The sequence below is a fragment of the Paenibacillus wenxiniae genome, assembly GCF_039822605.1.
GTDB lineage: Bacteria > Bacillota > Bacilli > Paenibacillales > Paenibacillaceae > Saccharibacillus > Saccharibacillus wenxiniae.
Genome location: NZ_JBCGUH010000017.1, coordinates 1 through 85,425 on the forward strand (window position 1 = coordinate 1; position 85,425 = coordinate 85,425).

General features: G+C 45.4%; 65 protein-coding genes and 2 tRNA genes. 49 read left to right on the top strand and 18 right to left on the bottom strand.

Translation table 11 applies throughout. The features are described from left to right. Positions 1 to 97: 97 nt before the first annotated feature. The 10 genes from AAHF22_RS20565 to AAHF22_RS20610 all read left to right on the top strand — a co-directional run bounded on the left by AAHF22_RS20565 (position 98) and on the right by AAHF22_RS20610 (position 15,107). Positions 98 to 171 (top strand) — tRNA-Pro (locus AAHF22_RS20565). 6 nt (positions 172 to 177) lie between these two features. Next, positions 178 to 251: transfer RNA gene (locus tag AAHF22_RS20570), tRNA-Gly, on the top strand. A 904-nt stretch (positions 252 to 1,155) separates the two neighbouring features. After that, positions 1,156 to 3,951, top strand: coding sequence for a phosphoenolpyruvate carboxylase (ppc, locus tag AAHF22_RS20575; protein ID WP_347326893.1), 2,796 nt, complete (start codon positions 1,156 to 1,158; stop codon positions 3,949 to 3,951). 328 nt (positions 3,952 to 4,279) lie between these two features. Continuing rightward, positions 4,280 to 4,849 (top strand): RNA polymerase sigma factor SigW, encoded by a 570-nt coding sequence (sigW, locus tag AAHF22_RS20580; protein ID WP_347326894.1) that lies wholly within the window; start codon positions 4,280 to 4,282, stop codon positions 4,847 to 4,849. 164 nt (positions 4,850 to 5,013) lie between these two features. Then, positions 5,014 to 5,628 carry a zf-HC2 domain-containing protein gene (locus AAHF22_RS20585; protein WP_347326895.1) on the top strand — a complete coding sequence of 205 codons (615 nt, stop codon included), beginning with the start codon at positions 5,014 to 5,016 and terminating at the stop codon, positions 5,626 to 5,628. A gap of 300 nt (positions 5,629 to 5,928) precedes the next feature. Next, positions 5,929 to 6,771: a diadenylate cyclase CdaA gene (gene cdaA, locus AAHF22_RS20590; protein WP_347326896.1), complete on the top strand. Its 843-nt coding sequence runs from the start codon at positions 5,929 to 5,931 to the stop codon at positions 6,769 to 6,771. Beyond that, on the top strand, positions 6,749 to 8,338 hold the full coding sequence (locus tag AAHF22_RS20595; protein WP_347326897.1) for a CdaR family protein: 1,590 nt from the start codon (positions 6,749 to 6,751) through the stop codon (positions 8,336 to 8,338). The genes cdaA and AAHF22_RS20595 overlap by 23 nt, the downstream gene beginning before the upstream one ends. Before the next feature lie 191 nt (positions 8,339 to 8,529). Beyond that, positions 8,530 to 9,870 (top strand): phosphoglucosamine mutase, encoded by a 1,341-nt coding sequence (gene glmM / locus AAHF22_RS20600; protein WP_347326898.1) that lies wholly within the window; start codon positions 8,530 to 8,532, stop codon positions 9,868 to 9,870. A gap of 969 nt (positions 9,871 to 10,839) precedes the next feature. Then, a complete protein-coding gene (glmS, locus tag AAHF22_RS20605; RefSeq protein WP_347326899.1) occupies positions 10,840 to 12,672 on the top strand; it encodes a glutamine--fructose-6-phosphate transaminase (isomerizing) in 1,833 nt (610 codons plus the stop codon). A 344-nt stretch (positions 12,673 to 13,016) separates the two neighbouring features. Next, entirely contained in the window at positions 13,017 to 15,107 is a 2,091-nt protein-coding gene (locus tag AAHF22_RS20610) for a GmrSD restriction endonuclease domain-containing protein (RefSeq protein WP_347326900.1), read from the top strand. A gap of 163 nt (positions 15,108 to 15,270) precedes the next feature. Here the strand turns inward: AAHF22_RS20610 and AAHF22_RS20615 are convergent, their stop codons facing one another. The 8 genes from AAHF22_RS20615 to AAHF22_RS20650 all read right to left on the bottom strand — a co-directional run bounded on the left by AAHF22_RS20615 (position 15,271) and on the right by AAHF22_RS20650 (position 25,111). Beyond that, positions 15,271 to 15,966, bottom strand: coding sequence for a response regulator transcription factor (locus tag AAHF22_RS20615; protein ID WP_347326901.1), 696 nt, complete (start codon positions 15,964 to 15,966; stop codon positions 15,271 to 15,273). Continuing rightward, entirely contained in the window at positions 15,963 to 17,426 is a 1,464-nt protein-coding gene (locus tag AAHF22_RS20620) for a sensor histidine kinase (RefSeq protein ID WP_347326902.1), read from the bottom strand. The genes AAHF22_RS20615 and AAHF22_RS20620 overlap by 4 nt, the downstream gene beginning before the upstream one ends. 288 nt (positions 17,427 to 17,714) lie before the next feature. After that, positions 17,715 to 18,884, bottom strand: a complete 1,170-nt coding sequence (locus AAHF22_RS20625; protein ID WP_347326903.1) for an ABC transporter permease — start codon at positions 18,882 to 18,884, stop codon at positions 17,715 to 17,717. Continuing rightward, positions 18,881 to 19,570, bottom strand: coding sequence for an ABC transporter ATP-binding protein (locus AAHF22_RS20630; protein ID WP_347326904.1), 690 nt, complete (start codon positions 19,568 to 19,570; stop codon positions 18,881 to 18,883). Before AAHF22_RS20630 ends, AAHF22_RS20625 begins: the two co-directional genes overlap by 4 nt. A 1-nt stretch (position 19,571) precedes the next feature. Next, positions 19,572 to 20,852 carry an efflux RND transporter periplasmic adaptor subunit gene (locus AAHF22_RS20635; protein WP_347326905.1) on the bottom strand — a complete coding sequence of 427 codons (1,281 nt, stop codon included), beginning with the start codon at positions 20,850 to 20,852 and terminating at the stop codon, positions 19,572 to 19,574. Positions 20,853 to 20,863: 11 nt separating this feature from the next. After that, positions 20,864 to 23,650 (bottom strand): hypothetical protein, encoded by a 2,787-nt coding sequence (locus AAHF22_RS20640; protein ID WP_347326906.1) that lies wholly within the window; start codon positions 23,648 to 23,650, stop codon positions 20,864 to 20,866. 404 nt (positions 23,651 to 24,054) lie between these two features. Further along, entirely contained in the window at positions 24,055 to 24,543 is a 489-nt protein-coding gene (locus AAHF22_RS20645; RefSeq protein WP_347326907.1) for a DUF4334 domain-containing protein, read from the bottom strand. A gap of 160 nt (positions 24,544 to 24,703) precedes the next feature. Next, positions 24,704 to 25,111: a response regulator gene (locus AAHF22_RS20650; RefSeq protein WP_347326908.1), complete on the bottom strand. Its 408-nt coding sequence runs from the start codon at positions 25,109 to 25,111 to the stop codon at positions 24,704 to 24,706. Positions 25,112 to 25,518: 407 nt separating this feature from the next. On the opposite strand from AAHF22_RS20650, the gene AAHF22_RS20655 reads away from it, so the two are divergent. Further along, positions 25,519 to 26,052 carry a GNAT family N-acetyltransferase gene (locus AAHF22_RS20655; protein ID WP_347326909.1) on the top strand — a complete coding sequence of 178 codons (534 nt, stop codon included), beginning with the start codon at positions 25,519 to 25,521 and terminating at the stop codon, positions 26,050 to 26,052. A 275-nt stretch (positions 26,053 to 26,327) separates the two neighbouring features. Here AAHF22_RS20655 and AAHF22_RS20660 read toward each other — a convergent pair whose 3' ends face one another. Continuing rightward, positions 26,328 to 26,789, bottom strand: a complete 462-nt coding sequence (locus tag AAHF22_RS20660; RefSeq protein ID WP_347326910.1) for a rhodanese-like domain-containing protein — start codon at positions 26,787 to 26,789, stop codon at positions 26,328 to 26,330. Positions 26,790 to 27,584: 795 nt separating this feature from the next. On the opposite strand from AAHF22_RS20660, the gene AAHF22_RS20665 reads away from it, so the two are divergent. The 3 genes from AAHF22_RS20665 to AAHF22_RS20675 all read left to right on the top strand — a co-directional run bounded on the left by AAHF22_RS20665 (position 27,585) and on the right by AAHF22_RS20675 (position 30,517). Then, positions 27,585 to 28,487 carry a LysR family transcriptional regulator gene (locus tag AAHF22_RS20665; RefSeq protein WP_347326911.1) on the top strand — a complete coding sequence of 301 codons (903 nt, stop codon included), beginning with the start codon at positions 27,585 to 27,587 and terminating at the stop codon, positions 28,485 to 28,487. Between the two features lie 213 nt (positions 28,488 to 28,700). Then, entirely contained in the window at positions 28,701 to 29,627 is a 927-nt protein-coding gene (locus AAHF22_RS20670; protein ID WP_347326912.1) for a manganese-dependent inorganic pyrophosphatase, read from the top strand. Between the two features lie 422 nt (positions 29,628 to 30,049). Continuing rightward, positions 30,050 to 30,517, top strand: a complete 468-nt coding sequence (locus AAHF22_RS20675; protein WP_347326913.1) for an RrF2 family transcriptional regulator — start codon at positions 30,050 to 30,052, stop codon at positions 30,515 to 30,517. A gap of 85 nt (positions 30,518 to 30,602) precedes the next feature. Here the strand turns inward: AAHF22_RS20675 and AAHF22_RS20680 are convergent, their stop codons facing one another. Continuing rightward, positions 30,603 to 31,568 carry a bile acid:sodium symporter family protein gene (locus AAHF22_RS20680; RefSeq protein ID WP_347326914.1) on the bottom strand — a complete coding sequence of 322 codons (966 nt, stop codon included), beginning with the start codon at positions 31,566 to 31,568 and terminating at the stop codon, positions 30,603 to 30,605. 593 nt (positions 31,569 to 32,161) lie between these two features. Between AAHF22_RS20680 and AAHF22_RS20685 the strand changes: the two genes are divergently transcribed. The 10 genes from AAHF22_RS20685 (at position 32,162) to AAHF22_RS20730 (ending at position 43,365) form a co-directional block, all read left to right on the top strand. Next, the gene (locus AAHF22_RS20685) at positions 32,162 to 32,776 is read left to right on the top strand and encodes a DJ-1/PfpI family protein (RefSeq protein ID WP_347326915.1); all 615 of its coding nucleotides are present in this window, start codon (positions 32,162 to 32,164) and stop codon (positions 32,774 to 32,776) included. A gap of 183 nt (positions 32,777 to 32,959) precedes the next feature. Continuing rightward, entirely contained in the window at positions 32,960 to 33,523 is a 564-nt protein-coding gene (locus AAHF22_RS20690) for a glycerol-3-phosphate responsive antiterminator (RefSeq protein WP_347326916.1), read from the top strand. Between the two features lie 355 nt (positions 33,524 to 33,878). Then, entirely contained in the window at positions 33,879 to 34,700 is an 822-nt protein-coding gene (locus AAHF22_RS20695) for an MIP/aquaporin family protein (RefSeq protein WP_347326917.1), read from the top strand. 262 nt (positions 34,701 to 34,962) lie between these two features. Beyond that, positions 34,963 to 36,456: a glycerol kinase GlpK gene (gene glpK / locus AAHF22_RS20700; protein ID WP_347326918.1), complete on the top strand. Its 1,494-nt coding sequence runs from the start codon at positions 34,963 to 34,965 to the stop codon at positions 36,454 to 36,456. A gap of 407 nt (positions 36,457 to 36,863) precedes the next feature. Then, complete coding sequence (locus AAHF22_RS20705; RefSeq protein WP_347326919.1) at positions 36,864 to 37,862, top strand: iron-hydroxamate ABC transporter substrate-binding protein; 999 nt, start codon at positions 36,864 to 36,866, stop codon at positions 37,860 to 37,862. Between the two features lie 256 nt (positions 37,863 to 38,118). Next, positions 38,119 to 39,804 carry a glycerol-3-phosphate dehydrogenase/oxidase gene (locus AAHF22_RS20710; protein ID WP_347326920.1) on the top strand — a complete coding sequence of 562 codons (1,686 nt, stop codon included), beginning with the start codon at positions 38,119 to 38,121 and terminating at the stop codon, positions 39,802 to 39,804. A gap of 388 nt (positions 39,805 to 40,192) precedes the next feature. Continuing rightward, on the top strand, positions 40,193 to 40,696 hold the full coding sequence (locus AAHF22_RS20715; protein ID WP_347326921.1) for a hypothetical protein: 504 nt from the start codon (positions 40,193 to 40,195) through the stop codon (positions 40,694 to 40,696). Positions 40,697 to 41,191: 495 nt separating this feature from the next. Further along, positions 41,192 to 42,529: a hemolysin family protein gene (locus AAHF22_RS20720; protein WP_347326922.1), complete on the top strand. Its 1,338-nt coding sequence runs from the start codon at positions 41,192 to 41,194 to the stop codon at positions 42,527 to 42,529. A gap of 189 nt (positions 42,530 to 42,718) precedes the next feature. Next, on the top strand, positions 42,719 to 42,979 hold the full coding sequence (locus AAHF22_RS20725; protein ID WP_347326923.1) for a YqkE family protein: 261 nt from the start codon (positions 42,719 to 42,721) through the stop codon (positions 42,977 to 42,979). A 185-nt stretch (positions 42,980 to 43,164) separates the two neighbouring features. Then, positions 43,165 to 43,365, top strand: a complete 201-nt coding sequence (locus tag AAHF22_RS20730; RefSeq protein WP_347326924.1) for a YwbE family protein — start codon at positions 43,165 to 43,167, stop codon at positions 43,363 to 43,365. Between the two features lie 315 nt (positions 43,366 to 43,680). Here AAHF22_RS20730 and AAHF22_RS20735 read toward each other — a convergent pair whose 3' ends face one another. Next, positions 43,681 to 44,502 carry a hypothetical protein gene (locus AAHF22_RS20735; RefSeq protein ID WP_347326925.1) on the bottom strand — a complete coding sequence of 274 codons (822 nt, stop codon included), beginning with the start codon at positions 44,500 to 44,502 and terminating at the stop codon, positions 43,681 to 43,683. Between the two features lie 260 nt (positions 44,503 to 44,762). On the opposite strand from AAHF22_RS20735, the gene AAHF22_RS20740 reads away from it, so the two are divergent. The 4 genes from AAHF22_RS20740 (at position 44,763) to AAHF22_RS20755 (ending at position 49,238) form a co-directional block, all read left to right on the top strand. After that, positions 44,763 to 45,671, top strand: a complete 909-nt coding sequence (locus tag AAHF22_RS20740) for an aldo/keto reductase (protein WP_347326926.1) — start codon at positions 44,763 to 44,765, stop codon at positions 45,669 to 45,671. Between the two features lie 413 nt (positions 45,672 to 46,084). Next, positions 46,085 to 47,023 carry a ZIP family metal transporter gene (locus AAHF22_RS20745; protein ID WP_347326927.1) on the top strand — a complete coding sequence of 313 codons (939 nt, stop codon included), beginning with the start codon at positions 46,085 to 46,087 and terminating at the stop codon, positions 47,021 to 47,023. 946 nt (positions 47,024 to 47,969) lie between these two features. Further along, positions 47,970 to 48,749 (top strand): alpha/beta hydrolase, encoded by a 780-nt coding sequence (locus AAHF22_RS20750; protein ID WP_347326928.1) that lies wholly within the window; start codon positions 47,970 to 47,972, stop codon positions 48,747 to 48,749. A gap of 171 nt (positions 48,750 to 48,920) precedes the next feature. After that, entirely contained in the window at positions 48,921 to 49,238 is a 318-nt protein-coding gene (locus AAHF22_RS20755; RefSeq protein WP_347326929.1) for a thioredoxin family protein, read from the top strand. Positions 49,239 to 49,431: 193 nt separating this feature from the next. Here AAHF22_RS20755 and AAHF22_RS20760 read toward each other — a convergent pair whose 3' ends face one another. Continuing rightward, complete coding sequence (locus AAHF22_RS20760) at positions 49,432 to 49,881, bottom strand: MarR family winged helix-turn-helix transcriptional regulator (RefSeq protein ID WP_347326930.1); 450 nt, start codon at positions 49,879 to 49,881, stop codon at positions 49,432 to 49,434. 356 nt (positions 49,882 to 50,237) lie between these two features. On the opposite strand from AAHF22_RS20760, the gene def reads away from it, so the two are divergent. The 13 genes from def to AAHF22_RS20825 all read left to right on the top strand — a co-directional run bounded on the left by def (position 50,238) and on the right by AAHF22_RS20825 (position 67,400). Then, positions 50,238 to 50,813 (top strand): peptide deformylase, encoded by a 576-nt coding sequence (gene def / locus AAHF22_RS20765; RefSeq protein WP_347326931.1) that lies wholly within the window; start codon positions 50,238 to 50,240, stop codon positions 50,811 to 50,813. 251 nt (positions 50,814 to 51,064) lie between these two features. Beyond that, positions 51,065 to 52,858: a sensor histidine kinase gene (locus AAHF22_RS20770; protein ID WP_347326932.1), complete on the top strand. Its 1,794-nt coding sequence runs from the start codon at positions 51,065 to 51,067 to the stop codon at positions 52,856 to 52,858. Positions 52,859 to 52,909: 51 nt separating this feature from the next. After that, on the top strand, positions 52,910 to 54,472 hold the full coding sequence (locus tag AAHF22_RS20775) for a response regulator (RefSeq protein WP_347326933.1): 1,563 nt from the start codon (positions 52,910 to 52,912) through the stop codon (positions 54,470 to 54,472). A 663-nt stretch (positions 54,473 to 55,135) separates the two neighbouring features. Beyond that, on the top strand, positions 55,136 to 56,116 hold the full coding sequence (locus AAHF22_RS20780; protein WP_347326934.1) for an ABC transporter permease: 981 nt from the start codon (positions 55,136 to 55,138) through the stop codon (positions 56,114 to 56,116). A gap of 127 nt (positions 56,117 to 56,243) precedes the next feature. Then, positions 56,244 to 57,146: a carbohydrate ABC transporter permease gene (locus AAHF22_RS20785; RefSeq protein WP_188777384.1), complete on the top strand. Its 903-nt coding sequence runs from the start codon at positions 56,244 to 56,246 to the stop codon at positions 57,144 to 57,146. A 164-nt stretch (positions 57,147 to 57,310) separates the two neighbouring features. Further along, entirely contained in the window at positions 57,311 to 58,996 is a 1,686-nt protein-coding gene (locus AAHF22_RS20790) for an ABC transporter substrate-binding protein (protein ID WP_347326935.1), read from the top strand. Positions 58,997 to 59,730: 734 nt separating this feature from the next. Further along, positions 59,731 to 61,077 (top strand): GH1 family beta-glucosidase, encoded by a 1,347-nt coding sequence (locus AAHF22_RS20795; RefSeq protein ID WP_347326936.1) that lies wholly within the window; start codon positions 59,731 to 59,733, stop codon positions 61,075 to 61,077. A gap of 183 nt (positions 61,078 to 61,260) precedes the next feature. Continuing rightward, complete coding sequence (locus tag AAHF22_RS20800) at positions 61,261 to 61,533, top strand: hypothetical protein (RefSeq protein ID WP_347326937.1); 273 nt, start codon at positions 61,261 to 61,263, stop codon at positions 61,531 to 61,533. Positions 61,534 to 61,846: 313 nt separating this feature from the next. Next, on the top strand, positions 61,847 to 62,782 hold the full coding sequence (gene qoxA / locus AAHF22_RS20805; protein WP_347326938.1) for a cytochrome aa3 quinol oxidase subunit II: 936 nt from the start codon (positions 61,847 to 61,849) through the stop codon (positions 62,780 to 62,782). A gap of 180 nt (positions 62,783 to 62,962) precedes the next feature. Next, positions 62,963 to 64,939 carry a cbb3-type cytochrome c oxidase subunit I gene (locus AAHF22_RS20810; RefSeq protein ID WP_188777375.1) on the top strand — a complete coding sequence of 659 codons (1,977 nt, stop codon included), beginning with the start codon at positions 62,963 to 62,965 and terminating at the stop codon, positions 64,937 to 64,939. Continuing rightward, the gene (gene cyoC, locus AAHF22_RS20815; protein WP_347326939.1) at positions 64,939 to 65,559 is read left to right on the top strand and encodes a cytochrome o ubiquinol oxidase subunit III; all 621 of its coding nucleotides are present in this window, start codon (positions 64,939 to 64,941) and stop codon (positions 65,557 to 65,559) included. Before AAHF22_RS20810 ends, cyoC begins: the two co-directional genes overlap by 1 nt. A gap of 1 nt (position 65,560) precedes the next feature. After that, positions 65,561 to 65,902, top strand: a complete 342-nt coding sequence (cyoD, locus tag AAHF22_RS20820) for a cytochrome o ubiquinol oxidase subunit IV (RefSeq protein WP_347326940.1) — start codon at positions 65,561 to 65,563, stop codon at positions 65,900 to 65,902. 397 nt (positions 65,903 to 66,299) lie between these two features. Then, entirely contained in the window at positions 66,300 to 67,400 is a 1,101-nt protein-coding gene (locus tag AAHF22_RS20825; protein ID WP_347326941.1) for a threonine aldolase family protein, read from the top strand. Between the two features lie 392 nt (positions 67,401 to 67,792). Here AAHF22_RS20825 and galU read toward each other — a convergent pair whose 3' ends face one another. The 5 genes from galU to AAHF22_RS20850 all read right to left on the bottom strand — a co-directional run bounded on the left by galU (position 67,793) and on the right by AAHF22_RS20850 (position 73,759). Beyond that, positions 67,793 to 68,680, bottom strand: coding sequence for a UTP--glucose-1-phosphate uridylyltransferase GalU (galU, locus tag AAHF22_RS20830; protein WP_347326942.1), 888 nt, complete (start codon positions 68,678 to 68,680; stop codon positions 67,793 to 67,795). Positions 68,681 to 69,086: 406 nt separating this feature from the next. Then, positions 69,087 to 69,464 carry a GtrA family protein gene (locus tag AAHF22_RS20835; RefSeq protein WP_347326943.1) on the bottom strand — a complete coding sequence of 126 codons (378 nt, stop codon included), beginning with the start codon at positions 69,462 to 69,464 and terminating at the stop codon, positions 69,087 to 69,089. Beyond that, positions 69,451 to 70,467, bottom strand: a complete 1,017-nt coding sequence (locus AAHF22_RS20840; RefSeq protein WP_347326944.1) for a glycosyltransferase family 2 protein — start codon at positions 70,465 to 70,467, stop codon at positions 69,451 to 69,453. Before AAHF22_RS20840 ends, AAHF22_RS20835 begins: the two co-directional genes overlap by 14 nt. 566 nt (positions 70,468 to 71,033) lie before the next feature. Further along, positions 71,034 to 73,085: a sensor histidine kinase gene (locus AAHF22_RS20845; protein ID WP_347326945.1), complete on the bottom strand. Its 2,052-nt coding sequence runs from the start codon at positions 73,083 to 73,085 to the stop codon at positions 71,034 to 71,036. Next, positions 73,082 to 73,759: a response regulator transcription factor gene (locus AAHF22_RS20850; protein WP_347326946.1), complete on the bottom strand. Its 678-nt coding sequence runs from the start codon at positions 73,757 to 73,759 to the stop codon at positions 73,082 to 73,084. The genes AAHF22_RS20845 and AAHF22_RS20850 overlap by 4 nt, the downstream gene beginning before the upstream one ends. Positions 73,760 to 74,290: 531 nt before the next feature. On the opposite strand from AAHF22_RS20850, the gene kduI reads away from it, so the two are divergent. The 8 genes from kduI (at position 74,291) to AAHF22_RS20890 (ending at position 84,051) form a co-directional block, all read left to right on the top strand. Next, positions 74,291 to 75,121 carry a 5-dehydro-4-deoxy-D-glucuronate isomerase gene (gene kduI, locus AAHF22_RS20855; protein WP_347326947.1) on the top strand — a complete coding sequence of 277 codons (831 nt, stop codon included), beginning with the start codon at positions 74,291 to 74,293 and terminating at the stop codon, positions 75,119 to 75,121. Positions 75,122 to 75,202: 81 nt separating this feature from the next. Continuing rightward, a complete protein-coding gene (locus tag AAHF22_RS20860; protein ID WP_347326948.1) occupies positions 75,203 to 75,964 on the top strand; it encodes a DeoR/GlpR family DNA-binding transcription regulator in 762 nt (253 codons plus the stop codon). A gap of 340 nt (positions 75,965 to 76,304) precedes the next feature. Next, on the top strand, positions 76,305 to 77,057 hold the full coding sequence (gene kduD / locus AAHF22_RS20865) for a 2-dehydro-3-deoxy-D-gluconate 5-dehydrogenase KduD (RefSeq protein ID WP_347326949.1): 753 nt from the start codon (positions 76,305 to 76,307) through the stop codon (positions 77,055 to 77,057). An 818-nt stretch (positions 77,058 to 77,875) separates the two neighbouring features. After that, complete coding sequence (locus AAHF22_RS20870) at positions 77,876 to 78,736, top strand: sugar phosphate isomerase/epimerase family protein (protein WP_347326950.1); 861 nt, start codon at positions 77,876 to 77,878, stop codon at positions 78,734 to 78,736. A 100-nt stretch (positions 78,737 to 78,836) separates the two neighbouring features. Next, positions 78,837 to 79,655 (top strand): SDR family NAD(P)-dependent oxidoreductase, encoded by an 819-nt coding sequence (locus AAHF22_RS20875; RefSeq protein WP_347326951.1) that lies wholly within the window; start codon positions 78,837 to 78,839, stop codon positions 79,653 to 79,655. A gap of 571 nt (positions 79,656 to 80,226) precedes the next feature. Further along, on the top strand, positions 80,227 to 82,194 hold the full coding sequence (locus AAHF22_RS20880) for a heavy metal translocating P-type ATPase (protein ID WP_371834092.1): 1,968 nt from the start codon (positions 80,227 to 80,229) through the stop codon (positions 82,192 to 82,194). A 617-nt stretch (positions 82,195 to 82,811) separates the two neighbouring features. Beyond that, positions 82,812 to 83,753 carry a thioredoxin-disulfide reductase gene (trxB, locus tag AAHF22_RS20885; protein ID WP_347326955.1) on the top strand — a complete coding sequence of 314 codons (942 nt, stop codon included), beginning with the start codon at positions 82,812 to 82,814 and terminating at the stop codon, positions 83,751 to 83,753. A 139-nt stretch (positions 83,754 to 83,892) separates the two neighbouring features. Continuing rightward, a complete protein-coding gene (locus AAHF22_RS20890) occupies positions 83,893 to 84,051 on the top strand; it encodes a hypothetical protein (RefSeq protein ID WP_347326952.1) in 159 nt (52 codons plus the stop codon). 108 nt (positions 84,052 to 84,159) lie between these two features. Here the strand turns inward: AAHF22_RS20890 and AAHF22_RS20895 are convergent, their stop codons facing one another. Next, the gene (locus tag AAHF22_RS20895) at positions 84,160 to 85,272 is read right to left on the bottom strand and encodes a hypothetical protein (protein ID WP_347326953.1); all 1,113 of its coding nucleotides are present in this window, start codon (positions 85,270 to 85,272) and stop codon (positions 84,160 to 84,162) included. Positions 85,273 to 85,425: the final 153 nt, after the last annotated feature.

Below are 85,425 nucleotides of genomic sequence, written 5' to 3' on the forward strand. Positions count from 1 at the left end.
CGCCCTTAGCTCAGCTGGATAGAGCGTTTGACTACGAATCAAAAGGTCAGGAGTTCGAATCTCTTAGGGCGCGCCATATTTTCATATTACTGCACATCGGGATGTAGCTCAGCTTGGTAGAGCACCTGGTTTGGGACCAGGGGGTCGCATGTTCAAATCGTGTCATCCCGATTGTACGCGGGTGTAGTTCAATGGTAGAACTCCAGCCTTCCAAGCTGGTAGCGTGGGTTCGATTCCCATCACCCGCTCCATCATGTAAATAAGACCGGAAACGGTCTTTTTTTGCTATATACGGGTTTAGTTTAGGATGCTGTATCTCATCAATGTAAAATTCAGGATGCGGTATCAATGTAAAAGCAATGCGCGATGAAGAACAGCCTTCTAAGTATAGCGATGGTTCTTTATTTGAGGGCAATTTCAGATGAACTCATGATGTTACTTTGAGGGTGATTTTAGATGAATTCATCATGCTACATAGGTGTGATTTGTATACGATGCCTTGAATGCGACGTTGAATTTGCATGGGTTAAAACATAAGCTGGAATGAGGAAGTCAATCGTATTCCTCCAAACCAGAAAAATGAGAGACTTTTATATTCGACTATGCAAGCGTATTCAGTAGTGACGGAAGTTTGCTAATTGTGTTGAAATTACACGGCTTCTGAGCACAGGAATCTACAATATATGTCTACTCTATAGCGTCCTATCGTCCTATACGAAACCGAAGTCCGTTCCAATATTCCTTTCCAGAGTGGTGTATGTTTCATTAAAACAGTGTGCATATATGCCTGGAGAAGAACACGTTTACTCTTATTTTATACGGCGCTATCATGAATTCAGCTTTTTTTCGATCGAATCTATACTATATTCATATAGATTGAAGTTAGCACGATGAACTCTTGCTAGGTAATAGAGACAGGAATATTGTCATTTTGACAATAGGACTAATTTAGCCTTCACACTTTAAAGGATTGTAGTATAATAATGTAGTGCGATAACGCTGTGAAGTCATTATGAATGATTGACAGAATGTTTGCATAAATACTCACAACCTGCAAATTAATTAAAGTATTCATACATGCTTTGTTGTATGATGTGAAGAAGATGTTAACCTTCAATAGAATCAACACCGGTGGGGAAGGATAGGAGGAGAAGCATGTCTGAGTTGACTGTGAATGTAAGTAAAAATCATTCTAACAATTTGCTACGTCGTGATGTACGCTTTTTGGGGAACATTCTTGGTGAAGTTCTCGTGCATCAGGGCGGACAAGAGCTTTTGGACATTGTAGAGAAAATCCGTGAGCTGAGCAAATCGCTTCGTGCTGTATCGTTACCAGAAGTCATTGATGAGTTTAAAACATTGATCCTTCATTTGGATTCGGATAACCGACATCAGGTTATACGTGCGTTTGCGATTTATTTTCAACTCGTGAATATCGCTGAACAGAATCATCGTATTCGCCGTAAACGCGATTATGAGCGTTCTGCTGGGGAGACTGTACAGAAAGGCTCGATGGAGAGTGCTGTACAGGAGCTGAGAAAGAACAATTTTACAGCGGATGAGATTGAAGCGTTACTGGCTGATCTATCGCTGGAGCTTGTGATGACTGCTCACCCGACAGAAGCAATGCGTCGTGTTATTCTCGATATTCATAAACGTATCTCTGAAGATGTGAAACTGCTGGACAACCCGACTCTGACTTTCCGTGAGCGTGAGCAGCTGCGAGAGAAGCTTCTGAACGAAGTCATTACGCTCTGGCAAACGGATGAGCTGCGTGATCGCAAGCCAACGGTGCTGGATGAAGTGCGAAACGGAATGTATTATTTCCATGAAACGCTGTTTGATGTATTGCCGGAGTTGTATCAGGAGCTTGAGCGTTCGCTTGCTAAGCATTATCCAGATCATCACTGGCATGTACCCGGCTTCCTGCGTTTTGGTTCCTGGATCGGTGGCGACCGTGATGGAAATCCATCGGTAACAGCGGATGTGACCTGGAAAACATTGCAGATGCAGCGTAAGCTAGCGATTCGCGAATATCAGCGTATCCTCCGTGAGATGATGAACTCGCTGAGCTTTAGCACAACGATTATCGACGTTTCGGAAGAGCTGTTGTCTTCGATTCAGAAAGACCGTCTTCACGTAACGATCGACAAAACATATAGCTGGAACAATGAAAACGAGCCTTACCGTATCAAAATCGCATATATGCTGCGTAAGCTGAACAATGTCGTGGACGATTCGAAACGTGGTACACTGGAGCGTTATAACGACGTTTCTGAGCTGCTGGAAGACCTGTGGACGATCGATAAAAGTCTGCGTCATCATTATGCCGATTATGTTGCAGATACGTATGTACAGAAAATGATTCGTCAGGTGGAGCTGTTTGGTTTCCATACGGCAACATTGGATGTACGTCAGCACAGTCAGGAGCATGAAAATGCACTGAAAGAAATTTTGGCAGGCATGCAGATTGTGGAAGACTACTCTACACTGAGCGAGGATGAGAAAATCGAATTGCTGGGCAAGCTGTTAGTTGATCCACGTCCGCTGACTTCGCCTTACTTCAACTACAGTGAGAGTACAGCAGAATGTCTGGCTGTCTATCGTACGATTTCTAATGCACAGCAGGAGTTTGGTAAGAAGTGTATTTCCAGCTATCTGATCAGCATGACCCAGGGTGCAAGTGATATTCTGGAAGTTATGGTGTTCGCTAAGGAAACGGGGCTGTTCCGTCTGCTGCCAGACGGTACGGTACATTGTACACTGCAAGCCGTACCACTGTTCGAAACGATCGATGATCTGCATGCAGCGCCTGCCATTATGCGCCGTGTGCTTGATTTGCCTGCCTATCGTGCGGGTGTAACGGCGATGAACAATTTGCATGAGATTATGCTCGGTTACTCCGATAGTAATAAAGATGGTGGCGTAGTTACAGCTAACTGGGAGTTACGCCTTGCCTTGAATGAAATTACGGCAATGGGACAGGAATATGATATCAAACTCAAATTTTTCCACGGTCGTGGCGGAGCGCTTGGTCGCGGCGGTATGTCTCTGGATCGCAGTATTATGGCACAGCCACCACATACAATCGGCGGCGGTATCAAAATTACAGAGCAAGGGGAAGTGTTGTCTTCTCGTTACTCTCTGCAAGGGATTGCTTACCGCAGTCTGGAGCAAGCGATCTCGGCACTGATTACCTCAGCGATGATTGCCAAAGTGGGCGAGCCTGCTGGTGAAAACAATCAGGCATGGGACGAAATTGTACGTAGCATTTCGGAAGTATCGCTGAACAAGTATCAGGATCTGATTTTCCGTGATCCGGACTTTATGAAATTTTTCAAACAATCGACACCATTGCCTGAAGTGGGCGAGCTGAACATCGGTTCTCGTCCATCTAAACGTAAAAATAGTGATCGTTTTGAGGATCTGCGTGCGATTCCATGGGTATTTGCATGGACACAAAGCCGTTATCTGCTGCCTGCATGGTATGCAGCCGGTACAGGTATCCAACATTTTTATCAGAACAATCCGGAAAATATGGCGACACTCCAGCAAATGTATAGAGAGTTCCCATTCTTTAAAACACTGATTGATACGTTACAAATGGCGATTGCGAAAGCGGATCTGACGATTGCTCAAGAATACGCTAAAATGTGTAAGGACGATGCGGTACGCACCCGTATTTTCGGTATGATCGAAACCGAGTTCAACCTCACTCGTGATCTGGTGCTGCAAATTAGTGGCCAGCAGGAGATTTTGGACAATGTGCCGGTGATTCAGGAATCGGTTCGTCTGCGTAATCCGTATGTTGATCCACTGAGCTATTTGCAAGTTCAACTACTCAGCGAGCTGCGTAACATCCGTGAGGACGGTTCGGATGATGCAGAGTTGCTGCGTGAAGTATTGCTTACGATTAATGGTATTGCAGCAGGCTTGCGTAATACCGGTTGATACTGACGTTAATGAGTACGTAGGGGTAACTAAAAATGGAGCGGGCGCGATGCGCCTGCTCCATTTTGTATGCGACCTCGGTGTATGCGACCTCGGTGTATGCGACCTCGGTGTATGCGACCTCGGTGTATGCGACCTCGGTGTATGTTCAAATCCTTTACAATCTATTGCTAAAATCAATACATCGCAGACGAATTTTAACAAATTGTATATTTAATGTCCGATTAAGATTGCAATTTAACGGATCATCCAGTACGATTTTAAGTGGACTGTAAAAGGGTGAAATACAGAAAACCTATACATATCGGGAACATAGTTTGGGGGAGTGATGGTGGATAATCTGGATACGAGACTGGTGAAGCTGGCGTTAAAGGGTGATCAACGTGCATTTGCCGAGATCGTGGATTTATATAAGGATAAGCTCTTTCACCTCGGTTATCGTATGCTCAGTAATCGGCATGAGGCGGAAGACGTCGTACAGGAAACTTTTTTAAGGGTATATAAAAATCTGGATCGTTATGATCCGAAGCAGAAGTTCTCAACCTGGATTTATCGGATTGCGACCAATCTGTGTATTGACCGGCTTCGTAAACGTAAGCCGAGCTTTTCACTGGATGCGGAGCTGAACGATCAGGACAATACGGATGGTTATGCACTCATTCCTGGTGATGAACGTACACCGGAAAGCGAATATATGCTCACTGAAACACAGCAGCTGATTCATCAGGCGATTGATTCGCTACCGGATAAATATAAAACGGTGATGGTACTACGCTATTTGCAAGAGTTGTCGCTACAGGAAATTAGCGATGTGATGGATATGCCTGTGACGACGATCAAGACACGTGTTCACCGTGGACGGGAATTTTTGCGTAAAAAGCTAGAAAATAAACTGTAATGCTGGATGAATCAAGCTTGGGAAAATATTCTAAAAAATCTTTGTGTATTTTTGAAACGTTACTGAAGTTGCACCGTATTTAACAGAGTATTCGCTGTTCCATGCACATTGCCATCTATGGTATGATGCATGAGGCACTATTTTACGAGAAAGGAATGGCTCATATGGATTGCAAACTGGCCGTCTCCTATATTCATGAGTATCTGGACGGCGATCTCCCGGATGAACAGGCAGCAGAGCTGAAACAGCATATGTCTGAATGCGCGGAATGCCGAGCCGTTTTTAAAGAGCTAGAGCAGACCGAATTGCTCTTGTTTGCTGTCAACCATCGCAAGCCGCCAGTATCTGATGAGCTTACTGACCGGATCATGCAGTCATTGCCGAAGCCTAAAAAGCCGTCGGCGTGGATTACATGGTTAAAACGTCATCCGGCATTAACCGCAGCCGCCGCATTTTTTATTATTTTGCTCGGCACATTGCCATTGTGGGATGAAGGTCCTGAGATGATCGTCAAAGGGCAAAATTTAGATCAAGTTGTGATTGAAGGTAATACGGTTATTGTGCCGGAAGGAAAAACCATCGCCGGCAATTTGACGATAGAAAAAGGACAAGCCAAGATTTACGGTGACGTTGAAGGCAATGTAACAGTTATCGACGGTAGCGTATTTCAAGCAAGCACGGCTCATATCTCCGGACAGGTTCAGACGATTGATCAAGCAGTAGGCTGGCTCTGGTACAAAATTTCAACTGCATTTGCGGATGTCGCCTCTACCAATTAAATGATGAACTGAAAGGCGCCTCTTGCCGAGATGGCGTCTTTTTTTGTATGGAGAGGGATGTTCTTTGCATGTTGAATGAAAAAGCGTGTAAAATAAGAAAATAGGAACGGGATCTATCCGTCGTCTGCAGCCACCAACGAATCGATTTATTTTCAAAAAAGATCGTCATTTTGGCAGCAAGTTAGGGTAATAGGATAATAACGCCCAGTATGGGCATCGTTACCGGCATACCCTGGTAAGACTTGGACGATAGATGCCAGGTTAAGGGTCCACCAGATAGAACATAACGGGGGTTGCAGTATGGAGTATTTTGCGGACTTGACTTGGAAGGATTCCATTAAAGATATTATTGATATTCTGATCGTGACGTATATCATTTATCAACTGATCTTGCTTGTACGCGGTACGCGTGCGGTGCAACTATTAAAAGGTATTCTCGTGCTCGTTGTCGTATGGGCACTTAGTAGCTGGTTTGATCTGTACACGCTCAAATGGCTGATGAATCAAGCGTTCACATTTGGTGTACTCGCGATCTTTATCATTTTCCAGCCAGAATTACGACGTGGTCTGGAACAGCTCGGACGCGGTAAAATATTTGGACGTACCGTGGCGGATGAGGAAGAAATCACACGTATGATCAATGAAGTGATCAAAGCAGTTAACTATTTGTCCCGGCGTAAAATCGGAGCGCTTGTTGTATTTGAGCGAACGACTGGATTGAACGAGTATACGGAATCCGGTATAAAGATGCAGTCGGTCATTAGTTCAGAGCTGCTTATTAATATTTTTATCCCGAATACACCGCTTCATGATGGTGCAGTCATTATTCAAGGACAACAAATTGCCGCGGCAGCCTGTTATCTTCCTTTATCTGAAAATCCGTTTATTAGTAAAGAGCTGGGCACAAGGCACCGCGCTGCGATCGGGATTAGTGAGGTAGGCGATGCGATCTCGCTTATCGTTTCCGAGGAGACCGGTCAGGTGTCGCTGGCGATGAATGGACAGGTCGTGCGTGATATTAATGAAGAATCGCTAATCTCGAAGCTGCATGAGGCGCTGAAGCCGAATGTAACTACAGAGAAAAAGCTCCCGTTCTGGAAGCGGAAGGGGGGAAAAGACGATGATGGACAAATGGATCAGTAATAATACTGTCGCCAAGGTGCTCGCGCTGGTGGTGAGCATTTTGCTATGGGTTATGGTTCATATGGATAACAATACGATTCCAACCTCGACCACATCTGCGGCGGTGGGAACGAGTGTGATCAATAACGTACAGGTACAACCGTATGGATTTGATGAGGACAAATATGTATTAAAATCTATTGAACCCGCGACAGTCAATATTGAGGTGCGCGGACAATCTGATCTGATTTCCTACTTTTCGACCAATAGTTATAAAGCAAAGGTGAACCTGAGCGATATTAAAGGTGCAGGTACGGTCACTTTACCGATCGTAGCCGAGACGCCTGCAAGTGTGCAGTATGTATCCTCTACACCTGGCTTTGTAAAGGTGACGATTGAAGAGAAAACATCGAACTCGTTTACTCCACAAATTAAGGTAGAAGGCGAACCAGCAGCAGGCTATCAAAAAGGTGATCCTGTTATTACCGATGGCACCGATAAGGTGAAAGTGACGCTGCCAGAAAGTCGTTTAAGCGATGTCGGCAGTGTGACAGGTGTAATTAATATTGCGGGTGCGAACAACACAGTCAGTAAGACAGTCACGCTAGCTGTATATGATAAAAGTGGTACAGCGATGAAAGATGCGGTCGTCTCGCCAGCTTCGGTCAAAGTGCAGGTGCCTATCGGAGCCTCTTCCCGCACATTACCGCTTAATCTGAGCTATATCGGTCAATTGCCAGATAACCTCGTTCTAGCTGGGACAGAAGTCAGTGCGGACGAAGTGACCGTATATGGCTCCGAATCGGAGCTAGCGTCGCTCGGTTCATCGATTACGGCATCTGTAAATCTAAGCTCGATTGAGCAGGCAGGAACAGTGACCCTCACGGCTGCACTTGATCTACCGGAAGGAACCGATCGGATTTCGCCTTCATCCGTACAGGTGAAAATTACGACCGAACAATTCTCAGAACGCACAGTACAAAATGTGCCAGTGCGCTTGACCGGCATCGGCACGAATCTGGAAGCGGTAATTACGCAGCCACAAACCCAGCAGGTGGCCATCAATATTAAAGGCGCACCTGATGCGATTCAGGCGGTGCGACCGGAAGATATTAAAGCATCTGTGAACTTGAGTGGACGTGCTGCGGGTACGTATAAATTGCCAGTACAGCTCGTGCTTCCCGAGACGGTGAGCTTGTCCAATCCAGGTGAACAGATGACCGTAACTGTCACTGTGACGGAAAGCAATGGCTCGACAACGCCACCTGATTCGCAGTCCAATCCAAATGAAGGCTCAGGCAATACCGGGGAGGGAGAGCCCGGTAACGGGACGGAAGCAGGTAACAGTACAGGCAATAATCCTTCAACTTCACCGGAAACACCAGGGAACGAGTCTGGCTCAGGCACAGGGAATAATACAGAAACACCTTCAGAAGAAGGTAGCGGTACAGGTACGGATCCATCAACAGATGGAGGCAGTAATTCGTCTGCCGATCCAGGTGATACAGGAACCAATACTAGTTCGCAGGCAACTACAGTCGACCGAGCACTGGGCAAGCCGGTTGTATCCGCCAATACGTATCATTAATCGCGCAAACAGAAATGTCAGAATTGCGCTATTGACAGTACATGTATAGAAGACGTATAAAGAAAGGGTTGCACATGGGTACATCGGTCGGAGCGATTCGAGCCGATGTATCGGTGTGCCCTATTTCACATGGTAATCATTAAACAGGATGAGAGCATCCAACTGAATATAATTATAAGGGAGCATAATTCATGGGTAAATATTTTGGAACAGACGGCGTGCGTGGTGTCGCCAATAAAGAGCTTACCGCAGAAATGGCTTATCAAATCGGACGTTGTGGCGGTTATGTACTAACACATGGTGCAGAAAAACCAACGGTAGTCATCGGGATGGACACACGTATTTCCGGTCTGATGCTTGAGTCTGCACTCGTTGCAGGGATGCTGTCGATTGGCGCGCATATTATTCGTCTGGGCGTTGTTAGCACGCCGGCAGTTGCTTATATTACCCGTTTACTGGGAGCGGATGCTGGTGTGATGATTTCGGCTTCCCATAATCCGGTACAGGATAACGGCATTAAGTTTTTCGGTGGAGATGGCTTTAAGCTGTCCGATGAAACTGAACTGGAAATCGAAGCGCTAATGGATGCAGAGCAGGATACGTTGCCACGTCCGGTCGGTGCAGAGCTAGGTACGATTGTGAACGATGATACGTCCAAGTTCAAATACCTGGAGCATCTGAAATCGACGATCACTCATTCTTTTGAAGGTTTGAAAATTGTACTCGATTGCGCAAATGGCTCTGCCTATGAGCTTGCTCCTGCGCTGTTCCAAGAGCTGGGTGCAGAAATTATTACGATTGGCGCTGAGCCAAACGGTCTGAACATTAACGATCATTGCGGTTCGACGCATCCAGAATTGCTCAAACAAGAAGTGCTGCGTCATGGAGCGGATATCGGTCTTGCTTTTGACGGCGATGCGGATCGTCTAATTGCGATTGATGATCAAGGTGAAGAAGTCGATGGTGACTACATTTTGTGCATTTGCGGCGATGCGATGAACCGTGCAGGTAAACTGAAAGATAGCACGATCGTATCAACCGTAATGAGCAATATTGGCTTTTACAAAGCAACCGAGAAGCTGGAGCTGCGCACAGCCCAGACAGCGGTTGGCGACCGTTATGTGATGGAAGAAATGAAGCGCGGTGGTTATACGCTTGGTGGCGAGCAGTCTGGTCACGTTATTTTCCTCGATTACATCACGACAGGTGATGGCATTTTGACGGCGGTACAGCTAGTGGATACACTGGTTGCATCCGGTAAAAAGCTGAGCGAACTGAAATCGATGATGGACAAATACCCGCAGGTACTCGTAAACGTGCGTGTCGAGAGCAAAGCGCGTTATGAAGGCAATCCAGCGATCGCTGAGGCTGTCAAAGGTGTAGAGGCGAAGCTAGGCAACAATGGACGCGTTCTCGTTCGTCCATCCGGTACGGAGTCGCTGATCCGCGTAATGGCGGAAGGACCAGACAAGGATGAACTGGAGCAATTCGTAGGTGAAATCGTTGATGTGGTGAAAAAAGAACTCGTATAATACGTTGATTCGCTAAGCAAAGAGCATCCGCGGCAGTGGGATGCTCTTTTTTGATGCGAATTTTGCTGTGAAGTGAGCAAGGTAGGGCTATACATCGTTGCTAGAGCTGCAATTTATCGATATAGGAGATAAGGGCACGAACGAGAACAAGGAAAAAGGAATGAAAATGGGAATGGGAATAGAAAAAGCGAAGAGCGCTAGATGAATAGATGTGGTTTTTATATCTAAAATTGAGGTAATAATGTAATAATATGGGATTTAGGTGTCGACAATATAAGTAGTGCACTTATTCTCATCGTTAACGTTGTACTAATTATTGCATTCTACTACATTCTACGCTGACTGATTATTTAGGAATAGGAACTTATTATGAATGACCCATCTCCATAGCTGAATAGAATATCTTTCGTCTGCCTCGTCCGCATATCGGTTTAACATTTCTGGCTGCTGGTTAATGGAAATGGTCATGTCCAGCGACGCTGTCTCATGCGATTGAGAGAGCGATCATAGGGTTGTCACATTTTTATCATTGCCATAACTGCAAAAGATGCATATAATGAACGAGTTGCTATTTGTAATATAACTGTAACATTAGCAATATTACGAAAGTAGCTCCACTCTAAGATAGAAGGTGAGGATCGCGGTTAACCCTAGTAAGATCAAGCGCCAGAGCTCGAGAGACGGACGGAAATGCATCGAGCTGACGAGGTGAAGGTGTTCGAAACATTCGGCGGGGACCTTCCGGTAATGCACTATACCGTAAAGCGGAATCCAAATGCCAGGAGTGATCCTGGTGACAAAGGTTCTGCCAGGTGCACCATAAATCATCATCATGAATGTGCAGAGCAGCAGGAAGAAGAGCGAGCGAAGACATGTACATTCACAATTGAATACTGTTGTAGCTCTTATTTCCGCGTGCTCATGTCCATTCATTCCTAGAACGAACTATTGAAGCGGAGGAATATAAACATGTGCGGTATTGTTGGATATATTGGGAATCAGAACACACAAGAAATTTTGGTCGATGGGTTGCGTAAATTGGAGTATCGTGGTTACGACTCCGCAGGCATCTCGGTATTTACTGGCGAAGGTCTGCAAGTTGTTAAAGCGCAAGGACGTATGGCTAACCTGGAATCGAAGCTGGAGCAACATCCACTTGTAGGTACAGCAGGGATCGGACATACACGCTGGGCGACACATGGTAAACCATCTGACGCGAACTCTCACCCGCATACAGATGCACAGCATAAGTTTTCCGTTGTGCATAACGGTATTATCGAAAACTATCTGGAGCTGAAAGATGAACTGATTCGCTCCGGTATTCAATTTGTATCCGAAACAGATACCGAAGTTATCGCTCACCTCGTTGCACGTGAATACGAAGGTGACATCGTGAAAGCTGTGCAAAAGGCAGTTACTTATATGCGTGGTGCATTTGCACTGGGCGTACTGACAGAGCATGAGCCAGACAAGCTGGTTGCGGTTCGTCAAGCAAGCCCACTCGTTATCGGTGTAGGTGAAGGCGAGAACTTTATCGGTTCGGATATTCCGGCTATTTTGAAATATACACGTAACGTCTACATCTTGAACGATGGCGAAATGGCTGTTCTGACACGTGATGCAGTGGAACTGATGACAATCGAAGGCAACTTCATTTCTCGGGAAATGATTCGTATCGATTGGGACGCAGTTACAGCTGAAAAAGGCGGTTACGACCACTTTATGCTGAAAGAAATTCACGAGCAGCCAAAAGCATATCGTGATACGATGCTAGGTCGCATTAACGATGATGGCAAAGGCGTTCATTTCAGCGATCTGAAACTGACCGCTGAGCAAATTCGTAACATCCGTAACGTACAGATCGTTGCCTGTGGTACAGCATACCATGCAGGTCTGGTAGGACGTAACATCATTGAGAAGCTAGCGAAAATTCCAGTCGAAACAGACGTGGCTTCCGAGTACCGTTATCGTTCCCCAATCGTTGACCAGAACACGCTCGTGATCGTAGTTAGTCAATCGGGTGAAACGGCAGATACGCTGGCAGCACTGCGTGAAGCACAGGCGAATGGCGCGCACGTAATCGCGGTAACGAACGTGGTAGGCAGCTCGATCGCTCGTGATGCGAACGATGTGATCGCAACACTGGCAGGCCCTGAGATTGCGGTAGCTTCGACGAAAGCTTACACTTCTCAACTGATCGCATTTTATCTGTTCGGTCTGCATCTGGCAGAAGTACGCGGTACACAAACGACAGAAGAAATCGCAGCGACACTGGCAGCGATGGAATCTCTGCCAGAGCAAGTGGAAACGGTACTGGCGATGGCGCCAGAGATCAAAAAATACGCGGAGCATATCGCACAGCATAAGCACCTGTTCTTTATCGGACGCGGCGTGGACTATGCGGTTGTACAGGAAGGTTCGCTGAAGCTGAAAGAGATTTCGTACATTCACTCTGAAGCGTATGCTGCGGGTGAGCTGAAGCACGGTACACTGGCGCTGATCGAAGACGGTATTCCGGTGATCGCACTGGCGACACAGGAAGACGTGCTGGAGAAAACAGTGAGCAACATCAAGGAAGTGAAAGCGCGCGGCGGTGAAGTGATGGTTATCTCATATGAAGAGCATCGCGAAGACCTGCTAAAATCGGTTGACTTTGTGATGACGATTCCGAAAACATTGCCACTGCTCAGCCCGGCGCTATCGGTTGTTACGCTGCAATTGCTTGCTTATTATGCTTCACTTGCACTGGAGCATGATGTGGATAAGCCGCGTAATTTGGCGAAGAGTGTGACGGTGGAGTAGTAGGGATTAAGGTTCGCAAGTATTTAGCTATAATTGGAATGTTCATATACTTTATAAAAATAGCATGAAATGTATAAATTAAAACTCTAAGCCGATTTGATTTCAGATAGTTTTCTGATCTCAGTCGGCTTTTATTTTATAGCCTAATTTGAATGTTAGTATGTAAAGTCCAAAATTGAGTGGAGCGTATTCTTTAATAAGAATTAAAAATGTTAGTTTGAAAAGTAAAATTATAGGTGGTGGTATTAATTTAAAAAGATTATAGTAAATGATGAATAATACTAGATCGTTTTTAGTTAGATATGTTGATAAACTATACAATATAGGAATAGGAGAGATTTAGGATGAAGGCATCAGAGACTAATTTCTTGAAATTTATGCAAGGTACAAAACAGTTTGTTATCCCTATTTATCAAAGGAAATATAGTTGGACGTTGCAACAATGCCGCCAGCTATGGAACGACATTGTAAGAGCAGCAGAAGATGATGAACTAAAAGGTCATTTCGTAGGCTCTATTGTGTATATTGAGAGAGGTCTTTATCAAATATCATCTGTACCTCAACTTCTAGTTATTGATGGTCAACAAAGGTTGACTACATTAACTTTGTTTTTGTTAGCTTTAGGTAATGCGATTGAAGATAGTGACCAAACATACGATATCACAAAAAAGAAGATCATGAATTACTATTTAGTGAATAATGACGAAGAGGATGATATGTTCTACAAACTTGTTCTTACGAAGAGTGACAAGGAAACATTAATACATCTTTTATCAAATAAAGATGTATTAGATGAGGATTCGCAAAGAGTAATTGAGAATTACAACTTTTTCTTAAGCGAAATAAAAAAAGGAGGGGTTGATCTAAACAAACTATATCGCGGTATTTCTAAGTTGATAGTTGTAGATATTGCATTGGATAGGGATCATGATAACCCTCAGTTAATATTTGAAAGTCTCAACTCAACTGGCTTAGATCTTACACAGGCGGATTTAATTCGAAATTACATACTAATGAAATTAGAACCCCAAGAACAGAACAAAATTTATGATCATTATTGGTATCCGATGGAGAAAAGTTTCGGTAATCTGAATGACTCCAACTTATTTGATCGATTCATGAGAGATTATCTGACGGTTAAAACAGGACGGATTTCGAATATCAATGATGTATATTTGAGCTTCAAAGATTATGTCTACAACTTTAAAGATAGTACAATTGAACAGATTGTCGCTGATATTTATCGTTATTCTAAATATTTCGCGAAATTGTCGTTTCAAACGGACTATGATCAAGAAATTAATCAGGTACTAAGCGATATTAATACGCTGAAAGTTGATGTTGCTTATCCACTGTTGTTAGAATTGTACAGCGATTATGAAGACGGGAAGCTTCAAAAAGGTGAATTTATAGCCGTGTTAAGAATGGTGGAGTCGTATGTATTTCGAAGAGCCATTTGTGGAGTTCCTACCAATTCATTAAACAAAACATTTGCTACGTTTAGTAAAGAGATCGATAAAGAGAGTTACTTGGAGAGTATGACAGCCGCCTTTATTTTAAAAGATGCGTACAAGCGATTCCCCAACAATGAGGAGTTTGTAAGAGAGCTTGCAATTAAAGATGTATATAATTTTAGAAATCGAAATTATATACTTAGAAAACTTGAAAATTACACTCGTAAAGAAATTGTTGATATTGAAACGTATACAATCGAACATATTATGCCACAAAATCATAATCTTTCTATACAATGGAGAGATGATCTTGGGCCGAATTGGGAAGAAATACATCACTCCTATTTACACACATTAGGGAATTTGACCTTAACTCGTTATAATTCAGAATTAAGTGATAAGCCATTTAAAGAAAAAAGGGATATGGAAGGGGGATTCCGAGACAGTCCTTTGCGTTTGAATAAAGATCTTGGATCACTGGATACATGGAATGCAGACGAAATCACCAAGCGAGCAGATCGATTGGCAAACAAAGCGCTTTTAGTTTGGGAATATCCTCAACTTCCTTTCAATGTTTTGGAAAAGTATGCCACTTCAAAACAAAGTTTGCAGTTGGCGACCTATTCAATAGCAGATCACTCTGAATTGCAAGGAAATATGCTGATACTATTTGAAGAGATTCGAAAGCGAATTATTAATTTGGATAGCTCAGTAAGAGAAGAATTTAAAAAGTTATATATCGCCTATAAAACCACAACCAATTTTGTGGACATCGTTCCTCAAAAGAATCGACTGCGGTTAAGTCTTAATATGCAATTCAGTGAGATTTATGATCCAAAAGGCATCTGTAAAGACGTTACGAATCTGGGAAGATGGGGAAATGGTGATGTAGAAATTGGTATGGAATCCATTGAGCAGATTGAGGATGTTATGTTCTTGGTCAAGCAAGCTTTTGAGAAACACAATGAAAATGAGAATTGAACAGCAAGGAAGGTAAGCTAGCTCTTAAGAGCCACTTGAGTACTTTTAAAAAGCTACGATTTCTTCATGATCGTAGCTTTTTAAAGATGGAGTATTTCATTGTAGTAGTTATTTTTATAAACTTATAGTAGTACTAAATAAACTAATCGATCATATTATCCCCTCACAACTGAAACCGATACCCCGCCCCCCACACCGTCTGAATATAATGCGGATTGCCCGGATCAGCCTCAATCTTATCCCGCAGCCGATTAATATGCACCGCCACCGTCGCGCTGTCCCCAATCGAATCCAAACCCCAGATCCGCTCATACAGCGCGTCCTTACTAAACACAATATTCGAATTAATAACGAGAAAATGCAGCAGCTCAAATTCCTTCTTCTTCAGCTCCAACTCCTGCCCATTCAAGTACGCACGATGCGCATCGATATTAATCAAAAAAGGCCCAATCTCAATATTACCGCCGCGTGCGCTTTGTTCCAGATTACCTTTTAACCGTGCATATTGTGCCAGATTGGACTTGACCCGTGCGACCAGTTCATTCGGGGAGAATGGCTTCACGATATAATCATCCGCACCCAGACCGAGACCACGGATTTTATCGATATCTTCCTGTTTGGCGGTGACCATCAGGATTGGGATGTCGAGCTTTTCACGCAGTCTACGGCAGACGGAGAAGCCGTCTTCGCCGGGGAGCATCAGGTCGAGCAGGATCAGGTCAAAGCGCCCGGATAGAGCTAGCTCGGCGCCTGTGATGCCGTTATCGGCAATCTGTACGGCAAAGTTATTGATCTCCAAGTAATCGCGCTCAATGGCGGCGATCGCTTCGTCATCTTCGATAATTAAAATGTTTTTCATGCTTGCTCCTCCTGCACGATTAACGGTAAACGGATAATGATGCGCAGTCCGCCAGACGGGGCATGCAGCGCCTTAATACTACCGCCCATCCGTTCGACGGCTTTGGCGGTAATGGCAAGTCCCAGCCCGCTACCTTTGTTCGGGTTATTACGTGACGGATCGCTTCGGTAAAAGACGTCAAACAGATGACCCAGCGACTGCTCCGGTACACCAGGTCCATCGTCAGTCAAATAAATAATGATCTGTTCTCGTTGTACGATCGTCTGGATTTGTAGTAAGCCGCGTTCTTTTTGTCGGTATTTAAGGCTGTTTTCCATAATATTGGTGAATATGCTATCCAGTTGTAGCGGATCAGCGAAGATGCGAGCCGGCTCGGAAGCCAGATCCAGTTGTACAGCCAAGCCGCGATCTCGATATTCCTCGGTTGTAGCGCGTACCAGCGATTCCAGTTCACGATTCACATCCAATAGCTCTGGATCGTATGGATAATCGCCGATGTCCATTTTGGAGAAAAGAAAGATTTTCCCGACCATGCGGTCGATATCTTCGGCTTTCGTTTTGATCATTTTAATATAATTATGACGCGCTTCTGGCGTGTTGGCTATACCGTCCATTAAACCTTCTGAATAGGCGCGAATGGAGGTGAGTGGAGTACGCAGATCGTGCGAGATGCTGGCGAGCAGCTCTTTGCGGTTATTTTCCTGACGCTGGATGAGCTGCATCGATTGTTTAAGCTTTTCCGCCATATCGTTAAAATCGTGGAAAATGCCGGCAAATTCGTCTTTGCCGGTATACCGAATACGTGTATCCAGATTACCATCTCGAATCTGCTGTACCCCTTCAATCATCATCCGCAACGGCTGATTAATATGCTTAAACACAAAATGGGTTAAAAAGCGATTGGTGAAAAAGATCGTCACGATGACGCCTACGATAAATAGGATCGTAAACAAGGTGATGAGTGAATCGTATTCCGTATTGTAGGCTGTATCGCTAAGCGGTGCATACTCGTTAAATGTAGATACCAGATACGTTCTGTCGCCTACGATCACCTTTTTACCGGTAAGGCTGGAATTTTGTAGTACGATACTGCCATCGCCATTTAATGCCCAGATCGCCTGAATCATTCCATTAGCCGAATCGATGTTGGGATCGCCCAGATCTAGCAGTAGCTTATGCGAATCATAGTTGTGCACAGTAAGCCGCATATGATTTGTTTGTAAATAGCTTTCTAGCTTTTGTCGTTGCTGAGAGTGGACGTTATTCGGGTCCTGGCTCAATGTTATGGCAGCGGAAGTCAGCGTGTCCGGCACATCGTATCCAGATGGATCGCTGGGATACTTTGCTTTCCAGTATTGAAGCGACATGTACTGACCTGCGGCAATAATGATCGCAGAGATAAGGACAGGTACGACAATCATCAAAATGTTGGAAATAATCAATCGGTGCTTAATAGTCATACCTTGACTCCTTTGGGCATTAGATAGGCATTTACGGCTTTATTGTAGCATAGAACAGGGACATGATCGGGTAATGATCGAATGATCGTGTGCGTCATATACTGTAGGGCATGTTCATAAGCAGACTATTCGCTTCCTACCTAACCTGTATCCGGCAATCGCTATGTTGAAGCGAATAGCGAGGTTTAGGTGAGTTGAAGCGAATACATAGGTTCAGTAAATTATGTTTGTATGGAACGAATCAGAATACATCATGTTCGACTGAACGTTGTCAGGCTCAATCTGTGCTTAATCAGTACGCAGCGCATGAATGGGACGTAATCGTGCCGCCTTGTTCGCCGGAATAATACCGAACAGCACCCCGATGACGAAGGAAAAGGCAAACGAAATTCCTACCATGCTCCACGCATATTGAATTTGAAATGGCGTGAAATGTCCGGCAATCCAGACGAGTCCTAGCCCTGTACCGATGCCAAAGCTACCGCCAAGCGTACTGAGGAAGATCGATTCGATCATAAATTGTAGCAAAATATTGTTTTTCTTCGCACCAATCGCTTTCCGAATCCCGATCTCACGTGTGCGTTCATTGACCGATACGATCATAATGTTCATAATTCCGATCCCGCCCACAATGAGTGAAATGCCGGCAATACCTGCGAGTGAAGCAGAGAGCAGGGCTGTCGTTTTTTCAGCAGATTGGATCATCGCCTGTGCATCGAAAATATCAAAGCCGGATGGATCGCCGATTTTGGCGGTTAACACCTGTTGTACCTGTTCCTTGATTGCTGGAATGTTTTTCGGATCGCTCGCTTTGATCTCGAACGATTGAATACCTTTCGTTTGTAAAAAGCGTTCTGCCGTTGCCAGCGGAATAAGAATTTTATTATCGTTGGAACCCATCAGGCTATCGCCTTTAGCTTTGAGCAGTCCAACGATGGTGAAGGTATCGCCATTGAGCCGAATATCGCGTCCAACCGGGTCCTGCATGCCGAATAGCTTCGTTGCGGTCTCCGAACCGATTAGAGCAACCTTTTGCCGATATTGATTGTCGATATTGAGCAGGAAGCGTCCACGCTGTACATGAAAGTTTTTGACATATTCATACGCAGGCAGTACGCCTTCCACATTGGTATCGGTATTGCGATTACGGTTTTTGGCAGTGACGCTACCGGTAATCGTAGGGGAAACACCACCTACGCCGGGAATGTTGCCCAGATCGTTCACTTCCTCCGGTGTCATCGATGTGACCGCGCCATAGCCGAAAATATTAACAGACAATAGATCGGTACCGAGATCACCAAATTGATCGGTCACCTGATTGTTAAAGCTCAAACCGAGTGAGACGATCAAAATGACCGATGATACACCGATAATAATGCCCAGCATCGTTAGAAACGAACGCACTTTATTGCCAATGATGCTGAGCAGTGCCATCCGTATACTTTGAAAAAAGATCATGTTTCATTCCTCCGGTCCTCGGTCAGCATCCCATTTTGAATGCGAACGACACGCTTCGCTTGATCAGCGATATCCAGATCGTGTGTGATCAAAATGATCGTATGCCCCTGTGCATGCAGCCCTTTGATCATTTGCATCACTTCACGTCCGGTATGCGTATCAAGCGCACCGGTTGGTTCATCGGCAAGCAGTAGCGGCGGGTCACCAGCCAGTGCGCGTGCAATCGCCACACGCTGCTGCTGACCGCCGGAAAGCTGATTTGGACGATGATGCATACGTTCTTCCAGTCCAACCTGCTGTAGCGCTTCGGTCGCTCGCTTTTTGCGTTCACGATGCGACAGACCGCGATAGACGAGCGGCAATTCCACATTTTCAACCGCAGATAGCTTGGGCAACAGATTAAAGCTCTGGAAAATAAAGCCGATCTTCTCATTGCGGATGCGGGCAAGTCGATTGTCAGACAGTTTGCGCACATTGTGCCCATCCAGCCTATAATCACCGCTATTCGACAGATCGAGACACCCGATCATATTCATCAGTGTAGACTTGCCAGAGCCGGAAGGGCCGATAATGGCGACAAACTCGCCTTTGTTCACGGTGAGCGAAATATCTTGTAAAATAGGCATCCGTTGTCCACCCATCATATAGCCGTGCGACATATGTTCAATCTGGATCAATGGCTCCATCTTAACTGGCACCTCCGCTGCTAGAGTTGTTGCTGTCGCTGCCTCCCGTACTCGTATTACTCGTATCGCTGCTGCTTGTGCTACCGCTGGTAGAGGAAGTGCTATCCGTTGTACCCGATGTGCTGGTACTGGAATCGGTTGTCGCTGAGCTATCGCTGGTGAAGCCGCCTACACTCTGGTTCGCTGTGTCTGTGGATGGACTCAGTCCGCTCATATCCGACGAGGGCAGGCTCACCAGCTCGCCTTCCTTCAAACCGTTCACAATTTCCACCTGACTTTGATCATGAATGCCTACCGTAACTGCCTGTTCCGCTGTTGATGGACTGGACGCTGATGTAGCACCGCCAGTTGAACTTAGTTTATTTACAACATAACGATTGCCTTGCTGAATCACGGATTCAATCGGCAACACTAATATATTTTGCTTATGTTGTACGAGAATGCTCGCCTGTGCTGACATACCTGCTTTGATATTGCCCGGATCGTCCAGATGGATCGTGACACCAAAGGTAGAAACGCCATTTTTGGCGGAACCTTCATTGGCGATCGTGGAAACATGACCGGTAAACGTCTGATCAGGCAGCGCGTCCAGTGACAGTGTCGCTTTCATACCCTGACGTACTTTTAAAATTTCCATTTCATCGACCTGAATCGTAGCGCTCAAATCGCGATAGTTCACAATCGTAAAGGCTTCAGCGCCTGCGCTGGTCGCACTGCCGGAGAACACGCTCACTTTCGTAATCGTGCCATCGGAAGGAGCGAGCAGGGAAGCCGGGGGCGCCTGCTCTTTGAGCAGACGTGCGATCTCCGTCTGCGTTGTGGCGATATCGTCCTTTGCTTTTTCAATCGCCTGACGGGTGCTGTCCAGATCGGTCTGAGCGGCATTATCCATCATTTGCTGCTTGTATTGTTCCTGTTTGTCATGCAGATCGGTTTGCTGTTGTTTGAGTGTATTTTGCTGCTGGGTGACATCTTTTGTATTGTCTTTGGGTTTGTAGGTGACGAGCACCTGTCCTTTTTTGACCCGTTCGTTCAACTTGCCATTTACCGCGCGAACCGTACCTTCTTGCTCGGTGTACACGATTGTCTGATTCGTTGCTTTGACAGCGCCAGAGCCTTTGATCAGTACGGTGATTTCGCCCTTTTGTACGGCGATGGAGGGTGTAGCATCGATGACGGTTTCCGGTGCCTGTTTGGGCCATAAAAGGTAGACCGCAGCAGAGGCAGCAGCAAGCGCAGCGACCACTGCCACGGTGATCCAGATTTTCTTTTTGTTATGCATGAGCGCCTCCGTTATTTGCCAGCTTTATTGCCGCTATTTATATTGTTGTTATTTCCGTTGTCTGATCCGGTGCCTGCATTATTGCTAGCATTACCGCCAGAACTACTACCGCTACCTGTTCCTCCGGTCGATGATGTATTACCGCTGCCCTGTGAAGAATTGGTTGGCGGCACGATGATAGCAGAGTAGTCGATAGGGTAGCTCTGTGTACCGAGCAATATGCGCTCGCCCTGGAATTCATCGTACACATTAATCGAAAAGTTACCGCCGGTGCTCGTTTTGTACGTATTGCTTGTCAGTGTGAGCGAGTACGGAATCGACTTGCCGACGGTCAGATCGGTTCCCGGTGCAAAGCTCTTTTCTTGAATGCGTCCATTCTGATCCACCCATTGCAAAATAAGGGTATGTCCATACGTGCCCATCGTGTACGTATTGTCCTTGCTCAGGCTATACGTCATATTGATTGCAATCGTATCTTCACCTTGATTGAGCGTTCCGGTAGCACCATTGATCGCAAAGCGATACGGGAACAGATCCATCTCGCTGCTTGCACTCGTAGCGACCGGTGCAGGTTGTGGACGAAGTGTCAGCTCGGTAGCGTTAATGTAGCCAGTAGGTGCTGCGCCTGCTGTTGCCATTTTGCCGTCTGTAATCGCTTCACCAATCATGAGTGTCAGGTTGGACGTGTTGACCGCAGCAGGCAGCTTGGCAGAGACGTTAACGAGACTTTTACCATCCGGGCCGATTGCCTGTTCAGGCTGTACGATCGTTGCTTCGTAATATTCGTTATCCGGCGTTTTGTAATAGGCGACCAGACGGGAGGAAGCGGAACTGCGTTTCTCTTCGTTTTTCATTTCCAGTTCGGTATACACAATTTTCTGGCTGTTCTCGCCATACGTCAGTGTACGGCGTTCTTTGATCTCTGCTTTTTTACCAGTTGTCTGCGTATGGAAAGAGGCACCACGAGCAATACGGGCAATGGCAGAGTCAGGCTGTCCGATATTTAGTGACAGGAATGGATTGCTGCTGTCCAGTGTGGACGATGATGTCTTACCAGCGCTATCGGATGACGTATCAGCGACTGGAGCAAGTTCCAGTTTAAGCCCATCCATATCGATGCCTGTATCAAAATGAGCCACTGCATAATAGACACGGCTCTCCCCAGCGCCAAGTGAACTGTCATTGTTTTCAGGAATGAGCTGAATCGAACGGCTAATGCGGTTATTTTGTGTTTTCATCCAGCCGCCCAGTGCAGGCAGATCAACGGAAGCAGTACCAGCATTGCGCAGACGAAGCTTCGTTACGACGATATCGTCTGTCGTCCACGGCAACCGTTGTACCGATTCAATCGTAGCGCCGAAACTACCGTAATTGTTATCCAACGTATACTCGGTCTGGATCGACTGGCTTTGCTCCTGCTTGTAAGGAATCATGTAAAAGGCAGTCGGTAAAATAATCGGTGTACCTGTACGCGAGGTGTCGCTTGTCTGTGCAGCCGCTGTGCCATTATCCGTTGTTGTAGCCGCAGGCTCGATCAATTGCAGCTGTAGTTGTTGCTGCTTGAGTTGAAGCGGTACTTCGGCAGATAGCTGGACTAGCTTTTCCTCCAATGGCTTGAGTGTTAGACGGGTAAATGCCTTTGTCGTAATAGGGAAAGTGTAGCCTTCGGATGAACGAATAGCCGCTTCATAAGCGGGCAGTATAATCGTTTTGTTGCCTGTATTTTTCAAACGGAATTGCAATGTCCAGGCTGCTTTGTCACCACTGGTGGATAGGCTGGCGGTACGAAGCTGTGTATCGATCGTCGTACCGTCGATCATTAGCTTGCGTGATTTGGTAACTGGCACCGTCAAGCTGGATGCGCTGACAGCAGGCAATTTGAACGAAGCAACAGGCAGCTCCAGACTGGTAGACGTGGAAGTCGTATCGGTTTTGCTATCAGAAGGACTGGTCGTTCCTGTAAGTTGCAATGTTAGTTTATTGGTCTGAAGTGCATCTGGAATCGCTGTTACATAATTGACGCTGCTCGTCTCGCCGGGCTGAATATCCAGCTTGCGGCTCGTTTGATCCAGTGCAAGCTCATAACTCGCTCCACCTGTGGACTGTAAATAAGCGGTGTAAGGAAGCGAGCTTAACAATCCGCTGCCCAGATGCGTTACATTTATCGTCAGACGAGCATAACGCTTGCCGTTGTAATTGACGATTTGCAATTGCTGTGGCTGTAGTTTAAGTGATGTTCCACCGACCGTAATCTTTTTACTCTGACCGGATGGAATGGCTGCGGAATAGTTGGCAGGAATCGTAAAGGTGCCGAGCTTCTTTTCATACGTAGAGCTATTAAAATCCCAGCCGTACATCGCAATCTTACTGCCAGCGATCGTCTGTTGATTTTGGACGCGTACATAATAGGTGATCGCCTGACTTGTTCCCGGGGCGATGGTGATACGGTCTTTGTGTTCAGGAATAGGAACACCTTTGACAAAACCATTTTGCGAAGTGTAGGCGCGTGAGAAGGAATTGACTAGCTTATACGGGCTGGATGTTTTGTTGATGTAGGTGAGCGTATACGTAAGTACGCCGCTCGTACTGCGTGCGGCAAGCTGTATATCGGTCAATCGGACGCTAACGCCGGCTTGGAGTGAGATTGTAGGTAGAGATGCAAGCGAGCGATTCGTTGCAAGATTGCTTGATGTAGCGGATAGGTTGGTGGAAGCTGCAAACGCTGCGGGTACACCGGATAGGCTGCTGGCTGCAACCATACCGGCAAGCAGCACAAAGTAGGCTGGGTACTTCTTCATTCATTTTCCTCCTGATCATAAACGGTGTCGTATGGATATAGAGGTAGTATAGATCAAGAAGATAAAGTCCCCATAAATAAAAGTGCGTTGATTCTATCCAGAGCTTAAACGAAGTTTAAACTTTTTATAAACTGGTGGAAAAAGTAGGCGAAAGGACAGGGAATTCCCATACACATGCCAAAAAGCGTAGCTGACATACGACCGCCAGCTACGCTACTTTATTCGTATTCGATTCGGTTAGATTAGCTAAAGTTCTGTTGACTATCTGATCTCTAACTTTGATTATAATCATGCTTTTGATTGCACCTATAATACAAGCATATCCAAAGGGTTTCATTCAACAGACTTGATTTAAAATGACTTTATTGCTGTTAACATAAACATCCTTGCTCTATTCAATCCAGTTAACCGAGTTTTTTCAAATAAAAGAAATATGGCTCCATATTCCCTTTCATATCCATATACCCCATCAACACATCCGGACTGACCCGGCGAAAATGATCCATAATCGGCAAATGGTCATACAGCAGTGTAGCGGTAATACGTCCACGATGCTCAACCATACGCAAACGACCTTCTCCACCCTCGCTCGGAATAATTTTCATTTTATCGAAAATACGTCCTGGATCGGCAGCAAAAATATGGCCGTTACGCTTGTAAAAGAGCAGCGGGTCGACTTGATTGGCAGAATGAAATGCTTTGCCGTACCAGTGTAAATTTTCTAGCGCACCTTCCATCGGATGCCCGGTATGCAGTTCAAAACCGCGCCAAACGCCCATCATATCATGAAGTTCCACTGCATCCAGTTCATCATACAGATCAAAGGCTTCCTGTGGAGAGATTCGTTCCTGATACGTCATACTCCAAAATTGGGGTTCCAGTGTTTCCAGCATAGAAGCACCTCCTTATGAAATGGGTATCCACTACTCGAATCACCAACGATTGTAATTAACAGGAAAAAGAACCTGATAATTCATTATAAGGCGAAAAGACCACGTATGAAACGCTACCATTTTAAAAAGCAGGAGACAATCCACTGGTTTCTTCACCAGGCTATCGTGCAAAAAAATGCTGCTTATCCCATTCCTGACGAATGCGAGATAGCAAACTTCGAACGTCTGGCATCATGATCGGCTTCATCATAAAGTCATGCACCTGATGTTTAATCGCCCGGCGTGCATAATGAAATTCATCGAATCCGGTTAATAAAATTATTTTCGCAGGAATACGATGCTGATTTACTTGCTCAGCTAGCTCCAAACCATCCATAATCGGCATACTCACATCGGATAGGATCAGATTCGGTACCGCTGTCTGCATCGCTGTCTGCATCGCCTGTAATGCCTGCTGACCATGCTGGTACGTACCGAGCAATTCAAATCCATACGCTTCCCAATTGATGCGCTGACTCAGTCCATTACGAATCGTATCATCGTCGCCTACAATAATTACCGTATACAATAGACTCACTCCTTCATCGTGCACCCTATAATCGAATACGCTTGCGAAGTTTAGCAAGAGCGCAGTATAGCTGCAACGAACGACTACCCCGTGTTTCATGTATGTTGTATGTTATGAAATGTGTATTATTCAACTTTAATGTTACTTTATATGCTGTATAAGATACTTAATAATAACATAATATCGAATGTTACAGCTCAATATTAGCTTATTCATTACATTAGATTGGAATTTGTATAAAATGAGTCAATTAAACTATCATAGGCGTGCATAAATATGATCTAATGTGAAACAATAAGTAAAAGCGGTAAAATAAATAGACGAATAGAGCATCATCGGAATGAAATGCAACCAAAATATAGCAAACCCATCTTCAAAGAAAATGTAAAACAAAGGAGTCGTCGTCATTGCAAATTCATACAGAAAGACTTACTATTCGCGACATGGTAGATCAAGATTGGGTATCAATTCATCGCTATACGTCAATGCCAGAAGTAACGGTACATACCGCATGGGGACCAAATACAGAGCAGGATACACAGCGTTATGTGCAGGACGTATTACGTATGCAGCAAGCAAGTCCGCGCACAGGCTATGAATTTGTGCTTTGCCTGAAAGAAGAAGGCATACTGATTGGCGGAGCCGGTCTGCATATTACGGAACAAACGAATGCAGAGCTGGGATATGTACTGCATCCTGCGTATCAGGGCAAAGGCTATATCACAGAAGCCTGTAGCGCGCTAATAGAGCTAGGCTTTCATAAGCTGGATGTGCATCGCATCTTTGCCAAATGTCGACCGGATAATGTAGCATCGGAGAAAGTAATGCAGCGCCTCTGTATGAAGCTTGAAGGCCGAATGAGAGAGCACTGGTTGTACAAAGGGACGTACCATGATTCGCTATTGTATTCGATCTTGAAGCATGAGTTTGAAGGAGCGTAGCCATCAAATGCAAACAAGCTGCCATATTGGAATACAGCAGCTTGTTGCTGGTGAAGCGAGTATGTTACTTATACGTGGACATAGGCTGGTTTTCTGCTCGCTATGTGGATTGCTTGGTCGTAACTGTAATTCGTCATTGTAGTTCGTCATTGAGGTGTCTATTTGTTATACGTTCTTTTTCAAGCCGTAACCTGATGATCTATTCAAGCTCCTGTACAGTTTTGTAGCGCATGGCTGACTGAACTCCATCACATGTAATATTGAACATCATACGATCAGCGAGTACGATCCGGCATGCGCCAGTGAAGGGGAGCCTGTTCTTTTAACGTTCCTTCCAGCGAGCCGCCTTCCAGACGCCAGTACTCCATTCCACCGAGTAACTCTTTCACGCGGAAACCGAGACTGGCGAGCGTAGCGGCTGCCTTCGTCGCTCCATTACATGCAGGTCCCCAGCAATACGTCACAATCGTCTGTTCACGATCCCAGTCAGCGGTTGTCTGTGCATTGATCTGCCTGCCGGCGAGATGGATGGCGCCTGGAATGTGACACTGTTCATATGCAGTTGCATCTCGCACATCCAGTAGTCGAAAAGCGACTGGACCTTTATGCAGATCGGACATCACATCCGCTACATCTGTCTCATAAGCAGCCCGTAGCGCAAAATAAGCTGCTGCTTGCTCTGGCGGTGCGGCTGGTGGTTGAAGCACAGCAGAATAACGAGGTGTAGCTTGAGTCATCGAAATCACAGCTCCTTTGGTCAGTAAAATGATAATGAATATAACGATGATTGAACTAACACGTGTAAGCAAGCTCTTATGGATGTAAGCTGTATTTCACTGTGAGAAGAAAATAAGGAAAAAGAATGACTTCTAGTGTTAGCGATCTTCTAACACGGGGTGCAATAAAAAAGGATTTTTGCGAAGCAAAATATCGTACTGCTCTAGTGTTAGTGATCTTCTAACACGAGGTACAATAAAAAAGGATTTTTGCAAAGCAAAATATCGTACTGCTCTAGTGTTAGCGATCTTCTAACACGGGGTGCAATAAAAAAGGATTTTTGCAAAGCAAAATATCGTACTGCTCTAGTGTTAGTGATCTTCTAACACGAGGTGCAATAAAAAAGGATTTTTGCAAAGCAAAATATCGTACTGCTCTAGTGTTAGCGATTTTCTAACACGGGGTACAATGAGAAGTGATTTTTGCGAAGCAAAATATCGTACTGCTCTAGTGTTAGCGATCTTCTAACACGAGGTACAATGATTTACACCTCCATAGATTCCTGTGCGAGACCGAAGTCTATTCCCTTATTCCTGCTCGAAGAGGTGTCTGCCCCAGCAAAAACAGTTTGCATACACGTCCTAATGCTCATTGTACGTGATGGGCATGTATCCGCTACGGTGAAAACTCTGATAGTAGCTATCGATCTCATCGATAGTTCACTGCTTCTGTATAGTCTACCCATTTCAATTTCTCTTCGTTACAAGCATATGCTACGTACAGCTATAGATCATAAATAGCAGGAGGTGGTATCGATGGAACTGCTCTATTTGCGGACATTTTGTGAGCTGGTCAAATGGGGAACCTACACACGTACAGCATTGGAGCTGGATTATGCGCAGTCCAGCATCTCGAATCATATTCAGCGTCTGGAGCAGCTGTATGGGGGACAGCGGCTGCTCGTTCGCAGTGGTAATCGCGTAGTCCCTACTGCTGCGGGCAATCGGCTGCTACCGTATGCCAGACAAATGCTGGAGCTACAGCAGACCGCACATCAAGCGCTACAGGCACCATGTCAGCAAGGGGACATGCTCATCATTGGAACGATCGAATCGTTATCTCTCCATATACTGCCCGAGTTGTTGGAGTTATTTCGTGCGGAACATCCTCAATGTAAAGTACGTATTGTGCTTGCATCCGAACCCGAGCTACTCGTTCAGCTGCAACAGGGAAAGATTGATGTGGCGTTTATACTGGACGTGCCTGTGCAGGAAGAAGCAATCACGACGACGATTTTATTTGCAGTGGAAATGATGGTTTTGCTGCCAGCCGATCATGCGTTAAGCGAGCAGACAGGTGTGACCGCTGCTGATTTAGAAGGGCAACCGCTTATTTTGACAGAGCAAGGCTGTACGTATCGTGCATATTTGCTACGCACGATGCAGAAGGCGGCAATCGCCGCGGATATTCGTTGGGAGATGGCAGGCATGGAAGCGATCCGTCAGGCAGTAGAGAAGCGTTGGGGGATCGGTTTTCTGCCATTATATGCAGTGCAGGGCATGCGAATCCAGCAGGACAGCTCGGAGGGTATACGTGTATTACCGTGGGCACAACCGGATATGAATCTGTATACACAGCTACTTTATCCAACGCAACCTGGTAAAAGTGTAGAAGCTTTGGTTCGTTTAAGCCGATTGAAATTCGCATCTGGATCGTGAGCGTATTAGCTATATGCCATATCTAACAAGCAAAGCTGAATTTACGAGCATATGCTGAATAAGCGGAATGAGTAGAATTAAATTTGTTAATTCCTATAAAAATACTAAGAATAAACTTCATTTTAATTTGGAATCAAGGTATACTATTGAAGAAAACGGGCAAAGTAAGATATACTTTTCCCGCAAACCCTATCCCATTAAAGGAGTGTCATTATGCCACAGGTACTGGTTTTTGGTCATAAAAATCCCGATACAGATACGATCACATCCGCCATCGCTTATGCAGCTTTGAAAAAAGAGCTGGGCGTGGATGCTGAAGCTGTTCGTCTCGGTGAAGTGAACGGTGAAACACAATATGCTCTCGATTATTTCAAAGTAGCTGCACCACGTCTGGTTGATAAAGTGAGCGAAGTGAAGGAAGTTATTCTCGTCGACCACAATGAACGCCAGCAAAGTGCTGACGATATCGATCAAGTGACCGTAACGGAAGTGATTGACCATCACCGGATCGCCAACTTTGAAACGAGTGCTCCACTGTACTATCGTGCGGAGCCAGTTGGCTGCACAGCAACGATTCTGAACAAGCTATACAAAGAAAACGGCGTAACGATCACGAAGGAAATCGCTGGACTGATGCTGTCTGCGATCATTTCCGATTCCCTGCTGTTCAAGTCCCCAACATGCACCGATCAAGATGTAGCAGCTGCGCGTGAACTGGCTGAAATCGCCGGTGTGGATGCGGAGAAATACGGTCTGGACATGCTGAAAGCTGGCGCTGACCTGAGTGGCAAAACACCGGCACAACTGATCTCTCTGGATGCAAAAGAATTCCAGATGGGTGACGCTAAAGTTGAAATCGCACAGGTAAACACCGTCGAAATCAACGATGTGCTGTCCCTGCAAGCCGAGCTGGAGCAAACGATTCAAGGCGTGATCGAGCAAAAAGGTCTGGATCTGTTCCTGCTGGTCGTGACGGATATTCTGAACAATGACTCGGTAGGTCTGGCACTGGGTAAACGTCAGGATGTAGTTGAAACAGCATACAATGTATCGCTGAACAACAATACTGCACTGCTAAAAGGTGTTGTTTCCCGTAAATCGCAGGTCGTTCCTGTACTAACAGAAACATTTACCAAGTAAATCATACTTAGATCATCGCTGAGGTACGGTTAATTATTTTTGACCCTACATTTTAGCAGCAAAAGGCTGTCCAGAGCTGAAGCAAATGCTTCATCATATGGCAGCCTTTTTGCTGCGATTACATATCGAGCAGGTGCTTTTGATTTTATACATGATTAAGAGCGTATTAAAGTATGAAGGCGTTTGCACAATGCTAGACTTAGACTGACGTATTTGTATCATTTTTTAACACAGAAAAATGAATTGAAAAGTGCAAAACTGTGCGTTTTTCAGACTATATTTATTCCTCCAAAATGAAGCAAATCAGCCTAAAATTGTGCGTAAACCTATTATTTGCCGAATTGGGGAATGTGCAAATTAGTGTTGCATTAACTTAATCGCTGAGCTAAAATTTGAAGTAAGGAAAGTAAAGGGGGAAAAGTATGAGTGCATTGAGAGCTAGATCAATTGGTCCAGCAAGATTTAATACGGCTGTGCATGCCCTGGCAGGTTTAGCACATAATGGGGGAACGGTATCAAGCTCAATCATCGCTGCACAGGTGCAATCGCATGCGACATTTTTACGTCGTATTTTGGCGACGCTGGCTAGCCATGGGATTGTCGATACCCGCGAAGGAAGAGATGGGGGATATTCGCTACGTATACCAGCGGATACATTAACACTAGCGGATATTTACCAGGCAATTCGCGCGGAAGAACATTCGGGGCGGGAGACGGAAACGGTCAAAACAAGCTGTGCACCGCTTAGCGAAGCGCTTAGCAATTTGATGCACGATGCGGAAGGAGAGGCTATTGAATATTTGAGAAGGTATACATTAGCTGATCTGCTGTACGATGCCAGTAATCGCAAAAAGCAAGAAGCGAATCAGCAAGTTCAAATGGTAGAGTAGTATGCGCTAGATTCGACAAGCAGCATCAAAGCTCTGATATCCGTTTATGCATGTATACGATATCAGAGCTTTGATTGCTGCGTAGCTATAGGAGGGTGTGGTTACTTTGCTGCTGAGTTTGGCGTTTTTGTTCGCGCCGTGCAAACCAGGTAGCAAGTAAGGAACCAGAAATATTATGCCACACGCTAAAGATCGCGCTCGGTACAGCGGCAAGCGGATTGAAATGTGCAGCAGCGAGACTGGCACCTAGACCAGAATTTTGCATGCCTGTCTCAAATACGATCGCTTTACGTTTGGCTGGACTCATACCGACCAGACGTGCAAACCCATAACCGAGCGCATAGCCCAGTCCATTGTGCAAAATAACGACTGCAAAAATGAGCAGGCCTGATTCCACAATATGCGTTTTATTGAGCGCGACTACAATGGCTACGATCAGTACAATCGCCAATGTAGACACAAAGGGCAATGTGACCGTTGCTGCTTCCGCCTGCTTACGGAACAGTGCCTTCACGATGACACCCAGTACGATCGGAATAATCACCACTTTTAAAATGTCCAGAATCAAGCTGCTGGCACTCACATTCATCCATTGACCGGCAAGCAGTGAGATCATAGCAGGTGTAGCTAGAGGAGCGATTAACGTCGACACCGAGGCGATGGATACACCAAGTGCAACATCTCCCTTAGCGAGAAATGTCATCACATTCGATGCGGTACCGCTTGGACAGCAACCGACCAGAATAACGCCTACCGCAATATCCGGCGGAAGATGAAGCGAGACCGCCAGTCCGTAAGCGAGCAACGGCATAATTATATAATGACCGACCACACCGAGTGTAACATCAAGCGGACGGCGGAACACTTCACGGAAGTCTGCGGAGGATAATGTTAGGCCCATGCCAAACATAACGATACCGAGCAGCAGTGAGATTTGTCCTTTTAGCCCTGTAAACCATTCAGGCAACAGGAAGCCTAACAGTGCAAACACAATAACCCAGACAGAGAAGGTATCTCCGACAAATTTACTTGCTTTAGCGATTGAATTCATGATGAGCGTGCCCCTTCGTCTATCTTTTTGTTGTGATCTCCAGTTGTACTGGCAGATTTAAATGGTAACTTCTGCTGTATTACTGCGCAGTGCCAAATAACAGTAAGAAACATTTTACACTAAAAAATCAGACATAACTATCGTTTCAAATCCAGAAAATGGGCAGCGTATTCTACTATTTTTTGTCTGTTATGCACAAAATATATTCGTTGGGCAACTATTTGAATGAACTGTACATAAATATTGAATCGATAAGGTTACAATGAGGAGCAATCCATCCGTTGTAACCTTATTTTTTGATGTTAAAAAGATAGTTATGTTTTTCAATTTAAATGTATAGCGTACCGCGACTATATCGCGACTATATTATGAAGATAAAGCTATAACGGAAAAGGATAAACATTACTGCAAACCATTGAAAATTTCAGAAGCGGTTTGCAGCATAAGACGGTATAGTAATAGGAAACCTAATTATTCACCATGACCTACATAAGCATAATTCGCCTATTGATTTGCCTATTGAAATGATAAATGAATACGATCTCAAAGATAGTCTTCGCGAGGAGATCCATATGAATGAAGGAGGAAACAGGATGGAACTGCCAGTATGCAAACCGTATCAAGTCGCAATCTTTTTATTTAATGAAGTAGAGGTGCTGGATTTTGCCGGGCCATTTGAAGTGTTTTCGATTGCGGAAGCAGAACCGGGTATGAAAGGTTTTCAGGTACATACCGTATCCGCAGATGGCGGAATGATTCGTGCTCGCAACGGCTTGCAGGTACAGCCACAATACAGTTTTGCTCAATTGCCACGTCCGGATCTGCTGATCATTCCGGGTGGCTATGGAGCGGAAGCGATCGAAATTCATAAGCCGGAAATATTGGACTGGATTCGCAGCTATGCGGAAACCGGTGTACAGATTGCATCGGTATGTACAGGTGCATTACTACTCGCAGAGGCAGGCTTACTGGATGGACTTCATGCAACGACACACTGGATGGATCTCAAGCGGCTGGAAGAAGAATATCCATATGTAGAAGTGCAAAGAGGTGTGAAATTCGTCGATCAGGGCTGGATCGTGACCTCAGGCGGTATTTCCGCAGGGATTCATATGTCGCTACATATGGTGGGACGTTATCATGGAATCGAGGCAGCAAAGCTGACCGCCAAGCGGATGGAATATGATTGGGAGCCGGATGTGGAATAAACGTTATAATGAATACTGTGTGGAACAGTATGGATTCAAAGGGACGAGTGTTGGATCACACCGGATGTACTGAAGAAATAGATTTGAATTTTATATTTCGAATGTGTATGTGAATTGTATGTTTTGAAATGTATGTCATTAAGAAGTTTGTTTGAATTTTGTTTAATGAAGGGAAAGGAGGATATGCCTATGTTCGAAGGACAGGCTATTCTGCCTGCGATCAAGACGATGAAGCAGTTTGATCAGCTTATGGATAGCTCGTATCGTTACGGTGTGTTTCTGGATACGCATGTCGCCCAGCTGAAAAGTATTTATCGGATGGCACAGGGGCAAGGAAAGCAGATGTTTTTGCACGCTGATCTGGTGCACGGATTGAAAAACGATGAGTATGCAACTGAATATTTATGTCAGGAGATCAAACCGCATGGCATTATCTCGACGCGTGGTAATGTGATTTTGAAAGCAAAACAAAAGGGCGTGATCGCCATTCAACGCGTGTTTATGCTGGATACGATTGCGCTTGAGAAAAGCTATGCACTGCTTGAAAAGACACAGCCGGACTATATCGAGGTATTGCCCGGCGTTGTACCGCATATGATTCATGAGATCGTACAGCGTGCCGGCGTACCTGTATTTGCAGGCGGACTGATTCGTACTGTAGAGGAAGTGGAGCAAGCATTAAAGGCAGGAGCGACCGCGGTCACTACGTCCAATCCGCATCTGTTTGCTCATTATAAAAAGACTTAAACGGTGCTCGAATTACACACTCGATTGCACGCATATAAGCGTCGCGATCAGAATAAGAATAAATAGTATAACGCTTTCAAAAGCGATTTGCATGATGGATACATGAAAAAAATCATGTTGACACCGCTTACATGTTACGATATGATGAACACAAGTTAATACATGTGACGGAGAACCGGAGAGCCACGCAAAGCCTACTGAATGTCAGTGGGAAATTTGCGATGGCTCTTTTGCGTCTTTGTAGCTGTATCAACCAGTTCATGGTTTGTATGCAGTACACGTTCGTTACATCTTGTATAGTCACCAGTAACAGGTTGAATCATCTATTTTCCAAAATTGAAATGGAGGTCATACGATGTCACCGTTTTTGGCTGAACTTGTAGGGACGATGATTTTGATTGCATTGGGCGGCGGTGTTTGTGCAGGCGTTTCGCTACGGAAGACATTTTCAGAAAGCTCAGGCTGGATGGTCATTGGCGCGGGCTGGGGTCTTGCGGTAGCGATGGCGGTGTATGCAGTCGGCAGTGTTAGCGGCGCACACCTGAATCCGGCGGTGACACTGGCGCTAGCATTTAATGGCGACTTTCCGTGGAGCCAGGTACCTTCGTACATTCTGGCACAAATTATTGGTGCTATGGCAGGTGCACTGCTTGTATATCTGCAATACTTACCACACTGGGGCGTTACACCGGACCCTGCGACCAAGCTAGGCGTATTCTCAACCTCGCCGGCGATTCAGCATCCGGTCGGTAATATGCTGAGTGAGATTATTGGTACATTTATTTTCGTCATGGTATTGTTGTCGATGGGAGCGAATCAGTTCACACAGGGTCTACATCCATTGATCGTCGGTCTGCTGGTGGTGAGTATCGGTTTGTCGCTCGGTGGTACAACCGGTTATGCGATCAACCCGGCACGTGACTTCGGTCCACGACTGATGCACTTCCTGTTACCGATTCCCGGTAAAGGCCCATCCAACTGGAAGTACGCATGGGTGCCTATTATGGGACCATTGCTTGGTGGCTCGCTGGGCGGACTATTTTATAAAAATGTATTCCTCGGACAGAGCACACCGATGCTGTGGGTCATTATCGGCGTCACGATCGTTTTCCTGCTGCTAGCGTATTTGAATGGTCGCAAAATTCAGCGTACCAATTCCAAGCAAGCCGCAGCCTGAGCAGATTTGTCTGTACTAGTATAACTTATGGCAGCGGATGTAAAGTTGAAATGAATTTCGGTCAAGGTACTCGGCACGATATAACAATGATTCGATAGGCAGAATAAGCAGACTTCATCGTCTACTATAAACCCGTATCATCCTAATCGCGGTATTGCAAATGGAAACGTCCGGTTCGCCGACAACCCATTGCCTTTTATACACCGATCAACCAGATCGATCATCAAGCAGAACAGTAACCCATTCGAGGAGGAACTATGTTATGGAACAATATATTATGGCACTTGATCAAGGTACAACAAGCTCCCGTGCGATTCTGTTTAACAAAAAAGGCGAGATCGTCTATATGGCACAGCGTGAATTCCCGCAATATTTTCCAAAGCCGGGTCATGTCGAGCAAAATGCAGACGAGATTTGGAGTTCCATTCTGGCCGTTATCGCTTCCTGTCTGTCTGAATCTCATATCAAGCCTGCACAAATTGCCGGGATTGGGATTACGAACCAGCGTGAAACGACCGTAATCTGGGATCGTAAAACAGGCGATCCAGTCTATAATGTACTCGTATGGCAATCCCGTCAAAGTGCAGAAATCTGTGATGAACTGAAAGCACAGGGATTAGAAGCGACATTCCGTGAAAAAACAGGTCTGCTGATCGATCCTTATTTCTCCGGTACAAAAGTAAAATGGATTCTGGACAATGTCGAAGGTGTGCGTGAGCGTGCAGAGCGCGGTGAGCTGATGTTCGGTACGATCGATACTTGGCTGATCTGGAAGCTGTCCGGCGGTAAAGCGCATGTGACCGACTATTCTAACGCTTCTCGTACATTGATGTACAATATTTTCGATCTGAAATGGGATGAAGAGCTGTTGGACATTCTCGGTGTACCGGCTTCCCTATTACCTGAAGTACGTCCATCGTCCGAAGTATACGCGCATACGGTTGATTATCACTTCTTCGGTCAAAATGTACCGATCGCTGGTGCAGCAGGTGACCAGCAGGCTGCTCTGTTCGGACAGGCTTGTTATGAAAAAGGTTCGGTCAAAAACACCTATGGTACAGGCTGCTTCATGCTGATGAATACAGGCGAAGAACCTATTCGTTCGGAGCACGGTCTGATCACGACGATCGCCTGCGGTGTTGGCGAGAAAATTAACTATGCACTGGAAGGTAGTATCTTCGTAGCGGGTTCGGCGATTCAATGGTTGCGTGATGGTCTGCGTATGTTCCGTGATGCAGCAGAAAGTGAAAACTATGCAACTCGTGTGGAATCTACAGACGGCGTGTATATCGTCCCTGCGTTTGTCGGTCTCGGCAGCCCGTATTGGGATAGCGATGTGCGTGGTGCCGCATTCGGTCTGACACGCGGTACAAGCAAAGAGCACTTTATCCGTGCAACGTTGGAGTCACTTGCTTATCAGACGAAAGATGTACTGACGGCAATGGAAAGCGATAGCGGTGTGACCGTTGGTGCGCTCAAAGTTGACGGTGGTGCCGTGAAAAATAGCTTCCTGATGCAGTTCCAGAGCGATATTCTTGGCGTTCCGGTAGAACGTCCAGCGGTTAACGAAACGACTGCCCTCGGTGCGGCATATCTGGCTGGTCTCGCTGTCGGTTACTGGAACAGTCTGGATGAGATCGCTTCGACACATAGCGATCAGGTGGATACATTTGATCCATCGATGTCGGAAGAGAAACGCGAAGAACTGTATGGAGGCTGGCAAAAAGCCGTTCATGCGACGATGGCGTTCAAATAAAATAACAGCTTCACTCGGTATGAATATCGCATGAGCATATGATGCCGTGCGACAATCGTTCAACATTGCTGAGATCGTAAATAACAATTGAAGCACTAGATAGTAAATGAATACTCAAGCCTGCATTCCTATGGGAGCGCAGGCTTTTTTATTTATACGTGATCGAATACATCATGTATAGATTTGTTGTGATGACTCAAGATGAGATTGTTAATTCTTTGCTTATCGTTAATTCTTTGCTTTTAGACAAATGCTTCTATCTGCATAGTATAGACATAAGCCCTGTAGCTATGCGATTTTCCTAAAATTATATAGTGAAATATAGAGCGTAATATGCTACGATAATCCCTATTGAAAATGATAATCTTTATCAATAAATTAATAATGGAAAAGGCGGTTTTTACGATATGCATACTTTGCGCAATTACAGCATGATTCTAATGACGATTTTGCTCGTATCGGTACTGGCAGCTTGTGGAGGAGCACAGACAGCATCGCAATCTGGCAGTGCTTCAACCACACCAGCAAATAGCAATGAAGCAGCAACGTCAACAGAAGCACAACCAGCGACGATCAAATATACAGCAGCAAATGGTGAAGTTGAGGTACCGAATCACCCTAAACGCATCGTTGTGCTGGCTGACAGCTATTATGGCTATTTTGTGGCACTGGGCTTGAAGCCGATTGCTACCGTGGATCATGTATTCTCCAGCAGTATGCTAAAAGATACAACGGAAAGTGTAACGAATCTGGGCGAAACGCCAAAAGTTGAGGAAGTGCTTGCACTGAATCCAGACTTGATCGTCGTCTGGGATGGCGATGCAAATCTTGCCAATTATGAAAAGGTCGCTCCAACGGTCGCGATCAAGTACGGTCAATATAACTACAAAGAGCAACTGCAAGAGTTTGGCAAAATGACAGGTACGGAGGACAAAGCGAAAGAGCTTGCCGCAGCCTGGGAAAGCAAAATCGCCCAAGCGAAGCCCAAAGTACAGGCCGCTGTAGGCGACAAAACGATTTCGATCATTCAGCCGTATGCTAAAGGTGTATACATTATGGGTGACAGCTACGGACGTGGCGGCGAGATCATTTATCAAGAGCTAGGTTTGAAAGGTACACCGACAACGCAGAAGGAAGCGATTGATCATGGTCCCGGCTATGTTGATATCTCGTTAGAAAATGTGCCTGATTTTGCCGGCGATTATATTTTCACTGCTCCCTGGGGTGGCGATAGCGATAAAAGCGGTCTGGCACTGTACAATAGCAGTCTGTGGAAAAACCTGCCTGCTGTGAAAGCAGGTCATGTGTTCAATATCGATCCGATCGCGTACTACTTTAATGATCCGATTTCGATGGACGCGCAGCTTGCTTTTATCGTGAAAAGTTTGACCGGTGCTGCTTCATAACAGAGTCGATTCAAAATGTTTATAAAATTTGAACGATTTCTTTGCTACCCTTACATGAATATGCTATAATAACGTTAACAAGTTAATAAATTCGTCATGAGACTTTGAGAGACCACGCATACACACGGCATTTGCCGATTCAGTGTACTGTTCGTGGTCTCTTTTTTACGGTTTTATCTGGAAAAATATTCAAATGAAACTGTGTCATGCACAGCTGCACAGTTCCCCATCTTGCATCATATAGGAGGCAACACAAATGACGATCTTTTCAGCACATACAAGAGCAGAGCAATTGCAAAAGATGAGCAGTGAGACGCTGGACGTACTGGTCATTGGCGGTGGTATTACAGGTTCGGGTATCGCACTGGATGCTGTTACACGCGGGATGAAGGTCGGTCTGATCGAGATGCAGGATTTTGCGGCAGGTACATCGAGCCGTTCGACCAAGCTCGTACATGGTGGTTTACGTTATTTGAAGCAATTTGAAGTGAAGATGGTGGCAGAGGTCGGTAAAGAGCGCGCCATCGTATACGAAAATGGTCCACATGTAACAACACCTGAATGGATGCTACTCCCGTTCCACCAGGGCGGCACATTCGGTAGCTTTAGCACATCGATCGGTCTGCGTGTGTATGATTTCCTAGCAGGCGTAAAAAGCAGCGAGCGTCGCAAAATGCTGAGCGCTCAGGACACACTGGATAAAGAACCGCTGATCAAGCAGGATGGCTTAAAAGGCGGCGGTTACTACGTCGAATATCGTACTGATGATGCGCGTCTAACGATTGAAGTGATCAAGGAAGCGGTAGAGCGTGGTGCGCTGGCGGTGAACTATGCTAAAGCGGTAGATTTTGTTTATGAAAACGGCAAGCTCAAAGGTGTAAAAGTGAAAGACACCGTTAGCGGCAAAGAATATAAACTAATGGCGCATAAAGTCATTAATGCAGCTGGCCCGTGGGTCGATACACTGCGTAAAATCGATAATTCGAAAAAAGGCAAAACACTGCAAATGACCAAAGGGATTCACCTTGTTATCGATCATGCTCGTTTCCCACTGGAACAAGCGGTTTATTTTGACACACCGGATGGACGGATGGTGTTCGCCATTCCGCGTGATGGCAAAACGTATGTCGGTACAACTGATACGGTCTACAAAGCAGATCCGATTCATCCACGGATGACAACGGAAGATCGTCAATATGTGATCGATGCGATCAACTATATGTTCCCAACGGTCAAAGTGACTGTAGATGATGTCGAATCAAGCTGGGCAGGGGTACGTCCGCTCATTCATGAAGATGGAAAATCACCATCGGAAATTTCCCGTAAGGATGAAATCTGGCAATCTGATAGCGGCCTGATCACGATTGCAGGTGGCAAGCTGACCGGTTATCGCAAAATGGCGGAGATGGTAGTCGATCTGGCAAGTTCATTGCTGAGCAAAGAAACAGGCAAAACATTCAAACCTTCACAAACGAAGCATATGGCAATTTCGGGTGGTCATGTGGGCGGTTCGAAAGGTCTGCCTGCATTTATTCGTCAGCATGCCGATGCAGCGACCAATGTGGGACTGACACGCGAGCAAGGCGAATACCTGGCAAGCTTCTACGGCTCCAATGTGAGCAAGCTATTCGCACTCGTAAATCAGAAAGATGAATTTGCTACCGAGCTGAATCTGCCTGTCGATGTGCGTGTACGCATCGCTTATGCGATCTCCGAAGAAATGACGGTGAAGCCGGTCGACTTCTTCATTCGTCGCACAGGCGCATTGTTCTTTAATATCGCATGGGTGGAGCAATGGAAACAGCCGGTGATCGAGTATATGGCGAAACGCTTAAACTGGACACCAGAGCAAAAACGCAACTATACCGATGAGCTTGAAGCGCAATTGCATGACGCGGTTGTTCCTTCCGACGCAGCGACAAGTAGCGAATTTGCCGTGTAAGTAATACGGATGTATTCGAATATGAAGTGTAAGTACAAGCAGATGTAATCGATGTACATGTCATCTATGTAGTACATGGTATTTATAACAAATGAATAAGCACAAGTCCTTTATGCTGCTGAAATGAGTTGAAGTGCACGCCTTAGAATAAACATTGGAATAAACCACCGGTTTATCTGATGACCTTCTAGGAGGCACTTTAAGCAGATGAAGGGCTTTTTGCTATTCCCCGACTAAAGTCCAGGTTGACGTATTACCCGGGGACGGAAGCCGCTCTGTGGGCGATATGTTACAATGAATTTCAGTGAACATCATGAATCGGCAACGCTTTATTGTTAGGATTGGATTACATAGTGACATGGACTGATGATAAAAGGAGGGATTGCGCATGATTAGAAGGGCGATTCTTGCGCCTGTTTTGCTGCTACTTGGCGTGTATTTATTTTTAAATCCGGGTGGTTCGGGTAATGCAGGTGAGATTTTTGCGATTTTCTGGCCGACATTGTTTGTCATTCCACTGGGGCTGTTTTTACACTGGTTGACCTTTTCACTTGTAGGTAGAAAAGGCATAGGGCTGCTCATACCGGGCGGAATTTTGATCGTGAGTGGACTGGTGAGCCAGATTGCGCAAATGTTCGGGTTGTGGAGTGTGATGTGGCCGGGCTTCATTTTGGCGGTGGCGGTCGGATTGTTTGAATTTTATTGGTTCGGATCACGCAATAAATGGTTGCTCATTCCGATTAACTTGCTGACTGTGCTGTCCTTGTTGTTTTTTGCTGTATTTTCGATCGATTCGGTGTTGTCACGCTTCGTATTTGTGCAGCCGCTAGTAGCGGTAGCACTGCTGCTGGGTGGAACGTGGATGATGTTTGCGCGTAAGCAGGAGTGGTAGGCGTAGAGTGCTGATTTTGAACGATGATTTGAAAAGATGATTTTAAATGATGGAGCGAATTGCGATTTAAGAGGGAAGTAACAGAGAAAAGCAATTCGATGAAAAAGCCTGTTCTAGTCATAGAGCAGGCTTTTTGCTGTTGATATGAACCTGTTCTAGTTTGCGGCTGTGTGTTTGCAGGCATATTATGCAGAATGATTAGGAGTAGATGTCGTAGATATAGTAGATGTATATAAATAGTGCGCTCTTTTTATGGATATACAATAGTCATGATGATCGGAGGCATGAATGGTAATCATCGATAGAAACGACGTTAACAGACATAAGTACAGAACGCCAACACACTTCTTTTTGCCTCATCTAACTCCATGACTTCATTGCAATGAATGTTACAACACGCAAAAAGGTAAGAAAAAGTGCAAATCCGGGTATATACTAGAATGATTGAGTAAAAGGATACATATAGCAAGCAGAGAGAAAGGGGAGATACGATCCATGGAGACGATGAACGTTATTCTCGTCATTTTACTCATTTTATTGACTGCCTTTTTTGTGGCGTCCGAATATTCGATTATTCGTGTACGGGTATCGCGCATTAATCAGCTGGCAGAGGAGGGCAATAAAAATGCCCGTGCCGTGCAGTCAATCATTAGCAAGTTAGATGAATTTCTGTCCGCCTGTCAGCTGGGCACCACATTAACGTCGCTGGCACTTGGTTGGCTGGGGGAGTCGACGATTGAGGAGCTGCTGCATCCGTTATTTGTGCTGTTGCATGTGCCGGAAGCGATCACGTCGATTCTGTCGTTTATACTGGCATTCTTGTTGCTGACGTATTTTGAAGTTGTAATCGGGGAGCTGGTGCCGAAGTCATTTGCGATTCAGGTAGCTGAACCGATGGCATTGTTCTTTGCACGGCCGATGATCGTATTTTACCGGATCACGTATCCGTTTAACTGGGTGCTGAGTCGTTCTTCACGCCTTATTACCGGTCTGTTCGGAGTAAAGCCGATCTCGGAGCATGAAGCGGCTCAGAGCGAAGCCGAGCTTCGGTTTGCATTGTCTGAAGGGTACAAGAGCGGTAGCATTACACCGACGGAGTATCGGTATTTGAACAATGTGTTTGATTTTGATGAGCTGGTCGGTAGTGAAATTATGGTGCCGCGTACCGAAATGATCTATATTGCACAGGATGCGAATTTGGCGCGCTTCTATGAGATTGTGAAAGAAGAGCCGTTTAGCCTGTTGCCGGTCGCATTGGAAGGTGATAAAGATAAAATTATCGGGTTGCTAAATGTAAAAGAAGTGCTGCGTGATGTTGTGCAGGTTCAACATTCACCAGAAGAATCGATTGCGCCATTTATCCGTCCTGTATTGCAATTGATCGAAACCGTACCTGCGCGTGAACTGCTGGGACGGATGCAAAAGGACAATATTCATATGGCGGTGCTGCTTGATGAATATGGGGGAACCGCAGGCATCGTCACGCTGGAGGATGTACTGGAGGAGATCGTGGGCGATATTCCGTCCAAATCGGATAGCGAACCACCGCCAACACCAGCGATTACCAAGCTAGGCGAAAAGCATTACCAGCTTCAGCCACAGGCGCTCATTCATGAGGTGAATCGTCGTCTCGGTACCGATATTGAAGCAGGTGAAGCGTATACAATTGGTGGCTGGATCTGGTCGCGTAAATTCAATGTGCGTGAAGGTGATTCGGTCGTCGAAGATGGATTTGCTTTTACGGTGACCCGGATGGAGCAGCAACATATTCGTGCGATTGAAGTGCAACCGTATGTAGAAGACGATACGATTGATATGGAAGCACAAAAATAATTATTGCTTCGATCGGCTGCTTTGATTGTAATCTATTGTATTGTGATCTATTGTGCTGTAGCTTGAAGGACAGTTGGCTGCTAGAGGCTCATTCGCTTCTTATGATATAATGGAGGGAAGCAGTATTACGATATTAGCCCATACCGTAGGCTGACATCACGTATTATATGAATCAGCGGGGTGAATACGATGGCGAAAAAGAATAAAACAGCTGCACGTCCGGCAGCAGCATCGCAGGACAAGCCAGCAACGCTTAAGGATATGCTGAGTGCTGATGTGCTTGATAAGCTGAAAGCACAGGCGACAGAGCTACGTGAGCAAGAACACGAGCGTCAGGAGCAACAACGCCGCGAGGTAGAGGAAGAACGCCGTGCTGAGCAAAAGCGCCGTGACAATGATTTTGGCTATTTGCTGGAAAATAGCAAGCAGGATTGGAAGAAATACAAGTGATCGAACTATGATAAGCATACGGATCATCTGTTAAAGGTAGCACCGGTGTGTAGAGTGTGGCAGTTGCTGCCGGAACGCCGGTGCTCTTTTTTTGTGAATATCCGATGCTATGCGATAAAATAACATCTATAGCTAGTAAGTATAGAGTGTATGACTAGCAGAGATGAATGAGAGGGATATGGAATATGAATGGACAAACACGAGCAAACATCCGTCCAGGTCTGGAAGTGGATATTGTACTCAAGCAGGATCAGCGCTCAGGCAAATTGACGCGTGGAGTCGTGAAGGATATTTTGACCAATTCACCAACACATCCGCATGGAATTAAGGTGCGGCTGGTATCTGGAGACGTGGGACGGGTAAAGTTAATTATTTCAAAAAATTAAATAGAAAATAACAAAAAATGTATTTTCTTTAATACTATCCGTAAGCTTATCTATTAGACACTAAAGTATATTTTAAGAACGATCTTTTTCTGAAGTTCTTTTGGAGGAGCGGTTGCTGAGGTTACCTTAGAAACGTTCCTCATTATAATACGTCAAATGATCTGAAATATTTATTGTTGCGTTGTTTCTTCGCTGTATTGGTTGACTGTCTTTCTTTTTGAGCATAAAAATTCGGTTTTTATAATTAATCTTGTGGTAGCATCATATTTTTTCATTTTCTACCTTAAGCAAAATGCCTTAATAGATTTTTTAGTTTTATTCAATAGCTAATATTGGGCATGCGCAATCAGATATAGGAGTAATGAAGATATTAAACCTTCTCATAATTGAATGCCAATGAGAAAAAACATTTAAATGTAATGAAGAAAATTTGGTTGCTTTATAAGTTCTTCCTGTTCTATCTTTTCCTAAGTTAGCATTAAGATAATATCCGTAAAATGCACAAGCAACTAAAAAGGCATCCCAACGGTGCTCTTCTTCATAAACGGTTGAATATTTTTTTGAGGTTTTTGGATTAATAGGTCGTAAGGGTAATTTTCTGATTGCAGAGTTATTAGTACAAGGTATTTTATAATTAACCCCACTAATAAAGCCTTCGAATAAAAAAATTATTTTTTCTTCACTTTTCTTAGTCCAGTGAGTATATTCTGTAGTAGTAGAGAATGTAATATTTTTTGTTTTTCTCAGCAAATCAAACAAGTTTAATATGATTTTAATCCCTTGTACACTAACAGTTGAGCCTATTTGTCCAGACCAAGATGATTGACGTTCTTCTTTAAATCTATAATCATTTTTAAGAGGAGAAATTGGAAACCACATTGGAGCTTCTACACCTATTGCTACATGGTTACCTATTTTTAAATCATTATAAATTAAATTCGATAAAAGTTTAAGATCATTTCCAGACACATAATCTGTCCCGTTTATTGATGAACAATCAATTATATTATCGATATTTTGATTTTTTGGAGTAATTATAGGGACATAATTATTAATATCGTTTGGACATTTATGCACACGCACCCATGCAAAATTGTTTTTTCCCCCAGCATCTAATGCATAGACTACAATTTCCAATTTAAATTGCTCCCTTATTTAAAATATATAGGTTTCAAAGTTTAATGGATATAAAATTTATTATATTATACTTTTAAAATTATAATACAAAAATGTAATATAGTACCTAGAAAAAACAGAGTATATAATCAATTACTGGTATCTAGAAAAGTTTAATGGGTAAACCATATTATTATGTCTAATAACTTAATTTAACTATCTTAGTCTTGTTTTATTTAAAAATTAAGTATAGCCATTCAAACAGGAAAGGGGTACACATCATGAGACAAAATAAATTAGGCGCATCCGATCTCGTTGTAGGCGAAATCGGCCTTGGCTGTATGTCGCTCGGTACAGATGAACAGAAGGCGACTGCACTGCTACATGAAGCACTGGATCTGGGCGTGACTTTGCTGGATACCGCTGATCTATATGATGAAGGTCGCAATGAGGAAATTGTTGGCAAAGCGATCAAAGGCCGTCGTAGCGATGTTGTACTCGCCACGAAGGTCGGTAATCGTCGTGTTCCAGGCAAAGACGGCTGGGTATGGGATGCCTCCAAAGCGTATATTATGGAAGCTATAAAGGACAGCTTGCGTCGTTTGCAAACCGATTATATCGATCTGTATCAGCTACATGGCGGTACACTGGATGATCCGATTGATGAAACGATCGAAGCATTTGAGCAACTGAAGCGCGAAGGTGTCATTCGTCAGTACGGCATTTCTTCGATTCGTCCCAATGTCATTCGTGAATATGTGAAACGCTCACATATCGTCAGTCTGATGAGTCAATACAGCATACTGGATCGCCGCCCGGAGGAAGAAGTGCTGCCGTTGCTGGCAGAGCATGGCATCAGTGCGATCGTCCGTGGTCCGGTAGCAAGCGGTGCCCTGGCACATGGACGCGAAGACAAGGCACAAAAAGGCTATCTCGGTATTGAGGGCGACGAGATCGTGGCGCTGCGTCATCATTTGGAACAGCTCTGTGGCGAAGGCCGCAGTCTGACTCAGCTGGCGATTCGTTATGCACTGGCACATCCAGCGACAGGAGCCGTCATTCCAGGTGCAAGCTCATCTGAGCAATTGCGTCACAATGTAGAAGCAGGTAATCTGCCGCCACTGACCGATCAGGAAGTGGCGCTGATTCGTTCGCTGCGTCCAGCTAATACGTATACACAGCATCGTTAAGCACTACAAAATGGATACATGGATATATTGTATAAATAGGCGCTAAAAGATGGATATATGAATATGTAACATCGATAAGTGGCATAACATCGATTGATGTATAAGTCACATCGGTTGCCATGTAGGATCGATCACCAGTCGATCAAAATACCCGCAAAAGCTGTTCTCCTCTAAACGGAGAATAGCTTTTTATTTTATACATAGTGTAAGCGTGGAACTGTCCAACCGGTTCATGCACCTAGCGGAATGAGTACGTGTTACGAGAATAAGCAAGGATAAAGAAAAAGAGGAAATAAACATAATCAAACGTTCATTCATGATCAATACGAAGAAATTGACATAAAAAGCATGACACACCTCGTCAATCTGGTTAATAAGTGGACAGAGTGAATTGTAGACGGGAGGCGACGAACATGTGGGGTGCATTGATGTGGGGAGCGATTGCAGGCTCAGCGGTATTGCTGGGCGCTGTAGTGGCAGCCTTTTTTAAAATTCCGAAAAAAATCATTGGCTGGATTATGGCATTTGGTACAGGTACGTTAATTGGTGCCGCCTCGTTTGAATTGTTAGAGGATGCAATCGAAGACGGTGGGCTGGCAGCGACAGCGATCGGGTTTCTCGTCGGGGCAGTCGTATATACAATCTTTGATCTGTACGTGTCCAGCAAGGGCGGTGCGAATCGCAAACGCTCGTACATGATGAAACAAGCCATATCGCCCACAAGCGATCAGGGAACAGGGAAGCAGATCGATGAACAGGCGGATTCAGCTTCTACATCACAGCAGGCAACGAGCCAAACGAACAGCTCACAACTAGCCTCTAATGCACATCGTGGCACTACAGGCGCTGTACAGGCACATACACATGATCAAGGAAAGCAAACCGATAGCTCTCATTCAAACGAGCAAGGCAAAGACGGCAAAAGCCAGAGCGGACTCGGTATCTTCGCCGGTACTGTTATGGACGCGATCCCTGAATCGATCATGATCGGCGCTAGCTTGCTCACAGGGCAAGGCGTGAGCGCAGTGCTGGTCGTATCTATTTTCGTTAGTAATATCCCGGAAGGACTGTCCAGCACTGTAGGTATGCAGCAAAGCGGCTTCTCCCGTAAAAAAATATTTTGGATGTGGCTCGCCGTCTTAACCATCTCTGCACTGGCTTCTATGCTCGGCTACCTGTTCCTCGAAATGCTACCGAAGGAACTAAAAGCAGGCATTGGCGCCTTCGCCGGCGGCGGTATCATCGCCATGCTCTGCTCCACGATGGCACCCGAAGCTTACGAAGAAGGCGGCCCGATCGTCGGCTTAATCGCTTCAATGGGCTTGCTGGCAGCGCTGGTGTTGAGTATTTGATTGATTATGCTCGGTCATAGTCATACGCAGATTGGTGCTAATCGCGGAATACACTGCCAAAAGTGAACATTAGAACGAAGAATTAAAAACGAACAAATAAAGAAAATAGCTGGTTTAAAAGGAAGCAATAAAAAGTCAACACAGTTGGGCAAATAAAAAGGCGATCGGTTGTATTGAGCTGATACATTGATGATTTATTCATCGATGCATCGGCTTGTTTTGTGAGGCTTATTTGTCTTTTAAAGTGTATGTACTATGGCAAAATTAGAGTAGATGAGTGGAACATTAAGGTTTAAGTATTGTGAGAAGGTAGCAAAAAGAATAGTACAAATTGATAATTAGTCTGAGATACATTTTAAAGCAGAACTCTACAGATAGAATGCGATCAGCATAAAGCGGAGGCAAGGAAATAAGGGGGAAAGGACGACCTCTAGTGTTAGCGATCTCCTAACACGGGGTGCAATGAAAAAGTAATTTTTGCGAAGCAAAATATTTTACCGCTCTAGTGTTAGCGATCTCCTAACACGGGGTGCAATGAGAAGTGATTTTTGCAGAGCAAAATATCTTACAGTTTCTAGTGTTAGCGATTTCCTAACACGAGGTGCAATGAGAAATGATTTTTGCAGAGCAAAATATCTTACTATTTCCGTGTTAGCGATTTCCTAACACGGCAAGCTACAATTCATTATTAATCCGTAGATTCCTATGCGATACGGGATTCCGTCCTTTATTCCTCACTGGAAGTAATATACCTACCCACACAGAACATCCATAGTGACCTTCACTCAAACTAAATTAACACTACAAGCAAGCGCCTACACGACATCAGCCATAGGATTTGCTATACTACCAAGAACAACCCATTTTAAACATGCCATCCAACTCACTCTAATCCATCCTACAGACTACAAATTCAATTGATGCTGCCGGAAGAAGGAGAGTCGTCATGAAGGGAACCTTATTGATCGAGAGACATGCCGGACGGGAATTGCTCATTTATTTGCCGCCTTCCTATGAGCATGCCAGTTATCCATTACCTGTCGTATACGTTCAGGATAGCGGGGATCTGTTTGATCCGATCTTAAATGGTAATATCTATCATCTGGAGCTGCGATTTGCGGCAGGCACATTGCCTGAGCTGATTATGATTGGCATTACGCCGCAGGATCGCATCCATGAATATACGCCGTGGTCTGCGCAGAAGCTGCAACCCGGTCGCCATTATGATCATTTTGGTGGGCGAGCGAGCCAGTATTTATACACGTTAACGCATGAGATTAAGCCGTGGGTCGATCGCAACTTTTATACCGATCCAAGACCGGAATGTACAGGCATTATTGGTAAGTCGCTCGGTGGACTGGTATCTTTATTTGCTGCCTATGTCTATCCCGAAGTGTTTGGACGCATTGGGGCGATGTCAGCTTCACTATGGTATGAAGGTTTTGTGGAGTTTATGGCGGAACGCGAACTGTTACCGGGATTACGGGTGTATATGGATATCGGTTCACTAGAAGGGGTACAGAAGCAGAATCGTCAACGGTTGATGCAGTCGTTAACGAATGAGGCGGCAGTGATTTTATCCCGCAATCAGCAGCAACCCGATCAGCTATATTTTGTACGTCGTGAGGGCGAGGATCATGAAGAGGATTCTTTTTATCGTCGTTTTCCTGAGATGATGGACTGGTTGTTCGCGCGTAATACGATTCGTTTGCTGAATGAAAAATAGAGAACAGGCATAGACGCTAAGCCAAAACACCTTGCCAAATTCGCTTCAAAGACGGATAATAAAGAAAGATATTTCTTGAAATTAAGATAGATTGCCGTAAGATAATTGGTTTAAAATCATCCCAACATGACGCAAGCTGGTTTACCAGCATAGAGAGGAGCGACTTTACACATGGAACGCATTCAAACAGAAGAACAATATCGTGACTTGATCGACGGTCAGGAATACACAGTGATCAAATTTGATACGAACTGGTGCCCGGACTGCAAAACACTGGATCGCTTTATGGGAGATATTATCGAGCAAAATCCAGAAAAACGCTTTTTCGCAATGGATGCCGAGAAGTTTCAGGATCTAGCAGAACAAAATGAAGTACGTGGTATTCCGAGTCTGCTCGTGTATCGTGGCGGCGAAAAAATCGCCCATCTGCACAGCAAATTCGCCAAAACACCTACTCAGGTATCCGAATATCTCGCAGACATTAAGTAATTTTACGAAGTGGCTAGCGGTTACGATTAAAGTAGCGGGTCATTAAACGTTATGCCTACAATATATAACGTATACAACTTACAACGACTATAACCTATACAAAAAATAACCTATACAAAAAAGCCTGACAGCACATCATCATCTGTCAGGCTTTTTGCTGTATTCAAGGTATACCATACGAGAGCCATAATGGTTATTTCATTGCCAATTGACGGCGTCGTAAAACAAGCTGCTCTACACTGCGCAGATGCAGTAAAAGTTCATCCGCTTCATCATCGCTCAAATCGCGAATGTTCTCTACTAGCTTTGTTGCCATAATGCCAAAAATCTTATCCAGTGCGCGTCCACCTTTGCGTGTGATCGAAATGCTCACATAACGACGATCCTGATCGGAGCGTGTACGCTCAATCAATTCTTCCTGCTCCAGCTTATCGCAAATCTGAGTCACTGCACTTGTTGTCAGTCCTGTTGCTTTCACGATATCTGTACCGTATTGACTACCGTTGTTAAGCAAGAAATGCAGGATGAAAATTTCAGTTGTATTCGATTTGAGCTGACGCATCAGCGTCGGAAGTTCCATAATTCGTGGCATGCGATCTACCAGCAGCAAATAACTTTTCAAAAGCTCTCCAGATGTTTCCAATTGTAAAATCCCCCTCAATCAAAATAAATAAAACTGTTAGTTAATTATTGGTATAATGAAAGCAACCGGAAATGGATTGGCTATCATAAATGAATTATGTAGAGCGCCAGGATGAAAGAAACCAAAATCCAAAAACAGTCTTATTTCATTCGTTCAAACATTTCTTAAAACTTCCTTAACAATATAGTAATTTGTTACCAGTATTACGTCAATGCAAATTCGACACATTGAGACAAAAAACCGCTATCATTGACGTAAATTTGAACATTTTTTATAATTAACTATCGATATTGCCTGTTTGTATGATGATTTTAAAAAATAAATAATATTTTAAGTAAAAGGTGGCATCAGCTACATTGAGTCAATCATCACTTCCTTTTGTAACTATGGATGAAATCGTACGTGAAGGGCACCCGGTATTACGCCAGGTGGCAGAGCCAGTTACTCTTCCGCTGTCAGAAGAAGACCGCAACAAAGTTAATCGCATGATGGAGTTTTTGAAGCAATCGCAAAATGAGCAAGCAGCTGAAACATACGGTTTACGACCTGGTATTGGACTGTCGGCAAATCAGATTGGTTGGGATAAGCGGGTGTTTGTCGTCTATTTCATGGATGATCAAGATCGACAGATGGAATATGTATTCTGTAATCCCAAGCTGGTGAGCCACTCGGCTGCGATGACCTATCTGGAGCATGGTGAAGGATGTCTGTCTGTAGATCGCCCGATAGAGGGCTACGTACCGCGTTACGAGAAAGTAACCGTGCAGGCATTTACGCCGGAAGGCGTCCCGTTTAAGCTGAAGCTTAAAGGATTTTCCGCCATCGTGTTTCAGCACGAATATGATCATTTGAATGGTGTAATGTTCTATGATCATATCAATCAGCAAGATCCGTTCCGTCTGCCGGATACCGAATATATTAAGCCGCTTTAATTCTAAAGTAATATATCGGCTACCGGTTGCAGTTTTATAAACTTTTATCGTCATAAATTTAATACTTTTTTAAAATTTAGGGTTAAAATGAAGACTGTCGCTTGTAGGCAGTCTTTTTCTTTGTCAGCATGTTATGATACAGTATATTTCCAGAAGCACGTTTGTAAGCGTTTTACATTTAAAAGTTAATTCGAATAAACATGCTATGCAGCGATATTTTATGCAGAGTAACTGGGGTGTATTCATGCTTAATGAGAGAGAGCTGGAAGCCAATGTGGCAGTTGTTCATCCATCGTATTAACGATATTAAAATTAAAAATAAGCTCATTATCGCGTACATCTTTGTCGTCATGTTACCGGTGCTCGTGATCGGTGGGGTCGTCGTTAATTATTTGCGTCAAGATGCATTAAACAATGCGATTGAGCAAACGACGAACAATGTGGAACGCATTAAAAATCAGATGACGACCATGTTACGGGTACCGACCAATATCTCCAATGAGCTGTTGTTTGATACCCGTCTCAGTCATGTCGTGAATACCCGTTATGATCGTGTGTATGATCTGGTTGAAGCTTATCGCAACTATCAGGAATTCGACGAATACCAGCGTCTGTATTCCGAAGTGTCAGCGATTCGCTTTTATACGACGAACGATACGATTCAGGACAATCTGGAATTTATGCGTGTGACATCAGATATTCGCAGCAGTGACTGGTATAAAGCTGCGATGAATAGTCGTATCATTAACTGGTTTTATCGCACCGACGATACGATTAGCTCAACCAAAGTGCTGAGCCTTGTACGTAAAGTGAATTTTACCGATTATACGACCAGTGGTGTGCTCGTGATTGAATTAAGCCAATCGTATCTGAATTCATTGATTAGTGCCGAGCCATTTGAGACGATGATTTTGGATGACAAAGGCAACATCGTATCTGCCAAAAATACGGAATTGATCGGCAAGCGGCTGGATGATCCGAATATTGATATTGACATTGATCCATCGGCTGGGCCGGGCATTTATGAGCATGAGGTTAATGGGCAGCTATCCAATATCGTTGTGGATACGTTGATACCGGAAAGCAGTGCGAACGGTTTGAAAATTATTTCGGTGTTCTCTAATAACAGCATCGTTCGTGATTCGAATCGGATTATCCTGATCGGTACAAGCGTACTGGTGGCCATTTTGCTCATCGGGCTTGGCTTTTTGCAAATGATTTCCCTTTTGATCACACGTCGTTTATCCAACTTAAGCAGACAGATGAATAAGCTAGGTACAGGTGATCTGAAAGTATCGTCCAATATTGGTGGTATGGACGAGATCGGGCAGTTGTCTCGTCGCTTCAATGATATGGTGCTTAGCATCCGGCAGCTAATGGATCAGGTGTATGAGTCGAATGAACGTAATACGAGGCTGGAAATTAGCCAGCGTGATATTAATTTTAAAATGCTGGCAAGCCAGATGAATCCACATTTTCTCTTTAATGCACTGGAGTCGATTCGGATGAAAGCTCATGTGAATGGGGAAAAGGAAATTGCCTACATCGTTCGTCTGCTTGGCAAATTGATCCGCAACAATTTGGAGATTGGCAATAAACATACGACGATTGAAGGCGAGATGGAACTCATTCGCTCCTATCTGGAAATTCAAAAATTCCGTTTTGGTGATCGGCTAGGATATGAGCTATTGATCGATCCCCAGACTGCCCAAACCGCGATTCCGCCACTGATCATCCAGCCACTGGTAGAAAATGCAATCGTGCACGGTATGGAAACGAAGGAGGGCGGAGGACTCATTATTATTCGTACACTGCGGATCGAGCAAGAAGTCATGATCGATGTGATCGACAATGGGATTGGAATGAGCGCCGAACGTCTGCAATATGTGCGTGAATCGTTACAGACGGATCGAGAAGGTGACCGCATCGGTCTGAAAAATGTGCATCAACGGCTGACACTTTCCTATGGACCCGCTTATGGACTGCACATTTCCAGCGCACCGAATGCAGGTACACAAATTTCGTTTAAAATTCCGTTTGTTTGAGCATGACCGCCGCGATACAGACGGATTGACCGACAATGAAGGGGGAGTATCATGTTTAAGGTAATGATTGTAGATGATGAACCAGCGATAAGAGAAGGATTGAAGACGATTATCGACTGGAATCGGATCGGATTTGAAGTCGTGGATGCAGCGGCAAATGGCCGTGAGGCGCTGCAAAAGTTTGAACGTATTCAGCCAGACCTGATGATCATGGACATTCGTATGCCGGGAATGAATGGATTAGAGGTGATTGAGCAGCTTCGTCGCAATCATAGCCGGACTCATGTGTTAATTTTGAGTGGACATGCAGACTTTGAATATGCACGCCGTGCGCTCGGTTACGGAGTGGATGGCTATTTGCTCAAGCCGGTAGATGAAGTGGAGATGGAGCAGGAGCTGCTACGTGTATATGAATCACTGGAGCAAGAACAGCATGTGGGCGCACAGCGACAGCAGCCTGTACCTGCTCATGAATTAGTAGAGCAAATGCTAATGAGTAGCTCTGGCAAAGAACAGGAGCGTGCACAGCAGGCATTATCGCTAGGCTGGCCTTCCTATCAGGTGCTACTGCTAGAGCATCATGCGAGTAGAGGCGATCATCTGGACGGGTGGAGCACGTATTTGGAACAGCTGCATAGCTGGTGGAATATGGAGCAGCGACATATCGCTTTTCGCGCAGGAAACTATATTGGCATCCTGACCGGGCGATCGTATGGAGAACGCGAGCTGAGTGAATTGCGTGAACGCTTGCTGGATCATTCCACAGCTTCGGAAATGTGGTATGCTGCTGCCGGGATGGAAGTGGATGAATTGGAGCAGCTTCACGACAGTTATGCCGATGCGCTCGACCTGTTGGAGCAACGCTTCTGGTTCGGGACAAAGGGCATGGCAGTGAGCCGAAGTAAGCCGTATGGATATGGACAGGAGCCTGAGCATACAGAACAGCCGTCTATCCTAGCACCACAGGCGAACGAATGGGCAGATCGGTTATACTATGCGGTCGATATCCGCAGTCTGGAAGCCGCTGAACGCGTATTAACCGAGTTGATGTCGGTCTGTCATCTTGCCCGTCTCGCCGAACGCGATACCAAAAGCTTATCGTCACATGTCCTATCGCTTGCACTTAGTCGTTTACCTGGTAGCGTAGCCGGCTCTGGCCCAGCCGTACAGTCATGCCTGGCGCTTATCCCCGAACTATATTCTGCGCCAACCGCTGCCAGCATGATCGATCTGATGCTACGCGGGCTGGAACAACTATTGCAATCGATCAACGGTGTTAGCCACGAGTCGGTGATGAAGCAGATGACCGACTTCATTCGCCGTCACTACAGCGATAATCTAAAACTGGAACTGCTGGCTGAAGTATTCAACTACAACAGCGCCTATCTCGGCAAAATGTTCAAAACGTACACAGGCGAATCGTTCAACCATTTTCTCGATGGCGTGCGTTTGGATCGTGCAAAGGAATTGCTCGCTCAGGGCATGAAGGTGCATAAGGTCGCTTCGATGGTAGGCTATGCGAATGTGGACTATTTTCATAGCAAATTTAAAAAATACACGGGTGTTTCGCCGTCAGCTTATCGGGAGCAGATGGAGAATGAGCAGCAGCATTGAAGCGGTATGGGTTGGGTGTTTGGATGTTAGTTGGTTGTTGGGACATCAATCACTCCAGCAAGGAATAAGGAGACGGACTCAGTGGAGGAGCGGGAATCTACAGATTAGGAGTGAATGGTAGATCCCCGCCCCTCTGAAGTTGTAAGATATTTTGCTGCGCAAAAATCACTTTTTCATTGCACCTCGTGTTAGAAAATCGCTAACACTAGAAGTTGTAAGATATTTTGCTGCGCAAAAATCACTTTTTCATTGCGCCTCGTGTTAGAAAATCGCTAACACTAGAAATGAGTCAGTTGTTCATTTTACGGATAGAACGATGATTACGAATAAGCTTTAATGAATTAGGGCATTATGTATAGTGTGTGCTCAACTCCTGTTTCGCTATAGAAACCAGGCTTTTTGTGTTGCTTGTAAGGTTCTTTTTTATCGCACTTATACAGCTCCTACCATAAAAACTGGACAACGAATCACCATTATTTTTAGTGATTCGAGCCGCTCCGACAGAGATGTCTAATTTTTATATGATTTTTCATATAATTTGTCAGGTATTAACAGTAAGCGCTTTCTTTTATAATCGATTATGTAATCCACACAGATGCGTGGCACGTTCGTACAGCATCATCCGGTCAGGATGAAGCCGATTATAGGAAGGTGGATGAGACGATGGATTCAACAACCAAGCAGGCTTCCTCCCGTAAAGGTGGAGAGAGCGCCAGCGCCCGTCAGCTCAAGACAGGCGGCTTCTGGAAAGTATTTAAGCAGCAAAAGTTTTTGTATCTCATGTCGGTTCCCTTTGTTATCTGGGCATTTATATTCAGCTATGTACCGTTATGGGGCTGGTTGATGGCTTTTCAGGAGTTTCGTCCAGCGCGCTCATTTTTTGAGCAGAAATGGGTTGGATTGGACCAGTTTATTACATTGTTTCAGGATCAGCAGTTTTACCTGGCACTGCGTAATACACTGGCGATGAGCTTTCTCGGCCTGGTTTTCGGATTTATTTTCCCCGTTGTATTCGCGATTTTGCTGAATGAAGTACGTGGGATCATGTTCAAACGGACGGTACAGACCGTGTCGTATCTGCCTCACTTTGTATCCTGGGTCGTTGTGGCCGGGATTGTGACCAAGTCCCTTTCGACCGATGGCGGGATCATTAACGAATTGCTCGTATCCCTCCATATTATAGACCAGCCGATTCAATTTATGGCACAGGGGCAATGGTTCTGGGGAATTGTAACCGCTTCCGATGTATGGAAAGAGATGGGCTGGAATACGATTATTTATCTAGCTGCCATTACCGGTATTGATCAGGAGCAGTATGAAGCGTCCAAAGTCGACGGTGCAGGGCGCTTCCGGCAAATGTGGCATATTACATTGCCAGGGATGCGGACGACGATTATCGTATTGCTGATCATGTCGATCGGTCACCTCGTCAGCATCGGTTTTGAAAAGCAGTTCTTGCTCGGCAACAACCTCGTGACCGATTATTCGCAAGTGCTTGACCTGTATGCACTGAAATACGGGCTTGAAATGAACCGTTATTCTTACGGTACAGCGATCAGTATTTTCAACTCGGTGATTAGTATTATCCTGCTATTCGCAGCGAATGGCATTTTCAAGAAAACGACGAAGGAAAGTATTATGTAATAGTCTGTAGATCTATGCGTTGCAGTCTCCGTTATGAGGTGACATCACCAGTATAAACAGCATGATACGCTACGATGTGCCTGGACGGAGGCTGCACCAACGATTCGTTTGAAAGGGGAAATCACGTATGGCGGCTAACAAAGCCTTTAACGCTACACGAGGCGATAAAATATTCGATGTGTGCAATACGATTCTTATGTCGCTGGTGCTGATCGTTACGTTGTATCCATTCTTGAACGTACTGGCGATTTCACTCAATGAATCCTCCGATACGGTACGCGGCGGCATTCATATTATCCCGCGCGCCTTTACACTGGAAAACTATTCCGTTATCTTTCAATATCAGGGACTTTTGCAAGGCGCACAAATTTCCGTGCTTCGTACAATCGTAGGTACGCTGCTCGGTTTGCTCAGTGCATCGATGCTGGCATTCACGCTTAGTCGAGTCGATTTTCAGGCACGCCGTTTTATCTCGGTATTTCTGGCGCTGACGATGTATGTGACGGCTGGTCTGGTGCCCACGTTTCTGCTCATTCGTGATCTAGGTATGATCAACAGCTTCTGGGTGTATGTGTTGCCAGGTGTTGTGAGCGCATTCAATGTGTTCATTATCCGCTCCTTTATCGATGGGCTGCCATATGCTTTGCAAGAATCGGCAAAGCTGGACGGAGCGAATGATTTTACGATCTACTGGCGTGTCATTTTGCCGCTCTGTAAACCAGTGCTTGCGACAATCGCGCTATTTCTGGCAGTAGGGCAGTGGAACGCATGGTTTGACACGTATTTGTACAATGCAAGTTCGCCACAATGGACGACATTGCAATATGAGCTGATGAAGGTACTGCAACAGAGTACACAGCAAAGCGGTGCGGTCAATGCGAATGATATGGCTAAACAAATGGCGAGCATCTCGCCAGAGTCGATTCGGATGGCGATTACGATTGTCGTTACCGTACCAATCCTTATTGTGTATCCATTCCTGCAAAAGTATTTTGTAAGCGGTATGACGCTGGGTGCTGTAAAAGCATAACCGTCCGTATATAGACGTGTCTTGCTAGCGCTATCATGTTATGGATGTAGTGTCATGTATCATGGCAATGAAGAGGATCGCAATGAACAGCTATGTGGCGGCGCTCATGTCGCCTTAGCATATAGAGATGGAGTGCAACCACTGAAATCAAAGGGGGCTTTTGAATGGCTGGTAAATGGCTAAAACGCATTATGATTCCGTTGTCAGTAGTTTCACTTGTAACAGTAACTGCCTGCGGAGGCAGCAGTGATCCTGCGCAATCGGAAACATCGGATGTATCCACACCAATTACAATTTCCTTCTTTGGCTCGGATGCAAGTCCGACCTGGAATAATATGAAGGATGACGTAGGGCAAGCGATCACGAAGGCGACCAATGTGACCATTAATGCCGAGTACGATGTGAGCGGCGGCGGTACACAAAAAATTGCCTTGATGACCGCTTCCGGCGAATATCCCGATACCATTTTCCCAAAAGGTTCGATTACGAAGCTGGTTGAAGCTGGTGCATTAATCGACCTGACCGATCTGATTAACAAATACGGTCCCAATATCAAAAAAGTATACGGTAACGATCTATCCCGTCTGCAATACAGCAAAGACGATCCGTCGATCTATGTCATTCCAACGAATGCAGGCGTAGGCGAGGCGAAATTCGATGCGGGCGGCGGTTTTGAAGTACAGCATCAGGTTATGAAAGAATTGGGCTATCCAAAAATCAAGACCGTGAAGGACTTCGAAAATGTACTGAAAGAGTACAAAGAAAAGCACCCGACGATCAATGGACAACCAACGATTCCACTGACTCTGAATGCAGATGATTGGAAAATTATGATTACGGTAACAAACCCGGCTTTCCTCGCGACAGGCGCACCGGATGATGGCGAATTCTACATTAACCCGGAAACGTATGAAGCACAGCTGCACTACAAACGCCCGGAAGAAAAAGAATATTTCCGCTGGTTGAACCATATGTACAATGAAGGTCTGCTTGATCCAGAAACATTTACACAGAAAAATGACCAGTATCTATCCAAAATCGCCAGCGGTCGCGTACTCGGTCTGATCGACCAGGATTGGGACTATCAACAGGCAGAAAATTCTCTGAAAACATCGGGCATGTCAGAGCGCACATACGGACATTATCCATTACAACTGGATGATTCGACCAAAGATCGTTCCTTCCAGGATATCGGTCCTCCCGTCGGCTACGGTATCGGTATTACAACCTCTGCCAAAGACCCAATCCGCATCATCAAGTTCCTGGACTGGATGGCTTCGGATGAAGCGCAGGTGCTGAACAACTGGGGGATCGAAGGTAAACATTATGAAGTGAAAGATGGCAAACGTGTCATCCCGCAAGATGTTCAAGATCGCAAAATCAATGACAATACAAACTTCACCAAAGAATCCGGTATTGGCATGTACAACTTCTCGGTTCACTACGGAGATAGCGTGAAAGATTCAACAGGCAACTATTATACAACGAACTTCCCTGAGCAAATCCTGGCAAGTTACAGCCAGCCAGAAAAAGATGCGCTCAAGGCATACGGCGCAACAACATGGAAAGATCTGTTCCCAGCTAAAGACGAATTCCCTGTAAAAGCATGGGGCGCAGCTTACAACCTGCCATCTCCGGATGACCCAAGCTACACTGTAGCCTATCAAAAATCGCAGGATATCGTCCGCAAACGTGTTCCAGAAGCAATCCTGGCTAAACCAGACCAATTCGACACCATTTACGATCAAATGGTATCCGAGCTGAGTACAGACGAAATGAAGAAGATGGAAGCAAGTTATACTGAATTGATCAAAAACACTGTTGAATTATGGGGAACGAATAAGAAATAATATTTCCCGGGAATTACCTATGCGTAATCGTTAGAGATAGGGTAACGATAGTAATAACTTTATACAAAGGAAAAGGAGTGCTAGTATGCGCTCCTTTTTCTTTTGCTTTGTGCGATCAGATAGTTAGGTTGTAGAGTAACCACTATGCTGGCAAGCAACAAGGGAACAGGCTCCCTTATCACACGAGAATCTAGGGCGTAGGAATACATTGTAGATTCCCGTGCTCAAAAAGGGATACTGTATCTCACATGATGATGATTAACAACATGATTTAAATCGAGAGCGCCAATTGTCACACTGAGTACTGAACGAGAGGAAAGAAATAAGGGAAAAGGACGACTTATAGTATTAGCGATTTCCTAACACGAGGTTTAATAAAAAGTGATTTTTGCACAGCAAAATATTTTACAGCTTTGGATAGTAGGCATCTACATTGTGATTCTAATCCGTAGATTCCTACCATCTATCTGAGGACGTTCCCTTATTGCTTACCGGAGTAGTGGCTAATTACACAGACGCAGCATCGCTCAACACTATAATTTTTTGCATTACTATAGAAATACACCAATACAATACTCAAACTTATAAAAGCCACAACCAACTCCTTAATTTTCCGCACCCAGAAACATAAGTTACAGCCTATCCCCCCACCACAAGATAAACTATGATGTAAGCGTATACGATACTATGCCATAAAATTCACAATCTACATATTCCGCAGGAGGTTATACTACATGACTATTTTCCAATTTCCAAATGATTTTCGTTGGGGCACGGCTACCGCTTCATATCAGATCGAAGGAGCTTATCAGGAAGGCGGACGCGGCTTGTCGATCTGGGATACGTTTGCCCATACGCCAGGCAACGTATATGACGGGCATAATGGTAATATCGCTACAGATAGCTATCATCGGTACGAAGAAGATATTGCTCTAATGAAAGAACTCGGTATCGATACCTACCGTTTCTCCATTGCGTGGCCGCGGATTATTCCAGATGGAGATGGCGAGATTAACCAGGAAGGGATCGACTTTTACCATCGCTTTGTCGATACGTTGCTAGCAGCAGGCATTGAGCCATTTTGTACGTTGTATCATTGGGATTTGCCGCAGGCGTTACAGGATGTCGGTGGCTGGGAAAATCGGCGCACGATCGATGCATTTGTCAAATACGCCGAAATTATGTTCCGCGAATTTGCTAGTAAAATTAAATTCTGGCTCACCTTCAATGAACCGTGGTGTATTGCTTTTCTGTCCAATTTGGAGGGCAAGCATGCGCCAGGCAATACGGATTTGCAGGTCGCGCTTAATGTTGGTCATCATCTGCTCGTTGCTCACGGTCATGCGGTTAAGCTGTTCCGCGATATGAGTCCGGCAGATGGACAGATTGGGATTGCGCCGAATGTAGCGTGGGCAGTGCCTTACAGCAAGAGTGCGGAGGATCGCGCTGCTTGCAATCGTAACATTGAAGTGTATGCGGACTGGTTTCTTGATCCGGTCTACAAGGGAAGCTATCCGGAATCGTTGTATAACTGGTTTAAGGAAGCTGGAGCGACACCGCCGGTACAGGACGGTGATATGGAAATTATCGCGCAGCCGATTGATCTGATCGGTATTAACTACTATCATCCGACAGTGAACCGTTACCATCCAGAAGCAGGCTATTTGCATAGTGAACCGATCGATATGGGGCTGTTCAAAACCGATATCGGCTGGCCGATCGACTCGACCGGATTGTACGATGTGATCCATTACTTACAAAAGTACGGCAACATCGATATTTACATTACGGAAAATGGAGCCTGCATTAATGATAGCCCACAAAACGGCATCGTCGATGACTCCATGCGTATTAGCTACCTCCAGCAGCATATCGCTCAAGTACATCGTGTCATTAATGACGGTATCCATTTAAAAGGATATATGGCATGGTCGCTCATGGACAATTTTGAATGGGCAGAAGGCTACCGGATGCGTTTTGGACTCATTCATGTGGATTTCCGCAATCAAGTACGTACACCGAAAGAAAGCTTTTACTGGTATCAAAATGTCATCCGTAACAACTGGATGGAAACACGTTAATGTTCGCACTCATTTGATAGAGGAGCAGCGCTATAAAATATAAATGTCGTACAGCGAATCAAAAGCTCCCTTTTGTGGTAATAAGTCGTATAGTACTTCTGCCTGGTACGCCAGACCAATCGATGGAATGATTCAGGTAGACATCACAGCAATACGACTATCCGAGAAAGGGGAGTGGACTTCGTGGCTACCAAATCCAGAGGTCCGAGCAACAATAGCTCGGCACAAAACACATATGGACTTAGCAAAATGTTGACTGTAGTCGCATGGCTGTGCTGCGCGGCAGGTATTTTACTGATCGTGCTGAATCTGCAACCATTTAATGACAACAATCTCGGCTTGATGATCGGCGTAGGCTGTTTGGCTGCATTTGCTTTCATTTATTCGCTTGCGAAATGGCTTGGTTCGATGCAAGCACGCAGTGATGAAGGTAAGGATGGAATTAAGGACGATTAGGATGATCCGCTGCCCATCGTTTACGACTGAACTCCGGTAAAGACAGCGATACAGCGAGCATTTTAAAATTAAAGCTCCTTTAAGAATAATTCTTAAAGGGGCTTTTTTACGAAGTAAAAATATGTTAATCTTTAAATAATGTGAAAACATTCACGTCTGCCTGCTAATAAATTGACAGATTTGTTAACAAGCCAAAAAAAACTGAAATTTACACCTTCTATGGATACGCAAAAAGGACACTTAGTGTTAACATAGGAATGTGTGGTTTCAACATTATGAACGTCATGAGCGTTAAGTGAGAAAGGGGATCAAGATGAGCAAAAAACCAGGTTCGCGCCTTATGTTCTGGGTTGTTCTGGTTGTGACGGTGTTGTCGCTGGCTCTGACGGTTTGGGCGTTGTTTGCTGGTTCCAGTAACTATGCTGTTCTTAACCCGAAAGGACCGATTGCAGAAGGACAACGCGATGTCATTATCATTTCTACGATTCTGACAGCGATCGTTATCGTACCGACAACCATACTGACCTTTGTTATTGTGTGGAGATACCGTGACAAACCGGGCAGAAAGGCGAAGTACGATCCAGATTTCAACCACAGCAATGTGCTGGAGTCAATCTGGTGGGGTATTCCGATCGTCGTTATTGCTGTGCTCGGTATCGTGACTGTACGTTATACGTACGCACTCGAGCCTTCTGTGGCCATTAAGTCCGACAAGCAACCCGTTGTGATTCAAGCGGTTTCGATGGACTGGAAATGGGCATTTTTCTATCCAGAAGAAGGAATTGCAGCTGTGAACACACTGACTATTCCTGAAGATCGACCAATTCGCTTCGAACTGACTTCCGATGCTCCGATGAACTCCTTCTGGATTCCTCAGCTCGGTGGACAGATTTATACCATGTCGGGTATGGCGATGAACCTGTATTTGCAGGCTGATCATACAGGCACGTATTACGGTTCCGGTGCTAACTTTAGTGGTGAGCATTTCGGCGCTATGAACTTTGATGTGAATGCGGTGACTGAATCCGACTATGAGGCATGGGTGAACAAGGTGAAAACTGAATCCAAGCCAATGACGATGGATACGTATCAGTCGCTGGCGATACCAGGTACGGCGGATAAACAATATTTTTCGGCATTCCCGGACAATTTGTTCCAACAACTGGTGACGCAATATTTGCCTGGCGGTTTGTCTGAAAGTCGTCAACCGGTACACACTACGCCTGAAACACAAATGGACGGCAAGTAAACCGGCTGAAGTTCAGCTGTATGGATGGTATGCGCCGCATACATCCATGTTGTAGGTAAAAGTCGAGTCGGGGGAACTTCTCCCGACATTCGTGCTGTATTCAAATGGTATTCATGCAATGCCGCCATACATGCCAGTAAGATGCTGTGCATGGACAAAGAAAGTGAAAGGAGCTCAACGATGCTTGAAAATCTTAAACAGTTTGCATCCGAGTTTTTTGTTACTGGCGATCCGTTGATTTATGGTGCAGACGTATCCATTGGATTAGTAACGATTGCCATCGTTGCCGGACTGACCTATTTCAAAAAGTGGAAATGGCTCTGGCGCAACTGGTTGACTACGGTTGACCACAAAAAAATCGGTATCATGTACATTCTGGCTGCGATCATTATGATGTTCCGCGGCGGCGTCGATGCGCTCATGATGCGTACTCAATTGGCAATTCCGAACTTTGAGTTCCTGCATCCAGAACACTATAACCAGGTCTTTACGACACACGGCGTAGTTATGATCCTGTTTATGGCGATGCCATTTATGTTCGGTTTGTTTAACGTTGTTGTACCTCTACAAATTGGTGCACGTGACGTTGCGTTCCCTTATTTGAACTCCCTCAGCTTCTGGCTGTTCTTCCTGGGCGCAATGCTGTTCAACCTGTCCTTCGTCATCGGCGGTTCGCCGGATGCAGGTTGGTTGAGTTATCCACCGTTGTCTGAGCTACAATTTAACCCTGGCCCAGGACAAAACTTCTATATCTGGGGTATCCAGATTTCCGGTATTGGTTCCCTGGCAACCGGTATTAACTTCCTTGTAACGATCATCAAAATGCGTGCCCCAGGCATGACCATGATGAAAATGCCGATGTTCACATGGTCTGTATTTGCAACTTGTGTCATCATCATTTTTGCATTCCCAATTTTGACCGTTACACTGGCACTGCTGTTCCTTGACCGTTTTGGAGGAGGACACTTCTTCACCCTTGACGGTGGCGGTAACCCGATGATGTATATCAACTTGATATGGATGTGGGGTCACCCCGAGGTATATATCGTTATCTTGCCGGCGTTCGGTATTTTCTCCGAAGTCGTCAGCGTGTTCTCACGCAAAAAGCTGTTCGGTTACACCTCGATGGTATTTGCGATGATGATTATCGCGTTCGTATCGTTCTTCACATGGGCTCACCATTTCTTCACAATGGGTTCCGGTGCGGACGTTAACGCCTTCTTCGCCTTGTCCACGATGTTGATCGCCATCCCAACCGGGGTGAAGATTTTCAACTGGTTGTTCACGATGTATCGCGGACGGATTCGCTTCGATCTGCCGATGCTGTGGACGGTCGCGTTTATTCCGGCGTTTATCGTCGGTGGTATGACAGGGGTTCTGCTCGCGGTTGCGCCTGCTGACTTCCAGTACCACAACAGTTACTTCCTGATTGCCCACTTCCACCAGGTTCTGATTGGTGGGGTCGTGTTCGGTTACTTTGCCGGCATGTACTACTGGTGGCCAAAAATGTTCGGCTTCAAGCTGAACGAAACGCTGGGCAGATGGTCATTCTGGTTCTGGAACATCGGTTTCTACGTATGTTTCATGCCACAATACCTGCTCGGTTTGATGGGTATGACTCGTCGTGTAAGTACATTTGACTGGGATACAGGTTGGGGCCCACTGAACGTAGTTTCGACGGTTGGTGCGTACCTGATGGGTATTGCCTTCATTCTGCAAGCCGTTCAAATTGCTTACAGCTTTAAATATCGTGAAAAAGATACAACTGGCGACATGTGGGATGCTCATACACTTGAGTGGACGATCCCGTCCCCAGCTCCAGAATACAACTTTGCCATTACTCCGGTAGTGGATAGCAGAGATCCATTATGGGTCGACAAGCAGCGTCGTGCTGCGGGTAAGCTTCCTCAAAAGGATGCCAAACCAAAATACGAACCAATTCATATGCCTAGCAACTCGGGTATCCCGATTGTATTTTCTACTTTCTTCTTCATTGCGGGCTTTGGCTTCACGTTCCACTGGGTGTGGATGGGAGTGCTCGGACTTGCCGGCGTACTTGCATGTCTGGCTGCCCGTTCGATGAATGATGACGAGGGCTTCTACATCCCTGCTGAGGAAGTAGAAAAGACTGAGGCTTCATTAAGGGGGACACTTTAATGGCACAAGCCGTATCACAGCACGGTCATGATCATGCACATGGTCATGATCACGGCCACCATGATCCGCAAGAACTGAAAATGCTTGGCTTCTGGATCTTCCTGATCACGGACGTTGTTCTGTTCGGTACGCTGTTTGCCACGTATGTTGTGCTTCACAACAATACGGCAGGTGGACCAACAGCTCACGAAATTTTCGAAATGCCGGGTGTTATCGCGGAAACATTCATCCTGCTCACATCCAGCTTCACAAGCGGTCTGGCTGTACTGGCAATGAATGCAGGTAAAGTGAAACAGCTGATTGGCTGGTTGATCGTTACATGGATTCTCGGCGCAGCCTTTATTTTCCTTGAAGTTGACGAGTTTATCAAAATGGTACACGAAGGATTCAACTACGGTACTAGTGCATTCGCAACTTCATTCTTCACACTGGTTGGTACACACGGACTCCACGTATCGATGGGTCTGGGCTGGATGCTGCTGATTATGATTCAGCTGGCACGTAAAGGCATTACCGATGTAACGCGCGGTAAAGTGAACGTTATCAGCTTGTACTGGCACTTTTTGGACGCCGTCTGGATCTTCCTCCTGTCGGTCGTCTATCTGATGGGGGTGATGTAAGATGGCGAACCATTCCGATCATTCCCATGGACATGACGAAGCTCATGCACATGGCTCGCTGAAGTCCTACATCGTCGGTTTTATCCTGTCGATCGTGTTGACGATTATTCCACTGGTTGTTGTTCTGAATCATATGCTGTCCCAGCTGCCAACCGTGCTGATTATTATGGTTACAGCGGTGCTGCAATTTGTCGTGCAGTTGTTCTTCTTCATGCATGTACGTGAGCGTCAGGGTAACCAACCTCGTTGGAACGTTATGGCACTGATCTTCGGTCTGGCTATTGTACTGGTCGTTGTATCCGGTTCGGTCTGGATTATGACTTACAATGGTGTAGGCTACTAAGATAGGCTACTAAGCCATCGATCGCAGACAGTTTGTCTGTATAATGAAGCCCTTCCGGTGACCCGGAAGGGCTTTTTTGTATGGAGATTAGTTATATATGTAAGCGAGGATTGTTTGGAGAGCGGATAAATCACACATAGAGCGAATAATACCTTTGAAGCGAATGATGAGATAGTATTGGGATGAATGAAAGGAGGAGTCTGAATTTACTCGGTAATTGTTAATTCCGGTCTCCGTATCTAATGGATCATCGTTATATAGTTTATTATCGATTTCGATAATTCTTTTTTGGATGAATCTATAGTGAATACGGATGCAAATGTAAGTATAGATGCAGCTGAGCTACATATTCGAATATAATAAAATCACAACGCACACAGAATAGGAGTGAACAGCAATGGACGATAATTCCAACACACTTACGTTGGCAGATGCATTTGCTCAGGCAACATTCAGAGTAAGCGGTAATGGCCCGCGTAATCTGAATGTACTCAAGGAAGCGTTTGAGCCTATCGATGGAACGACAAGCAGTGACCATTATGGGCATGGCGAATGGATTGAGCAATTTCAGCAGCAAATGGCAGACGTGCTAGGTAAGCCAGCCGCTGTCTTTTTCCCAAGTGGAACGATGGCGCAGCAGATTGCGTTACGCATCTGGTGTGATCGTAATGGGATCAAACGTGTCGCTTACCACCCATTATCCCATCTGGAGCTGCATGAGCAGAATGCATTAAAGGAACTGCATCAGATCGAGTCTGTACTCATCGGTGATAAAGATCGTGTTACACAATTAGAAGATGTAAGGAGTATAAAAGAAGACATCTCCTGTCTGCTGCTAGAGCTGCCACAACGTGAAATTGGAGGACAACTGCCGTCATTTGAACAAGTAGAGGCGATTGCCAATTATTGCCGTGAGCAAGGCATTCGATTGCATCTGGATGGCGCGCGTCTATTTGAGATTACACCGTATTATGGCAAAACAGCCGCCGAAATATGCAGCCTGTTCGATACCGTCTACATTTCCTTTTACAAAGGTATCGGCGGTATTGCCGGAGCGATCCTTGCTGGTGAGGCGGATGTTATGCAAGAAGCGAAAGTGTGGAAGCACCGACACGGCGGTAATTTGATCGGACTGTATCCGTACATTGTAAGCTCCAAATATTATTACGAGCAACGGATCGGGAAAATGGGTGAATATTACGAACAGGCCAAACAACTGGCGGCGCTGCTTCATGCCTGCTCCCACATCCATACGTTACCCGAAGTACCCGTATCCAATATGTTCCACGTTCATATTGATCATCCTGTTGAAGTCGCTACACAGGCACTTAAAGAGTTAGCTCAACAGTACGATATCGGCATCACTTCTTATCTCGTTGATCATAACGGGAGCTGTAGCTTTGAATGTACTATCGGCGATAAGTATGCTCTTGTGCCACAACAACAATTGCAGGAAGCTATGACATGGCTGGATCAAAAGCTTGCCAGCACAGTATAAGCGAATAGAGTAAGATTTCGTGTATAACTAGGCTTTCAAGCTGCAATCAATAGGAGCATTCTGTCGCGTGATTTCGTCAGTAGCAGCGGAAATTGTGGACGGGATTCGGGTATTAGATCGTTTGATTAGAGAAGAAAATCATCTGCTTTGAACGGTGCCTCGGCTAAAAAGAAAATTCAGAGTAGTGTGTAAACGGCAACTATCAGTATCGGTTTAGGCGATTAGATTAGTATTCAAAGTTGTTAGTACTTAATGCTATTGATATTTAAAGCTTTTGGCATTTAAAGCTGTTGGTATTTAAGACTGTTGATATGTAATGATGCCAAAAAGCCTGCATACTGTGAAATGCAGGCTTTTTGACTTGGGACATTATATTATAAACATGCAGACGTTTATTTCACGCTTACGCGCCAGCGGTGATACAGCTCTTCCACATACTTCTCCATCTCGCCACGCAGCTCCGGACGGTTCAATGCAAATTCAATCGTCGATTTCACATAGCCGAGCGGATCGCCGATATCATAACGCTTGCCTTGAATTTCCAGCGCAGTCAGATGTGGCAAGCGCGAGAGTGCATCGGTCAATTGAATCTCGCCACCTTTACCCGGCAATGTATCTTCCAAAATATCAAAAATTTCCGCTGGCAGCACATAACGACCGATGACTGCGAGGTTGGATGGAGCATCGGCGATGTCTGGTTTTTCAACGATTCCGCTCAGTGCAATGAGTGAATGCGGATCATGGGGCATGCTGGCTGGGGCAACGATGCCGTATTTGTTCGCTTCTTCATGAGGCACATGTTGTACTCCGATGATAGCGGTAGAAGGCGATACCTGTTGATCAATGAGTTGCTTTAGTCCGGGCTGTTGCTCGTTTACGATCAGATCATCACCGAGCAGTACAGCAAAAGGCTCATTGCCGACAAATTGACGGGCGCATAACACAGCGTGTCCGAGACCAAGCGGCTTTTTCTGACGAATATAGTGGATATCCGCCATCTCAGAAATATGATTAACCTGCTCAAGCAATGTCGTTTTCCCCTTAGCAGCGAGTTCCAGCTCCAATTCAACCGAATGGTCAAAATGATCCTCGATCGAACGTTTGCCCCGACCGGTCACAATCAAGATCGATTCGATCCCACTGGCAACGGCTTCTTCGATAATATACTGGATCGCAGGTTTGTCGACGATCGGAAGCATTTCCTTCGGCTGAGCTTTGGTAGCGGGCAATAGTCGTGTACCCAGACCAGCAGCCGGAATAATCGCTTTACGTACTTTCATGGCAAATGCCTCCTTTGTTTGGCAGTGTAATCGAGGAGAAAAGTATAACTTAACGTGAGTATAGCAGCAAAACATACAAGTGAGTATAGCAGTGAAAGTAAATAGTAGATAAAAAGGTTAAATAAAAATAAATGAAACTAGATGAAGTTAAATGAAGCTAAATAATGGTGGATACGGTTAGCTGGCGTTAAATAGCGTCAGGCGACGATAAGTACCGATAGGTAACTTTGTAACTTTAAACGATTTTATATCTATAAGGCTCTATGCACCTTTGTAAGACTTTATAAGTCTCTATAAGTATAAAGCTCTATAAGGCTCTATACAGATTCTTACCACTCCATACAACTCTATATGTCGCTTGTACTGCCTACTTTTATTAGTCTATAGACACACTCAGCAGACACACTTAGCGAAACACCCACAACTTACTAAAGCCAAAGTTAATGCCGAGTCCCAGCACCGTTACACCTAGCTTGGCGATCCAGACCGGAATTGTAGAAGACATCAAAGTGATGACAAAGCTCGTAATAAGCGCCACCGACAGATTCACCAGCAGGAAACGAAGCAACTCACCGCCATCCCAGCCTTTACCGCGTGCAAATGTCCATTTGCGGTTCCAGTAGTAGCTATTGGCTGTACCGGCACTATAGCCGATAATTTGCGCTGCTGCCACACCGGTCCAATGTTGCAGCAGCATGAAGACGATAAAATCAATCGCCGTATTGGACACTCCGACAGCAGCAAAACGAATGGCTTGACTGCCTAGTAGCTTAGAAACCAACATATCGTTGCTCTTGCACCATTTGACCTTGACGTTGATCGATGTGCTGCGATGATTCGTTTAGTGGCTGTTGCTGCATCCCAGCGAAGTTTCTTTTTTCCTGTATGAGATAGAGTGGACGACCTTTCACTTCATCATAAATGCGACCGACATACTCGCCCAGCACACCGAGGATAATGAGCATAATACCGTTGAGAAACAGAACGCAGGCAAGGATGGACGCCCAGCCCGGTGTCGTGTTGAAGTTAAGCAGCTTTTGTCCAACGACCCAGATCAAAAATACAAAGCTGAATAACGAGACAAAGCTGCCCAGCACACTCGCCAGACGCAGCGGCTTGAGTGAAAAGGCGATCAGTGCATCGGAAGCAAAGCGCAGCATCTTTTTGAGTGGATACTTCGTTTCGCCGGCAAAGCGTTCTTCACGTACATAGGAGATGGACGTTTGACGAAAGCCAACCCAGCTGACCAATCCGCGCACAAAGCGGTTGCTTTCCTTGAGGCTTTTCATCGCCTCACATACTTTGCGGTCGATCAGACGGAAGTCGCCTGTATCGAGCGGAATATCGATATCGCTCAGCTTGTTCAATGTCCGGTAGAAGAGCGAAGCCGACCATTTTTTGAAGCCAGTCTCACCTTTGCGCTCTGCACGTGTGGCATAAACGACATCGTAACCTTCGTTCCATTTCTCAATCATTTGCAAAATTAGTTCCGGTGGGTCTTGCAAATCGGCATCAATGACGACAATCGCTTCGCCAGAAGCATTATCCATGCCGGCTGTAATCGCAATCTGATGCCCAAAATTACGGGAAAAATCGATCATTTTCACCGATTGGTCGCTGCTGCACAGCTGGCTAACGATAGACGCCGTTCGATCGCGACTACCATCATTTACAAAAATCAATTCATAGCTTTCGCCTGTTTGCTGCATCACTTCCGTCAGACGACGGTAACATTCCAGTACAACTTCTTCTTCATTGTAAACCGGAACAACAATAGAATACTTCATCGGTGAGCCCTCCTTCGGGAATATACATACACATGAATGTCAGAGGTACAGTTACGATCATGAATGCTGTATGAATTGAATCGCCACATGCATGAATACAAATGTACCTCTGCAAACAACAAGATCAGTTGTCTTCAATCGGGTATCAGTAGATGTACAAAATATAACAACGCAATATGAACAGGAAATGAACGCTAGCTTAAACGAAACTGAAGATTGTTTTAAAATGATATAAAAAGGCGAATCGGTCCCTTTAAAAAGGAGCGACTCGCCTTGAAAAAGCACTTTATATTGCGTATTGATCATAATATATAACATGTTAATTACATATTAAATGGAGATTAATAATGAATTTTTATTTGTTTAAATGAATAAATATGTTGAGGTAGAACATGAAAGATAGCAAGTATACGATGCTGAAATATACAAAGCAAATGAGCTACAAGAGCTACAAGAGCTACAAGAGCTACAAGAGCTACAAGAACTACAAGAGCTACAAGAGCTACAAGAACTACTACATGCTTAATTCAAGTTAGCCCCTTTGCTTCACGTAGTCTGATTGCCAACTATTGCGAAGCCGCCTTTTTAGTCATTTTAACCGGAACGCTGGCAGCTGCCGCTGTACGTGGTAAATAGACCGTCATCGTTGTACCCTGTCCCTCAGCGCTATGTGCTTCAATACGCCCGCCATGCAGCAGTAAAATCTTCTGCACAATCGATAAACCGAGTCCATTGCCGCCTACAGCTGAATTACGCGAGCTATCCGCTTTGTAAAAACGTTCAAAAATATGCTCCACATGCTCCGCATCGATCCCACAACCGGTATCCTGCACACTGGCTTTAATCCAGTGCTCGTCCTCGGTTAGTGTAATGTAGATATTGCCATGTTCCGGCGTGAATTTGATCGCATTGGATAACAGATTCGTCCATACTTGCGTGAGTAGATCTTCATCACCGGCAACTTCAATTTTGTTCAAATCCGCGGACAGTTCGATATGCTTGTTCATCCACATTGGACCGCACGATACGACCGCCATACGGATTTGTTCATCTAATCGGAAATTTTGCTTGTTCAGCTTGACTACATCCAGTGAGGCTAGCTTGAGCAGATTGCTGCTCAATTTAGATAGGCGCTCACTTTCCTGTTCGATAATTTTCAGATGTTTGAGCTGTTCACTGCTAGCCGTATCCTTAAGCGCAACAGCGAAGCCGCGAATCGACGTCAGCGGTGTCTGAATTTCATGCGATACATTGGAAACGAACTCCTGCCGCATCGCTTCGATTTTGGATAATCGGGTCGTCATTTGATTAAAATTTTCCCCTAGTTGTCCAATCTCATCCCTGCGTTTCAGATGGACACGCACATCATAATCGCCTTTAGCGACGCGGCGTGTAGCATCTGACAGCTTGGCGATTGGACGAGCGATCAGGCGTGCTGCAAACAGGAACAATAGTACCCCGATGATCAACATGACCGAGAGGACGAGGAACATCCATTGATTAAATTGGTTCACAAAATGACCAGCCGCCGGACGGGCGAATAGTGCATAATGTACGCCATCACGCTCAAATGGTACGCCGACATAGCGCGGCTCATTTTGCTCATTACTATCCAGTGACAGATTGAGCGAAGGCATATTCGGATCAGTCAATTGGTTTCCTTTTTGAGGATGATAGGTTCGACCACTCAATACAAGTTGCTGCACAGCTTCGGGAATGTCCCATCTATCCGCATCTTTTGGCGGTCGCGGCGGTGTAGGTGGCTTCTTCTTATCGCTGGATGAACTTGTAGCGCCATTTTGGAGGTGCGGAGGGACTGGAGGGGACGGTTTTGATGATGTACTGCTGCTCGTATCCGATCCAGTTGTACTCGTCGTACCGGTAGCTTCTTCACCCGTCATATTTGAAGTCGATTGGCTGGTAGTTGATCGTTTGCTATTACCGTTACTGTCGTCTGTATTGTTATTGCTAGACGATGTAGAGCTAGATTCATTTGTAGTTGCACTTGTTTTATCCTCATCGCTGTTGGAACTAGTCGTATGATGACCGGAACGATCCTCATTATTTGAACGATTACTAGCACTTGAATCGTTACCAGCACCAGAACGATTGTCAGTGCTAGAATGACTGTCAGTGTTAGAACGATTGTCAGTGCCAGAGTTATTGTCAGTGCTTGAACCGTTTTTAGAACTGGACCCATTTTTAGCAGTTGAACTAGAATCATCGCTAGAGCTAGAGCTAGAGCTAGAGCCAGAGCTAGAACCTGAACCAGAGCTATCGCTCGATGACGACGAATCATTACCGAGTGGTAGCGGTGGAGGGGAAATACCAAGCGGTCCACCCGGGCCATTGCCCTCTGAACGATACTCGGTTCCATCCTCACCGATAACGACAAGCTGCGTCTGCCCCCCTTGACTGTTCAAATACTTTTGCATCATATCCTCAGGGATCGACGCTTGAATTTCTGCCATTGCTTCGGCATCTCTCAAGATGCGATCCTGTACAAAATTCATCTGCTGTCGCTGGAACACCCAGTCCGACATAAGCAATGTGATCAGAAAGCTGGCTGCTACGACGATAATGAACGTCACAACGAGCTGGCTGTATATATTTTTCAATCCATTTTCACCTCAATCCGGTAGCCAATGCCGCGGATCGTCTGAATCAGAAAGCCGTTTTGCTCGGAGAAACGATCCCGTAGCCGCTTAATATGCACATCTACTGTGCGCTCATCTCCATCGTAATCATGACCCCATATTTTCTCGATTAATTGGTCACGTGTGAAGATCTGTCCGGGAAATCCAGCGAGTGTATAAAATAGCTCAAATTCCTTCGCCGGCATCGGCTGTAGCGTACCATTCACTTCCGCTTCTTTCGTCGCCGCATCCAGTCGCACATTGCCAATCGTTAGCGATTCACCTACAAAAATGCGATAACGGCGCAGTAGTGCCTTCACTCGCATAACCAATTCCTCCGGTACAAACGGTTTGACGAGATAATCGTCTGTACCGAGTCGGAAGCCTTTAATTTTATCCTCCGATTCCCCTTTCGCTGTGACGAGCAAAATCGGCACATCCCCATAATAACGACGAATGTCCATACATAATTGCCATCCATCCATATGCGGCATCATCACATCGAGAATGATCAGATCCCATTTGCCATCACTTAGCATATCAAAAGCTTCCTGCCCATCATGAGCACGATGTACGCTATATCCTTCACGTGTCAAATACACATGAATCAATTCCAAAATGGATGCATCATCATCAGCAACCAGTATTCGTACCATAATATTCCGCTCCTTTATATCGGTATTCATTATCAGGGATGAAATTATTGTTTGTTCAGCACTCGTATCTTACAGTGCTATCGCTGTTCGTTCTCGGTATGGTTGAAGCTTTTCTATAGTGTTCGTATTTCTCTGTAATGCTCCTACCTCTGAACAGAAAATGAAACATGACGGGACACACGATCCGTCATGTACATCGCTTTGCCTTATCGTTGCAAAGCTTCTATCTATCCTACCATACCAATATGTATAGAATATGAATAGAAGCTTAGCTATGCATCGTAAAATAAGAGGATTCCGCACGTTTATTATCGTGTTAATCGCTAATGTTCCTTCTTAGCATATTGTTGCACATGCTTTTCCTAACTTCCTCTATTCAATATGTATACATCAACACAACTTATGAATCGATAACCATTTCTCCATAAAAATCATCCATTTCAATCCATTTAACTCTTTCCAAAACGAACAAAATGAACTAATATAAACGTATATGAACTAAATTAAAACCGAAATGAAAGGATGAATAGCATGGAAAACCGTTATGTGTCCCACCCGAATGATGTAAAAACGTTTGATACTGCACGTCTACGCGAGGAGTTTTTGATCGAGAATCTGTTTGCAACGGATGAACTCGTAACCGTTTACAGTCATGTGGATCGGTATATCGTCGGTTCGGCTGTTCCAGCATCGAAGGAGATCAAGCTGGAAGTGAATTTGAAAGATATCGGGACGGACTTTTTCCTGGAGCGCCGTGAAATCGGTATTATTAATATCGGTGCAACAGGTACGGTAACGGCTGATGGTGAGAAATACGAGATCGGTGCTTTTGAATGTTTGTACGTATCGCTCGGCACGAAGGAAGTCAGCTTTGCGAGCCATGACGGGGAACCTGCTAAATTCTATTTCGTATCGACACCTGCTCATCACGCCTATCCAACGACAAAAGCAACCCGTGATGATGCTACACCTGCACATCTGGGCGATATTAAAACGTCGAATGAACGTACGATTTATAAATATATCCATCAGGGCGGCATTAAAAGCTGTCAGCTCGTCATGGGCATTACCGAGCTAGAACCCGGCAATATGTGGAACACGATGCCCTGTCATACGCATAATCGTCGTTCCGAAGTGTACCTGTACTTCAATATGCCAGAGGATAGCGTCGTGTTCCACTTTATGGGTGAGCCACAGGAAACAAAGCACCTTGTCGTGCGCGATGGACAGGTAGCGATTTCCCCAAGCTGGTCGATCCACAGCGGCGTGGGCACAAGCAATTATACGTTCTGCTGGGCTATGGCTGGTGAAAATCAGACGTTTGATGATATGGACGCCGTTGCTATGAAAGATTTAAAATAAACCCAAAAACACCATTCCAGCCCTATCACCGGCAGAGTAGATCCACCGGAGCGATGACTGGAAGGGACGGGGGTTCGTCGGATGAGTGCACTAAAGCGTCATGAACGCATTATGGAATTATTAATCGCCAGTCAGGAAATCACGGTTGGCGAATTGAGCGATACCCTTCATGTTACGGGTAAAACGATCCGCGAGGATCTGGCCAAATTGGAAGAAATGGGGCTACTCGTGCGTGTGCATGGTGGTGCGGTGCTGGCGCAAAATGACCAGTACGGCATTTTATCCGGTCAGGGGATCAATACGAAGCATATGCCGGAAAAGAGCGAGATCGCCGAGCGAGCGCTACATTATATTCAACCCGGTGACATTATCGCATTGGATGGTGGCAGTACGACGCTGGAAATTGCACGTCGTTTGCCATCGATGCCATTAACGGTAGTAACGAATGATCTGTTCATTTTGAGTGAATTGGCGCGTAAAGAACAGGTTCGACTTGTCGTGCCAGGCGGTGAGCGCAATCGGAACATGCTAATCAGCAGTCAGGCGATTGAATATGTGCGTGGATTGAATATTCATAAAGCATTTGTCTCATCGACAGCACTGCATCCTGAGTTTGGACTGTCTATCTACACTGGTGACCTGGTGCCGTTTAAAAAAGCGCTGGTCGATACGGCGCAAAAAGTGTACGGCGTGATCGATCATCAGAAGTTTGGACAATTCGCACTCTGGACATTTGCCACCTGTTCGCAGCTGGATATGATCATTACAGATAGTGGTCTATCGAATGAGCAGGCGCAGCATTTTCAACAGGCTGGTATTCCGCTGGATCAGGCAGGCGCGTAATAGGACTGGCTCCTTACTGTAAATAAATAGTGTTAAAGTATAGCATAGTTTGTGAAGGCCGGTATGCTAGAGCATAAGAGCATAAGAGCATAAGAGCATAAGAGCATAAGAGCATAAGAGCATAAGAGCATAAGAGCATAAGAACGTAATAAGCGGTGAGAGTAGAAAATAGTTAGGCTATGCAGTCACGCTGCGGCATAACCTAACCAGATTGTTTGAGCATGAAAATTTGCAAGTACGATGTAATCCCGATCGTCAAACGGACAGCGTAGCCAGCATGCACGGGTTGCGGTCTGTCTGCGATCGTATAGCCAATATGATGCAGGGAGTTGAACAAAGCATGAACGCATTTGATCTGAGCGGAAAAGTAGCGCTTGTCACCGGAACGAGCGGTGGACTTGGACAGGGCATGGCGCTTGGGCTGGCAGCGGCAGGTGCCGATGTCGTCTGTGTATCGTATTCCAACAGTGAGGAGACGGTAAGCCAAATTCAAGCACTCGGACGTGAAGCCGTAGCGATTCAGGCTGACCTGAGCAAGCATGATAGATTAGAAGCTGTCGTGAACGAAGCGCTTGCGTTTAAAGGACGAATTGATATTCTCGTCAACAATGCTGGCATCATTCGCCGCAAACCAGCAGTCGAACATGCATGGAAAGATTTTGCGGATGTGCTTGATCTGAATCTGGAAACGGTGTTTTACCTGTCCCAACTCGTCGGCCGTCATATGATCGAGCGTGGCAGTGGCAAAATTATCAGTGTCGCTTCCATGCTGTCCTATCAAGGTGGCATTAACGTACCGGGTTATACCGCGAGCAAGCATGGTGTAGCCGGTATTACAAAAGCACTTGCCAACGAATGGGCGTCCAAAGGCTTGCAGGTCAACGCGATTGCGCCGGGTTATATGCTGACAGACAATACCGCTCCAATCGTCGCCGATCAAGCCCGCTTCGATTCCATCACCGAACGCATTCCAGCCGCACGCTGGGGTACAGCCGAAGATATGCAGGGACCTGTCGTCTTCCTCGCTTCGGATGCGTCGAACTATCTGAACGGTCATATACTGTGCGTAGATGGCGGCTGGATGGCTCGTTAATTTAGTTCATATTGTATCTGTATCTATGTGCTGGGATTATCTTATGTGAACGCAGTTATACTAAACCTGCCAAACAGCATTTACAATGACGCTTAATATTTGAAAATAAGCTATAACTTACGAAATGCTTGGACGCTGCCTGGACGCAGATGAGAAATTTTCGGCAACAATGCGTAATACCAATACAAAGTGCAATGTACATCGTGCATTGCACTTTATTTATAAGCGAACACTAAAATGTGTATGCAAACTTGTATGATGTAAGCCGCACTTTACTGCGGGAAGGAAATAAGGGAGAAGGATGACCTGTAGTGTTAGTGATCTTCTAACACGGGGTGCAATGAAAAAGGATTTTTGCGAAGCAAAATATCGTACTGCTCTAGTGTTAATGATCTTCTAACACGTGGTGCAATGAAAAGTGATTTTTGCGAAGCAAAATATCGTACTGCTCTAGTGTTAGTGGTCTTCTAACACGTGGTGCAATGAAAAAGGATTTTTGTGCTAGCAAAATATCGTACTGCTCTAGTGTTAGCGATCTTCTAACACGGAGTACAATGAAAAAGGATTTTTGCGAAGCAAAATATCGTACTGTTGTAGTGTTAGCGATCTTCTAACACGGGGTACAATGAAAAAGGATTTTTGCGAAGCAAAATATCTCCCTGCCTCCCAGCATGGGAACCTACAACTTATTCCTGCTCCGTAGATTCCTGTGCGAAACCGGAGTCTGTCCTCTTATTCCTGTCCAGAGTGGTGTCTGCCCATAACTCAGGTTTGCGTACACTCCACCCATCATTCCAATTTGAAAATGAGGTGCACGAATGAAACAATCGGTTCTTTCACATATTTATGGCAAACAACCTGTCGCTGATCTGGGGGCACGCGTAGCGGCTGGCGGCTTCACGGGTGTCCAGTTAGCGCTGGCTAAAGCAATTTCCGATATCGACACACGCAACGGTAGACTTAGCCCTGGCATGGGCAATTATATCGCCGAGCAGTTTCAGCGTCAGGGAGTTCGTGTGGCTGTGCTTGGCTGCTATATCAATCCGGTCCATCCGGATCGTGAGGAGCGTAAGCAGGAAATCGCCCGTTTTAAAGAGCATCTGCGGTATGCGCGTGATTTTGGCTGTAGTATGGTAGCGACGGAAACGGGTTCTTTTGACACGTATCAGCAGCTGGACCCGGAACATTATATCGACAAAGGCTGGAACACACTGCGCGATACGGTATCTGAGCTAGCGGAAGAAGCGGATAAATGGGGCGTGCATATGGCGATCGAGCCTGTTGCCGTACATACCGTGCACAGTGCGGAGTTGATGGCACGGCTGATGGAGGAAGTGCCTTCGTCAGCGATCGGGATGTTGTTTGATCCGTGCAATATGATGAAGCCGGACTATGTAGGAGATCAGCAGGGCTTTTTACGACAGGTGTTTGAACTGCTCGCTGACCGGATCATTCTAATCCATGCGAAAGATATTACGATGGCAGCAAACGGCTCCAAGCAAGAATGTGTCGCCGGTACAGGAATGCTGGATTATCCGTACTTTTTCGAGCTGTTGCAGCAATACAAACCGCATATCGATATTTCACTCGAAGGCGTCGTTAGCGAGCAATTGCCTGAAGCTTCCCTTTATATGCGACAAATATGGCAACAAACAGAACAGCGTCTGAGACAGGGTTAATAAAATGTAACACAATCTTGCATACAAAGGATGTATCGTCTGCTACGTTGGGTAATGATCCCCATACCATTTTGATAAGAGTGAAAGGGGCATTTGGATCATGAGCAATGTAGCGCAGGATCATCGCAAGGTCGCGCTCGTCACAGGCGCAGCCATTGGAATCGGCAGAGGCATCGCGAGTGTGCTCGCCCAGAAGGGCTACCGTCTGGCGATCAGTTATCAAACGGATAGTGAAGAAGTAGAGCAGGTGGTAGCAGAGCTGGCGCATAGTTATGGTGCAGCACCCTTTGTCATTCAGAGTGATTTGACGAAACCGAATGAAGCTGAGCGAATGGTGCGTGAGACGGTAGAGCATTTTGACCGGATCGATCTGCTCGTGAACAATGCAGGCGCAAGTACAAGAAAGCCGCTACTGGATTTGGAGGAAGACGATATTAACTGGATGATGGAGCTGAATTACCGCGCCCCGATCCTTGCCGCCAAATATGCAGCACAGGCGATGATTGAACGCGAAATGCCGGGTAATATCGTGCATATCACCTCTTCCCGTGGCGAACGTGCTTATCCAGATGACAGCATTTACGGTGGGATGAAAGCAGCACTAATTCGCTCTACTGGTTCACTTGCGCTGGAACTAGCACCGCACGGCATCCGCGTCAATTGCGTTGCGCCCGGTGCGACCGTCAATCGCCTGCATAAAAATGCGCTAACCGAACCACTCGGCAAAAAGATTCCGCTCGGACGGATGGGCACGCCGCGCGATATCGGCGAAGCGGTCGCATGGCTCGCTTCTGATGAAGCTTCGTATATTACAGGCATCAACCTGCGTGTAGACGGCGGACTTATTTTACCGGGGATGCCGGAAGATGTGTCCGAGGAAGCTGGTTATGGCTGGGGAAGAGTGTACAAGCCCGAATAGTAAGCGCACACTATGAATTTTAAACGATCTATTAATTTCAACTACGATCAAGCATCTTCAGCAAAAAGACATCGTCTATTTTGCAGGAGGTGCTTTACTTTTGTGGGACGGCGAATTATAATCAAATCAAAAGTTGGTCTAGGTAAAAATAATTGTATCGAGTCAAAAATGAATATCATTCTCATTACCAATCATGCTGCTTTGGGGCTACCCAAAGCAGCATGAGCTGTTTTAAGGGCATTAATAATGTGATTCATTCTCATCTAGTGTTAGCGACCTCCTAACACGAGGTGCAACGAAAAGGATTTTTGCGCAGCAAAATATCGTACAGCTCTAGTGTTAGCGATTTTCTAACACGAGGTGCAATGAAAAAGGATTTTTGCACAGCAAAATATCGTACAGCTCTAGTGTTAGCGACCTCCTAACACGAGGTTCAACGAAAAGGATTTTTGCACAGCAAAATATCGTACAGCTCTAGTGTTAGCGATCTCCTAACACGGGGTGCAATGAAAAAGGATGTTTGTACAGCAACATATCATATTTAACGTATAACGAAAGGAATGTGAAATCTATGAAACATATTAAAATGATGCCAGCTTTGCGTACAGCTCGTCAGGGTCGGAACCCATTTTCATCAGGAGGCAAAGGTCGTCAAAATTTCAAAGCACTGGTTCAAAATCGTGAAATGCAAGCAGCACTCGGCAGTGGTGCACTGATGCTGCTTGCGTGGTTATTATCATCCGCCGAAGGCCCGGGTATGCTGTCTGTTGTGCTGTATATTTGTGCCTACGGCATCGGTGGTTGGCAAAAAGCGCGTGAAGGGGTGGAAACGCTCATTCAAGAGCGCGATCTGGATGTGAATCTGCTAATGATTGCAGCTGCGATGGGCGCAGCAACGATCGGCTACTGGAATGAAGGGGCGATGCTGATCTTTATTTTCGCGCTGAGCGGAGCGCTGGAGAGCTATACAAATGAACGTAGTGGCAAGGATATCTCGGCACTGTTGTCACTCAAGCCAGAAACGGCGCTGCGTATGCGTGATGGCAAAGTAGAGCATGTATCGATTGAGCAATTGCGTGTAGGTGATCTGGTTATGGTGAAACCGGGCGAGCTGATTCCCGCAGATGGTACAGTTGTACGTGGCAGCTCAGCCGTTAATCAGGCATCCATTACAGGCGAGTCACTGCCGATTTCCAAGTCGTCCGGTGACGAAGTATTTACGGGTACGATCAATGGGGAAGGGGCATTGTATATCGAAGTTACACAATCAGCGGAAGGTACGGTATTTGCCAAAATTATTAAAATGGTCGAGTCTGCACAAACCGAAGTGCCTGCTTCACAGCGTGTGATCAAACGTTTTGAATCGCTTTATGCACGTATTGTCGTTGTCGTCACTGTGCTGCTAATTGCATTGTTGCCATTGATTCCCGGCTGGAGCTGGGGAGATAGCTTTTATAAAGCGATGGTCTTTCTCGTTGTCGCTTCACCCTGTGCACTCGTATCTTCCATTATGCCTGTTATGCTGTCGGCCATCTCTAATCGCGCTCGCCACGGTGTGCTGTTCAAAAGTGGAGTGCATATGGAAAATATGAGCATGACTGCGGTAGTCGCTTTTGATAAAACAGGTACGTTAACACGTGGTGAGCCTGTCGTAACCGATTGGCTGATGACGATCGCAGCAGAACAAGCCCAGCAAGAGCAATTGCTATCGATCGCAGCAGGTCTTGAAGCAATCTCGATGCATCCACTCGCACGTGCGATTGTGCAATATAGCGCAGAACAGGGCATCGAGCCGCAGGAAATGGAGCATGTGCAGGCGATCACAGGCTGGGGGATTGCAGGCGAATGGAACGGTCAACAATGGAAAATAGGGCGTGCTGACCTGCTGGATCAAGCGGATGCGGATATGAAATGGGTGCAATGTCGCCGTGAACTGGAAGCGCAAGGTAAAACCGTCTCGCTCATGCTGCGAGACGAGCAAATTGTCGCGCTGATCGCTATTCGCGATGAGCTTCGTCCACAGGCGATCGATGCGGTTCGACAGTTACAGGCGCTTGGCATTAAAGTCGCGATGCTGACCGGCGACCGTCCCGCCGTAGCAGAATCGATCGGACATACTGCCGGAGTGGATCATATTTATGCCGGTCTGCTGCCGGAGGATAAGGTAGCGCGTGTTCAAGAGCTGCGAGAACGTTATGGTCATGTGGTGATGGTAGGCGATGGTGTGAATGATGCGCCTGCGCTTGCTGCCGCTACGGTTGGACTCGGCATGGGCATGCGAGGAAGTGGTGCAGCATTGGAAGTAGCGGATGTCGTACTGATGAATGATGGCATTGAGCAGATCGCTTCGACCATTCGTCTGGCACGCCGTGCACGCCGCATCGTCCGGCAAAATATGATCTTCGCCCTGAGCGTGATCATATTGCTCATTATCGGCAACTTTGCCGACAATCTTGCTTTGCCACTCGGTGTCGTTGGGCATGAAGGAAGCACAATTCTCGTTATTCTCAACGGACTGCGTTTGCTGCGTGCGCGTTAAGGGGATTATTTACCATATGTACTGAGGTTCTGAACCTGGTTGGTGTATGGGTTGATCTAAATGATCTAAATGATCTAAATGATCTAAATGATCTAAATGATCTAAATGATCTAATTACGTTGAGCAGAGTAGTTACCATATATGTTGGCATAAGATTCAAAGACGCAAAGACGCAAAGACGCAAAGACGCAAAGACGCAAAGACGCAAAGACTCAAAGACTCAAAGACTCAAAGACTCAAAGACTCAAAGACTCAAAGACTCAAAGACTCAAAGACTAAAAACCTAAAAACCTAAAAACTATATACCTTGATCGAAGTGTAACTTTGTAATGCTGGCTCGGCTGAACGTCCACATGGAGCAATATCGTGGACGCAGCCAGAGCCATTTTGGTATGTGCCCCATGAGGCTCAGCGTTTCATCAAAATTTCATTTGACTATCTGCACAATTAGAAGCATAATATGAATAGTTTCAAAACAAATTAATTGTATGCAATATAATTTACAATATCTTATATGTGTGCATCAGGCTGTTACAGTCGTGTACATTGCTGTATAGATGCTCTCCTATCTACTCATTCAAAATCATTTTAAAAAAACAATTATGGAGGAATATATGATGTATAAATCAGTCATTATCGGAACAGGCCCTGCGGGATTAACGGCGGCAATTTATCTGGCGCGTGCCAATATGAGTCCATTGATCATCGAAGGCCCTCAACCTGGCGGTCAGCTGACGACGACAACTGAAGTCGAGAATTTCCCGGGCTTCCCTGACGGTATTATGGGTCCTGAATTGATGGACAATATGCGCAAACAGGCAGAACGTTTTGGCGCCACATTTTATACTGGCTGGGTGGAAAATGTAGATATGTCTCAGCGTCCGTTCAAGCTTCAAGTGGAAGGCAAAGGCGAGATCGTAACCGAAACGCTAATCATCTCGACCGGTGCAACCGCGAAGTATCTAGGTATCCCGAACGAACAGGACAACATCGGACGTGGCGTGAGCACTTGCGCAACATGTGACGGATTCTTTTTCCGTAATAAAGAGATCATCGTTGTTGGCGGCGGCGATTCCGCGTTGGAAGAAGCAAGCTTCCTGACTCGTTTTGCATCGAAAGTGACGCTCGTTCACCGCCGCGAAGAGCTGCGTGCATCCAAAATCATGCAGGATCGCGCTCGTGCTAATGACAAAATCGAATGGGGACTGAACCGCACACCACTGGAAGTCGTAGCCGGCCCACTCGGCGTAACCGGTCTGAAAGTGTTGAACAATGAAACTGGCGAAGAAGAAGTGATCGAAGCGCACGGCGTATTCGTAGCGATCGGTCACCATCCGAACACAGGCTTCCTCGGCGGACAGATCACGACAGATGAGAATGGTTACATTATGACTCATCCGGGCACATCGGAAACGAATATCCCAGGCGTATTCGCCTGTGGTGACGTACAGGATACACGCTATCGCCAGGCGATCACCGCAGCAGGCAGCGGCTGTATGGCAGCGATGGATGCGGAGAAATTTATCGAAGCAGCAGAGCATGCAGCAGTAGCGCTGTAAATTCGTAAATGGACTCCTCTGAACGAATACGAATAGAATACGTTAATAACCTTTAAAATAGTTCTATACAAAATGCACTCCTTACCCTACCTCTTCAAAGCCCTTCCGGCTAAATGAATGGGGGAGGAGGAGTGCATTTTTGGTATTGTTGATAGTTGAACGCATAGTAAAGAAAGGTATGGAAATCAAGAGAACAGGAATTCAAGAAACGAATAAACCAATAAACCGAGAAACCAAAAAGCTACAAAGCAAGAAACTAAAAACTAAACAACCAAGAAATAAAGCGATAAAGGGCTGAAAAGGAAATGCGCTATTCGCTGACAAGGCTGTATTGTTTTCTAACCATCGTTTCTAAGTTTCTAGTCTGGTAATCTAAGTCAAACTAATGCTTTATTACAAACTACCATTATTCATATCGCCATGCCTGAATAGAGCCTGAGCCGATTTTAAGAAACAGGTCGGCTTCTGTATGATATAGATCCGGCTGTATGTTTGGATTAGAATGGTCTAGCTGCTGATACTCCAGCTGCTGTGTTGAGAGATCCCACACCTGTAAAGGCACTGCATGTCCCCATGCAAATAGTTTGCCAGTAAAAGATGCAGCCAGCTGAGCCTGCGGATGAACGAATACATCGGGTAGGTCAGTACGAGTTTGAAATTTAGGAGCATTGGTAATGACCGCATGACGAGCACGCAATTTGGCATTATAGATCATAATCGCCGACTGTGTACCTTCTACTTCCCAATCTTCCTCATCTAGCAAATCTTCATCCAGTTGCCCCCAGATGGCTAGCAACTCATCATTCAGCCATACCATAGGCAGATCCCAGTCAATCAGCGGTTTCCAGAAGGAATCAAGTGATGTCCCATCTTCGGATTCCCATACATTGGCGAGCCATTCCCTATTACTCCATACACGCGTCACTCCAGCTGGAGCCCATACCCAGCCTGTTTCGGCAAGGAATGTTCCATTCGGAGAGCTATGTAATTTTCCGTGAAAATAGTCTAAATAATGCGCCTTTTCCGCATCCGATTCGCCCTGACGGTTAGGAATTGTTCGTGTACTGAGCGATTTCATTTCCGGCAAAAGGGCAGTCAGCTCCAGCCGATTCCAGTCTGTACCATGAGCCAGTAGCAGCTGTTCGTTTTGTCTAATAAAAGCAAGCGGATAAGTGGATTTATCATAATGATACTCTCCTCGCTCAAGTGAAAGTATCGTTGTACCTGAGGCAAGTTCAACGATAATTGCATATTTGCCAAAGCGGTTTGATATACCAGCTAAGCGACCGCAAGGGCTAACGATGAATTGTACCGGATGATGGGGTTCGAATTCAAACAGCTCAATCGTAGCTAACTGTCGGGTCAGACCTGTGCGTAATTCAATTTGCCATAGTTGTAACTGATCAGTTAGAGCTAACAATACGGGTTGCTCCATTATAGAAATTGGAAGAGCACAGATAGCGATCATCGTACCCGGATTCGGCTGTAGCTGAGGCAGAGGTATGAGATTCAAATTCATATGTATTCTCCTTCGTTATGGATCTGATCGTATCGGTCTAAAAGGAACAAAGCGAAATAAAGCCAGTACCTCTATATGGTATTATCCCCTTTAAGTAGACATTCGAAAAAAGACATCTGTTAAGATGAACTTAATCATGTCAACAAAGGGGAT

Bases quoted from the DNA above. Each gene is read 5' to 3' on its own strand.
- ppc (WP_347326893.1), top strand. From the start codon at position 1,156: ATGTCTGAGTTGACTGTGAATGTAAGTAAAAATCATTCTAACAATTTG.
- sigW (WP_347326894.1), top strand. From the start codon at position 4,280: ATGGTGGATAATCTGGATACGAGACTGGTGAAGCTGGCGTTAAAGGGT.
- AAHF22_RS20585 (WP_347326895.1), top strand. From the start codon at position 5,014: ATGGATTGCAAACTGGCCGTCTCCTATATTCATGAGTATCTGGACGGC.
- cdaA (WP_347326896.1), top strand. From the start codon at position 5,929: ATGGAGTATTTTGCGGACTTGACTTGGAAGGATTCCATTAAAGATATT.
- AAHF22_RS20595 (WP_347326897.1), top strand. From the start codon at position 6,749: ATGATGGACAAATGGATCAGTAATAATACTGTCGCCAAGGTGCTCGCG.
- glmM (WP_347326898.1), top strand. From the start codon at position 8,530: ATGGGTAAATATTTTGGAACAGACGGCGTGCGTGGTGTCGCCAATAAA.
- glmS (WP_347326899.1), top strand. From the start codon at position 10,840: ATGTGCGGTATTGTTGGATATATTGGGAATCAGAACACACAAGAAATT.
- AAHF22_RS20610 (WP_347326900.1), top strand. From the start codon at position 13,017: ATGAAGGCATCAGAGACTAATTTCTTGAAATTTATGCAAGGTACAAAA.
- AAHF22_RS20615 (WP_347326901.1), bottom strand. From the start codon at position 15,966: ATGAAAAACATTTTAATTATCGAAGATGACGAAGCGATCGCCGCCATT.
- AAHF22_RS20620 (WP_347326902.1), bottom strand. From the start codon at position 17,426: ATGACTATTAAGCACCGATTGATTATTTCCAACATTTTGATGATTGTC.
- AAHF22_RS20625 (WP_347326903.1), bottom strand. From the start codon at position 18,884: ATGATCTTTTTTCAAAGTATACGGATGGCACTGCTCAGCATCATTGGC.
- AAHF22_RS20630 (WP_347326904.1), bottom strand. From the start codon at position 19,570: ATGGAGCCATTGATCCAGATTGAACATATGTCGCACGGCTATATGATG.
- AAHF22_RS20635 (WP_347326905.1), bottom strand. From the start codon at position 20,852: ATGCATAACAAAAAGAAAATCTGGATCACCGTGGCAGTGGTCGCTGCG.
- AAHF22_RS20640 (WP_347326906.1), bottom strand. From the start codon at position 23,650: ATGAAGAAGTACCCAGCCTACTTTGTGCTGCTTGCCGGTATGGTTGCA.
- AAHF22_RS20645 (WP_347326907.1), bottom strand. From the start codon at position 24,543: ATGCTGGAAACACTGGAACCCCAATTTTGGAGTATGACGTATCAGGAA.
- AAHF22_RS20660 (WP_347326910.1), bottom strand. From the start codon at position 26,789: ATGACTCAAGCTACACCTCGTTATTCTGCTGTGCTTCAACCACCAGCC.
- AAHF22_RS20665 (WP_347326911.1), top strand. From the start codon at position 27,585: ATGGAACTGCTCTATTTGCGGACATTTTGTGAGCTGGTCAAATGGGGA.
- AAHF22_RS20670 (WP_347326912.1), top strand. From the start codon at position 28,701: ATGCCACAGGTACTGGTTTTTGGTCATAAAAATCCCGATACAGATACG.
- AAHF22_RS20675 (WP_347326913.1), top strand. From the start codon at position 30,050: ATGAGTGCATTGAGAGCTAGATCAATTGGTCCAGCAAGATTTAATACG.
- AAHF22_RS20680 (WP_347326914.1), bottom strand. From the start codon at position 31,568: ATGAATTCAATCGCTAAAGCAAGTAAATTTGTCGGAGATACCTTCTCT.
- AAHF22_RS20685 (WP_347326915.1), top strand. From the start codon at position 32,162: ATGGAACTGCCAGTATGCAAACCGTATCAAGTCGCAATCTTTTTATTT.
- AAHF22_RS20690 (WP_347326916.1), top strand. From the start codon at position 32,960: ATGCCTATGTTCGAAGGACAGGCTATTCTGCCTGCGATCAAGACGATG.
- AAHF22_RS20695 (WP_347326917.1), top strand. From the start codon at position 33,879: ATGTCACCGTTTTTGGCTGAACTTGTAGGGACGATGATTTTGATTGCA.
- glpK (WP_347326918.1), top strand. From the start codon at position 34,963: ATGGAACAATATATTATGGCACTTGATCAAGGTACAACAAGCTCCCGT.
- AAHF22_RS20705 (WP_347326919.1), top strand. From the start codon at position 36,864: ATGCATACTTTGCGCAATTACAGCATGATTCTAATGACGATTTTGCTC.
- AAHF22_RS20710 (WP_347326920.1), top strand. From the start codon at position 38,119: ATGACGATCTTTTCAGCACATACAAGAGCAGAGCAATTGCAAAAGATG.
- AAHF22_RS20715 (WP_347326921.1), top strand. From the start codon at position 40,193: ATGATTAGAAGGGCGATTCTTGCGCCTGTTTTGCTGCTACTTGGCGTG.
- AAHF22_RS20720 (WP_347326922.1), top strand. From the start codon at position 41,192: ATGGAGACGATGAACGTTATTCTCGTCATTTTACTCATTTTATTGACT.
- AAHF22_RS20725 (WP_347326923.1), top strand. From the start codon at position 42,719: ATGGCGAAAAAGAATAAAACAGCTGCACGTCCGGCAGCAGCATCGCAG.
- AAHF22_RS20730 (WP_347326924.1), top strand. From the start codon at position 43,165: ATGAATGGACAAACACGAGCAAACATCCGTCCAGGTCTGGAAGTGGAT.
- AAHF22_RS20740 (WP_347326926.1), top strand. From the start codon at position 44,763: ATGAGACAAAATAAATTAGGCGCATCCGATCTCGTTGTAGGCGAAATC.
- AAHF22_RS20745 (WP_347326927.1), top strand. From the start codon at position 46,085: ATGTGGGGTGCATTGATGTGGGGAGCGATTGCAGGCTCAGCGGTATTG.
- AAHF22_RS20750 (WP_347326928.1), top strand. From the start codon at position 47,970: ATGAAGGGAACCTTATTGATCGAGAGACATGCCGGACGGGAATTGCTC.
- AAHF22_RS20755 (WP_347326929.1), top strand. From the start codon at position 48,921: ATGGAACGCATTCAAACAGAAGAACAATATCGTGACTTGATCGACGGT.
- AAHF22_RS20770 (WP_347326932.1), top strand. From the start codon at position 51,065: ATGAGAGAGAGCTGGAAGCCAATGTGGCAGTTGTTCATCCATCGTATT.
- AAHF22_RS20775 (WP_347326933.1), top strand. From the start codon at position 52,910: ATGTTTAAGGTAATGATTGTAGATGATGAACCAGCGATAAGAGAAGGA.
- AAHF22_RS20780 (WP_347326934.1), top strand. From the start codon at position 55,136: ATGGATTCAACAACCAAGCAGGCTTCCTCCCGTAAAGGTGGAGAGAGC.
- AAHF22_RS20785 (WP_188777384.1), top strand. From the start codon at position 56,244: ATGGCGGCTAACAAAGCCTTTAACGCTACACGAGGCGATAAAATATTC.
- AAHF22_RS20790 (WP_347326935.1), top strand. From the start codon at position 57,311: ATGGCTGGTAAATGGCTAAAACGCATTATGATTCCGTTGTCAGTAGTT.
- AAHF22_RS20795 (WP_347326936.1), top strand. From the start codon at position 59,731: ATGACTATTTTCCAATTTCCAAATGATTTTCGTTGGGGCACGGCTACC.
- qoxA (WP_347326938.1), top strand. From the start codon at position 61,847: ATGAGCAAAAAACCAGGTTCGCGCCTTATGTTCTGGGTTGTTCTGGTT.
- AAHF22_RS20810 (WP_188777375.1), top strand. From the start codon at position 62,963: ATGCTTGAAAATCTTAAACAGTTTGCATCCGAGTTTTTTGTTACTGGC.
- cyoC (WP_347326939.1), top strand. From the start codon at position 64,939: ATGGCACAAGCCGTATCACAGCACGGTCATGATCATGCACATGGTCAT.
- cyoD (WP_347326940.1), top strand. From the start codon at position 65,561: ATGGCGAACCATTCCGATCATTCCCATGGACATGACGAAGCTCATGCA.
- AAHF22_RS20825 (WP_347326941.1), top strand. From the start codon at position 66,300: ATGGACGATAATTCCAACACACTTACGTTGGCAGATGCATTTGCTCAG.
- galU (WP_347326942.1), bottom strand. From the start codon at position 68,680: ATGAAAGTACGTAAAGCGATTATTCCGGCTGCTGGTCTGGGTACACGA.
- AAHF22_RS20835 (WP_347326943.1), bottom strand. From the start codon at position 69,464: ATGTTGGTTTCTAAGCTACTAGGCAGTCAAGCCATTCGTTTTGCTGCT.
- AAHF22_RS20840 (WP_347326944.1), bottom strand. From the start codon at position 70,467: ATGAAGTATTCTATTGTTGTTCCGGTTTACAATGAAGAAGAAGTTGTA.
- AAHF22_RS20850 (WP_347326946.1), bottom strand. From the start codon at position 73,759: ATGGTACGAATACTGGTTGCTGATGATGATGCATCCATTTTGGAATTG.
- kduI (WP_347326947.1), top strand. From the start codon at position 74,291: ATGGAAAACCGTTATGTGTCCCACCCGAATGATGTAAAAACGTTTGAT.
- AAHF22_RS20860 (WP_347326948.1), top strand. From the start codon at position 75,203: ATGAGTGCACTAAAGCGTCATGAACGCATTATGGAATTATTAATCGCC.
- kduD (WP_347326949.1), top strand. From the start codon at position 76,305: ATGAACGCATTTGATCTGAGCGGAAAAGTAGCGCTTGTCACCGGAACG.
- AAHF22_RS20870 (WP_347326950.1), top strand. From the start codon at position 77,876: ATGAAACAATCGGTTCTTTCACATATTTATGGCAAACAACCTGTCGCT.
- AAHF22_RS20875 (WP_347326951.1), top strand. From the start codon at position 78,837: ATGAGCAATGTAGCGCAGGATCATCGCAAGGTCGCGCTCGTCACAGGC.
- AAHF22_RS20880 (WP_371834092.1), top strand. From the start codon at position 80,227: ATGAAACATATTAAAATGATGCCAGCTTTGCGTACAGCTCGTCAGGGT.
- trxB (WP_347326955.1), top strand. From the start codon at position 82,812: ATGTATAAATCAGTCATTATCGGAACAGGCCCTGCGGGATTAACGGCG.
- AAHF22_RS20895 (WP_347326953.1), bottom strand. From the start codon at position 85,272: ATGAATTTGAATCTCATACCTCTGCCTCAGCTACAGCCGAATCCGGGT.